Annotated in this window: 90 protein-coding genes and 11 pseudogenes (1 of these 101 running past the window's edge); 50 read left to right on the plus strand and 51 right to left on the minus strand. The window is 73.8% G+C overall.

Annotation, left to right across the window (positions count from 1 at the left end):
• A pseudogene (locus RM844_RS09615) lies at positions 1-93 on the plus strand (transposase); the annotation flags it as partial.
• Between the two features lie 264 nt (positions 94-357).
• Here the strand turns inward: RM844_RS09615 and dndE are convergent.
• From dndE to dndB, 4 genes are read right to left on the minus strand one after another with little or no spacing between them, the layout of a single operon-like run.
• Positions 358-735, minus strand: a complete 378-nt coding sequence (gene dndE / locus RM844_RS09620; protein ID WP_311666585.1) for a DNA sulfur modification protein DndE — start codon at positions 733-735, stop codon at positions 358-360.
• Positions 725-2716, minus strand: a complete 1992-nt coding sequence (gene dndD / locus RM844_RS09625) for a DNA sulfur modification protein DndD (protein WP_311666586.1) — start codon at positions 2714-2716, stop codon at positions 725-727. Before dndD ends, dndE begins: the two co-directional genes overlap by 11 nt.
• Positions 2703-4199 (minus strand): DNA phosphorothioation system sulfurtransferase DndC, encoded by a 1497-nt coding sequence (gene dndC, locus RM844_RS09630; protein WP_311666587.1) that lies wholly within the window; start codon positions 4197-4199, stop codon positions 2703-2705. Before dndC ends, dndD begins: the two co-directional genes overlap by 14 nt.
• Positions 4196-5215 carry a DNA sulfur modification protein DndB gene (gene dndB / locus RM844_RS09635; RefSeq protein ID WP_394814482.1) on the minus strand — a complete coding sequence of 340 codons (1020 nt, stop codon included), beginning with the start codon at positions 5213-5215 and terminating at the stop codon, positions 4196-4198. Before dndB ends, dndC begins: the two co-directional genes overlap by 4 nt.
• A gap of 175 nt (positions 5216-5390) precedes the next feature.
• On the opposite strand from dndB, the gene dndA reads away from it, so the two are divergent.
• Positions 5391-6524: a cysteine desulfurase DndA gene (gene dndA / locus RM844_RS09640; RefSeq protein WP_311666589.1), complete on the plus strand. Its 1134-nt coding sequence runs from the start codon at positions 5391-5393 to the stop codon at positions 6522-6524.
• A gap of 12 nt (positions 6525-6536) precedes the next feature.
• Here the strand turns inward: dndA and RM844_RS09645 are convergent, their stop codons facing one another.
• The 7 genes and pseudogenes from RM844_RS09645 to RM844_RS09675 all read right to left on the minus strand — a co-directional run bounded on the left by RM844_RS09645 (position 6537) and on the right by RM844_RS09675 (position 14526).
• Positions 6537-7979, minus strand: coding sequence for a DNA phosphorothioation-associated putative methyltransferase (locus RM844_RS09645; protein ID WP_311666590.1), 1443 nt, complete (start codon positions 7977-7979; stop codon positions 6537-6539).
• A gap of 200 nt (positions 7980-8179) precedes the next feature.
• Positions 8180-8749 (minus strand): DnaB-like helicase N-terminal domain-containing protein, encoded by a 570-nt coding sequence (locus tag RM844_RS09650; RefSeq protein ID WP_311666591.1) that lies wholly within the window; start codon positions 8747-8749, stop codon positions 8180-8182.
• 28 nt (positions 8750-8777) lie between these two features.
• Complete coding sequence (locus tag RM844_RS33510) at positions 8778-9134, minus strand: DnaB-like helicase N-terminal domain-containing protein (RefSeq protein ID WP_394814471.1); 357 nt, start codon at positions 9132-9134, stop codon at positions 8778-8780.
• A gap of 26 nt (positions 9135-9160) precedes the next feature.
• Positions 9161-10979 (minus strand): annotated as a pseudogene (locus RM844_RS33515) (hypothetical protein).
• A pseudogene (locus RM844_RS09665) lies at positions 10946-12196 on the minus strand (AAA family ATPase). The pseudogenes RM844_RS33515 and RM844_RS09665 overlap by 34 nt, the downstream one beginning before the upstream one ends.
• Before the next feature lie 67 nt (positions 12197-12263).
• A pseudogene (locus tag RM844_RS09670) lies at positions 12264-13430 on the minus strand (DNA cytosine methyltransferase).
• Positions 13431-13710: 280 nt separating this feature from the next.
• Positions 13711-14526, minus strand: coding sequence for an IS5 family transposase (locus tag RM844_RS09675; protein WP_394814472.1), 816 nt, complete (start codon positions 14524-14526; stop codon positions 13711-13713).
• Between the two features lie 377 nt (positions 14527-14903).
• Between RM844_RS09675 and RM844_RS09680 the strand changes: the two genes are divergently transcribed.
• The 5 genes from RM844_RS09680 (at position 14904) to RM844_RS09700 (ending at position 20398) form a co-directional block, all read left to right on the plus strand.
• Positions 14904-15176 (plus strand): helix-turn-helix transcriptional regulator, encoded by a 273-nt coding sequence (locus RM844_RS09680; protein WP_311666594.1) that lies wholly within the window; start codon positions 14904-14906, stop codon positions 15174-15176.
• Between the two features lie 5 nt (positions 15177-15181).
• On the plus strand, positions 15182-15442 hold the full coding sequence (locus RM844_RS09685) for a hypothetical protein (RefSeq protein WP_311666595.1): 261 nt from the start codon (positions 15182-15184) through the stop codon (positions 15440-15442).
• Between the two features lie 36 nt (positions 15443-15478).
• The gene (locus tag RM844_RS09690) at positions 15479-16456 is read left to right on the plus strand and encodes a tyrosine-type recombinase/integrase (protein WP_311666596.1); all 978 of its coding nucleotides are present in this window, start codon (positions 15479-15481) and stop codon (positions 16454-16456) included.
• A gap of 50 nt (positions 16457-16506) precedes the next feature.
• Positions 16507-16629 (plus strand): hypothetical protein, encoded by a 123-nt coding sequence (locus tag RM844_RS09695; protein ID WP_311666597.1) that lies wholly within the window; start codon positions 16507-16509, stop codon positions 16627-16629.
• 337 nt (positions 16630-16966) lie between these two features.
• Positions 16967-20398 (plus strand): S8 family serine peptidase, encoded by a 3432-nt coding sequence (locus tag RM844_RS09700; protein ID WP_311666598.1) that lies wholly within the window; start codon positions 16967-16969, stop codon positions 20396-20398.
• A 94-nt stretch (positions 20399-20492) separates the two neighbouring features.
• Here the strand turns inward: RM844_RS09700 and RM844_RS09705 are convergent, their stop codons facing one another.
• On the minus strand, positions 20493-20903 hold the full coding sequence (locus RM844_RS09705) for a hypothetical protein (protein ID WP_311666599.1): 411 nt from the start codon (positions 20901-20903) through the stop codon (positions 20493-20495).
• 185 nt (positions 20904-21088) lie between these two features.
• Here RM844_RS09705 and RM844_RS09710 point away from each other — a divergent pair, with 185 nt between their 5' ends.
• Positions 21089-24247: an NACHT domain-containing protein gene (locus tag RM844_RS09710; protein WP_311666600.1), complete on the plus strand. Its 3159-nt coding sequence runs from the start codon at positions 21089-21091 to the stop codon at positions 24245-24247.
• 15 nt (positions 24248-24262) lie between these two features.
• Here RM844_RS09710 and RM844_RS09715 read toward each other — a convergent pair whose 3' ends face one another.
• Positions 24263-25336: an alkene reductase gene (locus RM844_RS09715; protein ID WP_311666601.1), complete on the minus strand. Its 1074-nt coding sequence runs from the start codon at positions 25334-25336 to the stop codon at positions 24263-24265.
• A 175-nt stretch (positions 25337-25511) separates the two neighbouring features.
• On the opposite strand from RM844_RS09715, the pseudogene RM844_RS09720 reads away from it, so the two are divergent.
• The 4 genes and pseudogenes from RM844_RS09720 to RM844_RS09735 all read left to right on the plus strand — a co-directional run.
• Positions 25512-25865 (plus strand): annotated as a pseudogene (locus RM844_RS09720) (MerR family transcriptional regulator); the annotation flags it as partial.
• A gap of 182 nt (positions 25866-26047) precedes the next feature.
• A complete protein-coding gene (locus RM844_RS09725) occupies positions 26048-27040 on the plus strand; it encodes an MBL fold metallo-hydrolase (protein ID WP_394814473.1) in 993 nt (330 codons plus the stop codon).
• A 93-nt stretch (positions 27041-27133) separates the two neighbouring features.
• Positions 27134-28177, plus strand: coding sequence for an ATP-grasp domain-containing protein (locus RM844_RS09730; RefSeq protein ID WP_311666603.1), 1044 nt, complete (start codon positions 27134-27136; stop codon positions 28175-28177).
• 111 nt (positions 28178-28288) lie between these two features.
• Complete coding sequence (locus RM844_RS09735; protein ID WP_311666604.1) at positions 28289-29062, plus strand: AfsR/SARP family transcriptional regulator; 774 nt, start codon at positions 28289-28291, stop codon at positions 29060-29062.
• 14 nt (positions 29063-29076) lie between these two features.
• On the opposite strand, the gene RM844_RS09740 is transcribed toward RM844_RS09735, so the two are convergent.
• On the minus strand, positions 29077-30813 hold the full coding sequence (locus tag RM844_RS09740) for an AMP-binding protein (protein ID WP_311666605.1): 1737 nt from the start codon (positions 30811-30813) through the stop codon (positions 29077-29079).
• A gap of 285 nt (positions 30814-31098) precedes the next feature.
• Between RM844_RS09740 and RM844_RS09745 the strand changes: the two genes are divergently transcribed.
• Positions 31099-31509, plus strand: a complete 411-nt coding sequence (locus RM844_RS09745) for a helix-turn-helix domain-containing protein (protein ID WP_311666607.1) — start codon at positions 31099-31101, stop codon at positions 31507-31509.
• Between the two features lie 43 nt (positions 31510-31552).
• Here the strand turns inward: RM844_RS09745 and RM844_RS09750 are convergent, their stop codons facing one another.
• Genes RM844_RS09750 through RM844_RS09765 form a run of 4 tightly spaced genes read right to left on the minus strand, consistent with a single transcriptional unit; the run spans position 31553 to position 35210 of the window.
• Positions 31553-32377 carry a class I SAM-dependent DNA methyltransferase gene (locus RM844_RS09750; RefSeq protein ID WP_311666608.1) on the minus strand — a complete coding sequence of 275 codons (825 nt, stop codon included), beginning with the start codon at positions 32375-32377 and terminating at the stop codon, positions 31553-31555.
• Entirely contained in the window at positions 32364-33209 is an 846-nt protein-coding gene (locus tag RM844_RS09755) for a class I SAM-dependent methyltransferase (protein ID WP_311666609.1), read from the minus strand. Before RM844_RS09755 ends, RM844_RS09750 begins: the two co-directional genes overlap by 14 nt.
• A complete protein-coding gene (locus tag RM844_RS09760) occupies positions 33202-34173 on the minus strand; it encodes a phytanoyl-CoA dioxygenase family protein (protein WP_311666610.1) in 972 nt (323 codons plus the stop codon). The genes RM844_RS09755 and RM844_RS09760 overlap by 8 nt, the downstream gene beginning before the upstream one ends.
• Before the next feature lie 5 nt (positions 34174-34178).
• Entirely contained in the window at positions 34179-35210 is a 1032-nt protein-coding gene (locus tag RM844_RS09765) for an amino acid--tRNA ligase-related protein (protein ID WP_311666611.1), read from the minus strand.
• Positions 35211-35682: 472 nt separating this feature from the next.
• Here RM844_RS09765 and RM844_RS09770 point away from each other — a divergent pair, with 472 nt between their 5' ends.
• The 4 genes from RM844_RS09770 (at position 35683) to RM844_RS09785 (ending at position 42495) form a co-directional block, all read left to right on the plus strand.
• Positions 35683-36864 (plus strand): cytochrome P450, encoded by a 1182-nt coding sequence (locus RM844_RS09770; protein ID WP_311666612.1) that lies wholly within the window; start codon positions 35683-35685, stop codon positions 36862-36864.
• Between the two features lie 380 nt (positions 36865-37244).
• Positions 37245-38789: a class I adenylate-forming enzyme family protein gene (locus RM844_RS09775; RefSeq protein WP_311666613.1), complete on the plus strand. Its 1545-nt coding sequence runs from the start codon at positions 37245-37247 to the stop codon at positions 38787-38789.
• Positions 38786-40705 (plus strand): ABC transporter ATP-binding protein, encoded by a 1920-nt coding sequence (locus RM844_RS09780; RefSeq protein WP_311666614.1) that lies wholly within the window; start codon positions 38786-38788, stop codon positions 40703-40705. The genes RM844_RS09775 and RM844_RS09780 overlap by 4 nt, the downstream gene beginning before the upstream one ends.
• Positions 40702-42495: an ABC transporter ATP-binding protein gene (locus RM844_RS09785; protein WP_311666616.1), complete on the plus strand. Its 1794-nt coding sequence runs from the start codon at positions 40702-40704 to the stop codon at positions 42493-42495. The genes RM844_RS09780 and RM844_RS09785 overlap by 4 nt, the downstream gene beginning before the upstream one ends.
• 28 nt (positions 42496-42523) lie before the next feature.
• Here RM844_RS09785 and RM844_RS09790 read toward each other — a convergent pair whose 3' ends face one another.
• Entirely contained in the window at positions 42524-42763 is a 240-nt protein-coding gene (locus tag RM844_RS09790) for an acyl carrier protein (RefSeq protein WP_311666618.1), read from the minus strand.
• A 245-nt stretch (positions 42764-43008) separates the two neighbouring features.
• Between RM844_RS09790 and RM844_RS09795 the strand changes: the two genes are divergently transcribed.
• Genes RM844_RS09795 through RM844_RS09815 form a run of 5 tightly spaced genes read left to right on the plus strand, consistent with a single transcriptional unit; the run spans position 43009 to position 47649 of the window.
• Positions 43009-43950 (plus strand): thiamine pyrophosphate-dependent dehydrogenase E1 component subunit alpha, encoded by a 942-nt coding sequence (locus tag RM844_RS09795; protein ID WP_311666620.1) that lies wholly within the window; start codon positions 43009-43011, stop codon positions 43948-43950.
• Positions 43950-44951, plus strand: coding sequence for an alpha-ketoacid dehydrogenase subunit beta (locus RM844_RS09800; protein ID WP_311666621.1), 1002 nt, complete (start codon positions 43950-43952; stop codon positions 44949-44951). Before RM844_RS09795 ends, RM844_RS09800 begins: the two co-directional genes overlap by 1 nt.
• Positions 44944-46149, plus strand: a complete 1206-nt coding sequence (locus RM844_RS09805) for a 2-oxo acid dehydrogenase subunit E2 (RefSeq protein WP_311666622.1) — start codon at positions 44944-44946, stop codon at positions 46147-46149. The genes RM844_RS09800 and RM844_RS09805 overlap by 8 nt, the downstream gene beginning before the upstream one ends.
• Before the next feature lies 1 nt (position 46150).
• On the plus strand, positions 46151-46738 hold the full coding sequence (locus tag RM844_RS09810; protein ID WP_311666623.1) for a hypothetical protein: 588 nt from the start codon (positions 46151-46153) through the stop codon (positions 46736-46738).
• Positions 46735-47649 carry a transglutaminase domain-containing protein gene (locus RM844_RS09815; protein ID WP_311666624.1) on the plus strand — a complete coding sequence of 305 codons (915 nt, stop codon included), beginning with the start codon at positions 46735-46737 and terminating at the stop codon, positions 47647-47649. Before RM844_RS09810 ends, RM844_RS09815 begins: the two co-directional genes overlap by 4 nt.
• 73 nt (positions 47650-47722) lie before the next feature.
• Here RM844_RS09815 and RM844_RS09820 read toward each other — a convergent pair whose 3' ends face one another.
• The 5 genes from RM844_RS09820 to RM844_RS09840 are packed head-to-tail and all read right to left on the minus strand — an operon-like array spanning position 47723 to position 52959.
• On the minus strand, positions 47723-49684 hold the full coding sequence (locus RM844_RS09820) for a condensation domain-containing protein (protein ID WP_311666625.1): 1962 nt from the start codon (positions 49682-49684) through the stop codon (positions 47723-47725).
• Positions 49685-49723: 39 nt separating this feature from the next.
• Positions 49724-50992, minus strand: coding sequence for an acyl-CoA reductase (locus tag RM844_RS09825; RefSeq protein WP_311666627.1), 1269 nt, complete (start codon positions 50990-50992; stop codon positions 49724-49726).
• Complete coding sequence (locus tag RM844_RS09830) at positions 50962-52050, minus strand: LuxE/PaaK family acyltransferase (protein WP_311666628.1); 1089 nt, start codon at positions 52048-52050, stop codon at positions 50962-50964. The genes RM844_RS09825 and RM844_RS09830 overlap by 31 nt, the downstream gene beginning before the upstream one ends.
• The gene (locus tag RM844_RS09835; RefSeq protein ID WP_311666630.1) at positions 52047-52796 is read right to left on the minus strand and encodes an SDR family NAD(P)-dependent oxidoreductase; all 750 of its coding nucleotides are present in this window, start codon (positions 52794-52796) and stop codon (positions 52047-52049) included. The genes RM844_RS09830 and RM844_RS09835 overlap by 4 nt, the downstream gene beginning before the upstream one ends.
• On the minus strand, positions 52786-52959 hold the full coding sequence (locus RM844_RS09840) for an acyl carrier protein (protein WP_311666631.1): 174 nt from the start codon (positions 52957-52959) through the stop codon (positions 52786-52788). Before RM844_RS09840 ends, RM844_RS09835 begins: the two co-directional genes overlap by 11 nt.
• A 305-nt stretch (positions 52960-53264) precedes the next feature.
• On the opposite strand from RM844_RS09840, the gene RM844_RS09845 reads away from it, so the two are divergent.
• Both RM844_RS09845 and RM844_RS09850 read left to right on the plus strand, forming a co-directional pair.
• Entirely contained in the window at positions 53265-53525 is a 261-nt protein-coding gene (locus RM844_RS09845) for an acyl carrier protein (protein ID WP_311666632.1), read from the plus strand.
• Complete coding sequence (locus RM844_RS09850) at positions 53522-54496, plus strand: hypothetical protein (RefSeq protein WP_311666633.1); 975 nt, start codon at positions 53522-53524, stop codon at positions 54494-54496. Before RM844_RS09845 ends, RM844_RS09850 begins: the two co-directional genes overlap by 4 nt.
• 240 nt (positions 54497-54736) lie before the next feature.
• On the opposite strand, the gene RM844_RS09855 is transcribed toward RM844_RS09850, so the two are convergent.
• From RM844_RS09855 to RM844_RS09865, 3 genes are all read right to left on the minus strand, one after another.
• Positions 54737-57823: an AfsR/SARP family transcriptional regulator gene (locus tag RM844_RS09855; protein ID WP_311666634.1), complete on the minus strand. Its 3087-nt coding sequence runs from the start codon at positions 57821-57823 to the stop codon at positions 54737-54739.
• A 328-nt stretch (positions 57824-58151) separates the two neighbouring features.
• Positions 58152-59774 carry a class I adenylate-forming enzyme family protein gene (locus RM844_RS09860; RefSeq protein ID WP_311666635.1) on the minus strand — a complete coding sequence of 541 codons (1623 nt, stop codon included), beginning with the start codon at positions 59772-59774 and terminating at the stop codon, positions 58152-58154.
• Positions 59771-61510 (minus strand): CoA transferase, encoded by a 1740-nt coding sequence (locus RM844_RS09865; protein WP_311666636.1) that lies wholly within the window; start codon positions 61508-61510, stop codon positions 59771-59773. The genes RM844_RS09860 and RM844_RS09865 overlap by 4 nt, the downstream gene beginning before the upstream one ends.
• 352 nt (positions 61511-61862) lie before the next feature.
• Here RM844_RS09865 and RM844_RS09870 point away from each other — a divergent pair, with 352 nt between their 5' ends.
• Positions 61863-63290 (plus strand): hypothetical protein, encoded by a 1428-nt coding sequence (locus RM844_RS09870; protein ID WP_311666637.1) that lies wholly within the window; start codon positions 61863-61865, stop codon positions 63288-63290.
• A gap of 69 nt (positions 63291-63359) precedes the next feature.
• Here RM844_RS09870 and RM844_RS09875 read toward each other — a convergent pair whose 3' ends face one another.
• A complete protein-coding gene (locus RM844_RS09875) occupies positions 63360-64127 on the minus strand; it encodes a chitinase (RefSeq protein WP_311666940.1) in 768 nt (255 codons plus the stop codon).
• 149 nt (positions 64128-64276) lie between these two features.
• On the minus strand, positions 64277-65515 hold the full coding sequence (locus RM844_RS09880; protein WP_311666638.1) for a PP2C family protein-serine/threonine phosphatase: 1239 nt from the start codon (positions 65513-65515) through the stop codon (positions 64277-64279).
• A gap of 238 nt (positions 65516-65753) precedes the next feature.
• Between RM844_RS09880 and RM844_RS09885 the strand changes: the two genes are divergently transcribed.
• A complete protein-coding gene (locus tag RM844_RS09885; RefSeq protein ID WP_311666639.1) occupies positions 65754-65963 on the plus strand; it encodes a DUF4287 domain-containing protein in 210 nt (69 codons plus the stop codon).
• Positions 65964-66009: 46 nt separating this feature from the next.
• On the opposite strand, the pseudogene RM844_RS09890 reads toward RM844_RS09885, so the two are convergent.
• Positions 66010-67995, minus strand: a pseudogene (locus RM844_RS09890) (PA14 domain-containing protein); the annotation flags it as partial.
• A gap of 308 nt (positions 67996-68303) precedes the next feature.
• On the opposite strand from RM844_RS09890, the gene RM844_RS09895 reads away from it, so the two are divergent.
• Positions 68304-68654, plus strand: a complete 351-nt coding sequence (locus RM844_RS09895) for an ArsR/SmtB family transcription factor (protein ID WP_311666641.1) — start codon at positions 68304-68306, stop codon at positions 68652-68654.
• Positions 68651-69088, plus strand: a complete 438-nt coding sequence (locus RM844_RS09900) for an SRPBCC domain-containing protein (protein ID WP_311666642.1) — start codon at positions 68651-68653, stop codon at positions 69086-69088. The genes RM844_RS09895 and RM844_RS09900 overlap by 4 nt, the downstream gene beginning before the upstream one ends.
• 26 nt (positions 69089-69114) lie before the next feature.
• On the opposite strand, the gene RM844_RS09905 is transcribed toward RM844_RS09900, so the two are convergent.
• Complete coding sequence (locus tag RM844_RS09905) at positions 69115-69900, minus strand: ThuA domain-containing protein (protein ID WP_311666643.1); 786 nt, start codon at positions 69898-69900, stop codon at positions 69115-69117.
• A gap of 240 nt (positions 69901-70140) precedes the next feature.
• On the opposite strand from RM844_RS09905, the gene cutA reads away from it, so the two are divergent.
• Both cutA and RM844_RS09915 read left to right on the plus strand, forming a co-directional pair.
• Positions 70141-70467 carry a divalent-cation tolerance protein CutA gene (gene cutA / locus RM844_RS09910; RefSeq protein ID WP_311666644.1) on the plus strand — a complete coding sequence of 109 codons (327 nt, stop codon included), beginning with the start codon at positions 70141-70143 and terminating at the stop codon, positions 70465-70467.
• A 77-nt stretch (positions 70468-70544) separates the two neighbouring features.
• Complete coding sequence (locus RM844_RS09915; protein ID WP_311666645.1) at positions 70545-71687, plus strand: DUF6892 domain-containing protein; 1143 nt, start codon at positions 70545-70547, stop codon at positions 71685-71687.
• 513 nt (positions 71688-72200) lie between these two features.
• Here RM844_RS09915 and RM844_RS09920 read toward each other — a convergent pair.
• From RM844_RS09920 to RM844_RS09940, 5 genes are all read right to left on the minus strand, one after another.
• Positions 72201-72737: a GNAT family N-acetyltransferase gene (locus tag RM844_RS09920; protein ID WP_311666646.1), complete on the minus strand. Its 537-nt coding sequence runs from the start codon at positions 72735-72737 to the stop codon at positions 72201-72203.
• Positions 72734-73321, minus strand: coding sequence for a helix-turn-helix domain-containing protein (locus tag RM844_RS09925; RefSeq protein ID WP_311666647.1), 588 nt, complete (start codon positions 73319-73321; stop codon positions 72734-72736). The genes RM844_RS09920 and RM844_RS09925 overlap by 4 nt, the downstream gene beginning before the upstream one ends.
• A gap of 165 nt (positions 73322-73486) precedes the next feature.
• Positions 73487-74428, minus strand: a complete 942-nt coding sequence (locus tag RM844_RS09930) for a TIGR03564 family F420-dependent LLM class oxidoreductase (RefSeq protein ID WP_311666648.1) — start codon at positions 74426-74428, stop codon at positions 73487-73489.
• 29 nt (positions 74429-74457) lie between these two features.
• Entirely contained in the window at positions 74458-74871 is a 414-nt protein-coding gene (locus tag RM844_RS09935; protein WP_311666649.1) for a VOC family protein, read from the minus strand.
• A gap of 137 nt (positions 74872-75008) precedes the next feature.
• A complete protein-coding gene (locus RM844_RS09940) occupies positions 75009-75560 on the minus strand; it encodes a class IV adenylate cyclase (protein WP_311666650.1) in 552 nt (183 codons plus the stop codon).
• A gap of 150 nt (positions 75561-75710) precedes the next feature.
• On the opposite strand from RM844_RS09940, the gene RM844_RS09945 reads away from it, so the two are divergent.
• Positions 75711-76808, plus strand: a complete 1098-nt coding sequence (locus RM844_RS09945; RefSeq protein ID WP_311666651.1) for a PLP-dependent cysteine synthase family protein — start codon at positions 75711-75713, stop codon at positions 76806-76808.
• A gap of 212 nt (positions 76809-77020) precedes the next feature.
• On the opposite strand, the gene RM844_RS09950 is transcribed toward RM844_RS09945, so the two are convergent.
• From RM844_RS09950 to RM844_RS09960, 3 genes are all read right to left on the minus strand, one after another.
• Positions 77021-77605, minus strand: a complete 585-nt coding sequence (locus RM844_RS09950) for a DUF1648 domain-containing protein (protein WP_311666652.1) — start codon at positions 77603-77605, stop codon at positions 77021-77023.
• 191 nt (positions 77606-77796) lie between these two features.
• A complete protein-coding gene (htpG, locus tag RM844_RS09955) occupies positions 77797-79767 on the minus strand; it encodes a molecular chaperone HtpG (RefSeq protein WP_311666653.1) in 1971 nt (656 codons plus the stop codon).
• A gap of 198 nt (positions 79768-79965) precedes the next feature.
• A complete protein-coding gene (locus RM844_RS09960; protein WP_311666654.1) occupies positions 79966-80325 on the minus strand; it encodes a MerR family transcriptional regulator in 360 nt (119 codons plus the stop codon).
• 97 nt (positions 80326-80422) lie between these two features.
• On the opposite strand from RM844_RS09960, the gene RM844_RS09965 reads away from it, so the two are divergent.
• Positions 80423-81355 (plus strand): polysaccharide deacetylase family protein, encoded by a 933-nt coding sequence (locus RM844_RS09965; RefSeq protein WP_311666655.1) that lies wholly within the window; start codon positions 80423-80425, stop codon positions 81353-81355.
• Between the two features lie 333 nt (positions 81356-81688).
• Positions 81689-82324 carry an OsmC family protein gene (locus RM844_RS09970; protein WP_311666656.1) on the plus strand — a complete coding sequence of 212 codons (636 nt, stop codon included), beginning with the start codon at positions 81689-81691 and terminating at the stop codon, positions 82322-82324.
• 27 nt (positions 82325-82351) lie between these two features.
• On the opposite strand, the gene RM844_RS09975 is transcribed toward RM844_RS09970, so the two are convergent.
• From RM844_RS09975 to RM844_RS33520, 6 genes are all read right to left on the minus strand, one after another.
• The gene (locus tag RM844_RS09975) at positions 82352-83152 is read right to left on the minus strand and encodes a DUF1684 domain-containing protein (RefSeq protein ID WP_311666657.1); all 801 of its coding nucleotides are present in this window, start codon (positions 83150-83152) and stop codon (positions 82352-82354) included.
• A 14-nt stretch (positions 83153-83166) separates the two neighbouring features.
• Entirely contained in the window at positions 83167-84861 is a 1695-nt protein-coding gene (locus tag RM844_RS09980; protein WP_311666658.1) for an ABC transporter ATP-binding protein, read from the minus strand.
• Positions 84858-85781: an ABC transporter permease gene (locus tag RM844_RS09985; RefSeq protein WP_311666659.1), complete on the minus strand. Its 924-nt coding sequence runs from the start codon at positions 85779-85781 to the stop codon at positions 84858-84860. The genes RM844_RS09980 and RM844_RS09985 overlap by 4 nt, the downstream gene beginning before the upstream one ends.
• Positions 85782-85794: 13 nt before the next feature.
• On the minus strand, positions 85795-86739 hold the full coding sequence (locus tag RM844_RS09990) for an ABC transporter permease (protein ID WP_311666660.1): 945 nt from the start codon (positions 86737-86739) through the stop codon (positions 85795-85797).
• Entirely contained in the window at positions 86736-88388 is a 1653-nt protein-coding gene (locus tag RM844_RS09995) for an ABC transporter substrate-binding protein (RefSeq protein ID WP_311666661.1), read from the minus strand. The genes RM844_RS09990 and RM844_RS09995 overlap by 4 nt, the downstream gene beginning before the upstream one ends.
• 286 nt (positions 88389-88674) lie before the next feature.
• Positions 88675-88746, minus strand: a complete 72-nt coding sequence (locus tag RM844_RS33520) for a putative leader peptide (RefSeq protein ID WP_394814483.1) — start codon at positions 88744-88746, stop codon at positions 88675-88677.
• Between the two features lie 154 nt (positions 88747-88900).
• On the opposite strand from RM844_RS33520, the gene RM844_RS10000 reads away from it, so the two are divergent.
• The 14 genes from RM844_RS10000 (at position 88901) to RM844_RS10065 (ending at position 104295) form a co-directional block, all read left to right on the plus strand.
• Positions 88901-89812 carry a LysR family transcriptional regulator gene (locus tag RM844_RS10000; RefSeq protein ID WP_311666662.1) on the plus strand — a complete coding sequence of 304 codons (912 nt, stop codon included), beginning with the start codon at positions 88901-88903 and terminating at the stop codon, positions 89810-89812.
• Between the two features lie 445 nt (positions 89813-90257).
• Positions 90258-91184, plus strand: a complete 927-nt coding sequence (locus RM844_RS10005; protein ID WP_311666663.1) for a sulfurtransferase — start codon at positions 90258-90260, stop codon at positions 91182-91184.
• Positions 91181-92449: an LLM class flavin-dependent oxidoreductase gene (locus RM844_RS10010; RefSeq protein ID WP_311666664.1), complete on the plus strand. Its 1269-nt coding sequence runs from the start codon at positions 91181-91183 to the stop codon at positions 92447-92449. Before RM844_RS10005 ends, RM844_RS10010 begins: the two co-directional genes overlap by 4 nt.
• 39 nt (positions 92450-92488) lie before the next feature.
• A complete protein-coding gene (locus tag RM844_RS10015) occupies positions 92489-94168 on the plus strand; it encodes an ABC transporter substrate-binding protein (RefSeq protein ID WP_311666665.1) in 1680 nt (559 codons plus the stop codon).
• A 112-nt stretch (positions 94169-94280) separates the two neighbouring features.
• A complete protein-coding gene (locus RM844_RS10020) occupies positions 94281-95225 on the plus strand; it encodes an ABC transporter permease (RefSeq protein WP_311666666.1) in 945 nt (314 codons plus the stop codon).
• On the plus strand, positions 95222-96106 hold the full coding sequence (locus tag RM844_RS10025; RefSeq protein WP_311666667.1) for an ABC transporter permease: 885 nt from the start codon (positions 95222-95224) through the stop codon (positions 96104-96106). The genes RM844_RS10020 and RM844_RS10025 overlap by 4 nt, the downstream gene beginning before the upstream one ends.
• Positions 96103-97875: an ABC transporter ATP-binding protein gene (locus tag RM844_RS10030; protein ID WP_311666668.1), complete on the plus strand. Its 1773-nt coding sequence runs from the start codon at positions 96103-96105 to the stop codon at positions 97873-97875. Before RM844_RS10025 ends, RM844_RS10030 begins: the two co-directional genes overlap by 4 nt.
• Complete coding sequence (locus RM844_RS10035) at positions 97872-98522, plus strand: LLM class oxidoreductase (RefSeq protein ID WP_311666669.1); 651 nt, start codon at positions 97872-97874, stop codon at positions 98520-98522. Before RM844_RS10030 ends, RM844_RS10035 begins: the two co-directional genes overlap by 4 nt.
• Positions 98519-99838, plus strand: coding sequence for an LLM class flavin-dependent oxidoreductase (locus RM844_RS10040; RefSeq protein WP_311666670.1), 1320 nt, complete (start codon positions 98519-98521; stop codon positions 99836-99838). The genes RM844_RS10035 and RM844_RS10040 overlap by 4 nt, the downstream gene beginning before the upstream one ends.
• The gene (locus RM844_RS10045) at positions 99835-100923 is read left to right on the plus strand and encodes a ketopantoate reductase family protein (RefSeq protein WP_311666672.1); all 1089 of its coding nucleotides are present in this window, start codon (positions 99835-99837) and stop codon (positions 100921-100923) included. The genes RM844_RS10040 and RM844_RS10045 overlap by 4 nt, the downstream gene beginning before the upstream one ends.
• On the plus strand, positions 100920-101663 hold the full coding sequence (locus RM844_RS10050; protein ID WP_311666673.1) for an alpha/beta hydrolase: 744 nt from the start codon (positions 100920-100922) through the stop codon (positions 101661-101663). The genes RM844_RS10045 and RM844_RS10050 overlap by 4 nt, the downstream gene beginning before the upstream one ends.
• Positions 101660-103066: an FAD-binding oxidoreductase gene (locus tag RM844_RS10055; protein WP_311666674.1), complete on the plus strand. Its 1407-nt coding sequence runs from the start codon at positions 101660-101662 to the stop codon at positions 103064-103066. The genes RM844_RS10050 and RM844_RS10055 overlap by 4 nt, the downstream gene beginning before the upstream one ends.
• A 174-nt stretch (positions 103067-103240) precedes the next feature.
• Positions 103241-103783 carry an NAD(P)H-dependent oxidoreductase gene (locus tag RM844_RS10060; RefSeq protein WP_311666675.1) on the plus strand — a complete coding sequence of 181 codons (543 nt, stop codon included), beginning with the start codon at positions 103241-103243 and terminating at the stop codon, positions 103781-103783.
• Positions 103780-104295, plus strand: coding sequence for a flavin reductase family protein (locus tag RM844_RS10065; protein WP_311666676.1), 516 nt, complete (start codon positions 103780-103782; stop codon positions 104293-104295). The genes RM844_RS10060 and RM844_RS10065 overlap by 4 nt, the downstream gene beginning before the upstream one ends.
• A 200-nt stretch (positions 104296-104495) precedes the next feature.
• Here RM844_RS10065 and RM844_RS10070 read toward each other — a convergent pair whose 3' ends face one another.
• Entirely contained in the window at positions 104496-105158 is a 663-nt protein-coding gene (locus RM844_RS10070) for a hypothetical protein (protein WP_311666677.1), read from the minus strand.
• Positions 105155-108814, minus strand: a complete 3660-nt coding sequence (locus RM844_RS10075; RefSeq protein ID WP_311666678.1) for a CHAT domain-containing protein — start codon at positions 108812-108814, stop codon at positions 105155-105157. The genes RM844_RS10070 and RM844_RS10075 overlap by 4 nt, the downstream gene beginning before the upstream one ends.
• Positions 108815-109154: 340 nt before the next feature.
• Here RM844_RS10075 and RM844_RS33525 point away from each other — a divergent pair.
• Positions 109155-109423: pseudogene (locus tag RM844_RS33525) on the plus strand (XRE family transcriptional regulator); the annotation flags it as partial.
• A gap of 207 nt (positions 109424-109630) precedes the next feature.
• Positions 109631-110055 (plus strand): annotated as a pseudogene (locus tag RM844_RS10080) (GNAT family N-acetyltransferase); the annotation flags it as partial.
• Between the two features lie 50 nt (positions 110056-110105).
• Here the strand turns inward: RM844_RS10080 and RM844_RS10085 are convergent.
• Entirely contained in the window at positions 110106-110579 is a 474-nt protein-coding gene (locus RM844_RS10085; protein WP_311666679.1) for an ATP-binding protein, read from the minus strand.
• A 99-nt stretch (positions 110580-110678) separates the two neighbouring features.
• Between RM844_RS10085 and RM844_RS10090 the strand changes: the two are divergent.
• Positions 110679-111833: pseudogene (locus RM844_RS10090) on the plus strand (IS3 family transposase).
• Between the two features lie 31 nt (positions 111834-111864).
• Here RM844_RS10090 and RM844_RS33735 read toward each other — a convergent pair.
• The 3 genes and pseudogenes from RM844_RS33735 to RM844_RS10100 form a co-directional block, all read right to left on the minus strand.
• A pseudogene (locus tag RM844_RS33735) lies at positions 111865-112456 on the minus strand (ISAzo13-like element transposase-related protein); the annotation flags it as partial.
• Positions 112457-112742: 286 nt separating this feature from the next.
• Positions 112743-113899, minus strand: a pseudogene (locus tag RM844_RS10095) (IS701 family transposase).
• 72 nt (positions 113900-113971) lie between these two features.
• Positions 113972-115343, minus strand: the 3' portion of a protein-coding gene (locus RM844_RS10100; RefSeq protein ID WP_311666680.1) for a P-loop NTPase family protein. 278 nt of this gene lie beyond the right edge of the window; 1372 of the gene's 1650 nt are visible here — the last part of the coding sequence; the start codon falls outside the window, past its right edge; the stop codon is at positions 113972-113974.

Here is a 115343-nt window from a genome sequence, read left to right on the forward strand (position 1 = left end):
CGCATCCGACGTGGCCTACGGCACATCCAGTACCGCAGCGACCTGATAGACGGCTGCCTCGCCGAGACCGGCCTGACCATCCGGCCCACCTGAGCAACCATGCGACATCACGAGTTCAACCTCAGTAATTCGCAAGACCGAACGGCTCAATGCGCTACTCCTCGCCTACGCGCGAAGAGCGGAGAACACGCATACCGACATGAGTCAGTTCAATGATCTCCGGCACTGCTGGGCAGTTCACTCGCTCGTTCACGCGTGAACTACCCAACGGAAACTGAAAGGCTGTGGGTGCGCGTCTAGCAGACGCGCACCCACAGCTTGCGCGGACGATACCGGGATTGCCGTGACGCTCCTGCGTCACGCCGCGGCGGTGGCCACCAATTCGCGGATCGTCCGTACGTCCTTGTTACCTGCCAAGTAGCCGATGCCGCGGTGCAGGTGCACGATAAGAGTGCGGCCGAGCGACTTGTCATCGAGGGGAAGGCCGTCACTAGCGCAGCGCTGTTTGAGGAGCACAAGGTAAATGTGGGATTGCGCGCCGGCGAAGGTGCTCCAGTCCATCTCCACGTTGGAGTCGGTGGTGATCTCCTTGACAAGAGGGGTGGATGGGTCGCGGAGTGAGACCACGAGGGCCCATCGGCAGAGCACATTCCAGTGCTTGATGCCGGTGGTGCGCTTGAGGCGGACTAGTTGGTCGCGTGCGGTCTGGGAGAGACGGATGGTATCAAGCGACATGCGCTGCTCCGGCAGTCCACCAATACCCGGGTTCCACGGAGGTGGTGAACGTGGTGTCGTCGTGGGACAGGGTGTAGGTGCGAGTGATGGATGGCTCAAGCCGCTCAAAGAGATGCTCGTCGATCTCCTCGTCCGTGGAGAGCAGCAGAACCTGGCGGCTCGCGTTGGGAAAGTATCGGTCGACGAGATGCTCGCGATGACGGCTGTCCAGGCGGCCGAGTGGGGTGTCGATGACGCTCGGCAGCCGGTTGCCGGCCACGCGCGCGAGTCCCCAAAGCAAGGAGACGGCCAGGAGCTGACGTTCGCCGGCGCTCAGTCGCCCAGAGTCGAGGGGATCACCATCTGCGCCGATGAGTGTGAGCTGGAACCTCTCGGTGTCGATACTGAGGTTCTTCACGAGCCCGTTCTTACGCATCAGTTGGCCAAAGCTCTCCAGGACAGCGACCTCGAGCTTGGCAATGCGTCGGTGCAGCAGTAGGTCCTTGAATTTCCCCATTACAGCGCGCTGCCGCTTACAGTGGTCGGTGATCCGCCGGATCTCCTCTTCCCGCACAAGACTCTGGACACGCTCATCGTGGGCACGTTCGAGCCGTTGGTTGAGGCCGACCCGCCGGTTCTTGCTTGTCTCGTAGCCCTCGACCGCCTTTTCGAGCTCCGCCTCGGCACGTCGTAGGGCATCGCGTGCGTTGTCACGTTCCTCAAGCCGGGAGGCAATGAGGTCCGCCTCGGGTACACCAGCCAGCTGGCGTTCAAGGTCCTCCAGCGCAGATGCTTGCTCGCCGGCTTGCTCGAGAAGTTCCTCGGCGCGGCGCTGTTCGAGCTCGATAACCGAGTCGATCGCAGTGAGCTGGGCCATGCCCTCCGGGGAGAGGTTTAGAATGCGCTCGGCATGCATGGCGATCTCTCGGTCGCGCCGGTCAGTTTTGAGGTGCTCCGACAGCAGCTGCCGCTCACGCTCACCGAGCACTTGGCCGAACTGATCCATGAGCCGTTGGTCTCGACTAATGAGCACGTCGAGTACTTGCGCCGCCGTGTTCGCTTCTTCCTCAATGATGGCCTGTTTACGCAATCCGCTGATCTGGTCAGCTACCAGTTGCAGCGGGAGAGCGCCCGCCGCGAGGCTGATCAATGCCTCTTCCGTTGCCTCTAGCTGCTTGGCCACTTCGGTGTGCCGCTGCTCCAGTTCGGCACGGCGGTTGTACAGCACGCCGCCGTCCCTTTCGAAGGCGTGCTCAGCGTCCTCCAGCTTGCGCTTGGCGCGGTCGACATCTGAGCGGAGCTTGGCGGCTCGATCCTTGGCGTGATCCACCTCCTGTTCGATGGCCTTGATCTGCTCTTCCAGCTCTCGGATCTGCCCCAGTGCCTCTTGGTCGGCTTCGGTGAGCTTGGTTCGCCGCTCGAGGGCGAGAAGGTCAGTGCTGAGCTGTTCGGCGGTGTTCACTCCAAGCAGCGAGTAGACGGCGGACCGGATTACCGCAGAGGCACGGTCGGGATCGGCGAGGGACTCAACCTTCTCGCCGTCGAAGAAGAAAAGGGAGCCGATCTCGAGAGGGAGAAGGTCCTCAACATGGTCGGCCCATCCTTCGCTGATGGCCTTCTGGAACTTTCCATCGACCTTCACGATGACGTACTCGTGCAAGGTCTTTCCGCTCATAGACCAACTGCGGATCAACTTGTACAGACGTTCTTCGCCTTCGACGGTGATCGAGAACTCAAGGGTGATGGCGGCCCCGCCCTTGGGATCAGCCTCGCGATTAATGGACTCGCGTAGGAACGTCTCGTAGGAGCGATTGCCTCGGCCACTGCAGCGTGCGCGAGGGCCGTAGAGCACGAGTTGGATGGCATCGAGCAGCGTGGTCTTGCCACAGCCATTCAAGCCGCCGACCAGCACCACCGGCTTGCCAGGGTGGATGGTCAGGTCAAGGCTCTGCGTTCCTCGGTAGGCTCCGAAGTCTTGGAGCGTGATGTTATGCAGGAGCATCGGCGTTCTCGTCGTCCTTGGTGAGTGACAGCTGTGCGGTGGCCTCGTCGCGCAGCTGCTTCTTGCGTAGAGCGAAGGCGTGTGCGTCTTCCTTGCCGTCGAAGAAGCCTCGCGTGATAGCCGTTTCGAGGGCCTCGAACAGTCCTGCTCGGCGGGTCATGGTGCGGAACTTGCGCTCCACAGCCAGGAGCTCGCGAGCGGTCCCAAAGAGGAGTTCGTCGCCCTCGCATGCCTCGCGCAGCAGCTCGATCTCGTCCGCGCCGATGGCCAGGTGCTCGTCGAGGGGGCGGCCGGGGAAGTCCTCGCCTGTCTCCTCCTTGTAGATGCGAGGAAGCAAGTCCTCAACCTCATGCTTCTCGAAGACCCAGATGCGGCGAATCTCGTGCAGTTCGGGCATGGTGATCAGTTCGATGCCACGCACGTGCTCCGGGGCGTTCTGACGGATCCAGGTCTGAGCCTGGAGCAGCTCTCGCAGCCAGGTCTCTCGGGATTGCTGTGTGTAGGGGCCGTGGACGATCCGGTCCCCGAAGAGCTGGACCTTGCCGTTCATCTTGCGGAAGTCGCGCAGGTGGGCGTCGTCGGCTACGTCCAGCTTGTTGCGAAGGTCCAGGAGCGGTTGCATCCACTCCTTCTCCTCGTCGTTCTGGATCATGGCAGCCATGGACTTGTCCTGCTCCACCAGCGTGCAGGTCCAGCAGCCGAAGCGGCTGTCACCGCACGAGGGCGTGGTGTCGTCCACCACGAGAGGACATTCAGAGTCCTCCGAGGCCGACTGATACATGGTCAGCAGGTCCTTGTTGGAGTATCCCCAAGGGTTGTCCTGCTGCATGAGGAAGGTCCAGACCTCGTCGTTGGACCAGTCCTCGATGGGGCTATAGACGAGTGAGTTCGGTAGGTTACCATTCGGCGACAGACGGTCACGTACCCGCCTTTTCTCATGCTTGGCCATCGTCTTGGCGCGGATCTGGCTCTCTTGCTTCCGGATGCCCAACACCAGGATCGCCTCGCCATGGCGCCGGACGACGCTTCGGATGAACTTGTTGGATGGCTTGATCTTCATCCGCTCGGTGCACCAGCGGAACTTGGGACGTGGCGCGGGGTAGCCTCGCCCGATCAGGCCAACCCAGAAGGTGTCTTTGACCTCGGGGGTCAGCCTGTGGGGTTCGATGGGCAGCTCCTGGGCAGCAGCGGCTTGGCCCATCGTGTCCAGCGACTGGGTGACCCAGGAGGCGACAATGGGGTTCTCGACGAGCGTGTCCGTGGAGATGACGTAGACGCGCTTGGTGCGCTGTTCCGCGGGCAGTTCCTTCAGCGCGAGCCACACGAGCTGGAGTACGGCAGTGGAGTCCTTGCCTCCGCTGTAGCCGATGACCCAGGGCACTTGGTCTGCGGTATAGAGCTCGCGGATCTCCGCGGTGAGCTCTGCGACTGCATCGTTGAGGCTGCTGCCGGCGAATAGAGCGTCTCGGGTCAGGGTACTCATGCCTCTCCTCGCTGGTAGGCGTCCTCGGCGCGTTGCTCTTCTGGGCTGAGCGGGAGACCGAGCGCACGCCGCAGATAGTTCACGGTCAAGGTGACCTGTGTGTGGCTCTTCGAGACGCGGCCGCCGATGATCGCTCGCCCTTCCCAAGCAGGGTTCGACCTCGACCAGTCAACCGCTGACAGGCCTTCAAGGCGGGGACCCCACGCCCGGGGATCAACCGAGTCTCGCAGCAGGGTGTTCCCGACGCGTCCCAGTGCGTGCAGGGCGATGCCGTGGCTGTGGATGTACTCACGACGCACCTCAGGCGCGGTCATGGCCCGCTTGCGAACCATCTGCCACTCCGCGAGCAGCATGTCGATTCGTTCCCAGAAGGCCTGAGCCACGTCCTGAGCTGCCTTCTTCTCCAGCTTCAGACCGTGCAGGAGGGACTGGTTGGCCGAGTGAAGAGCACTGAGCGTGAATAGTTTACTGGAGCGCGCGGACAGCGTGCTGCTGGCCATCTCCACATGGTGCTTGAACACTGGTGACTTGAGAGCCAGGAGCCTGGTCAGCGCGGCAAGATCGTCCCTTTGGTCATACAGCACGCCGATGGAGCGTGAGGGGCGAACTGCGTGGCGGTTCAGGTCAGCGAACATCTGCTGAGAGCGCGCGAGCCCGGCATCGTGGAAGAAGACGACGGCGATTGTCTCGTCCCCGAGGTCCGGGTTGTCCTTCAGTGCGAGCTCGATGGCGGCGCGTCGATGCTGGCCATCGTTGATCAGGAAGCGTGCGGCCATGGGCACGCGGATCTGGCCGGCCCGCGTCGCCACGCCCTCACCCCCGATGCTCTCGAAGGTAACGTCACCGTCGACGGATGCAGTAAGAGCACTGAACACGTAATCATCGGGATTGTCCAGAATGTACCGAGTCAGAGCTGGTAGCCGCCCCTTGTTCAAGACTCGCTGGGCGCGCACTTCGGGAGCGATCTCGCCCTCATCGAAGAGAAAGATCCTGGGGATCAGTCGCAGAGGGCACATCGAGACGAAGTACTCACGACCTGCCTGCAGCCCGCGAATGGCAGGGAAGACATACTCGAACCCGATCGATGTCGTGTCGCCTGCCACCGGCGCTCCTTCCCCCTCAACGATACCTGAACGTGCTGTACGTTATCTCACAGACGTACCAACGTGAAGTTCGGGGAGAGAGCTCAGCATGCCGACGTACTTGGACGCAGCCGCAACCACACGTGTCGATCCACGCGTCGCCGAGGTCGTCTTGCACTGGATGACCGAAGAGTTCGGCAACGCAGGGAGCCGCACGCACGACTACGGCAACCGCGCCAAGAAGGCTGTTCAACGAGCGCGCGAGCAGCTCGCCACCCAACTCAATGCCCGTGCAGACGAGTTGATCTTCACGAGTGGTGCTACCGAGAGTAACAACATCGCGTTGCTGGGGCTCGCTCCGCATGGCCACGAAGTCAATCGCCGGCACATCATCAGCTCCGCCATCGAACACAAGGCAGTCATCGAGCCCTTGGAGTACCTCCAGTCCCGCGGCTTCGACGTCGACTTCATCAAGCCAGACAGCACCGGCAGGATCAGTGTCAACGCCGTCCTTGAGCGGCTTCGCCCAGAGACACTGTTGGTGTCCTTGATGCACGTGAACAACGAAACGGGGGTCATCCAGCCCGTCGCCGAACTCGCCCGTCACCTCCGGGAGACGTCCACCTACCTACACGTCGACGCAGCACAGGGCTTCGCGAAACTACCCGAGGACCTGACGGCACCGATCGACATGATCAGCATCAGCGGACACAAGATCGGCGCTCCTAAGGGGATCGGCGCGCTGCTCATCCGGCGCAGAGGCTGGAATCGCGTGCCCCTGCAGCCCATCATGTTCGGCGGCGGACAGGAACGGAAGCTGCGCCCCGGCACGCTACCGGTGCCCCTGGTGGTCGGACTCGCCAAGGCGGAAGAGGTCTTCCGCACAGAGCGTGATCAATGGATGATGGGAGCTCGGAAGGTCCGCGAGCAGATCCTGACCGCGTTTACTGAGATCCGGTATCACCTCAACGGCGACTCCGACCACGCTGTCCCGCACATCCTCAACGTCTCATTCGAGGGCGTGGATGCCGAAGCTCTCATCGTGAAGCTCAGGAACATCGCCGCGGTGGCCACGGGTTCAGCGTGCACCAGCGCCTCGTACACGCCCAGCCACGTCCTTACCGCCATGGGCCTGCAGGAGAAGATCGCTTCGAACGGTCTGCGCTTGTCCTGGTTCCCTTCCCAGACGGACGATCTGGATCCGGGACAGATCGCTGCGGCCGTGCGCTCACTTCAAGACTAATCCAGCCCTGGTTCACGGCAGTGGCCCGGCACGGCGCACCAAGCGATGGCCACGCAACGCGCGCCCACAGCGCACCAGTTCACCCTCCCAGCCCTGCTCTGTCCTGATGAGGTGCGGGTGCTCGTACAGGCCCGCGCGAACTTCGGCTTCGGTGAGCCGGCTGTACTTGGGCACGTCCGGGTCGTCGGCGGCCAGGAACTCGTGCTTGCGGTGCAGCAGGGGACGGTTCTGGCAGTCCTCGTAGGAGACGTAGGTGGTGTCCAGGCTCTTCATCTCCACGGTGTAGGAAGATGCGAGCTTCGGGTGGGGGTCCGTGTCGAACTCGGGGTAGTCAAGCCAGCTCACCGCCCTGCCTTGGTGCCGTAGCTTGACCACCGTCCAGCCATCTGCGCGGCCGGCCGCGATGGCTGCGCAGTGCTCGTAGAGGCGCAGCACGGTGGGGATCTGGTCGACCGCGCGACGGTGGACGTACAGCGCCGTAGGTGTGAGCTTCCCGGCCTTGGATGCGCGCATGGCTCCGCGTACGTAGGTGTCGTCGCGCAGTTTGAGTAACAGGCGGTCAGCCCGTTTGCACGCTTCCGCGTATGAGGAGAAGCAGGCTCGGATGTCCAGTTGCACAGTCAGCGGCAAGCTCCCGAACGGGCCACGTCCGTTGAACAGTTCCACCGCGAGGAACAGCAGCGTGTTGAGTGTCGTGCGGGTGACGCCAGCTGCGATCTTGCCTGCGTCGGCGGTGCGGCGCACCAAGCGCTGGAGGTCGGAGAGACTCAGGTGGCCAAGAAGCATCGCCAGAGGGTCTGGCATCTCTTCCAGACGTGGAAGGCGGCCGCGACGCTCGGTGTAATCAACGACTGCGGCGATCGCGGAGGCGGTGTCGCCGGAGGCCATCCACTCGGCATCGGGGACGATCCTGCGCGCCAGGAAAGCGATGCGTGCCGCGTCTTCCCTGAACGCGTAGACGACGCCCGGAGCAGCCGAGACGCAGCGAACGTCGGTGACCTCCTGGACGAACTCGCGAAGCTCACTCGGGCTGTAGAGGTGCTGGAAGGTCTGGCGGCTGGTGAGCACCCCGTCCGCGTACTCCTTGCCACGGACCTTGTATCGTTCCCAGGTCAGCCGAGCGGAGACAATCAGGATGGAACGGGCGAGCTCCCAGGCGTGCGACAACGTGGCGCGGCGCTCCTCCTGGTCCTCGATCACGTTGAGCACATACGTGAGGAGTACAGCGTCGGATGCGGTCTGTAGCCCCTCAGGAAAGAAGTGAGGATCCCATCCACTGATGTTGATGTGCATCCGCCGGAGACTGCGGACATCTTCGCCTCGGCCGCAACCGTAGTCCAAGGCGCTCATTCCAGGACGAATCTGGCCGTCTACCACGGCCTGACGTGCGGGGCCTGAGAGCCTGGCGCGCGCAATCGCTGTCAAGGGTCGCTCGCTGCCCCATCCTGCTGACATGCCACTCCGACAAGGCTGATTGCTCGGTCTGCCACCTTGGCAAGTAACTCTAAGCTGCGGCGAACGCCACGGCCGAGACGAGTTCACCCATCGTCGTGGCAACAACCTGCTGATCGCGCAGCGAGGTCGTACTCTCCGCGGCTGATGTACGAACGCGGGGCGGGTCAATGCGGCGTGCCCTCCTCGGACCTTCCCAGCGCTCAAGCGGCCTGGCCGCGCATTCCTCGTTCAGAAACCGTTGGCCCAGCGCGCAGTTGTTGAACTGGGCGGCTGGGTGTTCGCCAGCGGTGGTGGAGCTGGATGAGTGGTTGGAAAGCGAGCTCCATCGCTGCGATCAACGCTCCCTCAGGGAAGGTGGAGTCAGCGGTGAGTGCCTTGATGGCGTGAGCGACATCGCTGGCGGCTCGTTGGAAGGCGGCTTGGAGGAGTCGGTCGTCTCGTTGATGGGGGTCGTCGGTGGTGGGGGTGGTGATGTGGTCGATGGTGAGGTGGTGGGCGGGGGCTCCGTGGTGTCGGGCTTCCCAGGCGAGGGTGAGCGGATCGATGGGTTCGCTGCAGTGGTGGAGGGCGGCGAGGCTGCGGTAGAGGAGTTGGTGTCGGGGGTTGGTGAGGTCGTCGGGGTGGAGACGCCGGGTGACTGCGGGGATGTGCTGGGGGTGGCTGGCCAGGCTGTCGAGGAAGTGGGCTTCGTCGTCTTGTTGGGTGGGGGACTGACGGCGGGTGTGGTGGGTGCGGGCAGGTGGTCGGGGCGGGGGCCAGTGGTGCCCCATCGGTGGGTGGCGCGCCGGAGGGCGTTGGTTAGTTCGCGGGTGGCCGCCAGGGTGTTGGTGGCGCCGAGGTTGCCGGCTGCTTCCACACGGGCCGTGGTGGCGAGGCGGGCGAGGTCGCGGCGGATGGAGGCCGCGAGCACCATGCGGGGTAGGCGTGGTCCGGGTTGGGGCAGCGTTCGGCTGACAGTGACTGGGCTTGGTGGGGAGCCCTGCCGCTGGTGGGTTGGTTGGTGAGGTGGCGGTAGTGCTCCCGGTGGGTGGCGTCGGCGAAGTCGTCTGGGCGCAGGAGCTTGGCGATGTCGGGTACGTGGTCGGGGCAGGTGTGGAGGGCAGCGAAGAGAGCTTGCTCGGCGTAGAGCTCGAGGTCGCCGTTGGGGAAGTTCATGGCGCACCGGTCGGGGGAGGTCGCGTTCAGTGGCGTTGTGCTCGGCGGACGGCGTTGGTGGCGGCTTTGGCGATGGTGGTGGCGGCGTGGGTGGGGTTGGCGAGTTGGACGAGGGTGGTGTCGGGGAGGAGGGGGTTGGGGGTGGGGGTCGAAGGCGAGCCAGAGGATGGCGCAGCCGGTGGTGCGCAGGGTGGTGATGCGGGTTTGGGCGCGTCGGCGTTCGACGTCGCTGTAGCGGCCGTCAGAGGCGATGACGAGGAGGCGGCCGGTGCCGGGGGTGGTGAGGTTGAGGCCGGCGGTGAGGGCGTCGATGGCGTCGGCGAGGTTGTGGCTGCCGCCTTTGGCGGTGAGTTGGGTGACGTCTCGTGGGGCGCGGCCGGGGGCGGTGATGGCGGTGAGGGTGGAGTGGTAGGCGATGGTGGCGGTGCGGGAGTCGGGGTCGGTGAGGGCGGCGGCGCTGGCGAGGATCCAGGCGGCGGAGGCGATGGGCTGGGTGGCTTTCGCCATGGAGTAGGAGACGTCGACGGCAATGCCGACGCGGAGGGGTGGCGTGGGGGTGGGTTGGTAGACGGTGCGTCGCCAGGGGGTTGCGGTGGGGGTGGCGCCGGCGGCGAGTTGGGCGTCGAGGGCGAGTGCTTGGCGCATGTCGAGGCGGCCGGGCGGGCTGGGGAGGGAAACGTGGGTGGTAGTGCGTTCGCGGTAGGCGGCGGCGCGTAGTGCCCGGGCTAGCCTCCCGGCGGCGGCCTTCTAGGCTGTTGTAGGCGGGCGGGTGCCGGTGACCGGTGGTGGGTCGGGGAAGTCGGGTGGCTGCGGGCTGGGGTTGTTGGGGTGCCTGACGTTGGTGAAGACCTCTCGGGCTACCTTCGCCGCGTGCCTAGCCTGCTCGGTTTGGGCGGCTCGGGCTTGGCGTCGTGCCGTGCGGGCGGCGCGGGCGTGGTCCTGGAGATCGGCTTCCTCGGCGTCGTTGACGGTGATGCGGATCGCGACCTGGCGGATGGCTTCGGCCAGTTGGCCGCGGCGTGCTGTGGGGTCAGGAGCTGGTTCGCGTTCGTGGGGATCGGCGGCCAGGGCGTCGCACCAGGCGGTGGCGTGCCGCAGCATGCCGGGGATGTCGTCGGCGGCGGCGGCGGCGGTGCGCGCGGCGGTCCATATGTTCTGGAGAGTGTGGAGGAGGTTCACGCCGAGGACGGTGGTGACGACGTTCTCGAGGTGTCGGGTTTCATCTGGAGCGAGGACCCCGGCGTCGCGGCGGGCGAGGATGAGGCCGGCGACCCACGCGGCGTGCCAGGTGTCGGTGGGGGGTGTCGCGGGTGATGTCCGCAAGGATCGGGCTCTGGACGGCGGTGCGGAGGAAACGTCCGTCCTGGGGGCGCCGTCGGAGGTGGGCGTGTTCGGCGCGGGCTTCTTCGAGCAGCCCGGCTGCCGCGCCCTGGGCGGTTCGGTGCAGGGTGGGCGGGATGGTCCATCGGCTGTGGGCGGCGTGGGCGACTTCGTGGTTGAAGACGCCCCAGGCCGCGGGGTAGCGCTCTTCGTCCCCGGGCCGGGAGGGGTCGATGCTGGTGGAGTCGAGCGGGGTGAACAGGTCGCTTCTGATTTCGAGTTCGGCACGGGGTGGGGAGAAGGCGGCGGGGCGCCGGAGTGGGTCTGGTGGCGGCAGGTGACGATGACGTCGTCGCGGTCGGCGAGGTCGGGCAGCCGCTTGGAGAGGGCCGCGCTGATGCGCAGCCACTGCTGGTCCAGCCGGCGCAGGCTGTGGGCTTCTGGGGCACCGCCGTCGTCCTCCCAGCGGGCCTGGTCGCGGTCGTCGTCGGTCAGCGGCGGCGTGCGGGCGAGGTGGGTGGACATGGCGGCGGTGGGGTGCCTTTCCGGGGCAGGCCAGGGCTGGTGGAGGGGGGGAGCTGGCGGCCGAGCGCGAGGGGCTCGATGTGGTTGCCGACCGCGTTGGTGACGATTTTGGCGACGATCTCGCGGTCCTCGGGCGGGGCGATGCCGACGAAGTTGGCGAAGGCGACATCGGCGCCGAGGACGCCTGAGATCTTCTGGAAGGCCAGCAGCTCGCGCAGTTGGGGCGCCCATCCGATCTCGTCGTTCTCTCGGCGCTGGGCGAGGTTGCGGGCGACGCGGACGGCGGTGAGGTCGATCACCAGCGATGCGGCGAGGTCGTAGTCGAGGTCACCTGGATCTGGACGGCGAACCGGCTGGCGAGGGCTTCGGTGAGAACCGCGCAGTGGACGCCGGGATTGTGTCCGGCGATCACGTAGAAGCCGGGCGCGGCGGTGATCGTCTCGCCGCGATGGGCTTTGACCTGGATCTGGCGGCGGCCGTCCATCGCGGGATACAGGGCGGCTAGGACCTTCAGTGAGATCAGGGTCGCGTCGTCGATCAGGAGGGCTCGGCCTTCGGTCACGGCGACGATGAGCGGGCCGTAGACGAACTCGTATCCGCCGTTGTCGCTTTGGGTGTACTCCCCCACGGGATCGCCGACAGTGGTGTCACCATCTCCCGCGACGGTGATCAGGTCCGGGAAGGCGGCCTCGACGAGCGAGGTCTTGCCTGTCCCGGGCGGCCCGTACAGCAGGACCGGCACGTCGGCTTGCCTCAGCCGGCGCAACGCCTCCACGTCCGGCATGCGCGCCAGGGCTCGCGAGTGGTACTGCTGGCCGTTGGGCCACGTGATCGGACTACCGTCCGTGACCGGAGGCAGCTGCTTGGCCGGGCTCGCGGCAGGGCTGGCGGGTGTCGGTGGAGCGCCTCGGGGCCTGTCGTGCGGCGGCGGCCGTCAAGGCCGTGGCCTGGTAGCGGCGGGGAGTGGAGCCGACGCGTTCGGCTTCGCCGCAGTCGGTCAGGGTCTCGCAGGCGTTGCCGATCGCGCCGGTCGAGTGACCCAGCAGCCTGGCCAGTTCCGTCACGCTGAAGCGCTCCGCCGCGTCGTCGGCCAGAACCTTGGCGACGGCGGCTCGAAGCTCGCCGGGGCGTGCCTTCGCGCTCGGTGACGTCGACGGTGAGCTGGAAGTTTCCTTGCCGGGGGAAGCGGGTGAGCGTGGCGAGGAAGGGCTGGTCATCGGTGAAAGGTCCCTATCGAGGTGCCGGTGGTCGCGCACAGGGCAGGTGGGTGGTGCCGGGGGCTCGTCACGCGGCGAGGGTGAAGTCGTCCCGTGTCACGTGCGGACTGAGCAAGTGGCGGGCCAGGAGGGGTGGCACCGCGTTGCCGATCTGGGTGAACTGCTGCCCCTTGGTCCCCTGCCATGGGTAGTCGGGCGGGAAGGACTGCAGGACTCCGGCCTCGGCTGCGGTGATGGCCACGCGCGAGGGCGGGGTGGTGGCGGTGCTGTCTGGTGGGGTGGTGCTGATCCAGATGCACTCGTTGACGCGCCCCCCGAAGAAGAGGGTGGAGGCTGGCTGGTCGAGCGAGCGGACTGCGGCGTTGGCCTGGTTGTTGCTGCGCAGCGCCCAGCGCGCGTCGTCGTGCGCGGCGGCAGTGGGCCGGGGTCGCCAGGCCCCGTGCCGAGCAGCGCGACTGAGGATGGTGCGTGAGCCGCTGAAGAAGGGTTCGGGGCCGCCGGTGTCCGTTCCGCCGGCGCAGATAGTGGGGACAGGACGGCCGGTCGCGCCCCAGCCGAGGGCGTCCGCCATGAATACCCAGCAGGCACGTCGCGGCCCGAACAAGGGCGCGGGCTCGGCGTGTTCGGCATGGGGTGGGTTGTGGTGGTGTGGCTGTGCGGGTGCGGGAGGCGATCAGGATGGCCCGGCGGCGGATCTGCGGGACGCCGAAGTCGGCCGCGTTGAGAACGCCGCTCCAGGCGGAGAATCCCCAGGCACGCAGGATGTGCGCGTACTGCGCCCACAGCGGCGCGACGGCGGGAACTTCCTCCATGACCACCCAGTCGGGGCGGCCGTGGCGGTTGAGGGCGGCGAGGTAGCGCATGGGTTCGGCAGCGAGAAGGGAACGGGGATCAGCGCAGGCTGCGAGTAGCTATCACGGGTATCGCGCCCGGTGGCGAGGTCGGCGACGGCCTGGTGGGCGTGCTGCTGATCGCGAAGACCAAGGCGTTTGCCTGCGGTGCTCCAGGCCTGACATCGAGGTGAGGCGATCAGACCGGTGACCTGGTCGACGAAGGGCCAGGTGGGGTAGGTGGTGACGTCGGCACGGATGGTGAGGTGCCGGGCGGCGGCCCGGGTGGCGCACGCGGCGACATCCCGTTCGAGACCCACGTCGCGGTGGCCGAGGGCTGTGAGGCCGGTCGACCAGCCGCCCGGTCCGTTGTGACGGCAAACGCCGTGTCCCACGCAGGTCATGTCGCTTTACACGTGGGTCGAGAGTCCCTAGTCGCGTCGCGTTACAGCGAGGCATGTTGCCCCCTTTATCCTGCACGGCTGCGTGAGCGAGATCACGTCTGCGTGGGGGTGCTACGTCAGATGGAACGATAAGTGAAGGTGTGGGTTCAGGCACAGGGGCCTTCCGTGTAGAGGGCGTTGGGGAGATCAGTGGTGCCGATGGCGGGGGGCCGTTCACGGGTGCCGCTGGCCTGTGGTTTCCCAGCCGGCTCAAGGTCATTTCTAAGAGCTCGTAACACGATCATGGTGTGTGGTGTTTCAGGCGCCGCCAGCAGATGAGGCCGCTGGCGAGTGAGACGAGGGCGTTGTGTAGGTCGAGTCGGCGTTCCCAGCGGATGGTGAGGCGTTTGAACTGGTGGAGGAGGGCGAAGGTTTGGTCGACGACGTAGCGGAGCTTGCCCAGGCCCTTGATGCTCGGGCTTCCCTTGCGGGAGATGACTGGCAGGATGCGGCGTTTCCGCAGTTCATGACGGATGAGGTCGCTGTCGTAACCCTTGTCGCCCAAGAGGGCGTCAGGGCGCTTGCGCGGGTGTCCGACTCGACCGGCGACGGGCGGGACGCCGTCGACCAGGGCGAGGGTCTGCGTGACGTCGTTGACGTTGGCGGCGGTGGTGATCGCCTTCAGCGGTGTACGGTTCCCGTCGCAGATGAGGTTGTGCTTGCTGCCGGTTTTGCCTCGGTCGACCGGCGAGGGCCCGGTCACCTCGCCCCCTTTTTCGCCTTCACGTGGGAGGCATCCACGCAGGCTCGCGTCCAGTCGATCTTCCCGGGCCACGTTCAACTCGGCCAGGAGTATGCGGTGTAGCTGGTCGAAGACTCCGCGGGCCAACCTGCGCCAGCAGGTCTGACCGGAGCCGAAGCCCAGTTCCAGCGGCAGTTGTTGCCAGGAGATCTCGGTGTACAGCACGAACAGGATGCCTTGCAGACACCGCCGGTCGTCCACCGGCCGCGGGCCCGGTGACCGCTTGGGCCACTTCGGCAGCAGCGGCTCGATCACCGCCCACAACGCGTCGTCCACGATCCACGGCCTGTCGCTCACACCCCACGAATGGATCAATCCTCACACCGGACACGGCCACCAGCACCACATCACAAGATCGTGTTACAGGCTCAAAGGGAGTCGACGCATCACAGCTGAGAACTGTCTTGATCCGTTGGGGATGCGCCGCTGGCGGGCAGACCGGTCACTTCGATCTCTTCGACACTGCCGCAAGCCCCCCATGCACGCGCCAGGGCAATAGCTCCTTCACACCGCCCCCCGTGAAGTTCGCCTTCGGCAGACGGCAAAGCGTGAATTCCCTCCCGGACTGATGTCAAAGTACAACACCTGGCTGGCCAGCCTGCTAAATAGCGCAAATTCTCGGTCACCCCAAATCCAACGTTTTCAGGATCCTTACAGGGCCCAACAAGCCAAATATCGCCAGGGGTCTCGGAGTGAACGAGAAAGACGTCAGCGCTTCCACTACAGCATTTCTACCCCTTCCCAAAGCCGCCGAGTACCTCGGCATTTCACCAAATACCTTGTACATCTGGCGCCATCGACGCCAGGGGCCTCCGGGTTTCCGGATGGGACGTCGCGCCATGTACCGCATATCGTCACTCAACAAATGGATAGTCGAACAGGAGCGAGCTGATTCCCGCTCTAAGCGGTCGCTTGACCCGGTCAATCGGCGCGTGGAGCGTCGCACCTCCCGACGGTCAAACTGATATCCGTGGCGGGCTACGTAGAGGACCGGTGGCTGAAGAAGCGCCCCAACAAGGCCACCGGCAAGCGGGAACGCACAAAGCAGTGGGGGAAAGGGAAACGGTACCGGGTTAAGGGTATTCCGGGGGTTCGCGACCGTTCTTTCGAGACGAGCGAGGACGCCAAGAGTTGGCTCGCCGTCGCGAAGGCTGACAGCCGGCGTGAGGAGTTTCACGATCCCCGCGATGGGAGTATCCTCCTTGCCGACTACATCGAGCAGGAGTGGTGACCCAATCAGTCCTACGAGCCCTCGACGGAGGCGCCGATGCGTAGCCGTATCTGGAATCACATCATCCCACTGCTTGGCTCCACCGCGCTGATCGAGATTGATTCCGCCGCGCTCCGCTCCTTCAAGGCCGATTTGTTGTCTCGAGTGGCTGATTCATCACCAGAATTCATATGGATCCACTTGTCGAGCATCCTCACTGCTACTGTCGAGGACAAGCGCCTTCTCAAGCACCCGATGAAAGTGCACCGTTCAGTCAAACGTCCCAAGCGACAGGAGAAGAAGGCGAAGGCATGGTCTCGGCCCACGGTGGACGCGGTTCGAGCAGGTCTTCAGGAACGCTACCGCGTAGCCGTTGATCTCGGAGTCGGCCCAGGCCTACGCCAAGGCGAGGATTTCACACTGGATGAAAAGGACATCGACTTCGACCGCGGGGTCGTTCACGTGCGACGACAACTGCGGTGGGATAGCCGGGGAAGGCCATACTTCTGCCTACCCAGGGGAGGCAAGACACGCACCGTCCTGCTGCCGCCCAACCTGGCGCTCCGGATTCGCGAGCATCTCCGACGTTTTCCGGCAGTGGAGTGCACTCTGCCGTGGCGCAACCCCGAGCCTCCGAAGACCAAGGTGGAGGCTCGCCAACGAAAGCCGGTGATGGTGCGACTCCTCCTGAGCACCTCCCAGGGCAACCGGATCTTCTACAAGACCTGGAATGAACGCAGTTGGCGGCCTGCTCTGGCATCAGCAGGGGTAGTCCGGGTGGTCGGCGAGAAGACAGCTCGGCACGGCGGGCGCGTCCGACGCCACCCAGTCTTCGAGCGTTCTCGTGAGGACATGTTCCACGTCCTCAGGCGCACCTACGCCAGCGTGCAGCTTGAGGCGGGCGAGTCTGTCGTCAGCCTCTCCCAGTGGCTCGGCCATGCCTCACCCGCCATCACCCTGGAGCACTACGCTCACTTCATGCCCGGAGCCGGCCGCCGCAGCCTCGCCGCGATCGACATCTGGCTGGCAGCCTGAGCTACTGCGCCCTGAGGCACGGAAAGTCCCTGAGAAGTCCCTGCGGCACCGTGCCGCAGGGACTTCGTCGCAAAAGTGCAGGTCAGCGGCTGTCCGGTGAGGCGGTCACCGTGAACGTCAAGTACAAGGAGACGGCCCGCGGCGGGCTCGCCGTCAACGTGGTGGAGTGCTGAGGCGGTCGCCCTGACCGAACCCGACGGCGCCGCCGGCCACGGGTGACGGCGGGCGTTCTCCACCGCCACCCAACACGCGGGGCCGCTCACGCGTCGGTACCTCGTCAACCCGGAGTTCGGGACGAGGAGGGCGACGCGCGACGAGGGCTTGGCCGACGGGCAGCCGGCCCTGTCCCGGCGGTACCCGCCGGCCCCCCGTCACGCCGGCCGCCGCGCCCCGGACCCGGCCGCCTTCTCCCACGAGGAGTCGCACCGTGAGCCTGTCCCCTTCCCGTCCCCCGTCCGCGGCGCCGCCGCGGGAAGCGGTCGCGCCGGCCCGGGCCCGTCGGGGGGTGCCGTGCTGAGCCGCGCCCGGGGCCGCCGGGCACTCGCCGGCCTCGGTTCGGTCGCCGTGCTCGCCGGGCTGGCGGCGCCGACCGCCGCCTCGGCGACGCCGGAAGCCGCACCCGAACCGGCGCCGGCCGCCGCGCCCGGCCCGAGCGGCTCGGTGACCCTGGTCACCGGCGACCGGGTCACCGTCACCAACACCCCCGGCGGCCAGGGCCCTTCGGTCACCGTCGCCCCGGCGCCGGACCGCGATCCGGGCGTCACCTTCCAGGTCCGCACCACCCCGCGCCCCGCCGACGGGGCGGCACCGGCTGACGACGCCGGTCCGGGCGGCGGGGGCGTGGACATCGAGGTCGTCCCCTCCGACGCCTGGGCGCTGCTCCAGGCGGGCCGGCTGGACCCGGCCCTGTTCGACATCGACCAGCTGTTGGCGTCCCCGGCCCGGCCGGCCGGTGGGGCGGACCTCCCGCTGATCGTCACCCACGGTTCCGGGGCCAGGGCGGCCGTGGCCCGGGGCGCGGTGGACAGCCGGGCGCTGCCGTCGATCGACGGCACGGCGCTGGTCCTGGACGCCGAACGGCCCGGCGCGTTCTGGGAGAGCGTCACCGCGCCGGGCGACGGGGCGGGGGCCCGGGTGCTCGACGCCGATGTCGCCGGCATCTGGCTGGACGCCCCGCTGCGGGCGGCCATGGACCGGAGCGGGCCGGAGATCGGGGTGCCGGCGGCCCGGGAGGCGGGGCTGACCGGGGCAGGCGTCACCGTCGCGGTGCTGGACACCGGCGTGGACACCGACCATCCGGACCTGGCCGACGTGGTCGCCGCGGAGCGGGACTTCACCGGCAGCGCCTCGGGCGCGGACGACCGCACCGGCCACGGCACCCATGTCGCCTCCATCATCGCCGGCGACGGCACCGCGTCCGACGGCCGCTTCGCCGGGGTCGCGCCCGAGGTCGCCCTGCTCAACGGCAAGGTGCTGGGGGACGACGGGTCGGGCGCCACCTCGTGGGCGATCGCGGGCCTGGAGTGGGCCGTCGCGCAGGACGCCGACGTGGTCAACCTCAGCCTGGGCGGCGGGCTGCCGTCGGACGGGTCGGACCCGCTGTCGCTGGCGGTGGAGCGGCTCACCGAGGACACCGGCACGCTGTTCGTCGTGGCGGCGGGCAACGCCGGGGTGGTCGAGTCGCCGGGGGCGGCGCCGGCGGCGCTGACCGTCGGCAGCGTGGACCGCTCCGGCGCGGTGAGCCGCTTCTCCGGCCAGGGGCCGACGCTGGACGGCCGGCTCAAGCCCGAGCTGACCGCGCCGGGTGAGGGCATCGTCGCGGCCTGGCCGGACGGGGTACCCCCGCCGGCGGAGCCGCCGGCGCCCGGGTACGCGGCCCTCACCGGCACGTCGATGGCGACCCCGCAGGTGGCCGGCGCGGCCGCGCTGTTGGCGCAGGCCGACCCGGAGCTGGACGCGGCGGGGCTGAAGGCGCTGCTGATGGCCTCGGCGGCGCCGACCGCCGACGCCACCGGCTACGCCCAGGGCGCGGGCCGGGTGGATCTCGCCCGCGCCCTCGACCAGCCGGTGTCGCCCCAGGAGCCGGCGGTGTCCGTGGTGGTGCCGGCGCCGTGGGAGGCGCGGGAGGAGATGGTCACCTTCCGCAACGAGGGGGCCGGGGACGTCACGTTGGACCTGGCCCTCACCCCGGATGACCGGTCGGGGGTGGTCGCGCTCGGCGCCGACCGGCTGGTCGTGCCCGCCGGCGGTACGGCCGCCGTCCCCCTGGTGATCGACGGCGCGGCCGGCGGTGAGGGCGCGCACAGCGGTGTGCTGACCGCCACCGGCCCGGACGGCGCCCCGCGGGTCAGCGTGCCCTGGGGCGTGGTCGTCGAACCGCCGTCGCAGGACGTGGAGCTGGCGGTCACCGACCGGGAGGGGCGGCCGGTCACCGACCTGGCCGCCGGGTTCAGCGTGCCGCCGTTGCTGCTGTTGCTGGACCGGGGCCAGGTGTCCCACTCGTTCCGGTCGGCCGGCGACACCCTCAAAGCCCGGGTGCCGGAGGGCCGTTACACGCTGCTGACCTGGGTGAACACCATGACCGCCGAGGGGGTGGCGGCGGACGTCACGCTGGTCACGGTGCCCGAGGTGGTGGTGGCCGAGGAGAGCGTCGCCCTGACCGCCGACGCCCGGCGGGCGACCCCGGTGCGGGCCGAGCCGGAGAGCGCCACCGCCGTGCCGGACGGCAGCCTCTACGGCGTGGACCAGCCGAACGGCCAGTTCGGCCTGTACGTGCCGGAGCCGGCCGGCGATCTCTACGCGGTGCCGGTCGAGGCGCCGCCCTCGGTGCCGCAGTCGTTCTACCTGCTGCGCTGGCTGCACGAGCCCGACCCGGCGGCGAGCGGCGGGATCGACGGCTACGACCTGGCGTTCCTGCACCTCGGTGAGGGCATCCCCGAGGACCTCGTCCACCGGGTCGAGGACGCGGAGCTGGCCCGGGTGACGGCCAGCGCGCACGCAGAGCCCGGCGTGCCGCTGGACGGCGCCTGGGGGCGCGCCCTGCTCGTGCCCGAGCTGGGCGAAGGGGGGCAGCTGAACTTCCCCCAGACGGTGCCGCTGCCGGCGCCGGGGGAGACCACCCGGCTGCTGACGGCGACCGGGCCCGACGGGCGACCTCGGGCCTGGATCAGCGACTACGTCGCCGGGCTGGACGGGACGCCGCTGGTGGGCGAGATCTCCAGCGGGACCGACAGCTACGAGCCGGGGCAGGCGCACCGGCTGGAGTGGCGGAAGGGCGCGCTGGGCCCGGCGCTGTTCGTCGCGGTGCACGGATCCCAGGAGATGGTCCTCAACGCCGGCCCCGCGGTCGGCTCGGCGCCCGGTCACCGGGCGCTCGGCGTCGGCGAGCCCCAGGAGGGGCTGAGCCAGACGGTGGCGCTGTGGCGGGACGGCACGCTGGTCTCCTCCGGCGAGGGGCACCTGCTCTGGGAGGTGGTGCCGCCCGAGGAGGCGCGCTACGTCTTCGAGACCCGGGCCACCCGGGAGACCCACTGGGCGAGCCTGGCCACCGAGGTGACCGCGCGCTGGGAGTTCACCTCGCGGGGCGCGGCGCCGGGCGGTTCGTCGGACCTGGCGCTGCCGACGCTCCGCGTGGGTGGGGCCTTCGACGGGGAGAACCGGGCGCCCGCGGGCGAGGAGTTCGCGCTGGACCTGACGGTGGACGGCTGGCAGGGACGGGCGGCCGAGCCGGCGGCCTCGGTCGAGTTGGCGGCGTCCTTCGACGACGGAGCCAGCTGGCGGCCGCTGCCGGTGACCGGCGCTGACCACGTCTGGCGGGCCACCGTCGAGCACCCGGCGGACGGGGAGTTCGTCTCCCTGCGCGCCGAGGTCACCGGCCAGGACGGCACCGTCCTGGAGCAGACGGTGCTGCGCGCCTACGCGCTGGCGCCGGGCGCCGACTGAGCGCGCGTCGGCGGGTCGGCGGCACCCCACCGGGTGTCGCCGGCCCGCCGGTCACGTCTTCACCGCCGCCGGTGGCGCCGAGACGCTCCGGGGTTCAGAGGGCGACGAGGGTCAGCTCGGCGGCGAGCACGCCGGTGATGCCGGGCACCTCGGCCGCCGGGTCGTGGTCGAGGATGACCTCCGCGTTCCCGAAGTGGCCGCAGGCCAGCGGGGAGTGGGCGGACCGCTCCCCCGACGCCGTCCGGTAGGTGACGTACCAGGCCACGCAGTACCCGTCCGGCGCGCCGAAACCGCCGCCCGGCAGCAGGTCCACGAGCCGGCCGCGCACCCGGGTCGCGCCGTCCTGATGGCAGGCGCTGAGCTCGCCGCTCCCCCACTCCCGCGCGTCGCTCGTCTCGACACAGCCGGGGGCGGCCGACGGCGCCGGCACCGCCGCGGCGGCGGTCGTCGCGGTCAGGCCCAGTGTCAGCGCGGTGCACAGCACCGCCGAGCGTGCTCGTCGCATGGCGTACCCCTTCTCCCCGGGAGCCTCGCCGCTCCCGCTCCCCGGGGTTCTTCCCCCGCCGCGCCCCGAACCGCCGTACGGGACAGGCTGGTTAAGGCAACCGTGCGACCTTCGGCGGGCGATGGCGATCGGCTACCCTCGCGGGCGGAGCAGGGGCGGTCGAGGGGCCGGACGAGGGGGCCAGGATGGACGCTGCCGCGACGGTCGGGCTGCGGTTGGGGTCGGCGGCGGTCGCGCCGCTGGTGAAGCGGCTGTTCCGGGCCGAGCCGCCCGGGGCTGCGCTGGTCGGCGAGCCGGTGCGGATCGGCACGCTGCTCGCCTTCCGGGGCGAGCGGCGCACCCTGACCCCGGCCGACCTGGCCAAGCTCGCCGACGAGCTGGTGGAGCGCGCGCTGCGCGCCGCCGGCCCGCACGACGCGCCGGTGACCGACGAACGGCCGGCCGTGGCCCGGGCGTTGGCCGACACCCTCGCCGCCCTGGGCGAGCTGGACATGGACGACGTGCAGGCCGTCCGGCTGGGCCCGGAGGGGCTGGCCGACGCCCTGCGCGGGCGGCGGGCGGACGCGGCGGCCCGGGAGCGCGGGCTGTCCCGGGACGCCGAGCTGTTCCTGGACCGGCTGACCCGGCTGGCCTGCCTGCACATCATCGACTTCTTCACCCGGCGCTCCACCTTCGTGGCCCGCACCCTGGTCGAGCAGGTCCGGCAGCACCAACGGCTGGTGGCGGCCGTGGACCAGCTGGTCGAGCGGCTGCCGACACGGCCGGCCGAGGACGCCGCGTTCGAGGAGCGCTACCGCCGCCACCTGGTCCAGCGGCACGGCCGGCTGACCATCTTCGGCCTGGACGTGGACGACGAGTGGCCGCTGGACGACGCCTACCTGAGCCTGGAGACGACGGAGACCGCCGAGGCCGCCGCTCATGGCCCGGCCACCGGGGAGGATCTCCGGCACACCGCCCCGCCGCGGCGCGCGGAGCGAGCGCTGGCAGGGCTGGAACGGGTGCTGCTGCGCGGGGTGGCCGGCGCCGGCAAGACGACGCTGGTGCAGTGGCTGGCCGTGACCACCGCCGAGCACCGGGTCAGCGGCGGCCTGGCCCACCTCTACGGCCGGGTCCCGTTCGTCCTGCCGCTGCGCACCCTGACCCGGGCCGACGGCGAACTGCCCACCCCCGCCGCGTTCCTGAGCGCGGTGGGCTGCCCGCACACGCCGCCGGCCGGCTGGGCGGAGCGGGTGCTGGCCGAGCGGCGCGGGCTGCTGCTGGTGGACGGCATCGACGAGGTGCCGGAGCCCCGGCGGGAGCCCACCAGGCGCTGGCTGCGGGAGCTGCTGTGGGAGTTCCCCGGCAACGTGTGCCTGGTCACCGCCCGCCCGTCGGCCGTCCGGGACGGCTGGCTGGACGCCGAGAGCTTCCGCGAGCTGTCCCTGGCGCCGATGAGCCGCGCGGACGTGGCCGCCTTCGTGGCGCGCTGGCACCGCGCCGCGGGCGCCGGCCAGGACCGGGCCGAGGAGCTGCTGACGGCGGTGCGCAGCCGCCCCGACCTGGCCAGGCTGGCCACCAACCCGCTGATGTGCGGCCTGCTCTGCGCCCTGCACCGGAGCAGCCACGGCTACCTGCCGCGGGGCCGCGAGGAGGTGTACGAGGCGGGCTTGCGGATGCTGCTGGAGCGCCGCGACCGGCAGCGCCGCGTCGACCACGGGCCCGCGCTGGACGCCAGGACGCAGACGGTGCTGTTGCAGGGCTTGGCGTACTGGCTGATCCGCAACGGCCACTCCCAGCTGGAGCGGGCGGACGCGGTCGAGCTGATCGGCCAACTGCTGCCCGCGCTGCACCGGCAGGCGGCCAGTGCCTCGGCCGAGGAGATCTACCGGCACCTGCTGGACCGCTCCGGGCTGCTGCGCGAACCGGCGGCCGGGGTGGTCGACTTCGTGCACCGGACGTTCCAGGACTACCTGGCGGCCCGGGCCGCCGTGGAGGCCCGCGACTTCCCGCTGCTGGTGCGCAACGCGCACCTGGACCAGTGGGAGGACGTCGTGCGGATGGCCGTGGCGCACGGCCGGCCGGACGAACGCGCCCGGCTGCTGCGGCAGTTGATCAAGCGCGGGGACACCGTCCGCCGCCACCGGGTGCGGCTGCACCTGCTCGCCACGGCCTGCCTGGAGCACGCCCCGCAGCTCGACCCGGAGGTCCGCCGGGCTGTCGAGGAACGCGCCGCCGCGCTGCTGCCGCCGCGGTCCCTCCACGAGTCCGTCGCCCTGGCCGGCGTCGGCCAGGTGGTGCTGGAACTCCTGCCGGGCCCGGAGGGGTTGACGGACGGCGAGGCGCTCGCGGTGGTGGACGTGGCACGACACGTCGGCACCGACGCGGCGCTGCCGACGCTGGCCGCGTTCCGCGACCACCCCTCGGCCAGAGTGCGGGAGCGGCTTCTGCTGGGCTGGGGCGCCCTGGACCACCGGCGGTTCGGACGCGAGGTGCTGGCCGGGCTCGCGCTGGACGGCGCGCCGCACCTCCAGGTGAAGACGCACGCCGAGCTGGCCGCCCTCCGGGAGCTGCCCCCGCATCCCTGTCTGGCGCTCTTCGGGGAGTTCACGGCGGCGGAGATCCTGAACGCCACCCGGCCGGAGCTGGTGCGGGAGCTGTCGGTGGCCAGCGACCGGCTCACCGATCTCGGCTTTCTGGAACACTTCCGGCACCTGACGCGGCTCTCGGTGATCGGCGGACCGGAGATCACCGACCTCGCCCCGCTGGCCGGTCTCCCCGAGCTGGGTTCCCTGCTCCTCCGCAAGCTCCCCGGGCTGCGTGACCTGCGTCCCCTGGACGCGCTGCCCCGGCTCGAAGTCCTCTCCCTGGGCGACGGCCTGCCCCCGTTGACGCTCACCGCGCTGCCGGCTGAGGCGCCGCTGACCTGGCTGGCCCTGCCCCCGTCGGTCACCGACCTGACCGGGATCGGTGGCTGGCCGGGACTGCGCACGCTGGCCCTCGGCCACGAGGCGGGCGCCCTCGGACCGGACAGCCTGGCCGCCGTGGCCGAACTGCCCGCCCTGACCGAGCTGCGGGTCGACCCGCCCTTCCTCGCGGCCTGCCAGGCGCACCGGATCAGCCTGCCCCGGGTGACCGACCTGGCACTCTTCGGGATCGACGACGACGCGGACCTGCGGCACCTGCCGGCGGTCCTCCCCGGGCTCCGGGAGCTACGGCTGCTCGCGCAGGCGGCCCGGCTGCGCCCCGAGCCGCTGCGCGAACTGCCGGCGCTGCGCCGGGTCGAGGCCCCCAACGACGTCACCGTCCTCGACCCGGAGCTGATCCCCGGGGTCACCGTGGAGCAGCCGCCCGAGCCCCGGTACTGAATGTGGTGGCGGCGGTCAGGCCGTGTGCTGGTAGGCGGGGTAGGTGAGGTAGCCGGCGTCGCCGCCCTGGTAGTAGGTGGCCTCGTCGGCGGGGGCCAGCGGCAGGCCCTGGCGGAGGCGTTCGACCAGGTCGGGGTTGGCGAGGTAGGCGCGGCCGAAGCTGATCAGGTCGGCGCCGAGGTCCAGCCAGTGGTCGGCCTCGGCGCGGCCGGCCGGCTTGGGGCCGCCGGGCATGGCCGGGTTCATGATCAGGGTGCCGGGCCAGGCGCGGCGCAGGCCGCGCAGCACCTCCTCGTCGGCGGTGGCCTCCAGGTGCACGTAGGCCAGGTCCAGGCGGGCCAGCTCGGCCAGCAGCGCCGCGTACAGCTCGGGGACGTCCGCGTCGGCGACGCCCCAGATGGTGGCGGCCGGGGAGAGCCGGATGCCGGTCCTGGCCGCGCCCACCGCGTCCACGGTGGCCTCGGTGGCCTCCACCGCGAAGCGGATGCGGCCGGCGATCGAGCCGCCGTAGCGGTCGGTGCGCAGGTTGGCGTTGCTGGCGAGGAACTGGGAGATCAGGTAGCCGTTGGCGCCGTGCAGCTCGACCCCGTCGAAGCCGGCGGCCACCGCGTGGCGGGCGGCTTCGGCGTAGGAGGTGGCCTGCTCGGGCACCTCGTCGGTGGTCAGGGCGCGCGGGGTCGGCGCGGGCTGGGGGCCGGCCGGGGTGAAGACCAGGCCGGTGGCGGGCACGGCGGAGGGCGCGACCGGCTGTTCGCCGGTGGTGTCCGGGTGGGAGACCCGGCCGCCGTGCATCAGCTGGGCGAAGATCCGGCCGCCGTTGCTGTGCACGGCGGCGGTGACCTGTCGCCAGGACTCCGTCTGTTCGTCGGTGTGCAGCCCGGGTGTGCCGGGGTTGGACTGGCCGACCCGGTTGGGCTGGACGCCCTCGGAGACGATCAGCCCGGCGGTGGCGCGCTGCGCGTAGTAGGCGGCCATCGACGGGGTGGCCAGGCCGCCGGCGGCGGCGCGCACCCGGGTCATGGGGGCCATCACCACCCGGTTGGGCAGCGTCAGGTCGCCGAGTCGCGCGGCGCTGAACAGGTCAGACATCTCTTGGTCTCCTCATGATCCGCGTGAACCGCGTGAACCGCGTGAACCGCTGTTGATCGTGTGTGCCCGGACGGGAGCACGTGGTTTACGCTAAAAGCTCACATGGATGTGAGGGGCAAGTGTTGTGGCCCGGATCACTTCGACGGAGCGGGACGGGAAGGCGCGAGGAGGTGCCATGCGGATCGGCGAGCTGGCGACGCGGACCGGGGTGAGCGTGCGGTCGCTGCGCTACTACGAGGAGCAGGGGCTGCTCAGCAGCGTGCGGAGCGCCAGCGGGCAGCGGCACTACCGGGAGGAGCAGGTGGAGCGGGTCGCCTTCCTGCAGCGCCTCTACACCGCTGGCCTGTCCAGCCGCACCATCTCCGAGCTGCTGCCCTGCGTCGACGCGCCGAGCGCGGCGGCCACCGACGCCGCGCTGGGGCGGATGGCCGAGGAGCGGGGCCGGCTCTCCGCGCACATCGCCGAGCTGGTCGCCACCCGGGACGCCCTCGACCGCCTGGTGGAGCTGGCCCACCTGCACCGCTCGACCCAGCCGGCGCCGGCGCCCGGCTGCCCGCTGGGCGACGCCGCCGCCGATACCGACGCCGCCGCCGACTCCGGGGCCGGCACCGGTACCGGGACCGGGACCGGGACCGGGACCACCGCCGAGTCCGCCACGGACAGCGCCGAATCCGGCGTGCCGGCCGGCCGCGGTCGGCATAATGCGCTGGCGTGACGAAGACACCTGATGCCTTAACGGAGTTGGGCCGCGGCCTGTACGCGTGGCTGCCGGAGCGGCGGGGTTGGGGGCTGGCCAACTGCGGCCTGCTGGTCGGCGCGGGGACCGCGCTGTGGATCGACACCCCCTACGACCCACCACTGGCCGCCGCGTTCCTGGACCGGAGCCGGGCGCTGCTGCCCGCCGGGGTGGGGATCGACCGGGTCGTGGTCACCCACGCCAACGGCGATCACTTCTGGGGCGCCGGGGTGGTGCCGGACGCGGAGGTGGTCTGCACCCGGGAGGCCCGCCGGCACCTGTGCTTCGAGCCGGGGCCGGCCGAGTTGGCCGCACTGGTGGCCGGGAGCGATCCGGCCTCCCCGCTGGGCGGCTACCTGCGGCGGCACTTCGGGGTGTTCGACTGGTCGTCGGCCGGGCGGGTGCGGCCGGACACCTACTTCACCGGCGAGTTGGAGCTGACGGTCGGCGGGCACCCGGTGCGGGTCTCCTCCCTGCCCCCGGCCCACACCGCCGGCGACCTGCTGGTCCATCTGCCGGCGCAGGACGTGGTGTTCACCGGGGACGTCGTCTTCGCCTCGACGCCGGAGCGGCCGGGGGACCACCCGGTGCACTGGGCCGGGCCGCTCGCCGGGGTGATCGGGGCGTGCGAGCGCGCGTTGGCGACCGGCGCCGGGACCTTCGTGCCCGGCCACGGCCCGGTGCTGGACCGGGCCGGCGTGCGGGGGCACATCGGCTACCTGGAGCGGGTGCGGGACCGGGCGCACGCGCTGCACGCCGCCGGGGTGCCGGCCGGCGAGGCGGCCCGCCGGGTGATCGCCGAGCGGGCCCATCCCGAACTGGGCCTGCCGGAACGGCTGCTGGTGACCATCGGCACCGAGTACCGGCACCTGGACGGCGCCGAACAGCCGTCGCTGATGTCGGTGATGACCGAGCTGGCCCGGCTCGCCGAGGAGCTGGCGACGCCCCCCGACGGACGGCGCGGCTGACGGACGCTCGGGGCGGGCCGCCGTTCCCCCGGCGGGAGGGGCGGGGGAACGGCCCGGTACCGGGCCGGTAGCCAGGGCCGGCAGGGTCGGCCCATGGCAGTGCGAGACGGGACTCCGGCGGGCGACAGACTGCTCCTGGTGATGCCCCGGCACCAGCTCGCCAGGAAGGCGAGCGACGCGGGCTTCCGACTCTGGTCGGTCTGGGACCCGCGGCTGCTGGACGCGATGTCGCACCACCGGCTCCTGGAGTGCTCGGAGGAACTGCTGCTGACCGACTTCCGGGACGAGCCGGGGCTGCGCCGGCTGATCGTCCAGGTCGCCGCCCGCCACGACATCGCCACCGTGCTGCACTGCGGCGGCGGCGCCAGCCTGCTCCCGGTGGTCGAGGAGGCGTGGCGGCTGGGGCTGTCCCCCAACCCGCCCGCCGCCGTGCGGCACATGGGGGTGCCGGCCACGCGGCCGGTCACCGCCCCCGTCACCCGGCTGAGCGTGCAGACGCTGACCGTGGCGGGGCGCCACCAGGTGGTCGGCGTGACGCTGCGCCTGACGGACGGGGCGCCGACGTTCGCCACCACCGGCCATCTGCACCCGGCGCCGCTGCCGGAGGCGGACCGGTCGGCGGCGGAGCGGCTGGCCGTCGACTGGCTGGCCACGCACGACTACCGGTTCGGGCCGGCCCATCTGGAGCTGGTGCTGGACGGTGCCGAGGCGCGGGTGGTGTCGGGCGAGCCCTGGGCGGGACCGGACCGGATTCCGCTGCTGGTGGAGGTCGCGCGCGGGCTCGACGTGGAGGCGGCGGCCTTCGCCGCGCTGCGCGGCCACCCGGCCGGGCCGGTCCCACCGGCCCACCAGTACGCCGAGATCGGCTTCTTCCCGCTGCCCGAGGGGGCGTTGGTGACCTACACCGGGATGGAGCTGATCGCCGTCACCCCCTGGGTGCGGGGCACCCGCTTCCCGTACGTCGCCGGCGACCTCGTCCCACCGCCGCACGATCCCCGGGCCGGCCGCGCCTACGTGGTGGTGGAGGGCGCGACTCCGCAGCTCACCGCGGAGCGCGTCCGGCAGGCCAGGGAGGATCTCACGGTCGAGATCCGGCCGCCCGAAGCACCGCAACGGGACGGTTCGTTGCCCCGCTGACCGGCGCGGCACGACCGGTACGCGCCCCGGGGGCGCCGGCCGCGGTCCGGGGCCGGCCCCCCGCTCCCCATCCCCATCCCCATCCCCACGAGAAGGCAGGGCTGAGAAGCAATGATCGAATTCCGACTGCTCGGCCCGCTGGAGGTGCGGCGTTGCGGTGGCAGCCCGTCCCTCGGCGGGCTCAAGCAACAGACCCTGCTCGCCTACCTGTGCCTGCACCAGAACAGCCAGGTCTCCATCGACGGGCTGACCGAGGCCATCTGGGGCGAACGGGCGCCGGCGAGCGCCAGGAAGAACGTGCAGCTCTACGTGAGCCGGCTGCGGCAGCTGATCGGCCGGGAGCACCCCACCCCCCGGCTGGTCACCACGGGCGGCGGCTACATGCTGGCCGCCGAGCCGGGGGCGGTGGACCTCGACCGCTGCCACGGGCTGTGGCGGCTGGGGCGGCAGCACCTCCAGGAGGGGGCGGACGAACGCGCCGGCGAGCTGTTCAACGAGGCCATCGGGCTGTGGCGGGGCCCGTCGCTGACCGGCCTCGCGCAGACGGTGGTCATGCAGGCGGAGGCGGCCCGACTCGAACAGCTGCGGATCACGCTGCTGGCCGACTACTTCGAGGCGCGGCTGAACGTGGGCCAGCACGCCGACGTCATCCCGGACCTGGTGCGCCTGGTGGCCCTGCACCCGCACCAGGAGGAGCTGCGCCGGCACCTGATGCTGGCGCTGTGGCGCTCGGGCCAGCGCCACGAGGCGCTGGCCACCTACCGTCAGGGCTACCACCTGATGGTCAACGAGCTGGGCATCGAGCCCAACCGGCGGCTGCGGCTGCTGCACCGGGCCGTCCTCGCCGACGGCGCCGAGCCCGCGTTGCGGCCGCTCGCCACGTGAGCCGGCGCCGGGGGTCAGCGGACGGGCGACGTCTCCTGGTCCCGTCCCCGGACGAGCGGCAGCGTGCCCGCCTCGAAGCGCCGGCGCACCTCGGCGGCCCGCACCTTGCCGCTGGTGGTCACCGGCAGCGTGCCGGCCGGTACGAAGACCACCCGGGACACGAAGAGTTCGAGGGCCTCGACGAGCCGGCGCTTGACCGTGCGGGCCAGCCGGTTCAGCTCGGCGACGGTCGGTTCCGGCTGGCCGGCCGGCAGCTCGGCGACCACACCGGCCACGGCCAGGCCGGTGGCGGCGTCCCGGGTCAGGAACGGGGCCAGCCGGCCGGGCCGCACGCCGGGCAGCCGCGCACAGGCGGCCACCACGTCGGACAGGAAGTGGTTGCGGCCGTTCAGCACCAGGGTGTCGTCGGCGCGGCCCAGGACGAAGAGATGCCCGTCGTGCAGGAAGCCGAGGTCGCTGGTGCGGTACCAGCCGTCGGGACCGGCGAGCGCCGCGGCCTCGGCCCACCGGCCGGGCGCGAGCTGGGGCCCGCGGACGGCGACCGGCCCCACCCGGCCCGGCGTGCCGTCCCCGACCAGGACCTCGGTGTCCGGCACCGGCACGCCGGAGGAGAGCAGCTCCCGGGCCGCCGCGGGGGCGGTGCCCGCCGGGGCGGGCACCACCTCGCCCCGCTCCAACGGGGCGTCGAGCACCGACAGCCGCAGCGGCGGGGTGTCGGGGCCACTGGCGGTGACGGCCAGCGTGGCCTCGGCCAGGCCGTAGGAGGGGCACATGGCCGTGGCCCGGAAGCCGGCGGCGGCGAAGTGCCGGGCGAACCGGTCCGCGGTCTCGGCGCGCACCATCTCGCCGGCGTTCCTGGCCACCCGCCAGCCGGACAGGTCCAGTTCGGCGACCCGGTCCCCGGGGACCTTGCGCACACAGAGCTCGAAGGCGAAGTTCGGGGCGCTGGAGAGCGTGCCGCCGCAGGAGGCCAGGGCCGACAGCCAGCTCAGCGGCGAGCGGGCGAAGTCGTCGGGGCGCAGCAGCACCGTCGGGTAGCCCGCGTACAGCGGGCGCATCAGGCCGGTGATCAGCCCCATGTCGTGGTACAGCGGGACCCAGGTCACGCCGAGGTCGGCCGGGCCCTCCCGGTAGACCCGGGCGGCCTGCGCGCAGCTGGCCCGCAGCGCGCGGTGCGTGACGACCACGCCCCTGGCCCGCCCGGTGGACCCGGAGGTGTACTGGAGCAGTGCGACGCCGTCGGGCGCGACGGTCCCGGGCGCCGGCCCGGCGTCGGGCACGCGGAGTTCCGCCGGGCTGGTCAGGGCGACGCCGCCGCCCGGCGGCAGTGCCTCGGCGATCCGGGGGTGCCAGTCGGCCTCGGTGACCACCAGCACGGGGGCGGCGTCCCGGGTGATGCCGGCCAGCCGCTCCCGGAAGGCGTCGGTGCGGGCGACGGCCGGGCAGGGGGCCGGCACGGCGATGGCGCCGACCGCGACGCAGGCCAGCAACGCCTCCGGGAACGACCGGTCGTTGGGCAGCGCGAGCAGCACCCGGTCGCCCGGTCGGACGCCCTGCCCGAGCAGGCCGGCCGCCGTCTCGTCGACCGCGCGACACAGCTCGCCGACGGACGTCCAGTCGCCGCGCGCGCCGTCCCGCCAGGTCGCCACCGCCGGCGCCGCGGGGGCTCGTTCCGCGCCGCGCCGCAGCCAGTCGTACGGGGTCTCCATCACCGTCACCTCGTCCTCGCGCTTCTCGTCCCGCGTCGTCAACTCCCCACCGGTGACACCCGAGCCACCTCGGCGGCGCGGCCGGCGGGCGCCGGTATACCGGTGCTCGACCCCGCCTATCCCGCGTCCCGCCAGCATGGGACCGGCGGTGCCACGGACGGACGCCCACCGGCGCGGGAGGCGGCGTCGGGCGCGGCGGAACGCGGTCGCGCCCCCTTCCGCGCGGCGCCGGTGCGCGCGCCGCGCCCCATCCCCGTCCCCAGGTCCAGGCCGCTCCCGGAGGAAGCCTTGTCGCACTCGCCCGCAGGTGGCACAGGAACCCCGGTCGTGCCCGACCCCGCGTACCGGCCGGCCGCCCCGGGCGACGGGCGCCGCTGCCCGCGCTGCGGGCACCGGGTGAGCCGGTACAACGACGCCCGGCACTGCTCGCCGTGCGCCCAGGCGCTGCGCCGGGAGGCGGACTCCTGCCCCCGGGTCCACGAGAGCACCTGGGCCGAGCCCGAGGTGCAGTCCGCCATCGCCGCCCGCGACTTCGGCGCGCTGTGCCGGCTGGTGCGCGGCCACGCCCAGCTGCGCCAGGAGGACCTGGCCGAGCTGTCCGGGCTCAGCCAGGCGTTCCTCTCGATGTTGGAACAGGGCAACCGCCGGCTCACCAACATCGACAAGATCATCGACCTCGTCAACGGCCTGGGCGTGCCGGCGCAGCTCGCCGCCCGGATGTTCGGCCGGCCCGGGTGAGCGGGCCGCCGTGGCGCCCGCCGCCCGCTCACCCGCCGCCCGCTCACCCGTCGTCCTGGGCTGGCCGGCGCCGCAGCACCCAGCTCTCCCGGAGCGTGCCGGGCCCGGGCGGGGTGTCCGAGTAGTCGTCGCCGACCGACTCGACACTCCAGCCGGTCGCCTCGGCGGCCGCCCGCAGCTCGGCCGGCTCCCACCAGCGTTGCTCGTGCGTCTCCTCGGCCCGGCGGAAGAGCGGGCCGTCCGGCTCGGCCGCCCCGGCCGCCCCGGCCGCCCCGGGGCCGTCGGGTCCGCCGGGTTCGCCGGGTTCGCGGACGAAGAGGGTGATGAGGAAGCGCACCCGGCGGGTGGCGGGGTCGTAGCGGTTGCGCCACACATAGGCGAAGTCCTCGTGCCGGTCGCCGTAGTTGCTGTCGCCGTGCACGGTCTCCAGCTTGTGGCGGGTGTTGACGTCGAAGACGAACAGCCCGCCCGGGCGGACCGCCGCCGCGACCGTCCCCAGCAGGCCCCGCGGCTCCTCCGGGCCGGTGAAGTAGTTGACGCTGTCGAAGCAGCAGACGGCCGCGTCGTAGGGACCGCCGAGGGCCGCCGGGTCGGCGGGCAGCTCGGCGTGCACCAGCCGGGTGCCGGGAGCGACGTTGCCGGTGGCCCGCCGCAGCATCGGCGCCGAGCCGTCGACGCCGGTCACCCGGTACCCGGCTTTCTGGAGCAGCGCCGTCATCCGGCCGGTGCCGCAGCACACGTCGAGCACCGAACGCGCCGGCTCGGCCTGGGCCGACAGCCGCCGGTGGACGAAGTCCGCCCACCGCGGGTAGTCGTTCTCGGCGACCCAGCGGTCGTAGACCCGGGACAGCGCCTCATACGGTCGCATCGGGCCTACGCACCTTGATCATCAGGTTGGTGCCGCGTTCGGCGCTCTCCGGCCGTTCGCTGGCCGCGAGTTCCAGGTCCAGGACGGTCGCGAAGTACGCGGGGTCCTCCAGCCGGCGGGAGACCTCGCTGATCGCGTCGTAGGGGTAGCCGAAGTCCTCGGGGCCCGGGCTGACCACGGAGGTGACGCCGAAGACGGCCTGCGCCTCGAAGCCGGCGGCGGTCGCGTGGTCCCGCAGGTCCTGGGCGCTGAAGACGCGCAGCGGGGGCACGTGCGGGGCCCAGCGGACGATCCGCCGCTCGGCCAGTTCGCGCAGCTCGGCGACGTCCGCGCCGTCCCGGTTGACCTTGGACGCCAGCGCGTTGCTGTAGGAGTGGCTCATCAGCAGGGCCTGGCCGCCCGGCCGCAGCACCCGGAACAGCGTGCGGAACGCGGCGTCCGGGTCCTCCAGGAAACTGAGCACGCCGTAGGTGCTGATCACCGCGTCGAACTGGGCGTCCGCCAGCTCCGGGGCGTCGTGCAGGTCGCACTCGACCAGCCGCACGTCGGGGGCGTCGGGGCTGGCGGCGAGGTTCTTCTCCGCCTGGCGCAGCATGTGGCCCGAGCGGTCGGCGACGGTGACCGAGGACCGGAACTCGCCGGCGGCCCAGATCGCCCACCGGCCCGTGCCGCCCCCGGCGTCCAGGATGTGCTGGCCCGGCCGCACCCCCAGGTGCCGCCGGAACAGCTCCTTGATCAGGTCGTCCGCGAGCCGCCAGTAGGTCGCCTCGTAGAAGCCCTCGACGTTGCCGGCGTACGGCTCGAAGAAGGTGTCGAACTCGGTCTCACTCATCAGGGTCATCGCGGGTCCCTTGGTCGGGGTGGCCGGCACCGGCCGTGGCCAGCAGCCGGGAGGGCGGGGCGTGCAGGTCGCGCAGGATGTCGGCGTAGGGAACGCCGGTGGGCAGCGGCACCAGGGGCACCTCGGGCGGTACCTCGATCCAGGCCCGGCTGGACCAGTCGCCGGTCAGCTCGGGCCAGTCCGGGGTGCGGGGCCAGCCGTGCGGGTGGGTCCACTCGGCGCGCATCGGGTCGTCGTGCCGCTGGTAACGGATGTCCGCGGAGAGCCGCAGTTGGTCACTGGTGTTGGGTCCGCCGCCGTGCACCGTGAGGCTGTGGAAGACGACCAGGTCGCCGGGTCGGAAGTCGGCGGTGGCCCAGTCCGGGTGGTCCCAGGGCACGTCGAGGTACAGCGGCCGGGCGCCACCCACCGAGGCGTCGGTGGGCAGGTAGCCGTTCCAGTGCGAGCCGGGCAGCACGCGCAGGCCCTGGCGTCGGGCGGTGCAGTCGGCCAGCGGCAGCCACAGGGTGAGCGCGTCGGTGGTCACGTGCTGCACCACGAAGTCCTGGTGCGCCCGGGTGAAGTAGCCACCGTCGGCGGCGGTCGGCGGGGCCAGCCGGAGCACCCGCGCCGGGTGGCAGAACACCGGCCCGGCCAGCAGCGCGCCGGTCAGCGCGGCCAGCTCCGGGTGGCAGCCCAGCCGGTGGAAGGACTCCACCCGCTGCACGGCGGGGTAGACGGTGGCGAACGACTCGGCGGTGAAACGCAGGTCGTCCGCGCCGACCCGCAGGCTGTCGGCGTCCGCCAGCCACCCGACCTCGGCGAGCACCGCCCGCAGTTCCCGCTGGACGGCCAGTACCTCGGCCGGGTCGAGGAACCCGGGGAGGTACAGGTAGCCGTCCGCCACCAGCCGCTCGCGCAGCGGGCCCGGGTCGTCGCCCGGCCGCCAGCCCTCGGTCCGTTCCAGGGTCCGCATCGGCGTCACGGTGCCGTCGGGCGGCCGTTGTAGCGCTCGGCGAGCTGGAGCCAGCGGATGTCGGGACAGTCCAGGAGCCACATCAGGAAGCGCTCCACGCCCATCCCGAAGCCGGCGGTGCGCAGCGGGTGGTGGTCCTTCAGCGCGGTGTACCAGCGGTAGTCCGCCTCGGGCACCCGGTGGTCGGCGAGCGCCGCCCGGGTCTGCTCGCCGGTGACGTGGCGCTCGCCGCAGCCGATGATCTCGCCGGGGCCGAGCAGCAGGTCGGCGCTGAGCGTGCGCCCGCCGTCCCCGTCGTACGCCTGGTAGAAGGGGACCGCGGCGCGGTCGAAGTGGGTGAGCCAGAGCGCCGGCCCGTGCGTCGCCAGCAGGCGCTGCTCGCCGGCCCTGGTGATGGACCGGTGGTGGGCGCCGTGCTCGACGTACCGCTCGTCGTCGCCGAGGAGTTCGACGGCCTCGTCGAAGCTGATCCGGCGGGTCTCGGTCGCGAGCAGCCGCTCGACGTGCCCGGTACCGACGCCCAGTCCGTCGAGTCCGGGCGCCAGCTGGCCGAGCGCCGCGCTGGCCAGCCGGCGCAGGTAGGCGTCGGCGACGGCCATCACGTCCGCCAGGCCGCCGGGGATCTCCGCCTCGCTGTGGAAGAACTGGTTGAGGTGGGTGGCGTCGGGGTCCTCACCGCGGAAGCTCGGCATCACGTAGTAGCAGCCGCCGGGGGCGAGTCGGCAGCCGTACTCCAGCATGAACTGCATGGAGTCGGCCAGGTAGGTGGGGACGCCGAAGAGGTCGATCCGCACCGGCAGCGAGTCGCTGCCCAGCCCCATCGGCGAGGAGACCGAGCTGGTCGTGATCGGCAGCTGCACGGACCGCACCCCGCGCTCCCGCCAGAAGACGGCCGTCTCGTAGCCGATCAGGTCCTGGACCTCGACCAGGAACGCGTAGCGCGGGTCGTCGAGCACGCGGAGGAAACGGTCCTCCGTCGCGTTCTCCGCTGTTCCGCTCCAGACGTTTCGCTGCTCCACGGCGGCCTGATTCGCCATATCCTGCCCTTTCTTCACCAGAGGACTGTGCGCGGAAAGACCCCGGTCTTCGAGGCTCGCTCAAGAAACAGCGCAATGAACGCGCCGCACGCTAGCGGGACTGGTCGAAACCGCGTATCGCCGGAGTGATATAGCCGGCGTGATGTCGCGGGCCCTGTCGCGTTGTTAGCGTCCCGGGCGAGGGAGCCGGCCGGCCCGCACCGCGCCCCGGGGCGGCTCACGGGAGCCCGCCGCCGGCCGGCTCCAGCGACAGCCCGGGGCACGCGCCCGCGGTGCACGGGGGCCTCGCCGACGAGGTGGTACGACGCGTCGAGAGCGTCGCGCCGCCACCCGAACCAGGACAGGAGCGCACACCCGTGACGGCTGATGGAGCAGAGCAGGTGACGGTCGAACCGACGGGAGGCACGGCCCGCGCGTGGGCGCGGACGCGGGTGGCGACGGCCGCCCGTCCCCGGCCGGGGAGTCCGGTGCCATGTCCCTGACCACCCGCCAGCCCACCGTGCACGACGCGCTGGCCGCCGACGTCCCCACGGCCAGCGCCCAACTGCTGGCCGGGGCGTGCCCCCGGCACGACCCGGCGCTGGACGCCTGGTTCGTGGCGGACCACCCGACCGCCCGCCGGCTGCTCGCCGACCGGCGGCTGCGCAGCCGGGACTCGGCGCACTCCACCGCCGACCTGACCGACGAACAGCGCCGGCTGGTCGCCCCGTTGGAGGACCACGTGGGGCGCTGGCTGGTCTTCTCCGACGAGCCGCGGCTGGCGGACCTGCGGGTGCGGACCCGGCGGGCGCTGCGGCCCGAGGCGGACCCAGGGCGGGCGGCCTGGCTGACCGAACTGGCCCGCCACCACCGCCCGGCCGACCTCACCGACACCGACCTGCTGACCGGGCACATCGTGCCCTTCACCACGGCGGCGACGCTGCGCGTCCTGGGTTGCGACCCGGAACGGGACGGCCAACTGGTCGCCTGGGGCGAGGACCTGATCGCCTACCTGGGCCTGGACGTCTACCGCGAGGACGTGGTGCGGCGGGCCCTGACCGCGCTCGCCGCGCTGCGGTCCCACGTTCGCCGGTGGCTGCCCACGGCCGGCGGGCCGGTGGGCGACGCGCTGCGGGCGGCGGCCGGGGAGGGGGCGGGCGCGGCGGATCTGACGGCGGTCTTCACCCAGCTCCTCACCGGCGGACTCGACCCCACCAGGGCGGCGCTGGCGGTGGGCGTGGACCGGCTGTGCGCCCCGGGCGGCCGGGCCGCCTTCCTGGCCGCCCCGGCCGGCTTCGTCGACGAGGTGCTGCGGCTGGCCAGCCCGTTCCACTTCGCGCCCCGGACCACGGGTGAGCCGCTGCCGGTCGGCGCGGACACCATCCCGGCCGGGTCCCGGGTCTCCGTGGTGCTGTGCGCCGCCAACCGTGACCCGGCGCTGTTCCCCGACCCGGAACGGCTCGACACCGGCCGCCCGCGCCGCCGCCACCTGGCGTTCGGGCACGGCCGGCACTTCTGCGCCGGAGCCGGCCTCGCCGAGGAGATGGTCACGGCGGGGCTGACGGCCATCGCCGAGTCGCTGGACGAGCACCGGCACCGGGCCGCCCTCCGGGTCCGGCGCACGCCCGGGATGACCCGTGGCGTCGGTCTGCGGATCACCCGCGCGCCGGCCTGAACCGGCCGGCGCGCGGGGGCCGTCGGGTGGCGGGATCGTTCCGGGCACGGGGTCGACCGGGGCGCGGCGCTTGGGGAGGTCCGCCCGGGCCCACCCCGGGCGGGCGGGCCCGCTGCCGGGCGCCGAGCGGGAAACGGCTGGGCCGCCCCGTCCGACGCGTTCCCGGTACAGCCCCGGTATACGCACGGAATCGCGGGCGCTTTCCGCCGCCGGAATCGGTGGCGGCCGCAAACCACGGCCGGCTAGGCTCCGCAACCCGTTCCACACCGCGGAATTCCGGGCGGGTAAGAGCGGAATTCCGGTCGGGGAGGAAACGCGTCCCGATATCGACGACCCCGAAGCCCGTCCGGGCCCCGGGGGGCAGCAGAGGAGGGAATCTCGTGGCCCTTTCCGCCCACCATCCGGCACCGACGGCCCGGCCGCCGGCCGGGCTCCCCGCGGCCGGCGTCCGGACCGGCCGGCCGGCGCTGTGGGACCCCTGGCGGACCGCGGCGCGGACACCGGACCGGCCGGCCGTCCTGGTGGACGACCGGGTCCACACCGTGGCGGAACTCACCGCGCTGGCCGACGAACTGCGGCACGGGCTCGCGGCCCTCGGCGTGCCCGACGGCGCGGTCGTCGGCACCGACCTGCCGTCGGGGCCCGAGCTGTTCGCCCTCCTGCTGGCCGGACTGCGCGGGGGCTACGGCGTCTTCCCCCTCGCCGAGGACGCCCCCGGGGCGCGGCGGGCGCTGCTGACGGCGGCGCGGGCCCGGCTCGACGTGCGCGCGGCGGCCCCGGCGGGCGCGCCGCCGCCCACGGTCGGTGAGCCGACCGGCCCGGTGCCCGCCCTCGGCCTGGCCGAGCTGCGGCGGGCCGGCCGGGCGGCCGCCGACGGCCGGCCGACGGCGGCGGGGCCGGAGCCGGCCGCCGGGTTCCTCGTCTTCACCACCTCGGGCACCACCGGCGAGCCCACCGTGGTGGCACGGCACCGCCCCTGGTACGCCTACCGCGGGGTGGCGGTCCGCCCCGAGGACGCGGCCGGGCCGGACCGGGGGCCCCACGTGATGGCCAACGCCGGGTTCCACCTCGGCACCCTGGGGCCGGCGCTGCACGCCCTCCAGGCCGGCAGCGCCGTCGTGGTGCTGCCCCGGTGGTCGGTGGCCGGGTTCGCCACCGCGGTGGACCGGCACGCCGCGGACAGCGCCTTCCTCTCGCCCGACCAGCTCGCCGAGGTGGCCGACGCGGGCCGGCCGCCCCGCCGCCGGCTGGCCCGCGTCTTCCACGGCGGCGCGGCCACCGCGCCGGCCGTCAAGCGCCGGGCGATCGAGCTGCTGGGGCCGGGGCTGCACGAGTACTACGGCACCAGTCACGGCGTCATCTCCGAGGTCTCCGCGCCGGACTGGCTGGCCAGGCCGGGCACCGCCGGCCGCCCGCTGCCCGGCGTCCGGGTCCGGGTGGTGCGCGACGGGGTGCCCCGCGCGCCCGGCGAGGCCGGGGCGATCCAGGTGCGCCGGCGGGCGGTGGACGCGGAGGGCGACCCGTCCTTCCTGGACACCGGCGACCTCGGCTATCTGGACGCGGACGGCTACCTGTTCGTGCTGGGCCGCGCCGAGCCGGGCGTCGGGGAGGCCGGGCCGTCCCTGGAAGGGCTCGTGCGGCAGCTGCCGGGGGTGGCCGACGTCGCCGTGCTGCCGGCCGCCGGCGGGGGGTCGGGCGGGGCCCGGTGCTTCGTCGAGTACCGTCCCGGCCTGGACTCCGGTGCGCTGGCGGGCACCGTGGCCTCGCTCGGTCGGCGTCTGGGCCTGTCGGCGGTCACGGTGGCGAGCGGCCCGCTCGGCACCTTCCCCCGCACGGCGAGCGGGAAGATCCGCCGGGCCGCCCTGGGGACCGGAGCGCCGGGCGAGCGCCCGGCGGGCGGGCGCGGCGCCGGGGTCACCCGGTGATCGAGGGCCTCCGGGGCCGGCTCGGGCCGGCGCTGACCGACCGGCTGGCGCTGCTGCGCGCGCTGCGGGCGGTGCGCCCGGGACTGCTGGTGCCGCTCACCGTGGCCCGGCTCGCCGGCGCCCTGGCGCCGGCGGCGCTGGCGCTGGCCATGGCCACGCTGATCGACCGGCTGCTGACCGCCGACAGCGACGACCTGCTGGCCGTCGCGCTGCTGCCGCTGGTCGCCTTCGGCCTGGTGATCCTGGTGGAGCGGGTGCTGGACGGGCTCTGCGCGCCGTGGGAGTTCCTGGCCACGCACCGGATCGACGGCGCGCAGCGGACCGACATCGCCCGCCGGGCGGTCGCCGCCGCCACCGTCGACGTGCTGGAGCGTCCCCGGGTGCGGGAGTTGTTGCGGCTGGCCCGCGCCGACCAGCGGTCCTGGGTGGAACGCACCCCGGGGGCCGGGGCGTTGGCCCAGCTGAACCTCTGCGTCCGGGCGGTCGGCGCGCTCGCCTCCTGCGCGATCATCGCCCGGTACGCCTGGTGGCTGGCGCTGCTGGTGCTCGCCGCCGCGCTGGCCCACCGCGCCGTGCAACGGCGCCGCACCCTGCGGCACATGGCGATGCAGCGGACCGGCACCTCGGAGGGGCTGCGGGCGGACCACTGGCTGCGGATGGCCACCGAGGAGACCGGCGGCAAGGAGGTGCGCACCTTCGGGCTGGCCGAGTGGGCCATCGCCCGCTCGCAGCACCACCAGCTGGCCATGTGCGCGCCGCGCTGGGCGGTGGAGCGCTCCGACAACCTCGCGCTGTGGCGGGTGGCCGCGGTGATCGGCCCGGTGGTGGTGGCCGGCTTCGCGCTGGTGGCCCGCGACACCGCCGACGGCCACCACCCGGTGGCGCTGCTGACCGCCGTGCTGACGGCGAGTTGGGCGCTGCTCGGGGCGCTCGACCCGTACGACTCGTTCGACATCGAGGGCGGGCTGCTGGGGCTCCGGGCCCACCGGGAGCTGCTCGCGGAACTGTCCGGGCGGCCGGCCGGCGCACCGGCCGCCGCACCGGCACCCGCGCCGTCCGCCGGCCCCGTTCCCGAGCCGGCACCCGGCCCCGTCCCCGGTCCGCCCGACGGCACGCCGGCGCGGGTCGGACGCCCGCCCCTGGTGTGCTTCGAGCGGGTCGGGTTCGCCTACCCGGGCGCTCCCGGGCGCCCGGTGCTGGACGGTCTGGACCTGGAGATCCGGCCGGGCGAGCTGCTGGCGGTCGTCGGCCTCAACGGGGCCGGGAAGTCCACCCTGATCAAGCTGCTGGCCGGCCTGTACCGGCCGACGTCGGGGCGGATCACGGTGGACGGCGAGCCGCTCGACCCGGTCCGGTGGCGGCGCCGACTGTCCGTGGTCTTCCAGGACTTCGTCCGCTATCCGCTCAGCGTCGCCGACAACGTCGCCCTGGGCCGGGCCACGGCGCCGGCGGACCGGGCGGCGCTGGAGACCGCCGCGGCGCGGGCCGGCCTGGACCGGGTGCTCGAACGGCTGCCGGCCGGCTGGGACACCCCGCTGGCCCGGGGCCGGACCGGCGGCGTGGACCTGTCCGGCGGCCAGTGGCAGCAGGTGGCCCTGGCCCGGGCCCTGTACGCGGTGGGCGCCGGCGCCGACCTGCTGGTGCTGGACGAGCCGACCGCGCACCTCGACGTGCGCACCGAGTTCGCGGTCTTCGCCCGGCTGGCGGCCCAACGGGGCCGGGCCGGCGTGGTGTTGATCTCGCACCGGCTGGCCACGGTGCGTCAGGCGGACCGGATCGTCTTCCTGGAGGGCGGCCGGGTCGTCGAGTCCGGAACCCACGACGGGCTGCTGGCGGCCGGCGGCCGGTACGCCGAGCTGTTCGCCGTCCAGGCCGACCACTTCGCCGGCACGGCGTCCGCCGGGGCCGACCGGTGAGCGGCACCTGGCGGTTCTGGCGGGAGATGCTGGCGGTCTCCTGGCGTCGCGCGCCGGTGCTGACGGTGGGGATGTTCCTGGTCGAGGTCGGGCTGCTGCTCCCGGTCGTCGGCTGGGCCCTGGCCCTGCGGTACACCATCGACGCCGCGGCCGGCGGCGCGACCGGCACCGCGGTGACGGCGGCGGTCGGCGCGGCGACGGTCTGCACCCTGAACGCGGTGCTGGCCGGCCTCGGCGGCTACCTGCGCTACTACGCCGTGGACACGGTGGCGGAGCAGGACGTCCGGCCGGCGATCGCCCGCGACATCGCGACCCTGGAGGGCGTCGAGCACCTGGAGCGCGGCGACTTCCACGACCGGGTCACCGTGCTGTTGGGCGCGTCCTGGGGGCTGGTGGCCAGCCTGTGGTCGGCCGTCGGCTCGGTGTTCACCACGCTCCGGCTGCTGGTCTCCCTGTCGCTGCTGGGCGCGGTCAGCCCCTGGTACACGGCGCTCGTCCTGTTCGCCGGGGTCACGCTCTGGTGCGACCGGCGGGCCCACACGCTCGTCAACCGGGCCGAGACCGAGACCGCGGAGTCGTTCCGGCTCCAGCGCCAGCTCTTCGAGTTGGCCACCGCCCCGGGGCCGGGCAAGGAACTGCGGGTGGCGGACGCCGCGGCGGAGATCGCCCGCCGTCAGCGGCTGGCCTGGGACGACGCCGTCGACGGCCGCTACCGGGCGCGGTTTTGGGCCACGCTGTGGCGGGTGGCCGGCTGGTCCTGCTTCGCGCTGGGCTTCCTGGCCGGACTGGCCGCGGTGGTCCGCCAGGTCTCCACCGGCGCCGCCTCGGCGGGCGACGCGGTGCTGGTGATCACGGTCGCCGTCGCCCTGCAGCAGGGGCTCCAGGCCACGGTCGAGCAGACCTCCCAGGCGCTCGCCTCGGGGCGGCTGATCGAGCCCTACCTGTGGCTGCGCGGCCATGTCGCCGCCCAGCGCGTCACCGGCGACGCGGCGCCCCCCGGGGTGCTGACCGAGGGCGTCGTGCTGGAGGACGTCGGCTACACCTATCCGGGCACGGAACGCCCCGCGTTGGCGGGGATCAGCGTGCGGCTGCCGGCGGGTTCGGTGGTGGCGGTGGTCGGCGAGTACGGGTCGGGCAAGACCACCCTGGTCAAGCTGCTGAACCGCTTCTACCGGCCGACCACCGGTTCGATCCGGGTGGACGGGGTGGACCTGTCAGCGCTGGACGTGGGCCGGTGGCGGGCCAGGACCAGTGCCGCCTACCAGGACTTCGGGCGCTACCAGCAGACGTCGGTCGCCGAGTCGGTGGGGCTGGGCGACCTGCCCCGGCTGGCGGACCGGGCGGCGGTGTGGGAGGCGGTGCGCGCCGCCGACGCCGAGGCGCTGGTCGGCGGGCTGCCGGACGGGCTCGACACCCGGCTGGGCACCGAGGTCGACGGCACGGGCACCGACCTCTCGGAGGGACAGTGGCAGAAGGTCGCCCTGGCCCGGGCCGCCATGCGGCGCGACCCGCTGCTCCTGGTGCTGGACGAGCCGACGGCGTCCCTGGACGCGCCCAGCGAGCACGCCGTCTTCCGGCGTTCGATGGCGACCGCCCGACGCCTGGCGCGGGTCGCCGGAACGGTCACCGTCGTGGTGTCGCACCGGTTCTCCACGGTCACCGAGGCGGACCTGATCCTCGTGCTCGACCAGGGACGGCTGGTGGAACAGGGCGACCACCGCGCGCTGTTGGCGCGGGGTGGCCGGTACGCGGAGCTCTACCGGGTGCAGGCCGCGGCGCACTCGCGCTGAGCGGGCCCGCCCCGGTGGGCGGGCCCGCTCAGTCGGCGCGGAGCGCCGACCAGAGGGTGCGGGCCGAGTAGAAGGTGCTGGGCGAGACCGCCTCCTCGGGCAGGAAGACGCCGAGTTCCTCCTCCAGGTCGACGATCAGCCCCACGATGCCGACCGAGTTCAGGCCCAGGTCCTTCATCGGCGCGTCGGGGTCGATCGGGCTGTCCGGGGCGAGTTCCGTCAGGTACTCGCGCAGGAGCACGTCGAATTCACCGGACCAGGTCTCCACTGCGGCCCTCCGTCGTCGGGCGCGCCCGTCGGCGCGCGTGGCTCGGCTCCCCGAGGCCGCCCGCCGGGCGGTGCCGCCGGCCCGCCGCAACCCGTGGCACGGAAACGACCCGAGGAATGTGTGCACCACCATCAGGCAGCCCGGAATAATCCCGGCACATTTCCGTAAGCCGGCGCCACGAACGGCTTGCGACACACTCCGACGCATTGCTAGCGTGCAGGAAATTCGGGGCCCGCGCAGGGGGGTTGACATTGCTGACCCAGCCGGCCAGCCAGGTCGTCGAGAAGAACTCGGAAGACCTGCGGGAAATCGCGGACGATGATCTGCGAAGGCTGCTGCTGATTCGCCATTTCGAGCGGAAACTGCTCGATCTCTTCGCCGCCGGCCATATCGCGGGCACCACGCACACCTGTCTCGGTCAGGAATACGTGCCGGTCGCGCTGGAAGGGGTGCTCGGCGACTCGTTCGTCTTCAGCAACCACCGCGGCCACGGCCACTACCTGGCCCGTTTCGGGGACGCCGCCGGGCTGCTGGCGGAGATCACCGGCCGGGCGGGCGCCGTCTGCGGCGGCGCCGGCGGCAGCCAGCACATCCTGCGCGAGGGGTTCTGCTCGACCGGCGTCCAGGGCGAGAGCGTGCCGGCGGCGCTGGGCGTCGCGCTCGGGCTGCGCCGCGCCGGCAGGGGCGGGCTGGCGCTCGCCTACGTCGGGGACGGCACGTGGGGCGAGGGCGCCGTCTACGAGGCGCTCAACATGGCCTCGCTGTGGCGGGCCCCGCTGGTGCTGGCCGTGGAGCACAACGGCATCGCGCAGAGCACCCCGACCGAGGCGGCCATGGCCGGCACCATCGCCGGGCGGGCGGCGGCCTTCGACGTTCCGCACCTGAGCGTGACCGGCGTCTGCGTGGCCACCATCCGGCAGCGGCTGGCGGAGCCGCTGGCGCGGGTGCGCGACGGCGGCGGCCCCCTGGTCGTCGAGTTCCGCACGCACCGGCTCGGGCCGCACAGCAAGGGCGACGACACCCGGGACGCGGAGTGGCTCGCGCGGGTCGCCGACCAGGACTGGTACGGCCGCTACGCGCGGGCGGAGCCCGGCCGGTTCGCGGCGCACGACGCGGCGCAGCGGGAGTCGGTGGACCGGCTGGCGGCCGAGGTCCTGGCCCGCCCGCCGGCGAGCGGGGTCGCCTGATGCGGGTGATCGAGCGGCTCAACGGGGCGCTGCACGAGCTGTTCGCGACGGACGAGCGGGTGCTGCTGCTCGGCGAGGACGTCGCCGACCCCTACGGCGGGGCCTTCGGGGCGACCCGGGGGCTCTCCGACCGCTTCCCCGACCGGGTGTGGTCCACCCCGATCAGCGAGCAGGCCACCGCGGGCGTGGCGGCCGGGCTGGCCCTGGGCGGGGACCGGGTGGTGGTCGAGGTGATGTTCGGCGACTTCATCACGCTGAGCTTCGACCCCATCGTCAACTTCCTCAGCAAGTGCGTCACCATGTACGGCCGGCGCACCCCGATGCCGGTGGTGGTGCGCTGCCCGGTCGGCGGCAACCGTGGTTACGGCCCGACGCACAGCCAGCACCCCCTGAAGCACTTCCTCGGCGTGCCCAACCTGAGCCTGTACGAGCTGTCCGCGCTGCACGACCCGGCCGAGCAGCTGCGTCGGGCCCTGGACTCCGGGGAGCCGGCGATCCTCTTCGAGGACAAGGTGCTCTACACCCGGCCGGTGTGGTCCCCCGCCGCCGAGGGCGGCCTCTTCACGGCGGAACGGCTGGGCGGCGCGGGCGACTGGGTCCGGCTGCACACCGGGGAGGAGGCGCCCGACTGGACGGTGATCGCGCCCGGCGGCCTCACCCCGCGGGTGCTGCCCGCGCTGCGCGAGGCGCTGGTCGAGGAGGAGGTGCTGGGCGAACTCCTCGTGCCCTCCCGGCTGTTCCCGCTCGACGTCGAGACCGTGCTCGACCGGGTGGCGGCCGCCACCCGCGTCCTGGTGGTGGAGGAGGGGCCGGCCGGTGGCGGCTGGGGCGGCGAGGTCGCCCGGCACCTCACCGAACGGCTGTGGGGCCGGCTGCGCCACCCGGTCCGGGTGCTCCAGCCGCCCTGCGCCGTCATCCCGGCGGCCCCGCACCTGGAGCGGGACGTGCTGCTCCAGGAGTCCACCGTGCACCGCGCCCTGTTGGAGGCCGAGCGTGTCTGATCTCCTGGTGCCACGGCTCAACAGCAACGACGACGACTACACGCTGGTCGAGTGGCTGGTGGCGCCGGCCGGCGCGGTGACCGCCGGTGAGCCCGTCGCGCTGCTGGAGACGTCCAAGGCGGCGACGGAGCTGGTCGCCGAGGAGTCCGGTTTCCTGCTGCCGCTGCTGCCCGCCGGCCGGGGCTGCCGCCCGGGCACGGTGGTGGCCCGGGTGACCGCGACGGCCGCCGAGGCGGCCGGTGGTCCGCCGGACGGCCCGGCGGACGGTCCGGCGACGCCGGCCGAGCCGGCCGAGGCCGGCTCGGGTCCGGTGATCAGCCGGGCGGCCCGCGCCCTGATGCGGCGGCACGACCTGACCGAGGAGGCGTTGGCCCCGCTGGGCCGGCGGGTGGTGCGGGAGGCCGACGTGCGCCGGCTGTTGTCCGGCGCTGAACCCGCCGCCCCGACCACACCCGCCGCCGCACCCGCCACCGAGGCCGAGCCCGCGGCGCCGTCGGCGGAGCCCGCCGCCCACCAGCGCGCCGTGGCCCGGACCGTCACCCTCGCCCACCGCACCGTGCCGGCCGCCTTCGTGGCGGTCCGGGTGCTGGCCGCGGCCGTCCAGGACCGCCAGCGGGAGCTGGGCGCCCGGCACCGCGCGCACCTCGGGCTGCCGGAGCTGGTGATCGGTGAGATCGCCGGCCTGCTTCCCGAGTTCCCCCGCTGCTTCGCGACCGTCACCCCGGTCGAGGCCGACGAGCCACGGCTCGTCCCGGCCACACACGCGCACGTGGGCGTCACCGTCGACGTCGGCACCGGGCTGTCCGTGCCGGTGGTCCGGGACGCGGCCCGGCTCGGTCCGCTGGAGATCTCCGCCACGCTGGCCACCTACCGGCTGCGGGCCCGGCGCCGGACCCTGCGGCCGGCGGACCTGGAGGGCGCCACGATCTCGCTGTCCCTGCAGACCGAGCCGGGTGTCGTCCTCGCCCGCCCCATCGTCTTCCCCGGCCAGACCTGCACCCTCGTGCTGTGCGCCCTCCAGCGCGAGGTGTGGCTGACCCCGGACGGCACCCCGGCCACCCGGGACTTCTTCCACCTGGGGCTCTCCTACGACCACCGGTTCGTCAACGGCCGGGAGGCCGCGGCGTTCCTGGGCGCCGCCCGGGACGCCCTGGAGCGGCCCCACTCCCTGCCCGAACAACCAGGCGGGGAGGACTGACGTGACGGACGACGCCCCGCCCTCCCGGTGGCGGGCCGCCGACTACGCCAGGCCGATCACCCTGGTCTGCGTCGCTGGCCCGGACGACGCCGAGCGGCTCTACCGGCCCTGGCTGCGGGTGCCCTGGCTCAACCTCGATCTCCGGGTCCTCCCGGCTCCCGAGGGCGCGGACGCCGGGGAGCGGCTGGCGGCCGACCTGGCCCGGGAGGTGGCCGACCGGCCCTACGCCCTGCTGGCGCGGGGAGCGGCGGTGGCGACGCTGCTGCGCGCCGCGCCCCGGCTGGCCACCCCGCGACCGGTGCTCGGCTTCTTCTTCCTCGCCACCGCCCCGCCGGCCGGCGCGGAGCTGCCCGGCGAGCCGTGGGTCAAGGCGATGGCGGGTGCCGACGACCGGGCCGCGCCGCCGGCCGCGGTGGCCGGCTGGCACCGCCTCACCTCCCGGCTCTCCCTCCAGGTCTTCGAGGGCGGCGGCGAGTTCCTGACCGAGCGGTCCACCGAGGTGCTGGAGTGCGTGCACCTGGACCTCGGCGCGATCCCCTCCTACCTGCCGGGCCGGGGCTTCGCCGACATCACCACGGAGGCGACGTGACCGCCCGTCCGGCGCCCCGCGCCATCCCCACCGAGCGGATCGAGGGCGTCGTCGACCGGCTGCGCCGCGTCCCGCTCGTCGAGCGGTCGTTCTGCCGCACCGCCGACTACGCGCGGCGGCAGTTCCGGATCGACGGCCCGCTGCTGTCCCGCGTGCTGGACGCCGGCCTGCCGCACGTCCGGGCCGGCGACGAGCTGCTCCTGGACGACTTCGACCTGCTGAACCTGGCGCTGTTCCTGCGGATGCGCTCCCCGCAGCGCGCCGCCATGCGGTACTGGGCCGACGTGCTGACCCGGCCGGCCGGCGAGGAGCGTTCCTACCTGATCGACTACGCGCCGGCCTGCCCCCTGCCCGGGCATCCGGGGCCGTGCCGGTTCCTGTGCTGCCTGCCGGGCGACGAGGAGCGGGTCGCCGAGGGGCCGGGGGACGGGGTGACGCCGGTGGTCACCGTCCCGGTGACGCTCACCAACGACTGGCCGGACGCGCCGGAGCCGCTGGTCGAGCTGATGGCCGAGATCGCCGACGTGGAGTTCTACCGGCTGCCGCACCGGGTCAAGTGGGACCTGGACTTCATGCTGTCCGCCCGGATCGGCGACTGCCTGGGCTTCGCCCGCTACCTGGTCGAGCACGGCGCCCGCCGCGGCCTGCCGATGCGGATGGCCTTCGGGCTGATCGTGGCGCCGCCGTACTCCACCCCGCACTACTGGGCGGAGGTGCGCCTCGACGGGCGCTGGGTGCCGGTGGACCCGGGCCTGGTGCGCGGGATGGCTGCCTGGGGCGCGCTGGCCGAGGAGTGGCCGGCGCACCGCTCCCCGGGCGCGCTCCTGGTGAACCTGACCACCCGGCACGGGCTGCTGGTGTCACACGGCGGGGTCCACCCGCCCGTCTCGTTCCGGACCCGCCTGGGGTGACCGGACGGCGGACCGGGTGGTCACGGTGCTCGGCGGAGCACCGTGGCCGCCCGTCAACCCGGCCCGGCAGCCGCTAGCCGCGGGCCGCCGGCCGGTCCGCGACCAGCCGGGCGGCCAGCGCGGTCAGCGGCTCGACGGTGTGGAAGTCGGCGGGACCGAGGCCGGTGTAGCCCGCGTCGGCCAACGCCGCGCAGACCCGGGGCAGCAGGTACAGGCGCCCGCCGGCGGCGAGGTAGCTGTCGGCCATGCTGACGGCCGGCAGGTCGTTGGCCCGGCGCACCGCGGCGTGCAGGGCCGACTCCCGCTCGCCGGCCGGCGCCACCGGGGGCCCGCCGACGCCGCTGCCGGCGGTGAGCACCGGCCACCCGGACCAGCCGTCACCGGTGTCGGTGGCCGGCGGGTCCGTTCCGGCGGCGTCGGCCAGGTGGACCACGAAGTGGTGCGGGCACATCGCCCCGTACTCGTTTGCCAGTCGGGCCAGCAGGAAGGTCCGCAGCGCGGTGGCCGTCAGCCCGGTGTCCCGGGTCGCGACCCGCGCCGTCAGCCGGGCCAGGTCGCCCGGCCCGCTGGCCCGCACGGAGGCGGCGAGCACCGCCGGGTGCGCCCGCAGCAGCTCCTCGATCCGGTCCAGGTCGACCCAGGAGTGGGCGATCCGGCGCCAGCTCGCCGACGGGGGCGTCCACCGGCCGCCGGCCAGCTCCGTCATCCGCCCGAAGTCCAGGTCGCCCTCCCCGGCCGCGTGGGCCAGCAGTGCCTCGACCGCGCGCACCAGGGCGGTGGTGGCCGACTGGTCGAGGAGCGAGCCGTCGGCGGCGGCCAGGATCATCAGGCGCCCCTCGTGCGGCGCCACGCAGGTGTACAGGTCGTTGGCGTACCGGGAGTCCGGGCTGTGCCAGCTCTCCAGGGCGCTGTCGGGCCGCAGGGCGAGCAGCTCGGCGGTGGTCAGCGGCCCGTCGGCGGGCTTCCCCACCGGGACGCTGGGCAGCCAGCAGTTGAGGTACCGCTTGGTGCGCACCGGGTTGCCCCGCGCGAAGCCGACCCGGCCCTCCCGCTCGTGGTACTCCAGCACGTCGTAGCTGGCGTGGTGGGCGGCGAGCAGGATCGCCCGCTCCGCGCGCCGGGCGACCTCGGCGAACGTCGGCCGGTCGGTGAGGTCCAGGCAGAGCAGGATGTCGCGGAAGACCGCGCCGGCCATCCGGCGGGTCTGCCGGCCGGCGCGCGCGGCCCAGGTGAAGTGGGTGGCCACCACGTCGAGCCCGCAGCGGGCGGCGAGCACGCCGTAGAGCGCGGCCACCGTCACCGCGGGCGGGGAGACCCCCAGGCGCGGGGCGAGTTGGGCCAGCGCCAGGTCCGCCGCCCGGCTGTTCAGCTGGGCGTGCACGGTGCCGGCCGCGGGGTCGCGCACGCCGCCCGGCAGCAGCCCGGCCGGCGCCTCGGTCATGGCCCGCTCCCAGTGCGCGATGGCCCGGCCGCTGGCCAGCCGGCCGCGCTCGGAGGTCTCCCGCAGGGCCAGGTCCAGCGGCTGCGGACCTGGCGGTGGCAGGGTGTTCGTCCGCCGGGCCGCCCCCGCCAGCAGGGCGGCGAGGTCCTCGGCCAGGATCTCCATGGTGGCGTTGTCGGCCGCCAGGTGGCAGACCACCAGCAGCAGCCGGCCCGCTCCCGGCGGCCCCGGCACGACACCGCAGCGGATCGGCTGCTCGCGCCCGACGTCGAACAGGGCCTCGATCAGCTCCGTCGCGAAGGCCGCCGGGTCCCCGCCCGGCTCGGGCACGGCGACGGTGGCGGGCCGGGGCGGCCACACCGTCTGGGCCGGGCGGCCCTCGGCGTCGGCGTGGAAGGTGGTGCGCAGGACCTCGTGCCGCGCCACCAGCTGGTCCACGGCCCAGCGGGCGTCCGCCACCGTGACCTCGTCCGGCAGCGTCAGCCACCGGTCGAGGTTGACGAACTTCCCCCGCCCGGTGGCCTGGTGCAGCACCCATTCGAGCTGGCAGATGCCGCTCTGCAACGGGCCGGTGCGGATCGGCTGGCGGGTCATGGACGGGTCCTCCTCGGGGATCGGAGCGGCGGCCGCCGCTCAGCGCACCGTCACCAGGCGGCTGAACTCGGCGAGCAGGTCGTGGCCGTCCCAGACGGTGTCGAACTCCAGGGCGGCGCCCATGGGCACGATCCGGTCGAAGGACCGGCCGCCCAGCCGGTGGGCCAGCCCGGTCAGGTCGGCCGGCGGGAAGCCGAAGTGGGTCACCGTCTGGGTGTGCCGGTCCAGGAGCGGCACCAGGTCGTCGAGCCGCGCCAGCCGGGTGTGCGCGAAGGTGCCGGTGCCCAGCCAGCGGCGGGGCGGCGGCCGGCGCGCGGCGAGCCGCACCGAGGTCAGGCCGGGGCGGTGGAAACGCAGCCGGGTGGCGTCGCCGGTGGCGGCGAGCCCGTAGCTGGCGATCCGCGTCTCCACCGCGGTCGCGGTGTCCACGGCCGGCTCCCGGTCGTCGAGCAGCCGCGCCAGGCGGGCCAGGAAGTCCCGCCAACCGGCCGTCGCCACCGGCTCGGACCCGACCCACAGCACGGTGCGGGGTGAGGCGCAGGCCGCCTGCCCGTACCAGTAGGTGTCGGCGTGGAAGTCCTCGACCGCGCGGGTCCGCGCCCGTTCCGACGCCGCCGCCCAACCGGCCGCGGAGAACAGGGCGATCGAGGAACGGTCGCCGAAGACCAGCTCCCTGGCGTCCGGCGGCAGCGGCTCCGCGCGCAGCGCGGCCACCGTCCGGTCGCTCCCCCACAGCACCCGGGTGGCGCAGGCCGCGCTCAGGGCCCGGGTGACGGCCGGGTCGGGGGCGTAGCCGACCAGGCTCTGGGTGCGCGCCACCGCGGGCGGGGCGTCGGCGAGGGCCAGGCCGATCTCCCGCAGCAGGGCCTCGGCCACCGGCCCCGACCGGGAGGACAGCCGGACCACCGACGGGTTGCCGGCGAGCAGGGCCATCGCCCAGGAGTAGCCGAAGAGCGTCGGCACGTTGCCCGGCGGCACCTGGAAGACCAGCCCGCGCGGCATCCGCAGCCGGCCGGGCCCCGGCGCCGCCGCGGCCAGCCCCGCGCGCAGCCGGGCCGGGCGCAGGAAGTAGCCGAGCGCGGTCAGCTCCGGTCGTCCGACGCGCAGCAGCCGCCGGGACAGACCACCGAGGAAGGCCAGGGCCCGCTCGTCGCCGAAGACCAGCGGGCCGCCGGGGGTCCGGCCGGTCAGCCCGCCGACCAGCCGTCGCACCGACACCGGCCCCGGGTCCGGCGCCCGCCGCGTCACCCGCGGCTCGTCCGGCGCCGCCGGCGCGCTCACCCGGCCCGCCCCGTCACGTCGCCGCATCCGCGTAGCTCCGTTCTCGGCACCCGCCCCAGCACGCTGAACCGGGGGCCTGGCCAGTCCCCGTCGTCCACGCCGTGGATCACCCCGAGGTCGCCGGTGAGCAGCGCGTGGCCGGGATAGGAGCGCGGGAGCGTGCTCAGCACCTCGATGACGCCGGGCGTCCCGACGGGCGCCACCGCCCAGCTCCCTGGCTCGCGGACGATGACCTGCGCGTGGTCGGGGCAGTACAGCTGCCGGGTCCGCTCGCCCTCCAGGAAGACGGTGCCGACCTGCTCGACCATGCCGTAGAAGTCGTGGCTGCGGCGCAGCCCGACCCGGGCCAGCTCCCGGCGGAAGGCCCGGCCGTCCACCGCCTGGTCGGCGAGCCGCTTCCAGCCGCCGGTGTGCAGCAGCACCCCGTTGCCGAGGTCGAGCCCCGGCACGTCGGCGAGTTCCCGCAGCACGCTCCACACCAGGAAGGTCATGCCGAAGACCAGGAACGGCCGGTCGCCGTGCGCGGCCAGGAAGCGGCGCAGCGCCGGCAGGTCGGGGCGGCCGTCCGGCCCGAGGAGGAAGGTGTGGCCGCGGCCGTAGGTCATCACGCCCAGCGCCGCCGCGCCCCGGGCCGGCAGCGGTGGCGGGCCGAGCACGGCGGAGCGCTGGTCCACGACCAGCATCGGCAGCCGGTCGGGGCCGAGCACGGCGGCCAGCGAGCGGGTGAGCGACCGCTGTTGGGCGGCGGCCGCGTCCCGGTCCAGGTGGACGCGGCTGGTGGCGCCGGTGGTCCCGGACGAGGCCAGCACGCGGAAGACGGCGCTGGCGGGCACGCTGCGGAGGGTGTGCTCCTTGAAGAGCGGCGCCGGCAGCCAGGGCAGGTCGGCCGGCTCGCGCACCGGCGAGTCCGGGCGGTGCCCCAGCGCTTCGAGCAGCCGCGCGTAGGGCGCGCAGCGCGCCCGGTGGTGCTCGGTCAGCTCGACCAGCCGGGGCGTCAGGGCGCGTTCCCGGTCGGCGGCGGCGAGCGTGTAGGCGCCCAGTTCGATGACGGGCGCCGGGGCGGCACCCGTGCCGGGCCGGGTCACAGCACCAGCCCGCCGTCGACGGCGAGGGTCTGCCCGGTGACGAACGACGCGTCCTCGCCGGCCAGGTAGGCCACCGCGGCCGCCACGTCCTCGGGGGTGCCGAGCCGGCGCAGCGGCGTCTCGGCGGTGCGCGCGGCCAGGGTCCGCTCCGGCACCTCGGCGAGCAGTCGGGTGGCCACCAGGCCGGGGGCGACCGCGTTCACCCGGACCCCGTACGGGCCCAGCTCCCTGGCGGCGGAGCTGACCAGGCCGGTCAGCGCGGACTTGGCGGCGGCGTAGACCAGTTGGCCGGGCGGGCCGTCGCGCCCCACGGTGGAGCCGATCAGGGTGATGCTGCCGGCGCGCCGCCGCATCATGGCGCGGGCCGCGGCCTGGAGGACGGCGATCGGGCCGGCGACGTGGGTGTCCAGCGTCTGGCGCACCGCCTCCTCGGTCACCATGCCCAGGGGCGCGTTGTGCATCGCGCCCGCGCTGACGACCAGGGCGTCCAGTCGTCCGTGCCGGGCCACCAGCGCCCGCACGGCGCCGGCCGCGCCGGCGAAGTCCCGGACGTCGAGGGCCACCGCGGTGACCTCGGCCCCGGTCTCCGCGGCCAGTTCGGCGGCGCTGGCGTCCGCGGTCGGCCGGTCCCGACCGGTGATGACCACCGGGCCGCCGGCGGCGGCGAGCCGCCGGGCCACCGCCCGGCCGATCCCGCGGGTGCCGCCGATCACGCAGGCCACCCGCCGTCCGGGGTCAACCGTCACCGGTCCGCTCCCCCACCAGGGCGGCGGCCACCTCGAAGCTCTCGATGGCGAGCGCGTCGTCCGGGCTGAGTTCCACGTCGAACTCGTCCTCGATGGCCACCACCAGGGTCATGTGGCCGAGCGAGTCCCACTGTTCGGCCTCCCGGTACCTGAGTTTCCGCACTTCGCATTCCGCGGGGAGTTGGAAGGTCTCCCGAAAGACCTTTTCCAGTCTGTCGTGGACGGCCATGACACCCCTTTCCCCACTCACTCTCGCTGCGCGGTTCATCAAAATGCCGGGGGCGGGTGCCGTCAACGCGGCTTGTACCGGAATTATGGCGGGATTCGGATACGCCGATAAGTGATCCGCATTCCCTGGACACGCCGTCAGACGGATTGCTAGATTCACGCCCCGATCAGGGCGGTCACCGCATGTTCCGCGCGGCGCGGTCGTACCGGGCCCGGCGGACGAGACGACGAGGAGTGACCATGAGCGGCGTGCCGGAGCCCGGCCGGGCGGCGGGGACGGTGCTGGGGCATCTGCTGGCCGCCGCCTCCGAGGTCTTCGAACGACCGGTGGGGCCGGCGGACAACTTCTTCGACCTCGGCGGGGACTCCGTGATGGCGGTCGAGCTGTCCCTGCGACTCGCCGAGCGCCTCCCGTTCGAACCCGACGTCCTGGAGATCGCCTCCAGCGAGGACCTCGGCACGCTGGCCAGCCGGTGGGCCGAGACCGGCGTGCCCACGTGACCGGCCCCTCGGAGGCGGAGCTGACCCGCCTGTTGGCGAAGGTGCGGCGGGTGCCCGACCGGCACCGGGTGTTCACCGAGACGCCCCGGGCGGCCCGGCGGACCTACCGGGTGGGGGACGAGCTGCTGGCCCGGCTGCTGGACCTGGGGCTGCCCAGCCGGTACGTCGGGGACGAGCTCCGGCTCGACCCCCTGGACCTGCGCAACGTGGCGATCGCCCTGCGGCTGAACGCGCCCTGGTTCGTCGCCATGCGGTGGTGGGCGGCGGCGCTGCGGGAGAGCCGCGACCGGCGGTCGGCGACCTACCGGCTCGACGTCCACACCCGGTGCCCCGACTGCGGGCGGGACGGTGGCTGCGTCGCCTCGGCCAGCGCGCACCTGACCGCCGCGGCCGCCGAGGTGCGGCCCCGGCCGGGCGGGCGGGCGGACCTGGCCGTCACGGTGCGGCTGACCGGCCGCCCCGAGCCGTTGCCCGAGCCGGTCGCCGAGGTGACCCGCGTCGCGGACGGCGTCGAGTGGCACCTGCTGCCGTACGCGCTCGACCGGGACCTCGGCTTCCTCCGGGAGACCGGGCTGGCGGACTGCCGGTTGATGGCGCACCATCTGCACCGGGAGGCGCGCCGCCGGGGGCTGACCAGCCGGCGCTGTCACGGTCTGATCGTCTGCTCGCCGTTCTCGCGGCCGCACGACTGGGTCGAGTTCGAGGTGGCGGGCCGCTGGCTGCCGGCCGACCCGCTGCTGATGACGTCGATGGCCGCCTGGGGGTATCTCGACCCGGCCGAGTGGCCGCCCCACACGGCGCCGTCTGGCACCCTGTGGCGGGTCGCGGACGAGGAGGTACCGCTGGTCACCCACGGGGACCGGCCGGCGTGGCTGACCCTGCCGACGACCCGTCTCCCGGAGCCCGAGCCCGAGTCCGCACCGGGGCCGGAGCCCGCGCCGGACGGGGACCGCGCGGCGCCGGGACGGTAGTGGGCCGGGCAGGCCGGGCGTGAGCGTGGCCGCGCAGCAACCCACCCCCGCACGAGGGAGCGGCACCATGCGAGGCACCCGGGTCACCGTCGTCCCGGCTGTCGCCGCCTCCGCCCCGGCCGGGGCGGAGGGGACGGACGGCCCCGGCCCCGGCCCCGCTCCGCACGACCGGGCCCGGGAGTGCCGCGGCTGGCCCGTGGGGCTCGGGTGGTCCGGTCAGCGCGGCGCCCGGTGGCCGGTTCAGCGCGGCGGCCGGCCGCCGGGTGGCGCCGCCCCGGCCAGGAACGGCACGCCCATGACCGCGAAGAGCGTGCCGGCCTCGGCCCGCCAGCGGCGGGCCGCCGCCCCGTCCCCGGTGGCGGCGCTCGACTCGGCCAACCCGTCCAGCGCGCACGCCAGTTCGTAGGCCAGCTCCATCTGCTCGGCGATCTCCCGCGTCAGGGTGAACTGCCGCACCGCCGCGGGGTGGTCGGCGCCCGCCAGGTAGACGCGGCCGGCACACAGGTGGACCGTGGCCCGGTGGATGTCGTCGGTGCTGCGGGTGACCTCGGCCAGCGCGTGCAGGGCGCACTCCCGGGCCGCTCGCCCCCGGCCCGCCGCGGCCAGCGCCACGGAGCGGCGGGCCAGCACGAGCGGCAGCGGCGCCGGCAGCCGCAGCGCGTCGCACCGCTCCTCCGCCTGGCGCAGCCGGGTCAGCGCCTCCTCCGGGCGGCCGAGTCCGACCAGCGCCTCGGCGAGGTAGCCGAGCCCGTCCACGGACAGCCTGGTCTCGCCCAGCTCCGCGAAGACGGCGAGGGCGTCGATCGCGGCGTGTACCGCCTCCTCGTGGCGGCCGAGCCGCACCAGGATGCCGCTGAGAGTGCTGAGCGAGGTCCCGTCGAGCCGGGTGAAACCGGTGCGGCGGGCCATCTGGTTGGCCTCCTCGGTGAGCCGCAGGGCGCGCGGCAGTTCGCCGAGGCTGTTGTACGCCTGGCCGAGCCGGGCCCGGCACTCGGCCTGGCTCCGGACGTCGCCCGTCCTCCGGCAGACGGTCAGCGCCTCGTTCAGGTGGGAGACGGCCTCCCGCAGCCGGCCGAGCCGCCAGTGACCCATGGCCAGGTTGGTGAGGTTCAGCCGCAGCAGCGCGGGCTCGCGCAGCTCCCGGGAGGCCGCCACCCCCTTCTCCAGCGCCTGGTTGGCGCGCGCGTCGTAGCCGCGGATGCCGGAGTGCAAGCCCAACTCGCGTGGCAGGTACGCCACATGGCGGAGCAGCCCGTGCTCATCGGCGATGTCCACGGCGGTCAGCAGCGTCTCCCGGTGTTGGTCGAGCCAGCGCAGGGCGGCGTCCTCGCCGGTGAAGCCGGCGGCCTCCGGCGCCGCCTCCCGGGCGCCCGGGCCGTACCGGGGGCGGCCGGGGAAGAGCGTGTCGCCGGCCGCCTCGGCGCGGACCAGGAAGTGGTCGAGCAGCCGTTCCAGCGCCCGCCGGGGTTCCGACCCGCCGTGCTGTTGGCCGAGTCTGCGGACGAAGCTCCGCACCAGGTCGTGGAGGACGTAGTGGTCCGGCTCGCCCGGCTCCAGGAGGTGGGCGTCCACCAGCTCCTCCAGGATGTCCTCGGCCTCCCTGTCGGGCACGCCGAAGAGCGCCGCGGCCTCCGCGACGTGCACGTGCTGCCCCGGGTGCAGGCCGAGCAGCCGGAAGGCGGTGCGCTGTTCCTCGGGCATCGCCTGGTAGGACACCAGCAGCGTGCCCGCCACCCCCCGGCCCTCGCTGGTCAGTTCGTCCAGCCGGCGTTCGTGGTCGCGCAGCCGGTCCGCCAACTGGCGCAGCTCCCAACGGGGCCGGTTGGAGAGCCGGGCGGCGGCGATCCGGACCGCCAGCGGCAGCCCGCCGCACAGCCGCACCAGCTCGGCGGCCGCCGCCGGCTCCCGCTCCACCCGTTCCCGGCCGAGCACCCCGCGCAGGATCAGCCGGCTCGCCTCGTCCGGCAGGGCGCCGAGCGAGCACCAGCTGGCCCCGTCGAGGCCGGTGAGCCGGGGCCGGCTGGTGACGAGCACCAGGCTGCCCGAGCCGGCCGGCACCAGCGGGCGCACCTGCTCCGAGCGGTGCGCGTTGTCCAGCACCAGGATCGCCCGGCGGCCGCTCATGTAGGACCGCCACAGCGCGCCGCGCCCGGCCTCCGTGTTCGGGATCTCGTCGCCGGGGATGCCGGCGGCGGCCAGCAGCTCCCCCTGGGCGTCGTACGGGCTCAGCGGCGCCTGCCCCGGGGTGAAGCCGCGCAGGTCCACGTGGAGGCACCCGTCCCGGTAGTCGGCGGCCAGGGTGTGCGCGGCGTGCACCGCGAGCGCCGTCTTGCCGCTGCCGCCCATGCCGTCGATGGCGAGGATGACCGGGACGTCGCTCGCGCCGGCGGCGGCCCGGCGGCGGATCCAGTCGAGTTCGGCGGCCCGCCCGGCGAAGTCCGGCACCCCGTACGGCAGTGTCCACGGGTCGGGACGCGCGCCGCCGGTGGCGGCGCCGCCGGCCGGCCGGGGCGGGACGCCGTCGAGGGTCAGCGACGGCTCCTGGCGGAGCATCCGCTCGTGCAGCGCGGCGAGTTCGGCGCTGGGATCGATCCCCAGCTCCTCGGCGAGCAGGGCCCGCAGCCGGGCGTACTCCTCCAGCGCGGCGGCCTGCTGCCCGGAGCGGTAGAGCGCCAGCATCAGGTGGCCGCGCAGCGTCTCCCGTAACGGGTGCTCCCCCACCAGGGCGCGGAGTTCCCCGACGAGCGCGGCGGACTGGCCCCGTTCCAGCAGCAGGCGGTACAGCTGCTCGGCGGCCACCAGCCGCTCCTCCTCCAACACGGTGGACACCGTGCTGATGAACGGCCCGCCCTCGCCGGCCAGGACCGGCCCGCGCCACAGCGCGAGGGCGGCCCGCAACGCGGTGGTGGCGCCGTCCCGGTCGGTGGCCCGTACCGCCTGCCGGGCCCGGCGGAGCAGTCGCTGGTAGCGGAGCAGGTCGAGCCGGTCCTCCGCGACGACCGCGCGGTAGCCCGGCCCGTCGGTCAGGATCAGCCCGGTCCCGCCAGGGACCCGGCGGCGGAGGTCGGCCACGGTCTTGCGGATCTGGTGGGCGGCGGTCTCCGGTGGTTGGTGTCCCCAGACGGCCCGGACGAGGCGGGAGACCGGCACCAGCTGGCCGGCTTCCAGCAGCAGCATCGCGAGGGCGCGCTTGCGTAGCGCGCCGTTGATCGGCACCGGCCCGGCCGGGCTGAGGACCTCCAGGGCGCCGAGCACCCGGAACCTGGGCTCCTGGCCCACGACGGGGTCCCCAGCGGCCGTGCCGGCGCGCTCTTCCTGGCTCCGCATCGTCTCACCCGCCCTAGCGATGCTTCCCCTGCTCGTGATCCCCTGCTCAGCGGCACCCAACAGGGGGTCACAGATGCGAATAGTAATGCACATCTCGGCATTCGGCGCGGCTCGGGTACGCGCTGCCGCAGCCCCGGTGCGGCTCCGAGAGGCGGCGTCAACAGCCGGTGCTACCTGGGGAGATGGGGGTGTTGACGGCGAATGACCGACCTTGCGACGATCTCCGCCAGCCGGCCGCCGCAGGCCCGGGCCTGCGGTGGCGAGATCGTTCGCTACCGCGAGCGCATGAGCCGGCGCCCCGGAGCTGGCCGGTGCGGGGCCGGCCGGTTCAGGCCTGGCCGAAGTGGGCGGTGGCCCGTTCGGTGAGGGTGCGGCGGCAGATCTTGCCGGTCGGGCCGTAGGGCATGGCGGTCAACGTCAGCAGCCGCTCGGGCAGTTTGCGCTTCTCCAGCCCCCGGTCCCGCAGCAGGAAGGCGTTGAGGTCGGCGAGGGCCGGCGCCGGGCCGTCCGGCGCGGCCAGCACGCAGGCGCAGAGCCGCTCGCCCAACTCCGGGTCGGGCACCGGGACACAGGCGGCCTCGGCGATCGCCGGGTGCGCGCCCAGCTCCCGTTCCACCTCGGCGGGGCTGATGTTGTAGCCGCCGCGGATCACCACGTTCCGCAGCCGGCCCAGCAGGAAGAGCCGGCCCGCCTCGTCCAGTCGGCCCAGGTCGCCGGTGCGGACCCAGCCGTCGGCCGTCCGGTAGCGGGCGTCCAGCGCCGGGTCCCCGACGTAGCAGAGCGGCGTCATGGGGCCCCTGGCCTGGATCTCGCCCGGCTCGCCCGGCGGCAGCCGGCGGCCTTCGGGGTCGGTGATCCGGATCTCCGCCACGTCCGGGTCGGGCACCCCGGCGAGGCCGGCGGGCTCCGGCCGGTAGACGGTGTGGCAGTTGACGCCGTCCGAGGAGCCGTAGACGGTGATCACCGGCCGGCGGAAGCGGCGTTCGCAGGCGCGGGCGGTGCTCGCCGGCAGCTCGGCGCCGCTGGAGACCAGGGCGGTCAGCGAGGACAGGTCGGCGTCGGCCGGCGGTGCCTCGGCGAGCCGGCGGAGCATCGTGGGCACCCCGAAGACGTGGGTGGGCCGGTGGCGGCCGATCGCGCGGAGCGCGGCCTCGGCGTCGAAGGCCGGCTGGACCAGCAGGGTGCCGCCGAGCGCGGCCAGCGTGACCACCCCGCAGGAGCCGAAGGAGGAGGCGAGCGAGACCAGCACCAGGTGCCGGCGCGGCGCCCGGCCGGGGGACAGCGCCCGCAGGTAGGCGGCGCGGCCGCCGGCCATCGCGTGGTGCGCGTAGGCGACCATCTTGGGCTCCGCCTCGGAGCCGGAGGAGACCAGCAGCCGGGCCGGCGCCGCCGGGTCGACGCGGCCCGGCCGCCAGGGGGCGCGCGGCCGGGCGCCCAGCCAGCGCGCGCCGGTCAGGTCGCGCTCCGGTGTGAAGACCGTCGCCAGGTGCGGCAGCCCCGCGCAGGCCGCCAGGTCCCCCGGCTCGGCGAACACCGCGGCCCGGGCGCGGGCCCGCCCGAGCAGCGCGCGGGTGTCCCGGCTGCCGCCGCCGACCGGGTAGGGCAGGGCCACCGCCCCGATCGCGTACACGGCCAGTTCGGCGGCGACCGCGGCGGGGCCGTTGGGCAGCCGCAGCGCGACGACGTCGCCGGCGCCGAGCCCCGCCTCGGTGAACAGGCCGCTGATCCGGCGGACCTCGGCGTCCAGCCGGGCGTAGTCCCAGCCGCCGCCGCGCGGGTCGGTGGCCAGCACCACGGCCTCCCGGCCGGGGTGGGCGGCCACCCGGGCGGCGAACAGCGCGTACAGGTCGGCGTCCGGGCACCGGCCGTCGGCGAGCCAGCCGGCGCGTACGGCGGCGGGCACGTGGTCGGGGAAGCGGAGGCCGGTGCGGGAGGTCCAGACGGCGGTCACGAGAACGTCCAGGGGGTCAGCGGGCGGGCGTGGCCGCCCGGCGGGGGCGGGCTCACGGCGGCGCGGAAGGCCGGGTCGAGGGGCAGCGCGGCCAGGTCGGTCAGCACCGGCGTCGCGGTCAGCCCCGCCTCGGCCAGCAGGTCCAGCCACTCCTTGGTGGCGCGCCGCCGGAAGGCGACGGCGACGGCGGCCGGGTCGGCGCCGGCCGCCCCGGCGAGCCGGGCCAACGGCGCCGGCGCGGCGGCGTCGGCCGCGGTCAGCGCGAGCCAGCCGTCGGCGGTGGCCAGCGGCGGGTCCAGTGGCGTCCAGCGGGCCCGGACGCGCGGCCGGGGCACCAGGCCGGCGGCGGCGACCAGCGAGGTGTCGACCCGGGTGCCGCGCCCGCCGTCGGCCCGGGCCAGCAGCCCGACCAGCACGCCGTGCGCGCACAGCAGCCCGCCGAGCACGTCGGTGAGGGTGAGCAGGGAGGGAGCTGGCGGCTCGCCGGCCGGGCGCAGCGCGGCGGCCAGGCCGCTGTGCACCTGCGCCAGGTAGTCGGTGCCGAGCGGCGGCGGGTCGGGGGCGAAGGCGTCGCCGAAGCCGGAGGCCGCCGCGTAGACCAGGCCGGGGGCGGCGGGCCAGAGGTCGGCCGCGTCCAGCCCCAGCCGGCCGGCCCGGCCGGGTGCCCAGTTGTGCAGGAACACGTCGGCGCCGGTGGCGAGTTCGCGGACCGTCCGGCGGCCGTCCCGGGTGGAGAGGTCGGCCTCGGTGACGGACTTGCCGGCGTTCAGCGCGCTGAAGCGGGCGGAGCAGCCGCCGGCCAGCGGCGGCAGCCCGCGCATCGGGTCGCCGCCGGGCGGCTCGACCCGCCGCACGTCGGCGCCGAGCAGCGCCAGCACCAGCCCGGCCAGCGGCCCCTGGACCCGGCGGGTGACCTCGACCACCCGCAGCCCGGTCAGCGGCAGCGGGCCGGCGGCAGCCGGCAGCGGCCCGGGCGCCGCGCCCGGGCCCGGTGCCAGCCGCACCGGGTCGGGCCGGCCGGCCGGGTCGGGGTCGTCGCTGAGCGGCAGCAGGCTGACGCCGGTCGCGGCGGCGGCCCGGGCCAGCACGGCGAGGGGGTGCGCGCGGGCGCCGGCGCGCAGTTCCCCGGGGAGGGCGCACACGCCGGTGGCGAAGCGCTGCTGGAACGGGCCCCAGCCGCGCCCCGCGAGCGCCGGCGGGACGCCGAGCCGGCGCCAGAACTCCCGCCAGGCGGCCGGGTCCAGGGTCTCCACCTCGACTTGGACTCCGTCCGCCGAGCGCAGCGTGGCGGTGCCGAGGCCGGGTGCCGGCTCCGGGTCCTCGGGGGCGGTGGCCGCCGCGAGGTACTGGCCGAGGGCGAGCAGCGCGCCCTGGGCAGCCGAGGTGGCGACCCGTTCGACGCGCAGCCCGCGCCGGCGGGCCAGCAGCGCGGCGCACACCCCCTGGGCGGTGAGCACCCCGGCCACGGTCGCGGTGAACTCGACGGCCAACGGCCGGGGTCGGCCGGTGGGCCGGCCGTGCACCGCCATGATTCCGCAGGCCGCCTGCACGGCCCGCTCGTCGGACAGCGGCAGGTCGACCGGACCGGCCCAGTCGGTCAGGGCGGTCACGGCGCGCGGCTCGACGCCGGGCGCCGCGTCCCGCGCCCCGGCGAGCAGCCGCTCCGCGACCCGCCGGTGCGCCGGGGCGGGGCGCACCGCCGGGGCTGCCGGCCGGCGCTGGAGACGCGAGGGCACGACGCGAGGGCACACGGTCAACCTCCTGCTGGGGGTGGCGGGTTCGGATGCGGGTGCCCTCATCGTTGGCGCGCGCCGGGGGCGTTCGCCGGGCAACCCGGGAGATCCCCCCGTACGGGTGAGGGTTCCGCGCAGGGATTCGACGGCCGGGCACCGCCCGCCCGGAACCGGTCACGCCCGGCCCGCGCACGGCCAGCCGGAGCCCGGGCGGGAAAGCGGGCGGGAAAGCGGCACGAAAGCGGCGGCGCCGAGCATGGCCCGCCGGGCCGGCGCCCCATGGGCGCCGCCGCACTCCAGCCCAACCCGGACGTCGCCGTAGCGCCACGTCCGCCCAGTCCGTTCGGGGAAGACCGTGTCCAGTCCGTACCAGCAGCAACCGCGGCACCAGCCGGGGACCTACCCGCCACAACCGCCCTACCAGCACGGCCAGCCGGGGCCCTACCAGCGGTACGGGCAGCCCCGGCCGGGCCCCCCGCCCCACGGCGGCGGCCGGCCGCCGGGGCCGGGGGCGAGGTCGCGGTCGAGGGCGGGGTGGCTGGTCGTCGGGGTGCTGTTGACGCTCCTGGCCGGGGCGGGCGGGACGGTGTACCTGCTCGGCGGCGACGACGGGGACGGGGAGACGGAGGTGGCGCTCACCCCGCACCCGGAGCTGGCCCAGCTGCCGTTCCCCGACCCGGCGGGCCTGGACTACGGGGACGGACCGGACGCGCTGTGCGCGGCCGTCTCGGAGGTGATGGCGGCCCGCAACTACCTGTTCACCCGGTCCGAGGAGAACGACGGCGGCGTCGACTGCTGGTACACCACGCCGGGCGCGAGCCTGGTGACGGAGGGCGCCTTCAAGTTCGACGCCAACGTGTTCGTGGCCCAGGGGTACGCGGCGGAGGACGCCTATGAGCGGTTCCGGAGCGCGGTGGTGGCCCAGCGGGAGCACAGCGCGGGGAACGAGAGCCTGGTCTGGAGCCCGCTGTACGCGTTCCCGGTGGGCGAGGAGGGCTGGATCACCCACCAGGCGGACACCGGCATCCCGCGCGGGGACGGCACCGCCGCGTTCCGCTCGGGGGACGCGACCTACTACCTGATGGTCAACGGGTGGGTGCAGGCGGCCGACCGGCAGCCGGGCGAGGCGGCGGGCGAGGACGTCATCGTCGGGGAGATCAGCGACATCGTGACCGGGCTGGCCGGCGAGGGCACGCCGGGCGAGCCGCGGTTGAGCGCCTCCGCCGCGCAGGAGTACCCGGGGCTGCCGGAGTTGGGCTCCCCCACCCTGTCGTCGGAGCCGGGCGACCGGTGCTCGGCGGTGACGGCGGCGCTGACGGGGGCCCGGCTGGTGCGGCGGGAGGGCACCGACGAGCCGGTGGACCCGGCGGACCTGGTCCCCACCTACGGCTGCCGCTACGGGCCGTCCGACGCGGCCTACGACGCGTCCGCCGGCACCGACGTGTACGTGGAGGTCTCGGTGACGGTGGAGCACTACGGGAATCCGGAGAACACCGTCATGTTCGCGGGCGACGAGCTGGGTTCGGAGCTGCTGAACGGGCTGGAGCAGCCCGGCGCGGTGCTCTACGACCTGCCGGCCGGCAGCCAGGGCTTCCTGATCCCGCACGGGGACGAGGGCGCCTCGGCCACCTCGGGTACGGTGCTGGCCGGCTGGGTGGTGGGGGACGACCTGGTGACCTCCCGGGTCTCCGGGTTCCACGCCGAGGGCTTCGACCGGGCGCCGATCCCGGAGGAGACGCTGGTGGAGACGCTGCTGCTGGTGATCGGGGCGATGGCCGGGTGACCGGCCGCCGGCCCGGCGGTCGATCGGGGTCGACCGCCGGGCCGGGGTTCGAAAGGGGCGGGTCCCGCCTCAGCAGTAGAGGTTGCCGCCCGGGTCCACGCCGAGGATGGCAGTGAACCGCTGGTAGAGGTCGACCCGGCTCTGCACCTGGCCCGGGTTGCCGCCGTTGCACTCGATCGAGCCGTTGATGGAGCGGATGGTCTCGCCGAAGCCGGCCTGGTTGACCATCGCGTCGTGCGGGGTCATGGTGCCGGGCCCGCTCTGGGTGTTCCAGTACCAGAGGGCGGTGCGCCAGGCGACGGCCGCGTCGTTCTCCACCAGCCAGGGGTTGTTGAGCAGGTCGAGGCCGAGGGCGTCGCCGGCGGCCTTGTAGTTGAAGTTCCAGCTGAGCTGGATCGGGCCGCGCCCGTAGTAGGCGTCCTGGCCGGCGGGGCAGCCGTAGGGCTGGCTCGCGTCGCAGTAGTGCGGGTAGTTGTCGGTGTTCTGCTCCACGATGTGCACCAGGCCGCCGGTCTCGTGGCTGGCGTTGGCGAGGAACGCGGCGGCCTCCTGGCGGGCGATGGTCGCGCCGCCGGCGTTGGCGAAGTCGGGGTAGGAGCTGAGCGCCGCGGTGAGCCCCTGGTACGTGTAGAAGGGGTTCCGGTTCGGGAACATCTCGTTGAACTGCGCCTCGGAGACCACGAACGCGGCGGGTGCCGGGGCCTCGGCCGCGGTGCCGGCCGGGGCGGCAGCCGGCGCCGAGGCGGCGGCGGGCAACACGTTCGAGAGTCCGGCCACCAACGTCGCGACGGCCAGGAAGCCGAGGACGCGCGGGGCGCGCCGCCGACTGGTTTCCATGGTCATGTCATGCCCTTTCCTGAGCGATGGTGCGTCGGGTGGTGCGGGGTCGCGCGGGGGGATTCCACTCTCAGTGAAGAACCGGCCACACGGGGTGTCAAGGGATAGGTCTGTACCAATCGCGTTCACGCCCCGGCCCGCACGCCGGCTCACAGCCGCAGGATGACCAACGCGGTGTCGTCCTCCGTGCCCGTGGGCGGCAGCAGGTCGGTCAGCAGGGTGTCGGCGAGCCGCTCCGCCGGCTCGCCGTGATGCCTGGTCAGCGACTCGGCGAGGCGCGCCAGCCCCTGGTCGATGTCCTCGTCCCGGCGCTCGACCAGGCCGTCGGTGTAGAGCACCAGCACGTCCCCCGGGTCGAAGCCGACCTCCGCCTCCGTCGCCCGGGCCGGCTCCGGCAGCGTGCCCAACGGCGGGTTGGTGGCCTGGTCGAGGAACTCGACGGCGCCCGAGCAGCGGGCCACCGCGGGCGGCAGGTGGCCCAGGCTGCAGTAGACCAGGGTGCGCGCCACCCAGTCCACGTGGACCTTGACCGCCGTGGTGGCCTGCGCCCCCGGCACGGACCGGGAGTACAGGTCGAGCACGTCCAGCGCGCGGGCCGGCCCCTCGGAGACCCGGGCCACCGCGCTGAGCGCGCTCCGCAGCTGCCCCATCACGCCGGCGGCCTCCAGGCCGTGGCCGACCACGTCGCCCACCGCGAGGGTGGTGCGGTCGTGGTCCAGGTCGATCAGGTCGTACCAGTCGCCGCAGACGTTCATCGCCGCGCTGGCCGGCCGGTAGCGGACCGCCGACTCGCGCTGCACCACCACCTCGGGCGCGGGCAGCATCGACTCCTGGAGGGTGAGCCCCACCTGCCGCTCCCGGGCGTGCGCCTCGCGCAGCCGCTCGTTGATGCTCTGCAACTCCCCGGCCCGGGTGAACAGATCGGACTCCAGCTGCCGGGCCCGGTCCTCGGCGCCCGGGGCGTGCTCGTCGCCGCGCGCCTCGATCAGCTCGGTGACCTCCTCGACCCGGTGCAGCACCAGGCGCACCGTGCCGTCCGCGGCCAGCACCGGGATGTTGACGATGCTCCAGTACCGCTCGATCCACTCCCCCGGCCGGCCCTCCGCCTCCACGTCGTACCGCTGGATGGCCATCGCGTCCCGCTCCCCGGAGGCCACCACCCGCTTGAGCGACAGCCCGAGGTTGCGGGTGCCGCTGGCCTTCCGGTCCCCCGGGTTGTCCGGGAAGACGTCGAAGACCGACCCGCCGGTCAGCTCGTCCCGGGTGCGGCCGGCGACCTGGAGGTAGGCGTCGTTGGCGTCGACGTACCGCAGCTCCGGGGTCAGCAGCGCGACCGGCGACGGGTAGACCCGGAACACCGCCGCGTAATCGATCTCAAGCTCCGCCATCCGACCCACCTCGACCTCACCGCTCTGGCCGGCCCCACCCTAGGGCCCGGGCCGGCGCCGCACCCCGCGCGCGCAGCCCGTTCGCCGGCAGGTCACACGGACGGACCCACGGACCTCAGGTGTGACGTGACTCACTCCCGTGACGCGCTCAGTTCCGCCGGACGGCCGGGTCGTAACGGTGTTGACCACGCCGCCGCCCGGGGCCTCCGGGGCGGGGACCGGCAGGAAGGGCGAGACGATGACGAACACCCCCAAGGGACCGGCGAGTTACTTCCCCAGCATCGAGGAGAAGTACGGGCGGCCGATAGCCGACTGGCTGGCGCTGATCGCCGCCTCCCCGTTGACCAAGCACCTGGAGCTGGTCACCTGGCTGAAGACCGAGCACGGCCTGGGGCACGGCCACGCGAACGCGCTGGTCGCCCACGCCCGGGCCACGGCGCGCGGCTGACCGCGGGCCGGGCCGGGGCGGGCGTGGGGCCGGCGGGTCAGCCCGCGGGCAGCGCGTTCAGCGTGTACCAGGCCTCCGTGCTCCACAGCGGCTCGCCGTCGGCCGAGCTGAAGGGGCGCGGCGACTGGACGTGGACCACCCGGTCGGTTCGCAGGCCTTCGATGGTCAGCGTCACCTCGGTGCGGTCAGCGGAGAGTTCGGCCGAGGTGACCTGGAGCGTCTGCTGGTCCAGCTTGGGCCCCCCGTAGTCGGCCGTGGGCTCGTAGCGCCACTGGTCGACCTGGTAGGCCGTGGCCAGCCGGTCGGCCGTCTCCTGGGAGAGCGGCTGGGTGTAGCTCAGCACGAAGCCGTCGGGGGTGGCGCGCATCTCGTGGATGTCGAAGGCGTTGCCGCCGTTCGGGGTCAACTTCTGGAGACCGTGGGCGAGTTTGCCCTCCTGGCCCCAGTTGCCGCCGGCACCGAGTCCGCCGGTGTAGAGCGCGCCGTCGGGGCCGACGCTGACCCGGGTGACGCCGGCCTCCAGGCCCTGGGTGTGCCGGAAGACCGCGCCCTGGTAGGCGCCTTCGACCTGCTCCAGGTAGGCGCGCTGGAGGCCGCCGTAGGTCACGTCGCCGATCAGCAGCTGCCCGGCGAACGGCCCCTCGGTGAGGTGCACGGGGGTGCTGGGCGAGTTGCCGATCTCGTTCTGCGGCAACCAGAGCACGGGCTGGGTGACCGGGTTGTCGTCGAACGGGCCGGGCGGGTTCGTGTGGTGGTTGAAGAAGCGGTCCCGCTCGACGTGGAGCAGCTTGGACGAGGGCAGCCAGCCGCCCTGGTTGTCGGTGACGAAGAGCTCGCCCGCCGGGCCCCAGCCGATGCCGTGCGGGGTGCGCAGGCCGCCGGCGAGGTAGTCGATCTCGCCGGTCTCCTGGTCGACCCGGATGGTGGTGCCCCGGTCGGGCGCCGGCTGCGGGTCGGTGGTGGCGCCGCCGAGGTCGATGGCGACGGACAGGTTCAGGTAGAAGGAGCCGTCCGCGTGCAGCAGTCCGAAGGCGAACTCGTGGAAGTTGCCGCCGTAGGGCCACTCGGCGACGGTCTCGTAGATGTCCGTGACCTCGTCGCCGTCGGTGTCCACCAGGCGGGTGAGCTGGTGTTTCTCGGAGACATAGAGCGCGCCGTCGGCCCAGGCCAGCCCCATCGGCTCGTTGAGGCCCTCGGCGATCCGGGTGTGGGTGACCTGGTCGGGGCCGGTCGCACCGGTCACGTTGTCCAGCAGGTACACCTCGCCGGCGACGTTGTCGGTGCCGCCCCAGGTGGCGACGGCCAGCCGGTCGTCGGGCAGCCAATCCAGGGCGGAGACCTGCGGCTCGAAGCCGGCGGGCCGCAGGTCGGTCAGGTCGTAGTTCGGGTGCACGGCGTCCAGCGGCAGCCCGTCGCCCGGGGTGTCGAGGCCCCCCTCGCACTCCTTCTGGCCCGGCGCGGTGACCCGGACCACGTCGGCGTCGGTGCTGAGCACCTCGTTCGGCACCACGGTGAAGCCGGTCGCGCCGGGCGGCCGCCACTGGAGGGTGAGCCGCTGCTCGGCGGTGTTGTCGAAGTAGTCGATCCGCAGGGGGTGGTGGCCGGGGGTGAGGTGGACGGTGCCGTCCTTGGGCTCGGCCGAGTGCAACCCGTCGTGGTCGATGACCAGCTGGTCGTCGACCAGCAGCCGGGAGCCGTCGTCGCTGATCAGCCGGAAGGTGTAGGCGCCCTCCTCGGGGATGTCGATGTTGGCGATCACCTGGGAGAGGAAGTGGTCGGTCAGCCCGAAGTCCTCGGTGGTGTGCCAGTCGATCACCGGCTTCAGCTCGTCCACGTTGGGGGTCTGGCCGGGCTTCAGGGCGCACAGCTCCGTCAGCGGGACCTGGAGGTCGAAGCTGCGCAGCGTCACCCCCGGCTCCTGTGGGGGGATGTCCGCCGCGCTGCCGGGGGCCGCGAGGCCGCCGAGGAGCAGCGCGGGCACCAGCACCCCCACCGCGCGTCGGCGCAGCCGCCGTGCCTGCCGTCGATTCACGTGTCCTCCTGCCGCTGACGGGTCTCGGGGCGTGCCGCGCACCGGGGAGCCGGCCGGCCGCCCGGGCTGGGACGCGGACCGGCTCGATGACATGTACTCGTAACACCCCATCTGCCGGGCAACGTAGGGACTTTGACCGCGACTGTCCACGCTTTCGCCCGCCGCAGGACGTTTCCGGGCCGGTTCCGGAACGACGTCACCGACCGGCCGGGGACCGCTGGTGCGAGGGGGGCCGAGGGGACGGACGGGGCCGCCGGGAGGCTCCACATGCCATGGCGGTTATATGCCCGACAAGGCATACTGGGCGGGTGTCCCCACCGTTCGAAGTGCTGGCCGACCCGACCCGTCGGCGGATCGTCGCCCTGCTGCGCGAGGGGCCGCGCCCGGTCGGCGAGATAGCCGCCGAGCTGACGCTGAGCCAGCCGCGGACCTCCAAGCACCTGCGGGTGCTGCGGGACGCCGGCCTGGTCACCGTCCGGGTGCGGGCCCAGGCCCGGTACTACGCGCTGCGCCCCGAGCCGCTCGCCGAGCTGGACGCCTGGCTGGAGCCGTACCGGCGGCTCTGGGCCGACCGTCTCGACCTGCTGGCCAACCAGCTGGACAACGCGCCGGCCCCGCCGAGGAGCGGTCCGGCCCCGTCAACCGAGGAGCAGCCATGAGCACCACCACCACCACGTTCGCCGGGCGGCCCGCCCTGCGCTTCGAACGCCACCTGGCCCACCCGGTGCCGACCGTGTGGCGGGCGGTCACCGAGCCTGACCGGCTCAGCGGCTGGTACCCGCTGCGGGTCACCGCGTTCGAGCCGCGGGTCGGCGGCCGGATCGTCTTCGACGACGGCGAGGGCACGGTGCTGCGGGGCACCGTCACGGACTGGGACCCGCCCCGGCTCTTCGCCTTCGACGAGCACGCCGACCCGGCCGGCCGGCCGGCGCCGGAGCGCGACGACCACCTGCGGATCGAGCTGACCGACGAGCCGGGCGGCTGCCTGCTGGTCCTCGTCCACGTGCCGGCCGACCCCGCGACCGCCGAGGGCGCCAGCCGCGGCTGGCAGGCCTGCCTGGCCCAGCTGGTCACCGAGTTGGCCGCCGGCTGACGCGGGGCCGGGTTGGGCCGGGCGCGTCAGCCCTGCTCGAACCAGCCGGGCTCCGGGCGCTGGTGCAGCTGGGGCGCCCGCCTGGGCCGGTCGGGCCGCGCCGCCCAGCGGGTGGCGTTGGCCAACACCCGGCGGATGTCCGGGTGATGGTAGACCGGGTACTCCTGGTCGCCCGGGCTGAAGTAGAAGATCCGGCCGTGCCCCCGGGTGAAGGCGCATCCGGAGCGGAAGACCTCGCCGCCGCTGAACGAGCTGACGAAGACCAGCTCGTCCGGCGCCGGGATATCGAAGTGCTCGCCGTACATCTCCTGTTGCGGGATGACGATCGGGCTGGGCACGCCCTCGGCGATCGGGTGCGTCGGGGCGACCGTCCAGACCAGCTCCCGGTCCTGGCCGTTCCGCCAGTCCAGCGAACAGGTGGTGCCCAGCAGGCTGGTGAAGATCTTCGAGTAGTGCCCGGAGTGCAGCACCAACAGCCCCATGCCGCCCTGGACATGGCGCTGCACCCGGCGGACCACCGCGTCCTCGACCCGGTCGTGGGCGATGTGCCCCCACCAGGTCAGCACGTCGGTCTCGGCCAACACCTCCTCGGTCAGGCCGTGTTCCGGCTCGGCCAGGGTGGCGGTGCGGATCTCGGCGGTCGGCAGGTGCGCGGCGATCCCGGCGGCCACCGCGCCGTGGATGCCCTCGGGGTACCGCTCGGCCACCGCCGGCTCGGTGGTCTCGTGGACGTTCTCGTTCCACACCGTGACCCGCAGCGGGCGGTCGGCGTCGGTGGTGGTGGGCGCGGCGTCGCTGGTCGGTCCGGTCAACGGGCTCTCCTCCTGGCGTGACTCCTCGGGCGCGGGGCCGGACACGGCACGCGCCAGGTCCCCAGCGGGGAACGCCCCGCCGGCGGCCCGCGTTCCCCCGCCCACGGTGTTTCCGCACGCCACCCGCCACGCCACCCGCCCATGCCACGCGGGCCGGCCCGATCCGGCCCGCCCCGCCGGCGCGTTGCCCTACGCTCGGCCGGGCAGCCCGCCGTTCGACCACCACCGGGAGCCCGCGCCATGGCCGACCACCTCGCCGTCACCACCACCATCGACAGCCAGTCAGCCGCCGAGGAACTGGCCCGGGCCGCGGTGACCGCGCGGGTCGCGGCCTGCGCCCAGGTGGAAGGGCCGATCAGCAGCGTCTACCGCTGGCAGGGCGAGGTCACCACGGACACCGAGTGGCGGGTGCTCTTCAAGACCACGGCCGCCCGCTACCCCGAACTGGCGGCGCTGGTCCGGGCGCGACACGTCTACGAGGTGCCGCAGCTGGTGGCCACCGAGATCGTCGAGGGCGGCGCCGACTACCTGGCCTGGGTGACGGCGGAGACCACCCCCGGCGGCTGACCCGCGCCGGCCCGTGGCACGGTGGCCTGGCGCGCGTGGCCCGCGCGCCCGCACAACCGGAAAGGGACCGCACCACCATGCCACCCAGCGCACCCGACGACGCCACCGCGCCCCACCACGACGTCGCCGACTTCAACGCCAGGCTGCTGATCCTCGAAGAGCTCTGCTTCCGCCTGAAGTTGCTGCCGCCGTACCCCGGCCCCTCGCCGCGCGACGACGAGGACGCCGACTGGGACCCGGACGCCACCGACGAGGCCGCCTACGCCTACTACCGTGACCTGCCGATACCCACGGCGGCCGCGGCCCGGGTCGAGTCGCTGGTGCTGGACGGCGGCAACCGGACCATGCTCGACGTGGCACCGTTCTGGGACGGCGAGGACGACCGGTTCGACATCAGGGACTGGAGCGACATCGCCCGGCTGCCCAACCTCCGTCAGCTCGCCACCGCCGGCCCGTTGCCCCGGGAGCACCGCCGGCTGCTGCGCGCGCACGGCGTCATCGTCCGGGACGCCGCCCACCGGGCGCTGGTGTCCAGCACCCGCACCCACACCGTCGCCGGCCAGCCCGTGCGGGCCACCGTCGAACTCGCCCACGACGGCGTGATCGAGGGGCTGTTGGCCGGGTTCGCCGAGCGGACCGTCGAGGAGTGGGCCGACGGCTGGGAACTGCGCCGCGGCTCCGCCCGGTTCCGGCTGGGCAGGACGGAGCACTGGGGCACCCCGTGCTGGGAGTTGCGCACCCCGGACTACGGCCTCCTGCCGCTGTCGGCCGACGGCGCCGAGCCGCGCTGGTCCACCTCGACCAGCGGCTCGTTGCGCCTGCTCGGCGCCCAGGAGCGCTGCCTGGCCGCCGCGCTGGGCCCGGACGAGGCGCCGGGCCCGGCGCCGGACCTGCGGGAGACCCTGCTGGTCGAGCCGGGCGCCGACCGGGCCGCCGACGTGGTGCTGGAACGGCACGCCCCCGGCGACGGCGACTCCGGCTGGCGGCTGCGCCGGCGCGGCTCCACCGACCGGCCGGACGACGGCTGGTCGCGCCACCCGCTGGTCCGCCTCTGGGAGACCCGCCCCGGCGCGCTGCCCGTGCTGGCGCTGCCGGTCGGCTACACGGTCACCCTGGACGTGGACGACGTGGTGGCCATCACCGCCCCGGACGGCTCCCCCCGGGCCACCGCGGTGCTGCCCCTGCCGGACGGCGGCCTCTCCCAGCTGGAGAACGCCTGACGCCCATCGACGGTGGTGGTCGTAGGCGCTCCGCGCCTACGACCACCGGCCCAAGGCCGCTACGGCCGGCCACCGCCCGGCCGGCGGCCACCGGCGGGCCGGACCAGGCACCCACGGCAGGCGCCGAGGGCACGAAACCCGCACCGCCGGCCGGCGGCAACGCGCCGCCCACGCCGGACACTCGCCGCCGGCCGGACCACACCCCACCCGCGGCACCCGGCAGCGAACGCCAGACGGTCAGCCCCGGGAGCTCCGGCCGGCGACCAGGCGCCGCCCACCCGGGCGGACCAGGCACCCACGGCAGGCACCGCCCCGACCACCGGCAGGCCCCGGAGCCGGGTGCCGGCCGGACCACAGGCCACCAGCGGCACCCGGCGACGGAGCGCCCGCCGGCCGCCGGTCACCCCCCGCCCACCCCCAACGGCGGCGCCCGACCCGCACCGGCCGCCGGCGACTCGCCGTCAGCGCACGACACGTGCCGGCCCGAACGCGGCACCGTTCGCGGGCCGGGCGTCAACTCCCCGTCGGGGGCAGGTGCTTGTAGAAGAAGGCGCAGTCGCGCAGCACGCCGCCCGACTCGGCGGCGAAGTCGGGGACGGTGCCGTAGTGGGTCCAGCCGGCGGAGCGGTAGAGCCGCTCCGCCGGGGTGTCGGCCTCGGTGTCCAGCAGCAGCAGCCGCCGGCCCTCCGCCGCCGCGGCCCGCTCGGCCGTGGCCAGCAGGGCGCGGCCGAGGCCGCGCCCCCGCACGCCGGGGCGCACCACCAGCTTGACCACCTCGGCCCGGTGCCGCCCGGTGGGCATCGGCACCCGGGCCAGGCTGACGGTGCCCAGCACGACGCCGTCCTCCCTGGCCACCCAGACGGTCAGCGTGCCCTCGGCGACGGCGGCCCGCCGGCCGCGCCACCACTCCTCGGCGGCGGCCGGTGACAACGGCCGCAGGAAGCCGAGCGAGACGCTGCCGGCGACCGACTCCACCAGCAGCTGGGCCAGTTGCGGGACCGACTCGTCGAACTCGGCGGGGGTCAGCGGGCTGATCGGGGCGGCGCTCACGGCAGCACCACCGCGAGCGCGTAGCGGACCGGGTCCGGGCCGGGGCAGCGGAAGCGGGAGGCGCCCCAGAGCCGGAACCGCAGGCAGGCGCCGGCCTCGACGCGCTGCTCCTGGCCGCCGTTCACGGCGATCTCCAGCGTGCCGGCCAGCACCCAGATGTGCTGCTCGACGCCCGGCACCGGCGGCCCGTCGTAGGCGATGTCGGCGCCCGGCGCCAGCTCGACCTCCAGCAGCTCGGCGCGCAGCCCCGGGTGAGGCGGGGAGACCGAGCGGCGGACGAGGCCGGCGGGCTCGTCCCGCCAGACCGGCTGCCGGTCGGGGCCGACCAGCTCGGCCGGCTCGGTCTCGACCTCGGCCAGCAGCCGCGACATGGTGCGCTCGTAGGCGGCGCAGAGCCGGTTGAGCAGGGTGGCGGTGGGGCTGATCTCGGCCCGCTCCAGCCGGGAGAGGGTGGACCGGCTGACGCCGGTGCGGCGCGCCAGCTCGTCCAGCGACCACCCGCGTTCCACCCGCAGCTCGGCCAGCCGGCCGGCCAGCCGGGCGTCCAGCCGGGCGTCCAGCTCGCCCACACTCTCGTTTCCCATATTCGAGAGCATATCCCAGATCAGGGAAATCCCTCGTCAGAGCCTCCCGGCCGCCGGCGGGGAGTGGTCGCCAGGATCAACGGTCCACCACCCACCCCGCGTCGGTCGGTCATGGGCCGGAGCCTTCCACACCCCGCCCGCGCCCCTCGGGGGCCGGGCGGAACGTCACCCCAGGCCGGTGCCGCTGAGCCGGCCGGCCAGCCGCCAGGTGCGGCGCCTGGCCTCCTCGCCGCCCATCCCGGTCTGGGTCAGGACCACCTCGGTCGCGCCCGCGTCCCGGTAGCTCCGGATGCCGGCCGCAACCGTCTCCTCGTCGCCGAGGATGGCCAGCTCGCCGGCCCGCGTCGCCCCGCTCAGCTCGATCGCCCGGCGGTAGGAGGGGATCGACTCGTAGAAGGCCAGCTCCTCGGTGGCGACCTCCCGCACCCGGGCCACGTCCTCGGTGACCACCGCCGGCACCAGCGCGACCACCCGGGGCGCCGGCCGCCCCGCGGCCTCGGCCGCCGCCGTGATCGCCGGCACGATCCACTCCCCCAGCGCCCGCGGCCCGGCGAGGAACGGCAGCGTCCCGTCGGCGAGTTCACCGGTCACCGCGAGCGCCCGCGGCCCCATCGCGGCCACCAGCAGCGGCGGCACCGCCTCGGCGCCCGGCAGCGCCACCGGCAGCCGGGGCGCCGCGCTCAGCAACTCGCCCCGGAAGTCCACCGCGCCGTCCACCAACAGCGGACGGAGCGCGGTGAGGAACTCCCGCAGCCGGTCGACCGGCCGCTCGAAGCGCACCCCGAAGGCGCTCTCCATCAGCGCCTTCCCGCCCAGCGCCAGCCCCAGTTGGAACCGCCCCCGGGTGGCGGCCTGGGCGGTCAGCGCCTGCCCGGCCACCAGCACCGGGTGCCGGGCGAAGACCGGGATGGCCGAGGTGCCCAGGGCCAGCCGGGGCACCGCGTGTCCGACGATCCCGGCCAGCGCGGCGGCGTCGTAGTCGAACCGCTGCCCGAACCAGCCGGCGGCGACCCCGGCCGCCTCGGCCTCCCGGGCCCGCGCCACCACCGCGTCCACATAGTTCCCCTGCCCCGGGTGGGGGCCGGACAGCACCACTCCGATATCCATGCCACCGCCAACCGGGGCTCTCCCGGGCGCTATTCCCCCGATCCCCCGGTTCCCCCGTTCGGGTCAACCTGGTCCAACTCGCCGCGTTCCACGCAGAACTCGTTGCCCGAGGGGTCCTGGAGCACCACCCAGCCGCGCCCGTCGGGACGGGTGTGGTCCGCGAGCTGGCGGGCGCCGAGGGACAGCGCCCTGGCCACCTCGGCGGACCGGGTGCGGCCGGTCGGTCGCAGGTCGAAGTGGAGCCGGTTCTTGGCCGCCTTCCCCTCCCCGACCCGGACGAAGAGCAGCCCGGGCCCGCCGGCCGGGTCCTCGACCAGCACCTCGTCGTCGCCCGGCGCGTCGATCCCCGAGATCGACCAGCCCAACAACTCGGCCCAGAATCCGGCGAGTTCGTAGGGCTCATCGGAGCAGTCGAAGGTGATGTGACGGATGCTGGGGTACATGCGGGCGCCCTCCGGTCGGCCTGGCCGCCGCCCGACGTCCGGACGGCCCCGCCAGAATCCCCGCCCGCGCCCCCCCGGGTCGAACGAATACCCGCCGGCGTACGGACCAGCCGGCGTACGGACCAGCCGGGCGCCGGCTACCCGTCGGCCCCGGGGAACCGCAGTTCGTCGATCGCGGTCAGGTCCAGGCCGTAACGGGCGTACACGGCCACGGTGTTCTCGGTGACCAGCGCGTCCGGCGGGAAGCCGAGCACCGCCGCCGTCGCCCGCACCCGCTCCTCGTCCGCCCCCTCGATCTCCAGGTACGGCGGGATCAGCGGCCAGTGGTCCAGCTCCAGCCGGACCCCGTCCAGCAGCCAGGAGGCCCGCCGGTTCTCCTGGTAGCCCCGGCTGCGCAGGCCCGCCAGGCCGAGCAGGGCGTGGGTCTGCTCGAAGTCGCCCACCGTGGTCTCGGTCTCCAGGGTGCCGCCGATGTCCGGGGAGAGGATCTCCTTCACGCACAGCGTCACGGACGTCCCGTCGTCCCGCAGCCGCACCCAGCGGTCGGGGTGGGCCGGGATGGTGTCGTAGACGTGCCGGCGCTGGAGCCGTTCGCCCCGGAACACTCCGCCGAACCGCTCGACGCGTTCCGCGACCGCGGCCGGCGCCACGTCCAGGACCTTCGCCTCGTACTCGATCTCACGTGCCACCCGAGGACCCTAGTCAGCCGAACGGGCCTGGCACCAGCGGCCGTTGCCCCGGCGCCTGGCGCGGGTGCGGCGGCGGCCTGGAGAGTCCGGCCGCCGGCCGCGGTCGGTAGGCTCGGCCGACATCGCCGGTCGGTGGGAGGTGACGGTGTGATGGAGCGGGACCGGGCCTGGGCCGAGGCGGCCGAACGGCGGCTGCGGGCCGCCGTCGGCGGGCCGACTCCCCTGTGCCGCCTGCCGTTTCCGGCGTTCGACGGGCTGGCCGTCTACGCCAAGGACGAGTCCGCCCTGCCCTCGGGGAGCACCAAGGAGCGACTGGTCGCGGCGCTGCTCGGGCACGCGCTGCGGCGCGGCGCGCTGGCCGCCGGCACGCCGGTGGTGGCGGCCACCGGCGGCCCGGTCGCGGTGGCCGGGGCGCGGTTGGCCGGGGTGCTGGGGCTGCCGTTCACCGCCCTGGTTCCGGCCCGCACGCCCGGCCCGGCGCTGGCCCGGATCGAGGCGGCGGGCGGCCGGTGGGTGCGCGGCACCCGGCCGCCGGCCGCGGTGCAGGCGGAGGCGGCCGAACTGGCGCGGCGGACCGGCGGGTTCTTCCTCGACCACTTCACCGACGCCGAGGCGGCGGTGACCGCCTGGGGTGCGCCGACCATCGCCGACGAGCTCCTCGGCCAGCTCGCCGCCGAGCCGCCGCCGGGTTCCCGGCCGCGGTGGATCGTCGTCGGCCTCGGCACCGGCACCACCGCGGCCACCGTGGGCCGGCACCTTCGGCGGCACGGCCTGGCCCCGGGCACCCGGCTGGCCGGTGTGGACCCGGAGCACTCGGCCTACTTCCCCGCCTGGGCCTCCGGGGCCGGCGACTACGGGACCGGGATGCCTTCCCGGATTCCCGGCATCGGCCGCCCGCGCACCGAACCCGGCTTCAGGCCGGAGCTGTTGGACCTGGTCATCCCCGTGCCTGACGCCGCGTCGGTGGCGGGGATGCGCTGGCTGCACGCCCGGGCCGGCCGGTTCGCCGGGCCGGCCGGTGGCACCGTGCTGTGGGGTGCCTGCCATCTGCTGGCCAGGCTGCGGCAGGCGGGGGCCGACGGCAGTGTGGTCGTCGTGCTCGGGGACGGGGCCGACGGCTACCGGAGGACCCATCTGGACCCGGCGTGGCTGCGGGCGCGGGGGCTGGACCCGGCGCCGTACGAGGCGGTACTGGACGCCTTCAGCACCGATCCGGCCGCGCCCTGGCCCACCGCCCCGGCCCACTGACCAGCGGCCGAACCATCCCGACCAACGGTCCGACCCGAACGGCCCCGCCCACAACGGACCGGCCAACGGCGGAGCAACCCACGACGGACCGGCCAACGACGGACCAGCCAACGGCGGAGGGGCCAACGGCGGTCGCGCGGCGACGCGTTCGGGCCGCGCGGACCCCGCGGGCCCGGCCGCCCGGTTCCAACGGCCGGCGCCCGGCGCCCCGTTCAGGCCGCGGGCGCCCGGGCGCGGGCGGCGCGCTTGTGCTGGGCGTCCCGCCAGGCGGCGACCAGCACCGGCGCCAGCGAGACCAGCAGCGCCGCCACCAGCGCGACGGTGAGCCCCCACGGCACGTGGGCGGTCTCCTCGGCGCGCCACTGCACCCAGGCCATCGGCAGGAAGGCCAGGCCCAGCAGGGCGTTGGTGAGCAGCAGCGCCCGGGCCGTCCGGCGGACCGAGGCCGCGTCGGCCGGGCGGTTGCTGGTGCTGGCCCGGGCCGCGGCGGCCCAGCGGTCGGCGGGCGGCGGCAGCTCGTCCAGCGGGGTGGTCCTGGCCACCGCCAGCGCGCAGCCGATCATCAGCACGGTGAGCCCCGCGTAGACGAAGACCGGCAGGAAGGCGGCCCCGACGCTCCGGTCGGTCCAGGCGTCCACCCCGCCGGGGCCGATGTGCCGCGGGACGCGGTCGGGCAGGTCGGGGTAGCGCAGCACCCCCCAGAGGGTCAGGGCCGCCAGCAGCAGCACGCTCGGCGCCGCCCACCACAGCAGCGGGCCCAGGGCGCGCCTGGCCCCCGGTCGGTCGTCCGTTCCCATGCCGCGCGGCTACCCCCCTGGTCGCGTTCCATTCCTTTGCGTCCGCATCGCACGCGACCCCGGGCCAGCGCGCCGGGACAGTGTCACGAGGTCATCGCGGCGACCGAGCGGGCGCGGGCCGCGTTCGCAGTCGAACACGGCCGGCTCGGCCGGTGCCCGCCGGCGGTGGGCTGGCGGGCACCGGCGCGGGGTCAGAGCGTCCGCTCCAGCCGCTCGGCCAGCAGCTTGGCGAACCGCGCCGGGTCGCCCAGCTGGCTTCCCTCCGCCAACAGGGCCATGCCGTAGAGGAGTTCGGCGGTCTCGCCGAGGGCGGGGGCGGTCGCGTCGCTGGCGTGCGCCGCCCGCAGCCCGGTCACCAGGCCGTGGTCCGGGTTCAGCTCCAGGATGCGCTTGCTCTCCGGCACCTCCTGCCCCATGGCCCGGTAGAGGTTCTGCAACGCCGGGGTCACGTCGCCGGCGTCGGTGACCACGCAGGCCGGGGAGACGGTCAGCCGGCTGGAGAGCCTGACCTCCTTGACCTCGTCCTTCAGCCGCTCGGTCAGCCAGCCCAGCAGCTCGGCGAACTCGGCCTGCTGGCGCTCCCGTTCGGCCTTGGTCTCCTCGCCGGTCTCCTCCTCCGACTCCAGCTCGGCCTCGCCCTGGGCGATGGACCGCAGCTGCTTGCCGTCGAACTCCGGCACCGAGCCGACCCACACCTCGTCGACCGGGTCGGTGAGGATGAGCACCTCAAGGCCCCTGGCCTGGAACGCCTCCAGGTGCGGGGAGTTCTCCACGGCGGTGCGGGACTCGCCGGTCATGTAGTAGATGTGCTGCTGCCCGTCCTTCATCCGCTCCACGTACTCCTGGAGGGTGGTCAGCTTCTCCTTGTCCCGGGTGGTGGCGAAGGAGCAGACCTTCAGGATGGCGTCGCGGTTGTCGTAGTCGTTGAGCAGGCCCTCCTTGACGACGCGGCCGAACTCCCGCCAGAAGGTGGCGTAGTTCTCCTCGCGCTTGGTCATCATCTCCTTGATGGTGGAGAGCACCTTCTTCACCAGCCGGCGGCGCATCAGCTGGATCTGCCGGTCCTGCTGGAGGATCTCCCGGGAGACGTTCAGCGACAGGTCCTGCGCGTCCACCACGCCCTTGACGAAGCGCAGGTAGTCGGGGACGAGCGCCTCGCAGTCCTCCATGATGAAGACGCGCTTCACATAGAGCTGCACGCCGCGCTTGTTGGCCTGGGAGAACAGGTCGTGGGGCGCGTGCGACGGGATGAACAGCAGCGACTGGTACTCGAAGGTGCCCTCGGCGCGCAGCTGGATGGTCTCCAGCGGGTCCGTCCAGTCGTGGCTGATGTGCTTGTACAGCTCGTGGTACTCCTCGTCGCTGACCTCGTCCCGCGACCTGGCCCAGAGGGCCTTCATGGAGTTGAGCGTCTCCGGCTCCGGCGGGGCCTGCTCGGCGGCCGCGGCGTCGTCCGCGCCCTCCGCGCCCTCCGCGTCCTCGGCCTCCTGGGCCGGGGCGGGCGCGGGCCGCTCGACGGCCATCCGGATCGGCCAGGTGATGAAGTCGGAGTACCGCTTGACGATCTCCCGGATCTTCCACGGGGAGACGTAGTCGAAGAGCTGGTCCTCGGTGTCCTCCGGCTTCAGCCGGAGGGTGACGGCGGTGCCCTGCGGCGGGTCGGCCACCGTCTCGACGGTGTAGCCGCCCTCGCCGGTCGAGGTCCAGCGGGTGCCCTCGGTCTCGCCGGCGGCGCGGGTCACCAGGGTGACCTCGTCGGCGACCATGAAGCTGGCGTAGAAGCCGACGCCGAACTGCCCGATGAGCCCCTCGGCCGAGGAGGCGTCCTTGGCCTCCTGGAGCTTGGCCAGCAGCTCCGCCGTCCCCGACTTCGCGATGGTGCCGATGAGCCGGACCACCTCGTCCCGCGACATCCCGATGCCGTTGTCCCGCACGGTGAGGGTGCGGGCCTCCTGGTCGGTCTCGATCTCGATGTGGAGGTCGTCGACATCGGCGTTGAGCGAGTCGTCCCGCAGGGCCTCGATGCGCAGCTTGTCCAACGCGTCGGAGGCGTTGGAGATCAACTCGCGCAGAAACACATCCTTGTTCGAGTAGATCGAGTGGATCATCATCTGGAGAAGCTGGCGCGCCTCTACCTGGAACTCGAACGTCTCGGTCGGCATGGTCGTGGAATCCTTCACGTCGGTCGCTCGGTACGGAAACCTGGCGCACCGCCCCCCTTGGTGCCACCGTCCGGGGACCTGGCCCGGGAGACGTGTGCTCTCCCGATGGTAGGCGAGCACGGGGGCTCCGCCAGGGCGTCCCCGGTGGCCGGCGAGGGGGGCCGGCGGGGTGGAACGGCTGGTCGGGGCGGGGGCCGGTCAGCGGTCCCGGACGGCGGCCAGGTAGTCGCCGATCGCGTCGTGGTTGCGGGTCAGCAGCGCGATCCGGCGGGCCATGGCGTCCCGTTCGCGCTCCAGCAGGGCGAGCATCTCCGGGGTGGCCTCGGAGAAGTGGATGTCCCGGGGGCGGTTCAGGCAGGGCAGGATCTGCCGGATGATCCGGGTGGGCAGCCCCGCGTCGAGCAGTCCGCGGATCTGCTGGACCCGGTCGACGAACTCCTCGGAGTAGGCCCGGTAGCCGTTGGCGCACCGGGCCGGGGTGATCAGCCCCTGTTCCTCGTAGTAGCGCAGCAGTCGGCGGGAGATCCCGGTGCGCTCCGCCAGCTCCCCGATACGCATGTGATCCACCTCACGACGACATGGCTTTACCTTCACACGAGTGTGAGGGTTCCAGGATGGCCGGGCGACAGCCACCCCCGAGGAACGGACCGCCCCGATGCCCATCCGCCCCACCGCCGACACCGTCGAGACCCCCGCCCACCAGCGGCTCTACGACTACAGCCCGATCGTCGAACGCCCGCCACTGCGGTGGCCCGGCGGCGCCCGGGTGGCCTGCTACCTGGCGCTGAACATCGAGCACTACCGGGTGGACCGCCCGGCCACCAGCATCTTCCCCGACACGGCGCGGCTGGTGCCCGACCCGCTCAACTACGGCTGGCGCGACTACGGCCCCCGGGTCGGCTTCTGGCGGGTGCTGGAGAGCCTCGACCGGCACGGCGTCCGGGCCAGCGTGATGCTCAACTCCGAGGCGGGCGAGCGCTATCCGGCGATCGTTCGGGCCGGGGTCGAGCGGGACTGGGCCTGGGTCGCGCACGGCCGGAACAACTCCACCTTCCAGGCCGACCTGGCGATCGACGAGGAGCGACGCTACCTCACCGAGGTGGTGGCCGACATCGAGCGGACCACCGGCCGCCGGCCGCGCGGCTGGCTCGGCCCGGCCCTGACCGAGAGCTTCCACACCCCCGCGCTCCTCGCCGAACTGGGCCTGTCCTACGTGCTCGACTGGACCAACGACGACCAGCCGTACCCGCTGCGGGTGCCGGGGATGCTCGGGGTGCCCTACTCGGTCGAGCTGAACGACATCACGCTCTTCGTCGGCGGGCACGCCAGCGGCCCCGACTTCGTCCGGGTCGTCAAGGACCAACTGGCCCGGCTGCACGCCGAGTCCGCCACCAGCGGCCGGGTGCTGCCGCTGGCGCTGCACCCGTTCGTCATCGGGCAGGCGTTCCGCGCCCGCTACCTCGACGAGGTGCTGGCGCACCTGGCCGGGCACCCGGACGTCTGGCTGACCACCAGCGACGAGATCGCCGCCCACTACGCGGCCCAGGCCGACCCGGCCCCGGCCCCGACCCCGGTGGAAAGGGCGTGAGAAAGGCCACCTCGACAGCGTTCCGGAACACCCGGCGGAAACGCGCGGCCATCCACCGCAACGGCGGGAAACAAAACGGCAATCCGGCGATCTCATCGTCGCCGAAAACCGAAGGGAACGGGTTGACGAGGGGAAATGGCGCTGTCTAACGTCGATTCCCGGAGAACGGGCGAAACCCGCCCGGAATTTCGTCCGTCCACGCAGGTCACCCCGTATCGGTGGCACGCCGGCCAACCCCGCCGGAATTCCCCGGAACCGCCCGCAGAAGCCGTTCCCCGCCGCCGGCGCACCCGCGCCCCACCGGCACGCCCGAGCACTGGAGACGCATTCCGCATGAGCACGGCCCAACGCACCCAGAAGAATTCCCGGCAGCCCGCGACCGAGGTCCCGCCGGGCGAGGAGCTGTTGGCCACGGCCGACGACCCCCAGCCCGGCCTGCGCCCCTACCTGGAGGTGAAACGGGCCGCCCTGCTGGCCCGGGAGGAACGGGCCAAGACCAGTCCCGGCATCCTGCCGCACAAGCTGCGCGCCCAGACCACCGCCGAGTCCCGCAGCGGGGTGCGGCGCGTCCGGATCCGGCACCACCAGATCATCAGCGACTCGCCGCTGGACTTCGCCGGCTACGACCTCGGGCCCTCCTCGCCGGAGATCCAGCTGGGCGTGCTCTCCAGCTGCCTCACCCATGTCTTCCTGATCCAGGCGGCCCGGCTGCGGGTGCCGCTGGACGCGCTGGAGGTCGAGGTCGAGGGGGTGCACGACCCACGGGCCGGGAAGTCGGGCTTCGAGCAGGTCCCGGTCTACCCGCACCAGATCGGCTACACGGTGCGGGTGACCTCGCCGGCGACCGAAGAGCGGATCAGGGAGCTGCACGAGGCCGTGGAGCGCGAGTGCCCGATCTACAACCTGCTGATCAACCCGCAACAGATCAGCGGGCGCGTGGTGTTGACCGGCAGCCCGCGCGAGGTCTGAGCGGGGGCCGCCGGTCGGCCGCCGGGGTCACCCAGGCGGCCGCTCGCCCGCCGCGACGGCGACCGGCAGCCGGTTCTCCGGCGGCGGCAGCGGGCAGGTGGCGAACTCGGTGTAGGCGCACGGCGGGTTGGTCGCCCGGTTGAGGTCCACGGTCAGCCGGCCGTCATCGGCCGGCGCCGGCAGCGCGAGCACCCGGCCGGGCCGGTGGCCGCTCGCCCCCGAGGTGGTATCGGTGAAGAGCACCGTCAGCCCCGCTCCGGCACCGTTGAACGCGGTCAACCGGTGCCGCGCGCCGCCCAGTTCGAACTCCACCTGGCCCGGCGCCTGGTAGACGTGCTCCAGCCCGGGCAGCACCGCCGGCACGGTCACCGCGCGTGGCTCGGCGAACGGCAGGAACCGGCCCGGCCTGACCCAGGCCGGGTCGGGCCGGTGGGTCGGGGTCCCGGCGTAGCCCGTGCGGGCCGGGTGGTCGGGGTGCCGCGGGCGCAGCAGGAACTGGCCGCCCCGCACGGCGACTTCGAGGAGTGCCGCGCCGAAGGCGGCCCGCCACGGGCCTGCTTCGAGCCGGCCGACGACCAGCCGGCCGGTGCGGCGCCGGCCGGCCAGCCGCAGCTCCTCCCCGTCGGTCAACTCCACCAGCACGCCGTGTTCCTCGTCGGCCCACCAGCTGCCGGGTGCGTCCGGGTAGCGGGTCGGCTCCGGGGTCAGCCAGTGCAGTCCGGTGACGGCCAGGAAGCCGTGCGGATCGCGCAGCGCCGCCTCCCGGGCCGCCCGCCAGCGCCGCCAGTCGGCCAGGAACCCCGCGTCGGTGACGGGTGTCTCGGGCATCGGGTCCTCCGTCGTCAGGGGGTGGCCGGCTCGGCGCCGGCCGGGGTGAGGGGGCCGCGGGCGCCGGGGATCGCGGCCAGCAGCTCCTCGGTGTACGGGTGGGTCGGCCGGGCGAACACCTCGGCCACCGGCCCGCGTTCCACGACCCTGCCGTGCCGCATCACCAGCACCTGGTCGCAGACCTGCCGGACCACCGCCAGGTCGTGTGAGATGAACACGTAGCTGAGCCCCAACTCCCGGCGCAGCTCGGCGAGCAGGTCCAGGACCCGGGCCTGCACCGACACGTCCAGCGCCGAGACCGGCTCGTCCAGTACCAGCAGCCGCGGGGTGAGTGCCAACGCGCGCGCGATGCACACCCGTTGGCGCTGACCGCCGGAGAGTTCGGCGGCCCGCCGGTGCCGGACGGCGGCCGGCAGCCGGACCAGCTCCAGCAGTTCGGCGACCCGGGCCGCGCGGCCCCGCACGCCGAAGGCGCGCAGCGGCTCCGCGATGGCCTGGGCGACGGTGAAGGTGGGGTCGAGGGAGCCGTAGGAGTCCTGGAAGACCGGCTGGATGTCGCGACGCAGCCGGCGCAGCTCGCCACGCGACGCGGTGGCCAGGTCGACGCCGTCCAGCAGCACCCGGCCCGCGTCCGGGCGGTCCAGCCGCAGCAGCAGCTCGGCCGTGGTGGACTTGCCGGAGCCGGACTCGCCGACGATGCCCAGCGAGCCGCCGCGCGGCACGGTGAAGCTGACCGAGTCCACCGCGACGACCCGCTCCCGGGAGCCGTTCGCGGTCCTGACGGTGAACTCGCGGCGCAACTCCTCTACGGTCAGCAGCGGTTCGGCGTCGGCCGGGGCCGGTGGCGCCGGTGGCGCGGTCATCGAGGGCGCGGCGGCGACCAGTTCGCGGGTGTAGGGGTGCCGGGGCGCGCCGATCACCTCGGCGCTCGGCCCGTCCTCCACCACCCGCCCCTCGGACATCACGGCGACGTGCCCGGCGCGTTCGCCGGCCACCGCCAGGTCGTGGGTGATCAGCAGCAGCCCGGCGCCGGTCTCGGCGGTGAGCCGACCGAGCAGGTCCAGGATGTGGCGCTGCACGGTGACGTCCAGCGCGCTGGTCGGCTCGTCGGCGATCAGCAGCCGGGGGCCGGCGGCCAGCGCGACGGCGATCAGCACCCGCTGGCACATCCCGCCGGACAGCTCGTGCGGGAACCGGTCGGCGGTGCGGGCCGGTTCGGGCAGCCCGGCCTCGCCGAGCAGTTCCTCGGCGCGACGCCTGGCCGACGCGGCGCCGGTGGCCAGCCCGTGCACCCGCAGCGCCTCGGCGACCTGGGCGCCGACCCGCTGGACCGGGTTGAGCGAGGCGGTGGGGTCCTGCGGGACGAAGCCGATCTCCCGGCCGCGCACCCGGGACAGCTCCCGGTCGGGCCGGCCGAGCAGCTCGCGGCCGGCCAGCCGCACCGAGCCGGTGACGGTGCCCGCCGCCGCGGGCAGCAGGCCGAGCGCGGCCAGCCCGACGGTGGACTTGCCCGAGCCCGACTCGCCGACCAGCGCGAGCGTCTGCCCGGCGGGCACGGTGAGGTCGGCGCCGCGCACCGCGGGCACGGTGCCGCGCCTGGTCCGGTAGTCGACCCGGAGGTTCTCGATCCGCAGCAGCGGCTCCGCGTCGCTCCTCGGGTGGTCCGAACCGGTCGTCAGGGATGCGGGTCTGGTCAGGTGTGCCGTCATGTGGGAACTCCGGAGCGCTCCAGCGCGCGGGCGACGCGGCTGGTGGCGAGCACGATCAGGGCGATGACCAGGCCGGGGAAGGTGGTCAGCCACCAGGCGGTGGAAACGTAGTCCCGGCCCTGGGCGACCAGCGCCCCCAGCTCCGGCGCCGGTGGCGCGGCGCCGAAGCCGAGGAAGCTGAGGGCGGCCACGGAGAGCACCGCGCCGCCGATGTCCAGCGCGGCCAGCACCAGCACCGGCGGGGCCGCGTTGGGCAGCACGTGCCGCAGCAGGATCGCCGGGGTGCGCTGCCCGCTGGTGACGGCCGCCCGGACGTAGGTGCTGGTGCGGATGCGCAGCACCTCGGCCCGCACCACCCGGGCGAAGCCGGGGATGCCGGCGACGCCCACGGCGATCGCCACGTTGGTGGTGCCGAAGCCCAGGATGGAGACCACGGCCAGGGAGAGCAGCAGCCCGGGGATCACCACCAGGACCTCGACCAGCCGCATCAGGAGCTGGTCCAGCCAGCCGCCGAGGTAGCCGGCGAGCAGGCCGAGCAGCGCGCCGACGGTCAGCGAGAGCGCCACCGCCAGCAGCCCGGCCACCAGCGAGATCCGGGTGCCGTGCACCACCCTGGCGTAGAGGTCACGGCCCAGGTTGTCGGTGCCGAACCAGTGCTCGGCGCCCGGTTCGGCGAGCCCACGGGCGGCGTCGGTGAGCAGCGGGTCCCGCCCGGTGAACAGCGAGGGGAACAGCGCCCAGCCGGCGACCAGCAGCAGGTAGAGCACGGCGGCCAGCAGCAGCGGCCGGCGGAGCAGCCGGCGCGGCACGCCGGCCGGCCGGTCGGGCGGCGCCGGCGTGGCGGCGGGCCCGGCCGGTGGCGGGGGCTTGTCGAGGATGGTCGGGGCGGTGTCGAGGGCGGTGTGGGAGGGGTCGGCCACGGTTCTTCCCGTCTCAGGCGGCCCGCAGGACGATCCGGGGATCGACCTTGGGGTAGATCAGGTCGACGGCCAGGTTGACCACCACGTAGAGCGCGCCGGCCAGGAAGACCAGGGCGCGGATCACCGGGAAGTCGTGGGCGCCGATGGACAGGGCGGTCAGCCGGCCGATGCCCTCGCGGGCGAAGACGGTCTCGGTGACCACGGCCCCGGCGACGATGCCGCCGATCATCAGTCCGAAGAGGGTCATCGCCGGGATGGCCGCGTTCCGCAGGGCGTGCGCGGTCACCGCCCGCAGCCGGCTGGCGCCCTTGGCGCGGGCGGTGCGCACATAGGGCTCGGCGAGCGCGGTGCGCAGGCTCCGGCCCAGCACCTGGGCCAGCAGCCCGATGCCGGGCAGCGCCAACGCGACGGCGGGCAGCACGAGTTGGTCGATGGTGCCGGCGCCGAAGGCGGGGAACCAGCCGAGTCCGAAGGAGAAGACCTGGAGCAGCAGGATGCCGGTCCAGAAGCTGGGCAGGGCGTTGCCGAGCACGGTGGCCGACAGCACCGCGGAGCGTAGCGGCGCGGTGGGCAGCAGGCTGCCGGCCACCGCCGCCGCGACGCCGATGACCAGCGTCAACAGCAGGGCGGCGGCGGCCAGTTCCAGGGTGGCGGGCAGTGCCCGGCCGAGCACGGCGGTGACCTCGTCGCCGCTGCGGAAGGAGGTGCCGAACTCCAGCCGGGCCGCGTTGGCCACGAACTCCAGGTACTGCCGGTACACCGGCTGGTCCAGGCCGAGTTCGGCGCGCAGCTCGTCGGCGGCGGCCCGGTCCACCGCCGAGCCCTCGCCGCCCGCGCCGCGCAGCATCACCGAGACCGGGTCGCCGGGCACCAGGTGCAGCACGAGGAAGGACACGGTCAGCGCCGCCCACAGCACGAAGACGCCGTTGACGACGCGGACCAGCACGTACCGGGTCACGAGGCGAGCCAGACCTCGTTGAGGAGTGGCTTGCCCTCGATGTCGGTGTGGAAGCCGCCGACCGCGCTCGCGTGACCGTAGGCGGAGACCCGGTCCAACACCGGCACGGAGTAGCCCTGTTCGATGATCCGGCGCTGCGCGAGCTCGGCGATCTCCTGGCGCTCGGCGGCGTCCACCGTGGTCTGGAGGGAGTTGAGCAGCTCGTCCAGCTCCTCGTCGGGGTGGTTGTAGAGCATGCTCATCTCGGGGTGGAACGAGGAGTAGACCAGCCGGATCACGTCCACGTCGGCGCGCGTCTGGCTCCAGGTGGCGAGGTCCCCCGGGTACTCGTCCATGGTGACGTCGGGCCAGGTGGCGATCGGGTCGAGGACCAGCTCGATGCCGACCTCGGCCCACTGCTGCTGGGCGAGTTCGTGCTGCTGCTCGGACTGCCGGTTGCCGCTCTGGTAGGTGATGGTGAGGCTGAGCCGTTCGCCGTCGGCGTTCTGGCGTATGCCGTCCTCGCCGACGGTGTCCCAGCCGGCGCCGTCGAGCAGTTCGGCGGCCGCCTCGGGGTCGTACCTGACCAGGTCGGACTGGTCGACGTGGCCGGGGTTGGTGGAGGTCAGCACGCCGGTGGCGGGCTCGCTGACGCCGTTGAAGACGGCCGCGACGATGGCCTCCCGGTCCAGGGCGAGGCCGAGGGCGCGCCGGGTGTCGGGGTGTTGCAGCTTGGGGCTGTGGACGAGCGGGATGTAGGGGATGGCGATGGCCGGCAGCACCACGCTGTCCACCACGTACCGCTCGTCGGCGGCCAGCTGCTGCTGCCCGGCGGCCGGTACGGACTCGATGACGTCCACCTGGTCGCTGGTGAGGCTGCCCTGGCGGACGCTGTCCTCGGGCACGCCCTCCAGCACCACCCGTTCCACGTGCGCGGCGCCCTGGTTCTCGGCGAGCGGCGAGGCCCAGGCGTAGTCGTCGCGCCGGGTCAGCTCCACGGAGGACTCGGGGGTGAAGGCGGCCAGGGTGAACGGCCCGGAGGCGGCGAACTCGCCGAGGCAGAGGGCGGCCGGCTCGTTGCCGAGCGAGTCGGGCGAGAGCTGCACCAGGGACTGGGTCGCGGTGGCCTGGAGGAACTGCGCGTTGGGCTCGGCGAACTCGACGGTGACGGTGAACTCGTCGTCCACGACGGTCTGTTCGTAGCCGGCGAGGAAGCTGCCGGCCTGCGGGGCGAGCGCGCCGAGTTCGATGACGGCGTCGAAGTTGGCCTTGACCGCCTCGGCGTTGAAGGGCGCGCCGTCGCTGAAGGTGACGTCCTCGCGCAGGGTGAAGGTGAAGGCGGTGACGTCGTCGTTGACCGTCCAGTCGGTGGCCAGCCAGGGCAGCAGCTCGCCGGTGGCCGGGTCCTGTTCGGTGAGCGCGTCGGCGAGTTGCCGGCCGACGGTGCGGGAGTTGAGCTGGGGGCGCTGCCTGGGGTCCACGCAGTCGGGGGCCTCGGTGAAGGCGTAGCGGAGGGTGCCGCCGGCGACCGGTTCGCCGGCGGCGGCCGTGCCGGCACCGGCACCGCCTTCGGAGCCGGCGCCGCAGCCGGTCAGCGTGACGGCGACGGCCACGGTGAGCGCGGTGACGGCGGTTCTCGCCCGTGGGCTGGCGGGACGTGGGAGGGGCACGACGCGGGGTTCCTTCCGGGAGGGCGCGCCGGGGCCGGGCGTTCCGGCACGGCGGCAGCGGCCAGCGGCCGGCGCACCGGGCCGCGCCGCCCCGCGGTACGGCGGGGCGGCGGGCGTGTCGGTGAACTGGCGTGGGCCAGGGGTGGGTTGGGCGAGTCAGCGCGGGCGGCCTGGGGCGCGTGGCGGCCGGCGGCGGGGCGCGGCTGGCCGGGCGGTGCGGGCGCGGCTTGGCGGCGCGAACGGGTCGCGGGCGGGGCGGCGCGGCGACCCGGCGGGCGGCCGAGGGTCAGCGGCGACAGGAGGCGGAGGTGACACGTCCCAGGTCGACGTGCCGGCGCAACGTGAGAAGCGGCTGCATGAGGAGCACCTTGGGTCAGTCGGCGGCGCCCGTCAAGGGCACAGCTCACATTCTGATCATGACGTCCACATAATGGACGGAACCGATGCCTCCGAAGTCCGCATGCCGGGCTCGGCCTTCTCGCCGACCCGGCCGCCCGCCTACCATCGGCGACGTGGCCGACTCCCTTGACCTGGTGCAACTCCGCAGCTTCGTCGCCATCGCCGACTGCGGGGGCTTCGGCCGCGCCGCCGCCGCACTGCACCTGAGCCAGTCCACGGTCAGCCAGCACGTCCGGCTGCTGGAGAAGCGGTTGCACACCGACCTGGTCACCAGGGACGGTCGGCGCAGCCGGTTCACCGACGCCGGGGAGCGGCTGCTGGTCGAGGCCCGCCGCATCCTGTCCGTGCACGACCAGGCGCTGGCCCGGCTGGACGCCGCCAGCCAGTCGCGGGTGGTCATCGGCTCGGCGGAGACGGCGGCCGACCAGGTGCTGCCCGGCGTGCTGGCCAGCCTGCGGGCCGCGTTCCCGCACCACGAGGTGCAGTTCCAGATCGACCGCTCGACCCGGATGACCGAGGCGGTCGCCCAGGGCGCCATCGATCTCGCTGTGATCCTGAGCACCACCCCGGACACCCCGGGCCGCCGGGTGGGGTCGCTCCCGCTGGCCTGGTACGCGGCCCCCGACTGGCAGCCGCCGAGCGGCGCGGACAGCTGGCCGCTGGTCGCCTATGTCGAGCCCTGCGGGATGCGACAGCGGGCCCTGCACGAGCTGGCGGAGGCCGGCCACACCGTCTCCGTGGTCGCCGAGTCGACCAGCCTGGAAGGCGTGATGGGCGCCGCCCGAGCCGGCCTCGGCGTCGCCGTACTCCCGTCCGCCGGACGGGAGTTGCCGGGGCTGGTGGCCCGCGACGACCTGCCGGGCCTGGGCCTGGCCGCGGTGCACCTGACGGCCCGCCGGGGCCTGGACATCGACCTGGAGGCGGCGGCGCTGGCCGCCATGGAACGGTTCTTCGCCGAGCTGGCCCCGGCCCGGGTCGCCGTCCCCGACGAGGTCGGCCGGCGGCCCACGGGGGACGGCGGCTGACCGGGGGCCCGGCCCGTTCCATCGCCACCGCCGATGGTTCGCCATCGGATATCGATGTTGGACGGTTTCCGGAAGCCGGCCTTAGGGTGGCTGCCATGACACGCAGCGAAGGACCCGCCACCGGCCAGCCGCCGACCGGCGCGCCGTGCTGCGCGGTCGCCGCGCCGCGATGTCCGGCCCGCCCCTGTCCGGCCTGTTGATCCGGCCCGGGTCTCCCCCGGTTCCGTGACCACCGCCCCGACGCCGCCCGGCGGTCGTCGGCCGCCCGCCTGACACCCGCGCACCCCGCGCGTCGACCTTCCCCGTCGCTTCCCCCGCTGTTCGCCGCCGCCCGCCGGCCGCCGGCTCGTGCCGTCCCCGTTGGCCGAGGCGCGCCCGGCGCCGTGCCCCGCCGCGCCCGCCACCAGGCCCGGCCGGTGGGCACCCCTGTCTCTGGAGCCCTCCCATGTCCCCTCTCGTCGCGCCGCGTTCGCTCGCCGCGCTGCTGGCCGCCGGCCCCGGCGTCCACATACTGGACGTTCGCTGGTCGCTGGCCGAGCCGGACGGCCGGCCCGGCTATCTCGCCGGCCACCTGCCCGGCGCCGTCCACGTGGACCTGGAGCGCGAACTGTCCGCCCCCGGCACCCCGGCCGAGGGCCGGCACCCGCTGCCGCCGGTCGCCCGACTCCAGGCCGACGCCCGCCGTTGGGGCCTGCGGGACGGCGAGACGGTGGTGGTCTACGACGACTCGGGCGGGCTGGCCGCGGCCCGTGCCTGGTGGCTGCTGAGCCACGCCGGGATCACCGATGTCCGCATCCTGGACGGGGCGTTCGCCGCCTGGGTGGCCGCCGGGCTGCCGGTGGCCATCGGCGCGGAGCCGGCACCACCGGCCGGCGACGTGACGCTGGCCTACGGCCACCGGCCGGTGCTGGACGCCGACCAGGCGGCGGCGCTGCCGGCCACCGGCGTGCTGCTGGACGCCCGGGCCGCGGCCCGCTACCGCGGCGAGGAGGAGCCGGTCGACCCCAGGGCCGGCCACATCCCCGGCGCGCTGAGCGCCCCGGCCAGCGACCACCTCGACCCCGCCGGCCGCTTCCGCCCGGCCACCGAACTCGCCGCCCACTTCGCCGCGTTGGGGGTCCGCCGGGACCAGCGGGTGGCCGCCTACTGCGGCTCGGGGGTGACCGCGGCGCACACCGTGGCGGCGCTCGCGGTGGCCGGCTTCGAGGCCGCGCTCTTCCCCGGCTCCTGGTCGGCCTGGGCCGGCGACCCCAACCGCCCGATCGCCACCGGACCCGCCCCCGCGCCGGCCGGCCCGGCCGACCCGGCGTACCCCACCGACCCGGCCGACCCCGCCACCCGCCCCGACGAAGCGACAGGAGCCCCGCGATGACCGTCCAGTTCATCAGCGCCAGCTATGTGAACGACTCCACCGAACTCCACCCCCGCCCCGGCCAGGGCATCGACCCGGGCTTCCTGCGGCGCTACGCCCGCGCCCTGGACGAGTACGGCTTCGACTACACGCTGCTGCCCTACGGCTCGGCCGGCTACGACCCGTTCACCGTGGGCGCCACCATCGCCCAGCACACCGAGCGGGTCCGCCCGCTCATCGCGCTGCGCCCCAACACCCTCTACCCGACGGTCGCCGCCAAGGCGCTGGCCACCCTCGACCAGCTCAGCGGCGGCCGGGCCGCCGTGCACATCATCTCCGGCGGCGACGACCACGAGCAGGCCCGCGAGGGCGACCGGCTACCGAAGGCCCGACGCTACGCGCGCTCCGCCGAGTTCATCGAGATCCTGCGCCGCGTGTGGACCTCGGCCGAGCCGTTCGACCACGCCGGGGAGCACTACGCCTTCGAGGACTTCCGCGCCGAGTACCGGCCACTGGCCGGCACCATCCCGGTGTCGGTCGGCGGCTCATCGCCGGAGGCCTACCGGGTGGGCGGGGCACTCGGCGACATCTTCGGCCTGTGGGGCGAGCCGCTGGCCGAGACCAGGACACAGATCGACGCCGTGTACCGGGAGGCCGAACGCGCCGGCCGCACCGACCGCCCCCGGATCTGGGTGACCTTCCGCCCGATCATCGCCCCCACCGAGGAACTCGCCTGGGAGAAGGCGCACCGGGTGCTCGCCGCGCTGCGCCGCCCGGGCGCCGAGGACGCCACCGCCCGCTGGCCGCGGGCCGCCGGTCGGCCGCAGAACGTCGGCTCGCGGCGGCTGTTGGACATCGCCGACCGGGGCGAGCTGCACGACCGGGCGCTGTGGACGCCGACCGCCACCGCGACCAACGCGCGGGGCGCGTCGACCGCGCTGGTCGGCACGCCGGAGACGGTGGCCGCCGCCATCCTCGACTACGTCGACCTGGGCGCCGAGCTGATCTCCATCCGCGGCTACGACAACCTCAACGACGCCATCGACTACGGCCGTTACGTGCTGCCCCTGGTCCGGCAGGAGTTGGCCGCGCGGGAGCGGGGCGAGTCCCGGCCGCCCGCCGGGCCGCCGGTGCCACCGCCCGGCTCGCCGTTCGCCACCGAGCCCGCCGCGACCGAGGCGTCCCCGACCGCCCCCACCGCTCCGAACGAGGCCGTCCCGCCCGTGACCGCCACCACCGAGCCCCCCACCGACGCCGCCCGGCCGGCGGCCGCCGCCACCCGCTGAGCCCGGCCCGGCCGCGCCCGCACCCCCAAGGAAACGCCCATGCCCACGCACTCCCCGTCCCCGGCCCCCGCTCCCCCTCCCCCCGGCGCCGCGCCCCGCACCGCCAGCCCGCGCCGGCCCCGCCGGCTGGCCGCCGTCGCCGCCGCCCTGCCGCTGGCGCTGCTCGCCACCGCCTGCGGCGGGGCGGAGGCCGGCGGCGCGGGCGGCGACGCCGGCGAGCCACGGCCGGGCGGCACCCTGGCCGTCGGCCTCAACACGAGCGTGGCCTGCGTCGACCCGCACCAGAACTCGTCCAACGTGACCATTTTCGTGGCCCGGCAGATCGCCGACTCGCTCACCGACCAGGACCCGGAGACCGGCGAGATCACCCCCTGGCTGGCCGAGTCCTGGGAGGTGTCGGACGACGCCACCGCCTACACCTTCCACCTGCGCCCCGGCGTGACCTTCAGCGACGGCACCCCGCTGGACGCCGCCGCGGTCGCCGCGAACTTCGACACCATCGCCGAACTCGGCCCGGGCGTGACCCCGTTGGCCTCCACCTACCTGGACGGTTACGCCGGCTCCGAGGTGCTGGACGAGGGGACCGTCACCGTCTCCTTCGACCACCCCAACGTGCAGTTCCTCCAGGGCACCGCCACCATCACGCTGGGCATCCTGGCGCCGGCCACCCTGGAGCTGACCCCGGAGCAGCGGTGCGCCGGCGACCTGACCGCCGCCGGGCCGTTCGTCATCGACTCCTACCAGCCGGACCAGCGGATCACCCTGGACCGCAGGGACGGCTACGACTGGGCCTCCCCGGTGCTGGAGCACAGCGGCGAGGCGTATGTGGAGGGCGTCTCCTTCGAGGTGGTCCCGGAGGCCGGGGTCCGCGCCGGGCAGCTGCGCAACGGCGAGCTGCACGTGGACACCATCCCGCTCACCGAGGACGTGCCCAGCTTCGAGGGCAACGGCTTCGGCGTGGTCGGCCGCCCCTACCCGGGCGTCGGCGTCAACCTGATCCCCAACCTGGAACGCCCGCTGACCGGCGAGCTGAACGTCCGCCGGGCGATCCAACTCGGCGTGGACCGGGAGGAGATCGTCGCCGGCGTCTTCACCGAGTACGACCAGGTGGCGCGGAACGTGATCACCTCGGCCACGCCGTTCTTCGAGCCGCTGGACGGCATCGCCCACGACCCGGATGAGGCCGAGCGGCTGCTGTCCGAGGCCGGTTGGGAGCCCGGCGCCGACGGCATCCGCGAACGGGACGGGCAGCGCCTTGAGTTGGTGGCGCTCTACCACGCCGGGCGGCAGGCCAGCCCGATGATGGAGCTGGTCCAGTCCCAGCTGCGGGAGATCGGCGTGGACCTCCGGATCCGGCTGGTCGCGCCCGCCGAACTCGCCGAGGCGGAGTCCAGCGGCGACTGGGACCTCTGGTACTCGCCGTTCCACCGGGCCGAGGCGGACTCCGCCCGGGCGGTCTTCGGGTTCACCGGGCGCAACCAGAACCGGGCCGAGGCGGCCAGGCCGGTGGACGAGCTGCTCCAGCGGCAGTCAGGCGAGGCCGACCCGGAGCGCCGGCAGCGGCTGATCGCCGAGGCCACCCAGGAGCTGGTGGACCAGGGATACGCCATCCCGCTCTACGAGTTGGCCGGCGTGATGACGCACCGGGACAGCGTCCAGGGCTTCCACTTCGAGGCCAGCTCGCGGCTGAGCCTCTACGACGTGTGGCTGGCCGAGTAGCCGCCGGCTGCCGGCCGGGACCACACCGGTCCCGGCCGGCAGCACCGGAACGAACCGCCCGCCACCGAACCGCCCCCGCCCGCTCTCGACCCCAAGGACCGAGGACCCGATCATGGCGAAGTACCTCGCCTCGCGCGGCCTCCAGGCGGTGCTGGTGCTGCTGGGTACCTTCACGCTCGCCTTCGTGCTGCTGTCCGTGCTGCCCAGCGACGCGCTGTCCATCAAGCTCTCCGGCGCCGGGGAGGCGGCGCTCAGCCCGGACGAGGTGGCCGCGCTGCGCGCCGAGCACGGCTACGACGACCCGCTGCTCCAGCAGTACCTGCGGCAGTTGGGCGGGCTGCTCGGCGGTGATCTGGGCACCAGCCTGCACACCGGCTCCCCGGTGCTGTCCATGCTCGGCAGCGCGCTCCCGCACACCGCCCAACTCGCCGGCCTGGCCCTGCTGTTCGGGGTGACCGCCGGGCTGCTGCTGGGCAGCGTGGCGGCCCACGCGGGCAACCGGTGGGTGCGCGAGACGCTGCTGACCCTGCCGCCGCTGGGCATCTCCTTCCCCACCTTCGCGGTGGGCCTGGTGCTGATCCAGGTGGTGGCCTTCCAGTGGCGGGCGCTGCCGTCCGGCGGCACCGACGGCTTCCAGAACCTGGTGCTGCCGGCGATCACCCTGGCGCTGCCGGTGACCGCCACCGTGGCACAGGTCTTCCACCGCGGCCTGCGCGAGGTGCTGGCCCAGGGCTATGTGGACACCGCGGTCGCCAAGGGCGCCGGCCGGCTACGGCTGCACCTGGCGCACGCCACCCGCAACGCCTCGGGCCCCACCCTGACGGCGACCGCCGTGGTGGTGGGGAACCTGCTGGGCGGCGCGGTGGTGACCGAGACCGTCTTCTCCCGCGAGGGGATCGGCCGACTCACCGCCGACGCGGTCACCCGGCAGGACCTGCCGGTGGTGCAGGGCGTGGTGCTGCTCTCCGCGCTGGTCTTCGTCGTCGTCAACCTGCTCGTCGACCTCGCCTATCCGCTGCTCGACCGCCGCGTCACCCTTACGGAGGCCCCGCGATGACCACCACCGAGACCGTCGCCGCCGGGGTCGCGCTCCCCGGCGCGGCTCCGGCGACCGGCCCCGGCCGGCACCCGGCGCGCCGCCGGCCCGGGCCCGGGGTGCTGCTGGCGTTCGCCGTGCTGGCCCTGGCGGTACTGGCCGCCTTCGCGCCCGGGCTGCTCACCACGCACTCGCCGACCAGCGACGACGTGCTCAACAAGCTGCAACCACCCAGCGGCGCCCACTGGTTCGGCACCGACCAGCTGGGCCGGGACGTGTTCGCCCGGGTGGTGCACGGTGCCGGCCTGTCGCTGCGCGCGCCGCTGATCGCCGTCGGCATCGCGTTCGGCGTCGGCTCGCTGATCGGCCTGGTCTCCGGGTTCGTCGGCGGGCTGGTGGACACCGTGCTGATGCGGCTGGTCGACATCCTGCTGGCGGTGCCGTCGCTGCTGCTGTCGTTGGCGATCGTCGCCGCGCTGGGCTTCGGCATCACCCACGTGGCGATCGCCGTGGGCATCGCCTCGGTCGCCTCGTTCGCCCGGATCACCCGGGCCGAGGCGCTGCGGGTGCGCGCCGAACCGTTCGTGGAGGCGGCCACCGTGCTCGGCGTGCGCCGCCCGGCGGTGCTGGCCCGGCACGTGCTGCCGCACGCGATCGGCCCGGCGCTGGTGCTCTCCACCCTGGAGTTCGGCACCGCGATCCTGTCGGTCTCCGCGCTGAGCTTCCTCGGCTACGGCGAACCGCCGCCAACCCCCGAGTGGGGCAAGATCGTCAGCGAGGGCCGGGACTACCTGGCCACCGCCTGGTGGGTGGCGCTGCTGCCCAGCCTGGTGATCGCCGCCACCGTGCTGGCCACCAACCGGGTCTCCCGCTGGCTCGACACCGGGGGGACCACCCGATGAACGCGCCCACGCTCGGCACCGAGCCCACCACCACCGCCACCGGGCCCGAACGGTCCGCGCACGAACCGCTGTTGGAGATCGAGGACCTGACCGTCGGCTACCGGGTCGGCGGCACGGAGCGCCTCGCGGTGCGCGGGCTGAGCCTCACCGTGCACGCCGGGGAGACCGTCGCCGTCGTCGGCGAGTCCGGCTCGGGCAAGAGCACCACCGCGCACGCCGTCAACGGCATGCTGCCGGCCAACGCCCGGGTGCTCGGCGGGCGGGTCGGCTTCGCCGGGCGGGACGTGCTCGGGCTGTCCCCGGCCGGGCTGCGCCGGCTGCGCGGCGCCGAGATCGCGCTGGTGCCGCAGGACCCGGGCAGCTCGCTCAACCCGACCACCCGGGTCGGCCGGCAGGTCGCCGAGACGCTGCGCGTGCACCGGCTGGCCGGCCGCCGGGCCGCGCTGGACCGGGCCGTCGAGCTGCTGGCCCGGGTCGGCATCGACCGGCCGGAGCTGCGGGCCCGGCAGTTCCCGCATGAGCTGTCCGGCGGGATGCGGCAACGGGTGCTGATCGCCACCGCGTTGGCCGCCGGCCCCCGGCTGCTGATCGCCGACGAGCCGACCAGCGCGCTGGACGCCACGGTCAGCCGCCGGGTCCTGGACCATCTGGCGGCGCTGCGCGCCGAGCACGGCATCGCGCTGCTGCTGATCACCCACGACCTGGCGATGGCCGCCGAACGCGCCGACCGCATCGTGGTGTTGCGGGACGGCCGGCTGGTCGAGCAGGGGCCGGCCCGGGAGCTGGTCACCGCCCCGCGCCACCCCTACACCCGGGCGCTGCTGGCCGACACCCCCAGCCTGCGCGGGCGCCGGCTGGTCACCGCGACCGACCGGGCGCCGGCGCCGGCCGAGGCGCCGCTGCTGCGGGTACGCGGCCTGGTCAAGGAGTTCGGGCGGGCCGCCGACGGCAGCCGGCTGCGCGCCGTCGACCAGGTCGGCTTCGACCTGGCGCGGGGCCGCACCCTGGGGGTGCTCGGCGAGTCCGGCTCGGGGAAGTCCACCACCGCCCGCATCCTGCTGGGCCTGGAGCGGCCCGACGCGGGCAGCGTCGAGCTGGACGGCACCGAGCTGACCACACTGCGCGGCGCCGGGCTGCGCGCCGCCCGACGCCGTTTGCAGATCGTGCAGCAGAACCCGTACGCCTCGCTCGACCCCCGGTACACCGTGGCCCGGATCATCGCCGAGCCGCTGCGCGCGCACCGGATCGGCGACCGGCGGGAACAGGCGACCCGGGTCGCGGAGACCCTGGCGGCGGTGGCGCTGCCGGCCGAGCTGGCCGACCGCCGCCCCCGGGAGCTGTCCGGCGGGCAGCGGCAACGGGTGGCGATCGCCCGGGCGCTGGTGCTGCGGCCCGAGGTGGTGGTCTGCGACGAGCCGGTGTCGGCGCTGGACGTGACCGTCCAGGCCCAGATCCTGGACCTGCTGACGCGGCTCCAGCGGGAGTTGGGCGTGGCCTACGTCTTCATCTCGCACGACCTGGCGGTGGTCCGGCAGATCTCCGACGAGGTGCTGGTGATGCGGCGCGGCGGCGTGCTGGAGCACGGGCCGGCCGAGGAGCTGTTCGAGCGGCCGGGCCACCCGTACACCCGGGAGCTGCTGGCCTCCGTCGCCGCCCCCTTCCCCGACGTTCCCGGCGCCACGCCCCAGACGTCCCCGCCCGCGCCCGGCGCGTCCCCCGAGCCCACCAGCCCACCACCGGCAGCGACCGAGTCGGAGACCGCACCATGACCACGCCCCAGCAGGCCCCGCCCCCGTCCCCGTCCCCGGCCCCGCCCCCGGCTGAACGGGCCGTCACCCTGGCCGAGTTGCTGGCGAACGCCGGCCCCGCCGGGTACGCCTGGCCGGCGCTGCGGGCCGCCGTCACCGCCGCCGAGCGGCGCGGCGTCACCACCCTGCTGCTGCCGGGCCCGGCGACCGGCCCCGGCCCGGCGCCGGTGGAGGCCAGCACGCTGGCCGCCGCCGTGCTGCGGGCCACCCGCACGCTCCGGGTGGTGGTGCCGCTCGACCCGGACCGGGTGGCGCCCTACAACGCGGCCCGGATCCTGGGCACCCTCGCCTACCTCGGCCCCGACCGGGTGCTGCTGGCCCACCCGACCGACACCGCCAACGCGTCGGTGGACGCGGCCCGTTGGGCCGACTACGTGGCCGCCGTCCGGGCCCTGCTGGACAGCTTCCCGCGCACGGCGATCGTCGCCGACCGGGCCACCGGCCGCTACTTCGACGCCGCCGGCCTCGCCCCGCACGGCTACCTCGGCACCCACCACCGGGTGGCCGGCGTCCTCAACCTGCCCCGCCCGCCCGGCGGTCCGCTCCGCACCTGGCCGGACGACGCGCCCCGGCCGGCGCCCGTCCCCGCCCAGGAGGCCGCCCGATGACCGCCATCGACCCGACCCGCCGGCTGCACCTGAGCCTCAACCTCAGCGGCGTCGGCCGGCACACCGCCGCCTGGACCCACCCGGCCAGCGTGCCGGGCGCCGAGCTGGACCCCGAGCACTTCGTCCACGTCGCCCAACTCGCCGAGGCCGGCCGGTTCGACGCGGTCTTCCTCGCCGACTCCCCGGCGCTGGGCGGCGACGAGCGGGGCGTGCCGCACCGCTTCGAACCCTTCGGGCTGCTGGCCGCCCTCGCCACCGGCACCGAGCGGATCGGCCTGATCGGCACCGTCTCCACCACCTACAACGACCCGGCCACCGTCGCCGACCGGGCCTGGTCGCTGCACACCCTCAGCGGCGGCCGGGCCGCCATCAACGCGGTGGCCTCGGCCGGTGACCGGATCGCCGCCAACTTCGGCCTGGCCAGCCAGCCCGACCACGGGCGGCGGTACGCCAACGCCGGGGCCTTCCTGGACACCGTCCGGGCCCGCTGGGCGCGGGCCCCGGCGGGCGTGCCAGGACGGCCGCTGGTGGTGCAGGCCGGCGGCTCGGCCCGGGGCCGGGAGCTGGCCGCCCGGCACGCCGACGTGGTCTACGCCGGCGGCTACGGCATCGCCGACGCCCAGGCGCTCGACGCCGACCTGCGGTCCCGCGCCGCCCGCCGGGGCCGCCGGCCGCCGCTGGTGCTGCCGGGCGTCATCCCCTACGTGGCCGAAACCACCGCCGAGGCGCACCGGTTGGCCGACCGGCTGGACGCGGTCCAGCGCGGCACGGTCGACCCGCTGCGCTGGCTCGGCCCGGTGCTCGGCGCCGACCTGACCGGCCTCGACCCGGACGGCCCGCTGCCGCCGGACCTGCTGCCGGCCGACGCCGACCCGTTGTCCGGCGCCAGCCTCGCCGGGCTGGCCCGCACCCTGGGCGAGCGCGAGGGGCTGACCGTCCGGCAGATCGCGGACCGGCTGCACGCCGGCGGCTTCGGCAACATCCAGACCCATCTGCACGGCACCCCGGCCCAGATCGCCGACCGGCTGCTCGGCTGGTTCCGGCGCGGCGTGGCCGGCTTCAACCTGCTGCTGCCGCTGCAACCCGACGGCGTGGCACGCTTCGTCGACCAGGTGGTGCCGCTGCTGACGGCCGCCGGCGGCTACCCGGCCGAGTACCGCGCCGAGACGCTGGCCGGGCATTTGGGCCTGCCGGTCGAGAACACCGCGCCGCCCCCCGAGCCCGGGAGCGCCACGGCTCCTCCCGAGCCCGGGCCCGCCCCCGTCGCACCCCCCGCCCCCCACTCGGTGGGGCCGCACGTCAGGAGGACCGCGTGACCCGCTATGTCGTGATCGGCGCCGGCGCCGTGGGCGGCGCGCTCGCCGCCGACCTGCACCTGGCCGGCGTGCCCGTGCTGTTGGTCGCCCGGGGCGCGACGCTGGCCGCCGTCAGGGAACGCGGGCTGCTCAGGATCACCCCGGCCGGCCGGCGCGCGGTGCGGCTGCCCGTGGTGGCCGGCCCCGAGGAGGCCGCACTGACCACCGACGACGTGCTGGTGCTCGCGGTCAAGACGCAGGACGCCAGGGCCACCCTCGCCGACTGGGCCTGGCGCCCGGTCACCGAGGACGGCCGGCCGGCCGGCACCGCCGCCCGACTCCCGCTGCTCACCCTGCAGAACGGGCTGGACGCGGAACGCGAGGCGGCACGCTTCTTCCGCACCGTGCTCGGCGGCACCGTGCTGGTCCCGGCCCGCCACCTGGTGCCGGGCGAGGTGCTGACCGGCGCCGCGCCGCGCACGGGCCAGCTGTTCGTCGGCGGCCTGCCGCACCCGGCGCCGCCCGGCCCGCCGGCCCCGGCGGCCGAGGCGTTCGTGACCGCCGCCACGGCCGCCGGCTGGCTGGCCCAGACCGTCCCGCAGATCGCCCGGTGGAAGGCGTGGAAGCTGCGCCACAACGTGACCAACGCCGTCGAGGTACTGGCCGGCGAGCCGGCCGAGTTGGCGGCGCTCGGCCGGCGGGCCGCGGCCGAGGCCGGCGCCGCGCTGGCCGCCGCCGGCTACACGCCGGCCGACCCGGCGACCGAGCGGACCTTCGACCCGGCCGAGGTCGCCGTGGTGCCGGGCGCCGGCTACCAGCCGGGGCAGCAGTCCACCTGGCAGAGCTTCGCCCGCGGCGCCTCCAGCGAGGTCGACTTCCTCAACGGCGAGATCGTCCTGCTCGGCCGCCTGCACGGGGTACCGACCCCGGTCAACGAGGCGCTCCAACACCTCCTCGGCGCTTCCGCACTGGCCGGCGAACCGCCCGGCACCCGGACCGTCGCCGAACTCGCCGCGCTCGTCAAGCTGTTCACCCCGAACGGCGCCGACCACCCCACCGCCCCGGACCGTCCGCGGCCCACCACGACAGGAAGCACCCCCTCATGACCACCGCCCAACAGCCCGCGCCCGCCCCCCGCGTCTGGCGGGAGCCGGCCGGCATCGCCCCGCGCGGCACCCTGGTCCTGCTCGCCGGCCGGGGCGAGAGCGCCGCCATCTACCAGCGCTTCGGCACCCGACTGGCCGCCGACGCCTACCGGGTGGTGGCCGTCCCGGCGACCACCGGGCACGCCGAGGCGGCGGCCGCCGACGCGCTGGCCACCGCGCTCGCCGACCAGGAGACGCCCCGGCCGCTGGTGCTGGTCGGCGTCGACACCGGCGCGCCCCGCGCGCTGCGGCTGGCCAGGCGGCACGCCGGGGCCGTGGACGGGGTGGTGCTGGCCGGGCTGCCGACCCGCGCGCCGGCCGAGCCGGCCGCCGGCACCGAGGAGGAGGCGCTGGCCGCGCGCACCGCCTGCCCCAACCACCGGCTGGTGCTCAGCCGCGAGATGGCCCTCGCCGGCCCGGCCGACGCCGAGCGGCCGCCGGCCGACACCACGCCCCTGGGCCTGCCGCTGCTCGCGCTGCACGGCGGCGCCGACCGGATCAGCCCGCCGGCCGAAGCCCTGCCGCGCTACCGGGAGTTGGGCGCCACCTCGGTCGTCACCGTGCGGGACGGGCGGCACGACATCCTCAACGACGTCACCCACCGCTCGGTCGCCGCCACCCTGGTGCTGTTCCTGGAACGGCTCCGGCTCGGCGCCGAACTGCCCCCGTTGGTCGAGGACGCCACCCGGGCCGACGCGTGACGGGCCCCACCGCGCACCCGCCGACCCCCGAGGCCCGGCCGGCCCCGACAGCCCCGGCGGCCCCGTTGGCCGCGCTGGCCCGCGCCACCGGCCCGGGCGCGCTGCTGACCGACCCGGCCGACCGGGCCAGGCTGGCCACCGACCGCTCCGGCCACCGCCCCGACGGGCTGCCGCTGGCGGTGGTGCGGGCCGGCACCGTCGACGACGTGGTCGCCACCCTGCGCTGGGCCACCGCCCACCGGGTGCCGGTGGTGCCCAGGGGCGCCGGCACCGGGCTGGCCGGCGGCGCCACCGCCGGCGCCGGGACCGTGGTGCTGGACCTCGGCGGGCTGGACCGCGTCCTGGCGATCCGTCCCGAGGACGGGCTGGCCGAGGTGGAACCCGGCGTGCTCACCGCCGAACTCGACCGGGCCGCCCGCGCCCTGGGCCTGCGCTACGCCCCCGACCCGGCCAGCGCCGAGTCCGCCACCATCGGCGGGAACATCGCCACCAACGCCGGCGGCCTGCACTGCGTCAAGTACGGCGTGACCAGGGACGCGGTGCTCGGCCTCGACGTGGTGCTGGCCGACGGCAGCCGGCTGCGCACCGGCCGCCGCACCGTCAAGGGCGTCGCCGGCTACGACCTGACCTCGCTGCTCACCGGCTCCGAGGGCACCCTGGCCGTGGTGGTCGGCGCCACCCTGCGGCTGCACCCGCTGCCGCCCAGGACCGGCACCGCCGCCGCCTACTTCGCCTCCCCCGAGGCGGCCGCGGCGGCCTGCGCGGCCGTACTGGACGCCGGACTGCGGCCCAGCGTCCTGGAGTTCCTCGACGCGGCCACCCTGGCCGCGATCGACCGGGCCGGCGGCGCGGTGGCCGCCGGCGGGCAGAGCTTCGTGCTGGCCCAGACCGACGGCTTCGCCGCGGAGGCCGAGATCGAGGCGGTGGCCGCCGTGCTGCGGCGCACCGCGACCCGCGTCGAGGCGACCGCCGAACCGGCCACCGCCGAGCGGCTGTTGGCCACCCGCCGGGCCGCCCTGCCGGCGATCGAACGGCTCGGCCGGGTGCTGATCGAGGACATCGCGGTGCCCCGCTCCCGGCTCGCCGAGGCGGCCCGCGGCCTGACCGCGCTGGCCGACCGCACCGGGGTGCCGGTCTTCACCTTCGCGCACGCCGGCGACGGCAACATCCACCCCATCGTGCTGGCCGGCGGTCAGGACCCGGCGGCGGTGCGCGAGACGGTGGACGGGATCTTCCGCCTGGCGCTCGGACTGGCCGGCACCATCACGGGGGAACATGGAGTGGGGGTACTCAAACGCCCCTGGCTGGAAGCCGAGTTGAGCGCCGAGGGGGTCGCGCTGCAACGCCGGCTGAAAGCGGCCCTCGATCCGCTGGGCATCCTCAATCCGGGGAAGGCCGTCTGACCCGCGGCTTCCGTCACCACCGACCACCCCCGCACCACCGACCTGCCCTTGTCGTCCCCACCCCTACCCTCCCTGACCCCACCCGCCCCACCGTCACCGGCCAACCACCGCCCGGGCACCGCCCGGCGGGCGGCGCGCCGACCGGAACGCCACCCGTGACCGAGAGGAAACCCCTTGTCCGTCGAGACACCACCATCCGTCATCGCGCTCTCCGGCAACCCGCGCCCCGGCTCCCGCACCGTCTCCGTCGCCGAGCGGCTGGCCGAGACGCTCGCCCGCGAGGTGCTGCCCGGCAGCGCGGTCGCCACCGTCGACCTGGCCGCCGTCGGCCCCGAGGTGCTGGCGCCCGAGCACCCGGCCGCCGACGCGGCGCTGGCCACCCTGACCGCGGCCCGGCTCGTGGTGGTCGCCACGCCGGTCTACAAGGCGTCCTACACCGGCCTGTTGAAGTCCTTCCTCGACCTGCTGCCCGCCGACGGGCTGCTCGGCGTCACCGCGGTGCCGCTGGTGATCGCCGGCAGCCCCGGCCACGCCCTGGCCGGCGAGGTGCACCTCCGGCCGCTGCTCGTCGAGTTGGGCGCCACCGTCGCCACCAGGAGCGTGGTGGTGACGGAGCCGGACCTGGCCGACCCGGCCCCCGTCATCGACGCCTGGCTCGCCACCGCGAGACCGGCCCTGCGCCGCGCCGTCGGCACCACGGTGGAGGTCGTCCGATGACCGCGGGAGAGCGCCTGGACGTCGATCACCTGACCGGCGAGCAGTACAAGTCGGTCTTCCGCCGGCACCCGGCCGGCGTGGCGGTGATCGCCATGACCCACCAGGGGCGGCCGGCCGGCTTCACCGCCACCTCCGTGATCTCGGTCTCCGCCGAGCCGCCGCTGCTGGCGTTCTCGCTGGCCTCGACGTCCTCCTGCGCGCCGGCGGTGGCCGCGGCCGACACCCTGACGGTCAGTCTGCTCGCCAGCCACCAGGACGACGTCTCGGCCCGGTTCGCGACCAGCGGCACGGACCGCTTCGCGGCCGGCGGCTGGTCCACCCTGCCGACCGGCGAGCCGGTGATCGACGGCGCGCACGCCTGGATACGCGCCCGCATACTCGAACGCACGCCGGTCGGTGGCAGCCTGCTGATCTCCCTCCTGGCCCTCCAGGCCGAGGTCCACCAGGACGCCACCCCGCTGGTCTTCCTCGACCGCGCCTACCACCGTCTCGGCCCCGCCTCCGCCATCTGACCAGCGCGGAAGCCACCCGGCCCGGGGCCGTCACCGACCCCGGGCCGGGGGCGCCGGCCGAGGGGGCGCGTCGCCGCGCGTCGTGGGCCGAGCCGCCCGCCGTGAACCGGGCCGCCCGTCCTGGGCCGGGCTGCCGCGTCGGCCCCCGCACCGGCGCGCCGGGCGCCGGTCCGCGCCGCGCGGGGCCGGTCCCGACCGGATCACCCGGCGAGCAGCACGGTGTGCGGCGTCGGCGCGAGCCGGGCCCGGTAGCGGCGAATCCCCCAGCTCCGGTGCTCCAACTCCGCCGCCACCAGCACCTCGGCCGTGTTCGGCCGGCCGGGCACCAGCTCCACCAGCGCGGCCACCCGGTGGTCGCCGACCAGCGGAAAGCCCCTGACCCGGCGGAACTCCCACTGCGGGTCCGGCTGGGAAGCGCCGTGACCGCGGACGATCCAGTTCTCCCGCTCCGACCCCGCCGGCCTCTCCACGCCCACGTCCAACACCCCGGCGTTCACCGCGACGTTCACGCCCATGCCGGCGCCGACGGCCGGCCGGGTCCGCTCGCCCGGGTCGATCAGCCGGGCGATCGGCCGCGCCGCACCGTCCGGGGTGGCCAGGGCCACCCCCAGGGAGGCGTGCCGGAACACGCCCCTGCTGGTCGGCGTCTCCGGGCGGAACGAGCACACCATCAGCAGCTGCCGGAACGCGCGGTCGGGCGCCGCCCGGACGTAGGACGCCCACTCCGCCGGTGCCCCCTCCCGGTCGGCGGGCAGCACGTCCCAGCCGAACGTGAGCCGGCCGCGCAGCGGTTCGTCGTCGGCGGGGGCGCCGAGCGTGCGCTCCGGCAGCAGCTCGACCTCGTGCGACCGGATCTCGGTCATGCCACGGCTCCTTGGCTCCGACCGTGCAGGTAGCTGAACGCTCCCCAGTCACGGTAGTGGGAATGGCGGGCGCGGGTGGCGAGTTGGGCGTCCCGGAAGGCTCGCTCCGGGTCCGTGCCGTGCGCGATCCGCCGGTGCATGTGGTGGTGGAAGTAGGTGGCCGCCTCCGGGCGTACCGGCCACAGGCACCCGACGACGGCCCGCGCGCCGGCGGTGATCAGCGCGGACGGGATGCCCCTGACGTTGTCCGCGCGGTCGAACCGGCCCAACGCCGACTCGCAGGCGGCGAGGGTGACCAGGCGGACGCCGCGCAGGTCGATCTCCAGGAAGTCGTGGGCGAAGACCCGGCCGTCGTCGTCCCGGTCCGCGGTGAGGTAGAGGCAGTGCAGCCACGGCGCGTCCTGGTCCAGCGTCCCGTGCGCGGCGATGTGCACCACGTCCGCCGTGGCCAGCTCGGCGAGCAGCCGGGCCCGGGTGGCCGCGGGCCCGGTGACGGCGTCGGCGCCGACCGCGTCGGCGACCCGCCGGGCGTGCTCCTCCAGCGCCGGCTCGGCGGGCAGCCCGTAGGGCACGCCGCCCTCGGCGGCGGCCAACACGGCGGTGCGGCGGGGTCGTTCGGGTCCAGCGGCGGGCGCCAGGGCCTCCAGCCCGGCGATGGTGGTGACCGTCCAGTCGTCGGCGATCAGCCGGTCCCCGATCCGGCACAGCGGCAGCGGCAGGTAGTGCAGCGCGCCGTGCGGCCAGGCCAGGATCCGGTCCTTGCCCCGGGCCCGCCACCCCTCCCACAGCGCGCCCCCGCCGAGCGGGAGGCCGCCCGGCTGCCGCAACAACCCGCCGCCCTCCGGCGTCACGTCGCCGAACAGCGGGTCGCGTTCGACCTCCGTCCGGATCGCCTCGACCAGGTCGGCCACCGGGTGCCGGTCGTCGTTCTCGTCGGCGCCGTCACCGAGGTGCACGACAAGGTCCCGGCCCTGCCGGGTGACCGCGAGCAGCACCGCCGCCCCGCGCACCGCGGCCGGCAGGAACCAGCTCAGCAACACGGTCCGGTCGTCCAGCAGTTCGTGCGTGCGCGCCCAGAGGCGCTGGTCGTCGACGAGCGGTGCCGAGCGGCGGCCCAGCTCGTCGTCGATGAGCGACGAGACGTGCCACCGCAGGTTCCTGGCCAGCTGCCGGGCGTCGCCGCCACCGGGCCGGCGGTCCGCGTCCAGCACGTTCAACAGGGGCGACGCCCCGCCCGGGAGGTCGGCCGGCGGGACGTCGGCGGACGCGGCGGCGTCGGGCGTTCCGGCGGGCGCGGCGGCATCGGGCCGCTCCAGGTCGCGCAGCCGGCCGAGCAGGTGCTGGATGCCCGCCGGCACCGCCAACGGACCCTCGATCCGCCACCACGCGCCGACCTCCGGCCCCTTGCCCGCCTGGTGCAGGCCGAGCATCAGCCCCAGCGGCAGCGTCTCGGACTCCGCCGTGAGCCGCCAGACCGCCGCGTGCACGAGGTCCCGCAGCACGCCGGCCAGTTCGGGTACCCGGCCGGTGTCGAAGTTCGGCACGTCCACGATGACCGCGAACAGCGCCGCCCTGAGTTCCTCGCCGCGCAGGTTCCCCATCTCCGCCACGAACGGCACCAGGCAGGCCCGCGCGAGTTCCTCGAAGCCCAGTGAGGCATAGCCGAGTGCCGCGTAGGAGTGGTACCCCCACGGGAACGGGACCGGACCGTCGACCGGCTGGCCCGCCAGCGCCGCCTGGTGGTACAGGTCCGCCGTCAGCAGCCGCTCCGCCTCGCTCCCCAGGCCGCCCGCCTGTTTCAGCAGGGCCAGCCCCAGCGCGGGCCGCCCCAGGTCCCGGGCGTGCGCGGCCCGGTGCAGCAGCGCCGCCGACCGCCGCGCCTGGCTCCAGGACGACGGGACCGCCGCGTCGAGCGGCTCGCCCGGCGCCGGGCAGTCGGTGGGATCCTCGGGCAGCACGTGCAGCCGCGCCTCGGCCAGTTGCCTGCGGTGGGCCGCGTCCCAACGGACGTCGAGCCGCTCGGCCCAGTCCAACGCGGTGCGCAGCAGCGGCCGGTCGCCGTGCTCCCGGGCCAGGTTGACGCCCTGGCTGACCACCCGGGCGGTCACGTCGCGGCCGTGGGCGGCGACGAAGTCCGCCAGCTCCGACCCGAACACCGCCCGTGGCAACCCGTCGACCAGTTCCCGGGGCACCCCGTCCACCACCCGGAGCAGGAACAGGGCGACCTCCGGATCGTCGGCGGCGGACGCGTCCAGCCAGGCCGACAGCGCGGCGCCGGCCGCCCCCTGGTCGACCCCCCGCTCGTCCGCGAGGATCTGCGCCAGGCACGCCAGCAGCCGGGCCTTCCGCGTGCCGCCGGCCAGGTCCAGGGCGCGCGCCACCAGGTGGCCCGCCTCCGCCACCAGCCGGTGGGACTCGGCCTGGAACGGCTCCTCCTCGGTGGCCCACGTGCGGTACAGGTCCGCCGCCAGCCGAGCCGACCAGACGGTGCGCGCCCCGCGCGCGTAGTGGTCGCCGGCGAGGAACTCCACACCCCGGGTGGCCATCCGCAGCCGGGCGGCGGCCAGCAACCCGTCCGCCAACTCAGCGGACCCACCCGGCCCGTCGCCGGGCCGTTCACCCGGGCCGTCGTTCAGCTCGTCGCCCGGGCCATGGTTCAGCCCTTCGCCCAAGCCGTCGCTCGGACCGTCGTGCAGCTCATCGCCCGGACCGTCGTTCGGCCTTTCGCCCAGCCCGTCGTTCAGCCCGTCCGTCAGCCCCTCGTCCGGCTCGTCGTGCGACGCGTCGATCGGCCCGTCGCCCAACTCGTCGATCAGCCGCGCCGCCAGCGCGTCGGCCTCGTCGAACACCGCGCGCTCACACCGCGCCGCCACCAGCGGGACGGCCGTCTCGACGGCCCGCAGCGCCGCGTCCCGCCAGGCGGCCACCGCCCCGCAGGCGTCCGCGACCTCGGCCACCAGAGTCCAGTACCCGTACATCAACGCGACCAGCCCGCGGTGCTCCGCGAACTCGTCCCGGAAGAGCAGCCGCACCATCTCCCCGGCCGGCAACGGCACGTCCGCGTGCTCCGACAGGACCCGCCGCCGCTGCTCCACCTCGCGGGCCCGCCGCTTCGCCTGGGGCAGCGAGAGGAGCCCGGCCGACACGTCGTGGGCCAGCTCCAGCAGGATGCCGACCGGGTCGAGCAGGAACCTGACCGTCGGCTCCCCCTCCTCCGCGGCCCGCGGCGCGTCGCCCGGCTCACCGAACCGCACGGGCCCGGCACACACCAGCCCCCGCCGGGTCTCGAAGTCGAGCGCGCCGATCATGTCGTCCGCGGCGGGCAGCACATGCGAGACGACCAGCAGGACCGCGCCCGAGGCCGCCGCCGCCTCCCGCCAGCCGGGCGGCAGCGCCAGGCGGAGATCGTGCACCAGGTACGCACCGTCCGGACCGCGCACGGACAGCGCGCCCGCGGTGTCGGGCGCGACGCACCACCCCTGGTCGACCGGGCGGTCGAAAGGCAGTTCGTCCAACGAGCCGAGGGCCGGCAGGCCCCACCACCCGTGCGCCCGGGTGAACAGGCTCCCCGCCGAGCCCTCGCCGGTGGTGAACGGGCTGATCGCGGCCAACCCCACCGCCAGCCCGGCATGCCGACCCCCCGCCACCTCCGCCACGAACGCCCACCCCGTGATATCCCGCGACAGCCGCACGCCACTCCCCTCGCCCCCACCGGTCAGCAACGGGCCCAACGATGGCACGCGGGCGAGGCGTTACCGCTCCCGGGCCCGACCGCGCACCCGCGAGGCGACCGGGTGCGCGCGTTCCGCGCGCGTGCGGGGAGCACCGCTCTCCTGAAGCGGGTGTCGCGCGCGGGGACCACAACGGGGAGAGACTTCTCTGCTGGGCCGAGGATCCGCGCGCCCTGGGGAACGCCCACCACCCGCACCTGTACTGATCTGGCGGATACGGAGGCTCAGCGTGCCGCGCTGGAAGGCGGCGTCGCGCAGAATCGGCGTGGGCAACGTCAACCGCCAGCACCAGCTACTTCGCTGAGATCATCGCCACCGACCACCGGCACGGTGGACAACTCGGTATCAAGCAACGGGCCGCCGCTCGCCGACGAGGGGCTCAACCTCCGGAGCATGAGGAGCGCCGCCCAACACGCGTGCGCGGCAATATCTACGCCTCCGCAGCGGCCCCTCTTCTTCGGCATGTGGGCCGCCATGGACGACAGACGCTACGGCATCGCGAAGGGACACATGTGCGGGGCCCCGGCCATCGCCACCACGCGGCTCGCCCACGCCTAACTCGCCCAAGGTGACACAAACGCCGCCACAACGGCCGTGCTGAACGTTCCCTCCGACTTCGCTACTCATCTCGCCCGATTGTCGCGAATGCACCAGGAGTTCAGGGCAGCGCGCCAGGCCACGGCGCACGGCAGCACCACCACCCTGGTCCGGACCGAGCGCCGCCACCTGGAGACTGGCCGCATGACCACGGCACCCGCCATCGAACTGCCCGCTATCACCACACTCGACCCCGTCCGCGGGGATCTCCTCAACGTGTACGCCAAGGTGCGCGCCCCGCTCCACCTGCCGAACTACGGGGTCACGTCGCTCGGCGAACGCCCCGACTGGCGCGGCATCGAGCCGTGGGCTTCACGACCGTCCTCGCCTACGCGGACGGCCAACCGGTCGGCTACGCCAACGACAGCACCATCGAACACGGCGACCGCTACTGGCAGCGCACGAGCCCGACGCCGCCGGCGAAGTACACCGAACACCCGGCCGTGGTCCTGCAGGAGTTCGGCGTCAGCCCGTCCTGGTGCAAGACCGCCACCGCTCGCCGCATCTACAACACCCATCTCGCCACCCGCGCCGAACCGTTCGTCACGCTGATGGTCAGTCCTGTCAGCCTCGCTTGAATCGTGACCCTCTGCGGGCGGTTGAATGCTGACCAACCTTGTCAGCTGATGTTGGCCATTCCCCGGTGATGGCGACTGGAACCTGTCCGAAGTCCCCGGTCCCGCATGCGGTAGCTGTCTCCCTTAAGGGAGATGACTTCGGCGTGTTGGACGAGGCGGTCGCTCATGGCGGCGACGGGGTCGTCTCTGAAGACCTCGCCCCAGCGTGCGAAGGGCTTGTTGCTGGTCACGATCATCAAGGCGCGTTCGTAACAGCCTGAGATAAACCGGAAGAACGGGTTCACCGCTTCGGGCCCGAAGGGTACGTAGCCGACCTCATCGACCACGATCAGCGGGATCCGGGCCTGCCGGGTGAGTTCGTCGGTGAGTCTGCCAGCCTCGTGGGCCTCGGCGAGCCGGGTAACCCGCTGGGCGACGGTCGCGAAGTCGACGTGATGACCGGCCTCGCAGACCCGGATCGCAAGCCCGGTCGCCAGGTGTGTCTTCCCGGTTCCAGGCGGGCCCAGGAAGATCACGTTCCCCTTGCCGGCGACGAGGTCAAGGGTTGGGGTCTGCTGCAGGGATAGGTGACACCTGTCATAGCCTGCCGGGAGGCGGGCTGAGAGGATGTCGTTTTGCCCAAGCCGTACCCGCGTGAGTTCCGGGACGATGTGGTGCGCGTGGCCGGGAATCGTGAGCCGGGAACGACGCTCGCCCAGGTCTCGAAGTGTTTCGGGATCAACGCGTCCACGCTGAACTCCTGGCTCCGTGAGAGCGAGCGCGACGAACGCCCCCGCTCTCCTGCTACCGCCTCCACCCCAGAGAACGCGGAACTGCACGTGGCGCGTCGCAGAATCAGGCAGTTGGAGCAGGAGAACGAAGGGCCTCGACGTATTTCTCGCAGGCGCATCTTCCGGGAAAACGATCTACCCGCTCGTCCGTGAACTGGCAGCCGCCGACAACATTCCCGTGGCGGTGACGTGCAGGGCTTTGGGGATCGCCCGCCAGCCGTATTACCGGTGGCTGGAGACGCCGGTGGTCGACGCCGATACGCTGAGGAATACCGGGCCCACACCCTGTTCGCCACGCACGAGAAGGATTCCAAGTTCGGCTACCGACTTCTTGCCGATGATGCCATAGCCGAGCGCGCCGCGTGGCGCCTGTGCTCGCGGGCGAGATGATTCTCCCGTTTCGGCAAGGTCAAGGCCGCCAGGCCCCGCCCCGGGCCGGCGGTCCATGACGCCCTGGTGCGACGGGAGTTCACCGCCGCCGGCCTGAACGAACTCTGGCTGACCGACATCACCAAGCATGTCACCGCGGAGGGAAACTCCACCTCTGCGCGGTCAAGGACGTCGCCTCCGGCCGCATCGTCGGCTTCGCAATCGACCACTGGATGAAATCCCGACTCGCGGTGAATGCGATCAACAACGCGGTCGCGATGCGAAAGGAAGCCGGGCAGATGGTCGCGGAATGTGTGGTCCACTCCGACCGCAGCAGCCAGTACCCGGGCCATGAAGACACAAAAGACCCTGAGACGACACGAGTTGATCGGAACCATGGGCCGGGTCGCATCGAGCGCGGATAACGCCGCCATGGAATCGTTCTTCTCCCTGCTCCAGAAGAACGTCCTCGACCGTCACTCCTGGACCACCCGTGGAGAACTCCGAATGGCGATCTTGACCTGGATGGAAAGGACCTACCACCACCGTAGTCGTCAAAGCTCCCGCAGCATGCTGACCCCCGTCGAATACGAGATCATCAACCCCACACAGCTGGCCCAAGCCACGTAACCCCACCTTTTCACCTTAAACTGCAGCAGACCCAGTCGCCAATCAGTTCCCTCTTCTTGCTGTCCACGCCGATTACCCAGGTCACCCGTTCCATGCGGTCTCATGCCTGCTCGTAGAGGCAGCGCAACTGGGCGTAACTGTCGGGGTGCTGAGCACCTTCGACGGTCTTGGTGTTGGCCTGCAGAATTGAAGCCTTCCTCTCGAACAGGCCGGCGACCGCGTCGATAGAGAACCTGATGGCCTGCCGGGCCAGCGTTGCTGCGAGCTTTCGGGTCTACTTCGTCGTCCAGCGAAGCCGCGACATAGGGTCGTCCCGCTCGTCAGGGCTCGACCAGCACAAGCTGCGCCGGCCGCAGGCCGGGTTCAAGGTCCCACAGTCCTTTTCCGGCCCTCACCAGGACGACAGACCCGCCCCACCAGAACCTGACCCGCTCCAGTTCATCCGCTCCACGCGGAACCGTGCTCTCCGAACCCCGGCTGCGGCAGCGACGAGCCTGATCCCACCCTGCCCAGCGACAGTACTCCCGCCCCTATGACCAGCCGACGCTGACGTTCGTCCCGTGCGACAACAACGCATGGAACTTCGCCGCTAGGACATCCTCCATCCCCTCTGGTCTCCCCATACCAGCACAACGAGTCCTCCCACAACTGGAAGCCACGACTTGGTTTCCGGCAAGCCGATAGATGAGGGCAAGCCTCCACGATCGTGGACCTAGTACTGCAACGGTGCTTGCCGTGACGAGGCTTCAGCTCTTCGGCTGTGGCCTCGTCTCTTGTAGTGGCTGGTTTGGGCTTGGTGTTGGCGTCGGCGACGCCATCGGGACCAGTGCAGGATGTGGGTGATGCTGCGGCGGGCGGGCCGGGTGAGGCGGGTGATCAGCCGGCGGATCTCGGGGACGGTGAGTGGAATCAGGTCTGGTGTTCGATCCGCTCCTGCCCCTTTTCGAGGTGCTGGGCCCGCAGGACAGCGAGGTAGGTGTGGGCGGCCATGGCCAGGGTGATGTGCCGGTACCACCCCGGATAGCGGCGGACCTGGTAGTCGTCCAGGCCGCACTGTCCCTTCGCGGTCTGGAAACACTCCTCGATCGCCCAGCGGGCACCGGCGACGGCGATCAGCTCGTTCAGTGTGGTGCCGATGGGCGCTAGGCGATGTAGTAGGCGATCTTCGTCGGGTCGGTGATGCTTCGGCGGGCCAGAACCCAGTGCTTGCGGTCAGGACGGTGCCAGGGGCGGACCTCGACGCGGGCCCAGTCGTAGATCCGCGGGCCGTGGGAGCCCTCGCCGCACGAGCGGCGCTTCCACTTCTGCCGGGGCAGATCGGCGACCAGGTCATGCAGTGGGTGGTCCAGGGCCTGCCGGGTGACGACGGTGTCGTGCCGGGTCGTGGCCACGACGTGGAAGACGTCGGCCTGCTCCAACTCGTAGCGCCAGCCCTTGCTGTAGCCGTAGCCCGCGTCTGCGGTCACCCAGCGAAAGGGGATCCCATCGTCGACCGCGTGGCGGACCATCGCCCTCGCGAGCTGGACCTTCGTGGCGAACTCGACCTCGTCGCCGATTCCCGCCTCCCGGCAGCGCTCGCGGTCGTCCGTCCAGGATTTCGGTAGGTAGAGCGCTCGGTCGATCAAGGTCCGGCCTCGCTCGCCCGAGTACGCGAGGAAGACTCCGACCTGGCAGTTCTCGGTCCGGCCGGCAGTCCCGGAGTACTGCCGCTGGACGCCGGCCGACCGCACGCCCTTCTTCAGGAAGCCGGTGTCGTCCACGATCAGGACGCTTCCCGGGTCGGCCAAGTGCTCGACGAGGTACTCGCGCACGTCGTCGAGCACCTCGTCGGCGTCCCAGTCGATCCGGTTCAACAGCCGCTGGATCCGGTCCGGTCCGCAATGGCCGGCATCCTCGGCCACCGTCCAGCCGTTCTTGCGCTCCAACGGCGCCAGCAGGCCCCGCATGTACGCGAGAGCCGACTCCCGCGACTCACTCCGTGCGAACCGGCGAGCAAACCGCTCGCACAACCCCGCTAACCCGTCCGACCAGCGGCGAGCATCAACCTCGGATATTTCCCCACCCATGAACGCACCAACGAGCGGACCCGACAACCGTCACGGCAAGCACCGTTGCAGTACTAGGTGGCTACACCAACCTCACGTTAGGTTAAGCCCAGCATGTCGCCCAAGGGCTTCAAGATCGAGGACAGGAGATCGTCGCAACTCATCTCGGAACAAGGTACTTCTGAGCTTCCTCCGCGTATTAGCTTTACCACTGAGCCTGAGAGTCCACTGACCGTCCTCAAGGTCAAGTACATGCAACCCTCTCTTCAAGCGCACGCCCGAGTACTGACTCAAGTCGAGAATGTAGACCTCATACTTGACGCCCTGACGATGCTGATCCGAAAGCGTAGCCTGAATAAGGTGCGCAAATCGCAGATCCACGAGACGGGCCAAAACCTCATAGGCCAGATGAGACCTTTGAGCTACATCTACCCGAAAATATGTATACCCCTCGCCTCGAACATAGGAAGAGAGGTATTCGAGAGCAGAGGTCAAAGAAGAAGCACTGTCGCCAGAAACGTCCTGCGCCAGGTCCCTCAACTTCCCATTTGCCGCCTTTCCGGCAGCATCCGCAACGTCTTCCTGCCCGACTTCCCGGGCATTCGCCCGAGACCTAGCCGCTACAATCGAAGAGGCAAAAAGATTCAGATAATCCCTAGGCACACCACCTGACCCAAGGATCAATCTACCAAGCGCGGCGCTACGAGTTATGGTCGACGGCTTGGCGATCCCCACCGTCTCCGTATAATTCGCCAAGACAGACTCCAGGAATTTCTGCGTGACTCGCGGATCCTCCAAAGTGACATCCAGATCGATCTTGGACACATCGTGCGGAATCTCGACACCAATACGCGAGGATGGCTCGAACGGCCGCGTCAAACGCTCGATACTAGTGACCTTCAGCCATCCATCACAGTCACGCAGCATAATCGCCAAGTAGTCAAGTAGATGCGGCTGCGATGTAATTGGAAATAGGTAGAAATCATCGAGGTAAAGATAGAGACGCACGATGCCTTGACGCAGAACAGCCCGCAATGCATTGTTCAAATCAGCGACGATACCGCCGAGTGCTATATCACCACCAGCAGCCCGAAAAGAGGCCACTTTGTCGCCCAGCTCCTTCAAACGCACAAAAGACTCAGCCTGAGACGTTCCAGCACGTTGAACCAAAGAGGTCAACACATTCTCTGCGATCACCAAGAAAGCCTTAGCAGGATCCATCAGTCGCAAAGTGTGAGCATTCACCCAAGTGGTGACATGCCCGTCCCTTTCAGCAAGACGCTTACCTTCAAGAAGAAGGGCGGTCTTTCCCACACCACGACGACCATAGACGATATGGTGTCGCGAAGCACCAATGGCAGCCAAACTCGCTCGCGGATCCTCCATGTACTTCAAGCTGGGAAGAGCGTCAGACGTCCGCGACCTAGCCTCCAACAGCTGGATCAGCTGATCTACCTTCGAGGAA

Source organism: Streptomyces chisholmiae (genome assembly GCF_031845445.1).
GTDB lineage: Bacteria > Actinomycetota > Actinomycetes > Streptomycetales > Streptomycetaceae > Streptomyces > Streptomyces chisholmiae.

Bases quoted from the DNA above. Each gene is read 5' to 3' on its own strand.
- RM844_RS09825 (WP_311666627.1), bottom strand. From the start codon at position 50,992: ATGCGGCGACGTGACGGGGCGGGCCGGGTGAGCGCGCCGGCGGCGCCG.
- RM844_RS09965 (WP_311666655.1), top strand. From the start codon at position 80,423: ATGCCCATCCGCCCCACCGCCGACACCGTCGAGACCCCCGCCCACCAG.
- RM844_RS09710 (WP_311666600.1), top strand. From the start codon at position 21,089: ATGGACGCTGCCGCGACGGTCGGGCTGCGGTTGGGGTCGGCGGCGGTC.
- RM844_RS09950 (WP_311666652.1), bottom strand. From the start codon at position 77,605: ATGGGAACGGACGACCGACCGGGGGCCAGGCGCGCCCTGGGCCCGCTG.
- RM844_RS09930 (WP_311666648.1), bottom strand. From the start codon at position 74,428: ATGGATATCGGAGTGGTGCTGTCCGGCCCCCACCCGGGGCAGGGGAAC.
- RM844_RS09925 (WP_311666647.1), bottom strand. From the start codon at position 73,321: ATGGGAAACGAGAGTGTGGGCGAGCTGGACGCCCGGCTGGACGCCCGG.
- RM844_RS09760 (WP_311666610.1), bottom strand. From the start codon at position 34,173: ATGCGGACCCTGGAACGGACCGAGGGCTGGCGGCCGGGCGACGACCCG.
- RM844_RS09880 (WP_311666638.1), bottom strand. From the start codon at position 65,515: ATGGCGGAGCTTGAGATCGATTACGCGGCGGTGTTCCGGGTCTACCCG.
- RM844_RS09885 (WP_311666639.1), top strand. From the start codon at position 65,754: ATGACGAACACCCCCAAGGGACCGGCGAGTTACTTCCCCAGCATCGAG.
- dndA (WP_311666589.1), top strand. From the start codon at position 5,391: ATGCCGACGTACTTGGACGCAGCCGCAACCACACGTGTCGATCCACGC.
- RM844_RS09715 (WP_311666601.1), bottom strand. From the start codon at position 25,336: ATGTCTGACCTGTTCAGCGCCGCGCGACTCGGCGACCTGACGCTGCCC.
- RM844_RS10030 (WP_311666668.1), top strand. From the start codon at position 96,103: ATGAACGCGCCCACGCTCGGCACCGAGCCCACCACCACCGCCACCGGG.
- RM844_RS33510 (WP_394814471.1), bottom strand. From the start codon at position 9,134: ATGAACTTCCCCAACGGCGACCTCGAGCTCTACGCCGAGCAAGCTCTC.
- RM844_RS10040 (WP_311666670.1), top strand. From the start codon at position 98,519: ATGACCGCCATCGACCCGACCCGCCGGCTGCACCTGAGCCTCAACCTC.
- RM844_RS09730 (WP_311666603.1), top strand. From the start codon at position 27,134: ATGGCAGTGCGAGACGGGACTCCGGCGGGCGACAGACTGCTCCTGGTG.
- RM844_RS09820 (WP_311666625.1), bottom strand. From the start codon at position 49,684: ATGACCCGCCAGCCGATCCGCACCGGCCCGTTGCAGAGCGGCATCTGC.
- RM844_RS09770 (WP_311666612.1), top strand. From the start codon at position 35,683: ATGTCCCTGACCACCCGCCAGCCCACCGTGCACGACGCGCTGGCCGCC.
- RM844_RS10050 (WP_311666673.1), top strand. From the start codon at position 100,920: ATGACCACCGCCCAACAGCCCGCGCCCGCCCCCCGCGTCTGGCGGGAG.
- RM844_RS09970 (WP_311666656.1), top strand. From the start codon at position 81,689: ATGAGCACGGCCCAACGCACCCAGAAGAATTCCCGGCAGCCCGCGACC.
- RM844_RS09975 (WP_311666657.1), bottom strand. From the start codon at position 83,152: ATGCCCGAGACACCCGTCACCGACGCGGGGTTCCTGGCCGACTGGCGG.
- RM844_RS09705 (WP_311666599.1), bottom strand. From the start codon at position 20,903: ATGCGACGAGCACGCTCGGCGGTGCTGTGCACCGCGCTGACACTGGGC.
- htpG (WP_311666653.1), bottom strand. From the start codon at position 79,767: ATGCCGACCGAGACGTTCGAGTTCCAGGTAGAGGCGCGCCAGCTTCTC.
- RM844_RS10005 (WP_311666663.1), top strand. From the start codon at position 90,258: ATGTCCCCTCTCGTCGCGCCGCGTTCGCTCGCCGCGCTGCTGGCCGCC.
- RM844_RS09900 (WP_311666642.1), top strand. From the start codon at position 68,651: ATGAGCACCACCACCACCACGTTCGCCGGGCGGCCCGCCCTGCGCTTC.
- RM844_RS10035 (WP_311666669.1), top strand. From the start codon at position 97,872: ATGACCACGCCCCAGCAGGCCCCGCCCCCGTCCCCGTCCCCGGCCCCG.
- cutA (WP_311666644.1), top strand. From the start codon at position 70,141: ATGGCCGACCACCTCGCCGTCACCACCACCATCGACAGCCAGTCAGCC.
- RM844_RS09960 (WP_311666654.1), bottom strand. From the start codon at position 80,325: ATGCGTATCGGGGAGCTGGCGGAGCGCACCGGGATCTCCCGCCGACTG.
- RM844_RS10065 (WP_311666676.1), top strand. From the start codon at position 103,780: ATGACCGCGGGAGAGCGCCTGGACGTCGATCACCTGACCGGCGAGCAG.
- dndE (WP_311666585.1), bottom strand. From the start codon at position 735: ATGTCGCTTGATACCATCCGTCTCTCCCAGACCGCACGCGACCAACTA.
- RM844_RS10025 (WP_311666667.1), top strand. From the start codon at position 95,222: ATGACCACCACCGAGACCGTCGCCGCCGGGGTCGCGCTCCCCGGCGCG.
- RM844_RS09765 (WP_311666611.1), bottom strand. From the start codon at position 35,210: ATGGCGAATCAGGCCGCCGTGGAGCAGCGAAACGTCTGGAGCGGAACA.
- dndD (WP_311666586.1), bottom strand. From the start codon at position 2,716: ATGCTCCTGCATAACATCACGCTCCAAGACTTCGGAGCCTACCGAGGA.
- RM844_RS09755 (WP_311666609.1), bottom strand. From the start codon at position 33,209: ATGAGTGAGACCGAGTTCGACACCTTCTTCGAGCCGTACGCCGGCAAC.
- RM844_RS09855 (WP_311666634.1), bottom strand. From the start codon at position 57,823: ATGCGGAGCCAGGAAGAGCGCGCCGGCACGGCCGCTGGGGACCCCGTC.
- RM844_RS10015 (WP_311666665.1), top strand. From the start codon at position 92,489: ATGCCCACGCACTCCCCGTCCCCGGCCCCCGCTCCCCCTCCCCCCGGC.
- RM844_RS09750 (WP_311666608.1), bottom strand. From the start codon at position 32,377: ATGCGACCGTATGAGGCGCTGTCCCGGGTCTACGACCGCTGGGTCGCC.
- RM844_RS09650 (WP_311666591.1), bottom strand. From the start codon at position 8,749: ATGGGGCACCACTGGCCCCCGCCCCGACCACCTGCCCGCACCCACCAC.
- RM844_RS09845 (WP_311666632.1), top strand. From the start codon at position 53,265: ATGAGCGGCGTGCCGGAGCCCGGCCGGGCGGCGGGGACGGTGCTGGGG.
- RM844_RS09800 (WP_311666621.1), top strand. From the start codon at position 43,950: ATGCGGGTGATCGAGCGGCTCAACGGGGCGCTGCACGAGCTGTTCGCG.
- RM844_RS09875 (WP_311666940.1), bottom strand. From the start codon at position 64,127: ATGGAAACCAGTCGGCGGCGCGCCCCGCGCGTCCTCGGCTTCCTGGCC.
- RM844_RS09735 (WP_311666604.1), top strand. From the start codon at position 28,289: ATGATCGAATTCCGACTGCTCGGCCCGCTGGAGGTGCGGCGTTGCGGT.
- RM844_RS10070 (WP_311666677.1), bottom strand. From the start codon at position 105,158: ATGACCGAGATCCGGTCGCACGAGGTCGAGCTGCTGCCGGAGCGCACG.
- RM844_RS10020 (WP_311666666.1), top strand. From the start codon at position 94,281: ATGGCGAAGTACCTCGCCTCGCGCGGCCTCCAGGCGGTGCTGGTGCTG.
- RM844_RS09945 (WP_311666651.1), top strand. From the start codon at position 75,711: ATGGAGCGGGACCGGGCCTGGGCCGAGGCGGCCGAACGGCGGCTGCGG.
- RM844_RS09935 (WP_311666649.1), bottom strand. From the start codon at position 74,871: ATGTACCCCAGCATCCGTCACATCACCTTCGACTGCTCCGATGAGCCC.
- RM844_RS09690 (WP_311666596.1), top strand. From the start codon at position 15,479: ATGCGTAGCCGTATCTGGAATCACATCATCCCACTGCTTGGCTCCACC.
- dndC (WP_311666587.1), bottom strand. From the start codon at position 4,199: ATGAGTACCCTGACCCGAGACGCTCTATTCGCCGGCAGCAGCCTCAAC.
- dndB (WP_394814482.1), bottom strand. From the start codon at position 5,215: ATGTGCCCTCTGCGACTGATCCCCAGGATCTTTCTCTTCGATGAGGGC.
- RM844_RS10010 (WP_311666664.1), top strand. From the start codon at position 91,181: ATGACCGTCCAGTTCATCAGCGCCAGCTATGTGAACGACTCCACCGAA.
- RM844_RS09645 (WP_311666590.1), bottom strand. From the start codon at position 7,979: ATGTCAGCAGGATGGGGCAGCGAGCGACCCTTGACAGCGATTGCGCGC.
- RM844_RS09980 (WP_311666658.1), bottom strand. From the start codon at position 84,861: ATGACGGCACACCTGACCAGACCCGCATCCCTGACGACCGGTTCGGAC.
- RM844_RS09915 (WP_311666645.1), top strand. From the start codon at position 70,545: ATGCCACCCAGCGCACCCGACGACGCCACCGCGCCCCACCACGACGTC.